The sequence below is a fragment of the Bacillus cereus group sp. BfR-BA-01441 genome, assembly GCF_022663075.1.
Classification (GTDB): Bacteria; Bacillota; Bacilli; order Bacillales; family Bacillaceae_G; genus Bacillus_A; species Bacillus_A cereus.
Genome location: NZ_JAKUEU010000004.1, coordinates 1 through 115,343, shown reverse-complemented (window position 1 = coordinate 115,343; position 115,343 = coordinate 1). Strand labels below are relative to the sequence as shown.

The window sequence follows — 115,343 nt, the reverse complement described above, 5'->3', positions numbered from 1 at the left end:
GGGAGAGCAATCCGAATCTTTGTTGTAAGATTAGAAAAATTTTACCTTTAGAAAAATCATTAGTCGTGGAAAAAGCATGGATATCGGGCTTAAGAAGGGAACAATCAGAAACACGTAAGCATACAAAGTTTATAAATCAAGATCATCGTTTTCAATCTATTAAAGTTTGTCCACTCATTCATTGGACGTGGAAAGAAGTTTGGCGATATGTATACAAACATAGCTTGCCGTATAACCCGTTGCATGATGTTGGCTATCCAAGTATTGGGTGTGAGAAATGTACGTTACCTGTAGGGGATGGTGGCGATTCAAGAGATGGTAGATGGGCTGGAAAAGTGAAAACTGAATGTGGTCTTCATTACCAATAAGATGAATCTTGAAATAAAGCTAAGAGAGGATATAGAAAAATGAGCATAGTAAACGAATTAGTAAACCGTATAGATGAGACATATGACGTATCACAAATTGAAAAAGAAATTAAATTAGACAATATTGCGTTAAGTGATTTAGAACTATTGGCGACAGGTGGATATAGCCCCCTTACTGGTTTTTTAGGGAAGGAAGATTATGATTCTGTTGTAGAAACGCTTCGTTTAGCAAATGGTAGTGTGTGGAGTATACCGATTACATTACCGGTAACAGAAAAAGTCGCAGAAAGCCTGAAGGCTGGAGAGGAAGTAAAGCTTGTCAACAATGGAAATATATACGGTGTCATTCAAATAGAAGATATTTTTGTACCAGATAAAGAAAAAGAAGCGTTACTTGTATATAAAACAACGGATGAGGCTCATCCAGGAGTGAAAAAATTATATGAACGACCAAACGTTTACGTTGGAGGAACTATTATTCTAACAAAACGCTTTGAAAATAATCAATTTCCTTCTTATCATTTAGACCCAATTGAAACGAGGGAAGCATTTAAAAAACGTGGGTGGAAAACAGTGGTCGGATTTCAAACGAGAAACCCGGTACATCGTGCCCATGAGTATATTCAAAAATCTGCTCTTGAAATTGTAGATGGTCTCTTTTTAAATCCGCTCGTTGGAGAAACGAAATCGGATGATATTCCTGCTGATGTAAGAATGGAAAGCTATGAAGTACTTCTTCAAAACTATTATCCGAAAAATCGTGTCTTTTTAAGTGTATTTCCTGCTGCCATGCGTTACGCAGGACCAAGGGAAGCGATATTTCATGCGTTAGTAAGAAAGAATTTTGGATGTACCCACTTTATAGTAGGGCGTGATCATGCTGGAGTAGGAGATTATTACGGAACGTATGAAGCGCAAGAAATCTTCACAAATTTTACGATAGAAGAGTTAGGAATTACACCACTATTCTTTGAGCATAGTTTTTACTGCACGAAATGTGAAGCGATGGCTTCAACGAAAACATGTCCGCACGGAAAAGAAGATCATGTTATTTTATCGGGTACGAAAGTAAGAGAATTATTAAGAAACGGTGAGATTCCGCCAAGTACATTTAGTCGTAAAGAAGTAGTGGAAGTGCTAATTAAAGGCTTGAAAAAAGAAGTAGTAACAGAATAGGGAGAGAACGAGATGGATACGAATATTACTTGGCATACAGCTTCGGTTTCAAAAGATGAGAGAAGAGTGAAGAATGGACATCATAGTTTTGTAATTTGGTTTACTGGTTTATCAGCTTCGGGTAAATCTACAGTAGCGAATGCGGTCGCTCGTAAACTGTTTGAAAAGAATATTGGAAATTATGTGCTGGATGGGGATAACATTCGCCACGGTTTAAATAAAGACTTAGGATTTTCTGAAAGTGATCGCATGGAAAATATAAGACGTATTGGCGAAGTGGCAAAGTTATTTGTAGACCAAGGAGCAGTTGTCCTTACAGCATTTATTTCACCATTTCGAGTAGACCGCAAACAAGTAAGAGATTTATTAGCGGCAGATGAATTTATTGAAATTTTTGTGAAGTGTCCGATTGAAGAGTGTGAGAAACGTGATCCGAAAGGACTTTATAAAAAGGCAAGAAAAGGTGATATTAAGGATTTCACAGGTATTGATTCGCCTTATGAAGAGCCAGAGCTAGCGGAATTAATTGTAGAAACGCACAAATATTCTATTGAAGAATGTGCAGAACAAATCGTGAAGTACTTACAAGAGCGTAGTTTTATATAGGGGGATAAACAATGAGTTATGAAAAAGTATGGGCTAACAATGAAAAATTAAATCAGACCGAGAAAAATAAATTAGAAAAAGATGGCTTAGAAATTTTTAATGATATTCCTTACTATGCGGAAAATGGTTTCGAATCTATTCCGAAAGAAGAGTGGGATGCCTTTAAATGGGCAGGCTTGTATTTACAAAGACCGAAAGAAGCTGGTTATTTTATGATGCGGGTAAATATTCCGTCAGGGATTATTACAAATGCACAGGCAGAAGTACTTGCTTCTATCGCTGAAGATTATGGACGTAATGTAATAGATATTACGACGAGACAGGCGATTCAGTTTCACTGGTTAGAAATTCAGCAAATTCCAGATATTTTTAAAAGATTAGCAAGAGTTGGGTTATCTTCAGCGGGGGCTTGTGGTGATATAACGCGGAATATTACAGGTAATCCGCTTGCTGGCATTGATGCAAATGAACTATTCGATACAACGCATATTGTAAAAGAAGTATATGATTACTTCCAACATAATGAAGAGTTTTCTAACTTGCCACGTAAATTTAAAATGTCTATTAGTTCTAATATTTATAATTCAGCAAACGCAGAAATTAACTGTGTTGCATTTACGCCTGCAACGAAAGAAATAGATGGTGAGAAAAAAGTTGGTTTTCATATAAAAGTAGGTGGAGGATTATCAGCTCGACCGTATTTAGCTGATGAATTAGATGTATTCGTTTTACCAGAAGAAGTGAAGGCGGTGGCGATTGCGATTGCTACTATATTCCGTGATTTTGGATATCGTGAAAAACGTCATTTAGCTCGGTTGAAATTTCTTGTTGCGGACTGGGGAGCAGAGAAATTTAAAGAGAAACTAATAGAGTATACAGGGCCTTTACAAAGTAAAGGGGAAAGTGCACTCAAAGGATGGAATGCAGGCTATTTTTATGGTGTTCAAGACCAAAAACAAAAGGGATTAAAATATGTAGGTTTTAATGTACCGGTAGGTCGTTTACATGCAGAAGAAATGTTTGAGATTGCAAGAATCGCAAAGCAATATGGAAATGGACAAATTCGTACATGTAACTCGCAAAACTTCATTATTCCGAACGTTCCTCCAGAAAATGTAAAAGGATTACTTAGTGAACCGCTGTTTGAAGCGATATCTGCTAGCCCGAAATCATTTATTGGTCATGCGGTTTCATGTACCGGTATTGAATATTGTAATCTTGCACTAGTAGAAACGAAAGAAAGATTACGAAAAATTGCAGAATACTTAGATACACAAATTGCACTCGATGTTCCAGTTCGAATTCATATGGTAGGCTGCCCGAATTCATGTGGTCAACGTCAAATTGCTGACATTGGGCTACAAGGGGTGAAAATGAAAACGAAGGAAAAAGGTATTGTTGAAGCGTTTGAAATATACGTAGGTGGAACATTGTTAGATGGCGGTGCCTACAATCAAAAGTTAAAAGGAAAAATAGATGGCGAGGATCTACCTGATGTACTCGCATCATTTATAAGTTATTTCAAAGAGAATAAATTACCAGCCGAAACATTTTATGATTTTGTAGGTCGTGTTGGTGTAGACATATTACAAATAGCGTTAAATAACGTGTTAGAAGAAGTCATAGCGTCTTAGGGGGGACAATATGGATTTATATCGATTTGAAGCTGTATTAGTGAGTGATATTGTTCCGATTGTTGTTGTTGCTCAAAGTGAAGAACAGGCATTTAAGCTTGCGGAGATTGAGCTTGAAAAACATTTTTTACCGTTGCCAGAGGTAAAAGAGATTTCTTTGTTTGAAAAAAAGAAGATTCGAAAAGGTGCAGCATTTGTTATTCATGAGTAGAGATTAGTAATACGAAAAAATAAAAACTTCCATTCTTATATACGAATGGAAGTTTCATTTTAATAGTAGAAATGAGGAGAGATGATGGGGAAGGTTTATATTGTTGGAGCGGGTCCTGGCGATCCAGATTTAATTACTGTTAAAGGGTTGAAATGTATTGAGAAGGCAGATGTTATTTTATACGATCGCCTTGTGAATAAAGAGCTGCTTTCACACGCAAAGCCTGACGCGGATTTAATTTATTGCGGGAAACTCCCGAATTATCACACGATGAAGCAAGAAACAATTAATACATTTCTTATTAAGTATGCGAAAAAAGGGAAAGTTGTAACGAGGCTTAAGGGCGGCGATCCATTTGTATTTGGTAGAGGGGGAGAAGAAGCGGAAGCATTAGCAAAGCAAGGTGTACCATTTGAAATCGTCCCAGGTATTTCATCTGGAATAGCTGCACCTGCTTATGCTGGTATTCCAGTGACGCACCGTGATGCAAGTGCAAGTTTTGCTATTGTGACTGGGCATAGGAAAGAAGGTGCTGAAGAAGAAGTGAAATGGAAAAGTTTAGCGAAAGGTGTAGAGACTTTAGCGGTATATATGGGGGTTAGTAATTTGCCCTACATATGTGAGCAACTTATGAAGCATGGAAAAGATAAAAGTACGCCAGCTGCTATTATTGAGCAGGGGACGACGTCTATGCAACGCACAGTTGTTGGAACGTTAGGGACAATTGTAGATGTTGCGAAAAAAGAGCAAATTCAAAATCCGAGTATGATTGTAATTGGAGAGGTTGTCCGTTTTAGAGAAAAAATTCATTGGTTTGAGAAGCAGACAGAAAATGCTTATCAAGTAAGTGGAGTGTTGTAAAATGAAAGCCGTCTTATATATATGTCATGGAAGTCGTTTGAAGACAGCGAAAGAAGAGGCGATTCAATTTATTACATCGTGCATGAGCCGTATAGAAGCGACTATTCAAGAAGTTTGTTTTTTAGAGTTAGCGAATCCTTCTATTGAAGATAGTTTTCGTACATGTGTGAAGCGTGGGGCCACTGAGATTATTGCTATCCCTGTTTTTTTATTAGCGGCAGGTCATGTAAAAAAAGATATCCCTTTTGAATTGGAAAAGTTAACCAATCAATTTTCGGATGTTAAAGTGACCTATGGTAATCCGTTTGGTGTATCAGAAACACTTGTTAAATCGGTGTATAGCGGAAGTGGCATCGAACAGGAAGATAAAAATGAAGTGACGTTACTTCTTGTTGCAAGAGGGAGCAGTGATCCTGAAGTATTAAGAGATATAAACTGGATTGCTTCTTTATTTCAAACAAAAGAGAAGGTTAAAAAAGTAGAAGTTTGTTATTTAGCGGCTGCAGAGCCAAAATTTGAGGAGAAGTTAAAGGAAGTTGTAGAACGAAAAGAAAAGAACATCGTTGTACTGCCTTACTTGTTATTTACAGGTTTACTTATGAAACATATTGAGAAAGAAGTGCGCCAATATGAAGTGGAAGAGATAAAAATTAGTCCATATTTAGGGAAGAATGAAGCGTTTCAAGATATGTTAATTCAGAAAACGACGGAGTTATTGAAAGGAGATCAGTATGTATCCACTTACAGTGCGAGTTAATGAGAAACGCGTTGTTGTTATTGGCGGGGGAAAAGTTGCAGGATTTAAAATTATTCCTTTACTCAAACAGGGTGCGGATATAGTTGTGATAAGTCCAGAATTAGATGCGAATTTAGTAAAACTTGTGGAAGAAAAGAAAATTCGTTGGTATCAAAGAGAATATGAAAAAAGTGATATTAAAAGTGCTTTTTTAGTTGTTGCAGCGAGTAGTGATTCAATATTAAATGAACAAGTTGCTGAAGATGCCGCTGAGAATCAATTAGTAAATGTTATTACAAATCCGGAAAGTGGTAATGTTCATTTTCCGGCAGCGATTCATCGTGGTTTACTTAATATAGCAGTTTCTACTGGGGGAGCGAGCCCGAAGCTCGCAAAAAAAATTCGAGATGATATTGCAAATAAATATGATGAGACATATGAATCGTATTTAGATTTTTTATATGAAGTAAGGTTGAAGTTAAAAGATTTACAGTTAGAAAAGAGGGAACGAAATATATTGCTCCAAGAAGTGTTGAAATCAGTATATGTGCAAAATGAGGGGAAAAGAGAAAGTTTTTTACGTGAGTTAGAGGAAAAGGTTTTAAAATAATAAAAGATAAAGTGCGCTTTACAAATATAAAAATATAATTTATAATCACAAGTAACTTCAATAGATGAAATCGATGAGCAAGAAGAGTACGTATATTTGATGCGTTCAGAGAGCTGGGGTTAGGTGGGAGCCCGGTACGATAAAATATACAGAATGGGCTTGCGAGAGGTATGTTGAACATTGTAGTAGGCAACCCGGGTTCCGCCGTTAAAAGGATAGAGTATCGGAATTATTCCTGTACTTGAACAAGTGGGATTTATCAATCCAATTGAGGTGGTACCACGGTATTTACATTACATATATCGTCCTCTACATGCATATTTGCGTGTAGGGGACTTTTTTATTTTCTAAAGGAGGTGTGCGAGTATGAAATGAAAGTGTATAATTAACAAAAGTTTAAATATTCAGAAAAGGAGAAATTATGATGAAAGAAACACAGCAATGGACGTCGAAAATAGGCTTTGTACTCGCAGCAGCCGGAGCCGCAGTAGGTCTTGGTGCGATATGGAAATTTCCATATGTTGCAGGTAATGGCGGGGGAGGCGCATTCTTCCTTGTATTTTTACTATTAACTTTATTTATAGGTATGCCTCTTCTAATAGCGGAGTTTGTTATTGGACGTAGCACGCAAAAAGAGGCGGTTACAGCTTATAAAGTACTAGTGCCAAATAGCAAATTATATCCTTGGATTGGTCGTATGGGAGTTGTTACTTGTTTTAGTGTACTATCTTTTTATAGTGTTGTAGGTGGATGGATTTTACTTTATTTATATTATAGTGTGACAGGAAGTTTCTGGAATGGTGCAGCTGATTATGGACAATTGTTCGGTGAAACGATTTCAAATCCATTAAGTGCGATTGGAGCACAATTTATCTTTATGCTTTGTACGATTTTTGTTGTAAGTAAAGGTGTAGAGAAAGGTATAGAAAAGGCAAGTAAGTACATGATGCCGCTATTATTTATTTTATTTATTGCGATTATTGTTCGTGCGTTAACACTCGATGGTGCTTTTGCTGGAGTAGAGTTCTTCTTAAAACCAGATTTTTCAAAGCTTACAGCAGATACAATTTTATATGCGATGGGACAATCTTTCTTCTCGCTAACTGTAGGTGCCTCGGTAATGGTAACGTATAGTTCGTATTTAAAGAAAGAGGAACATTTAGCGAAATCGGCAACATCTATTGTAAGTTTAACTGTTTTTGTTACAGTACTTGCAGGATTAGCAATTTTCCCAGCGATTTTCGCATTAGGAGTTAAACCGACTGAAGGACCGGGATTACTGTTTATCGTCCTTCCAGCAGTATTTGCAAAAATACCATTTGGTCAATTTTTCTTTATTATGTTTTTAATTTTATTCTTCTTTGCGACTTTAACATCAGCAATTTCAATGCTTGAAATTGTAGTAGCATCTGTTGCGAAAGGTAATGAGAAGAAGCGTCCGTCAGCATCATTATTAATTGGTATTCTTATTTTTGCAGTCGGTATTCCATCAGCGTTATCATTTGGGATTATGAGTGACGTGAAAATATTTGGGAAAACATTCTTTGATTTAGTCGACTTTTCGGTAAGTAACGTATTGCTGCCGTTAGGAGTACTAGCTATTTCATTATTTGTACCAAATAAAATGAGTAAAGAGTTGTTGATGAAAGAATTAGAAGTGACGGAAACGAAAGGGAAAACGTTATTTAACATTTGGTTCTTCTTACTTCGTTATGTTATTCCGGTAACTGTAATAATTGTATTTTTAAATGCGATAGGTGTATTTAAAATGTTTGCATAAAAAAAGGCGGGGATCTCCCGTCTTTTTTTATGTTGATGAATGTAATAGACGATTATAAGCTTTATAGGCTGTGGTGACTGCGAGGAATGAACCGATTAAAAATAAAACTGAGCCGCCAAATGTAAATATCCGGCCAATATACGTTTCTCTAGCTTCTTCTATTTTTTGTTGTAATTGCGTATTCATATGGATCACCTCGTAAACTATAGGCATTTAGTTATAGTCTATGTAGAATGCCTATATTGTGTGAAGTGTAAATGAAAAACCTCGGTAGGCACCGAGGTTTTTTATAATCCGATATAAGGAGATGGGTCAACTGCGTTTGTCTTGCCGACATTCCATTCTCCAAGATGAAGTTCGAAGTGTAAATGTTGTCCGTATGATTGGCCCGTATTCCCCATAAATCCAAGCTGATCGCCTTGTTTTACAGTTTGTCCATTCGATACAGAACGACTATTCATATGAGCATATACTGTCGTATATGTTTTTCCGTTTATACGGTGAGATAAATACACTACGTTTCCGTAACTAGATGATAATTCTGAGCGAATAACAACGCCATCTGCAGCAGCGATAATTGGAACCGTTCCCGAAGCAGCGATGTCAATTCCTTTATGGTTATCTAAAGAACGTACACCAAATCCGGAAGTTTTTGATCCAGCTGCTGGTTTGATAAAACCACCGATATTTGTATCATGTGGTGTTGGGGCCGCTTGAGCAGATTTAGTAGCTTGTTGTTTGCGAGCCTCTTCTGCCTGGCGGGCTTCTTCCGCTTTACGAGCTTCTTCCGCCCGTTTTTCTTCTTCAATTGCTTTTTGAACAGCTTGACGTTGATTTTCTAAAATGCCCTTGGATTCTTCTAATCCTTCAATCTCTGAATCTACTTTTGCTACTTTCGTATGTAGATCGTTAATAAGAGTTTGTTGCTGCTGTTGGTTATTTTGTAATTCTTGTTGTTTTTGTTCTAGTTTTTGTTCAGAGTCTTTCAGTTGTTGTTCTTTTTTCTCAACAGCCTCTTTTTCTGTCGTTACAGCATTTTGATCAGATGTTTGTTTTTTTACAATATCTGTATCGTTGTTTAATATTAAACTTACGGAGTACATATTATCAACAAGATCAGCAATGTTTGTAGAGTTTGTTAATACTTCTGTAATGATATTTGTACGCGGTTTTTCTTGCATAGATTGTAATCGTTGTTTAATAACTTCCTGACGTGTATCTATGTTTGTTTGTAATTGTTCTATATGTTTCTTTTTGTCAGTAATTACTTGTTGTGTTTTGCTAATTTCTTTTTTTGTATCGTTTAATTCAGTCTCATTTTTATTAATGGAAGTAGTTAATTCATCAATTTTCTTCTGTAATTCTTGAATTTCTTTTTCTATTTGTTCTTTCTCGACTGATTTATTTTGTAAGTCACTTTGTTTGCCTTCTAATTCAGATTGAATGTTAGATAATTTATCTTGATTCGTTTCAGCGTATACGGGTGAAAGTAACGGGGAAGCAAAAATCGTTCCTGCTGCTAAAACACTAAACGCTGCAAATTTCTTTTTCATTGTTGTCTGACTCCTTTCCCTATGAATGTTATATATCATAAGAAGAAGGGTGTCTATCGTTGTAATCATAATGTAAAGAAAATTTTATAAAATTGCTAAGTTTTGTCGGAATTTATCATTTTTCAACTGTAATTGTCATAGTGCTTACATTTTATTCATATGTGTAACAAAGGTATATTTTGGAATTTTCCTGTAAAATGAAGGAGGAAAGTAATCGTTTTTATGAGGTGAAATATTACTTGGAAAGCTAATAAAACACTAGTGAGGAATCGTTCTCATGTGAGGTTTTCTGACATGGGTCTACTTTTTGTCAAGAAAATTATTTGCGTTCGGGCAAAGTTATTTTGTTGTCAGATTTAAATTTTTGATTTATGATTTTTAACAGGGACAAAATGTAGTGAATTGTCGAATAATATGTAATACTCTTAATTTCTTAGTTTTATAGAGATAGAATGAGAGATAGAGTGACACATCGAAGAGGGGGTTACAACAAATATGAAAAGAATAGGACTAGCATGGCAAATATTAATAGGACTTGCGCTTGGTATTGCGGTTGGGGCGATTTTCTTTGGCAATCCAGCAGTGGTGAGTTATTTACAACCAATTGGTGATATTTTCATCCGATTAATTAAAATGATCGTTGTGCCAATTGTTGTAGCAAGTATTGTTGTTGGGGTTGCTGGTGTTGGCGATGTTAAAAAACTAGGTCGACTAGGCGGAAAAACAATTATTTACTTTGAAATCATTACAACAATTGCAATTATTGTCGGTCTATTAATAGCGAATATTTTCCAACCAGGAAAAGGCGTAAATATGGAGCAGTTAACAAAGACAGATATTTCGAAATATACACATACGACAGAGCAAGTACAAAGTCATTCATTTGCAGATACATTTGTAAATATTGTTCCAACGAACATTATGAAGTCGTTAGCTGACGGAGATATGCTAGCTATTATCTTCTTCTCTGTACTATTTGGTTTAGGTGTAGCAGCAATTGGTGAAAGAGGAAGACCAGTTCTTCAATTTTTCCAAGGTGTAGCTGACGCAATGTTTTACGTAACAAACCAAGTTATGAAATTTGCGCCATTTGGTGTATTTGCACTAATTGGTGTTACAGTTTCTACATTTGGTCTTGCTTCATTAATTCCATTAGGGAAATTACTAATTGTCGTATATGGAGCAATGATCTTCTTCGTCGTAGTTGTCTTAGGACTTACAGCGAAAATATTTGGAATTAACATTTTCCAATTCTTTAAGATTTTAAAAGACGAGCTGATTTTAGCGTATTCTACAGCAAGCTCAGAAACAGTTTTACCAAAAATCATGGAGAAAATGGAGAAATTCGGTTGTCCGAAAGCAATTACATCTTTCGTTATTCCGACAGGTTATTCATTTAACTTAGATGGATCAACTTTATATCAAGCAATTGCGGCTATTTTCTTAGCGCAAATGTACGGTATTGATTTATCTATTACACAACAAATTACATTGTTGCTTGTATTAATGGTTACATCAAAAGGGATCGCAGGTGTACCGGGCGTATCATTCGTTGTATTATTAGCGACACTTGGTACAGTAGGTATTCCACCTGAAGGCTTAGCGTTCATTGCTGGTATTGACCGTATTTTAGATATGGCTCGTACAGCAGTTAACGTTGTAGGAAACTCTTTAGCAGCTGTAGTTATGTCTAAGTGGGAAGGTCAATATGACGCTGAAAAAGGACAAGCTTATTTAAAAGAGATTTCTGAAAAGGGTCAAGCGGCTTAATTATAATATGAACAAGCTCTCACATAATATGTGGGAGCTTTTCTGTATATAGAAGAGGAGCAGACATAATGAAACGAAAATATGGTGACGGTTCTTCGTGGAAGAGACTAATAGAAAAGAGTTATACGGTTAAGCAAGTGGAAGAGGGAATGCTCGGAATACTGGATATAAAAAAGGTGAGAGAGCCTAGTTGTAAAGAATATGATGGTGAAGAACTTTGTATTGCAGCAAATCAGTATACGTGGATTCAATATTTCATAGACGGGAAAAACTTTGCGATTACCGCTATGTTAGATGATCAGAAAAAATTAGTGCAATATTATATCGATGTGGCGAAAGAATATAAAATAGACGATCGTGGTTTACCGTATTTTGATGATTTATATTTAGATGTAGTATTATTATCTAGCGGTAAGGTGTATGTATTAGATGAAGAGGAGCTAGAGGATGCTTATAAAAGTGGTGATGTCACGAAGGAAGAGTATGAGCTAGCTTGGCACACTACGAAATGGATATTAGCAACAATAAAAAATAGTGAATTTTATTGGATTTCAATATTGGAAGAAGAAATCGAAAAGTTAAAATGATTGTTGTATTCGAATTTTTGTATAATTACCAAAAAAATCTATACAAAAAATAATTGACTTTTGTTTTGTAAGCGAGTAAAGTTAGGGAAGAAATTATTATTAAAAAATAAATATGAAACCTTCTTATAAAGAGAGGCGGAGGGACTGGCCCTACGATGCCTCGGCAGCGGACTCGATTTCAGAGTGCTGTGCCAAATCCAGCAAGCGTGTGCTTGAAAGATGAGAAGAGTGTTTCTTATAGATGTATAAGACCTCTTCTCATCGGAAGAGGTCTTTTGTTATTCATTAGAAAAAGGTTGAAACTAGGGAGAGATGGTACTTTGAAAGAAACGAGAGGAAATGGTTTAGCTTTATTACCACTTGGAATATTTTTGGCGCTATTTATTGGTTCTGGAATTATTACAGGTGATTTCTATAAATTGCCGATACTTGTAGCGATTTCAATTGCTGTAGGAGTCGCTTTAGTGATGAATCGTAAAGAAAGTTTTAATGTGAAAGTAGAGCGGTTCGCTAAAGGTGCAGGAAATCCGGATATTATGATTATGGTATTAATTTTTGTGCTTGCAGGTGCGTTTTCTGAAACTGCTAAAGGAATGGGCGGAGTAGACTCAACTGTTAATTTAGCGTTAACTATTTTACCGCCAGGATTTATCGTAGCTGGAATCTTTGTTATTGGTGCATTTATTTCATTAGCGATGGGAACTTCAATGGGAACAATTGCAGCATTAGCGCCGATTGCTGTAGGTATTAGTGGTCAAACTGATATCTCAATTGCGCTTGCAATGGCTACTGTTGTTGGCGGAGCGATGTTTGGTGATAATTTATCATTTATTTCAGATACAACAATCGCAGCTGTTCGTTCACAAGGAACAGAAATGAAAGATAAGTTTAAAACGAACTTTTTAATTGTGTTACCAGCGGCTATTATTACAATTGTACTATTAGTAATAGTTACTTCAGGAAGTGACACGCAGATTAAAGCACATAGCTTTGATTGGATAAAGATTTTACCGTACGCAGGAGTACTTATTACAGCGCTACTTGGCTGGAATGTACTTATTGTATTAACTGGTGGAACTGTACTATCTGGTGTTATCGGCCTTATAGATGGAAGTTACACGTTAGAAAGTTTCTTTAAAAGTGTAACGACTGGAATGGGCGGTATGATGGAGTTAGTATTACTTGCTATATTAATTGGCGGTATGGTTGAATTAATCCAATATAATGGTGGTATTCAATATTTAATGAATGTATTAACACGTAATATTCGTTCGAAAAAAGGAGCGGAATTTGGTATTGCTGGTTTAGTGAGTATGACGAATATGTGTACAGCGAATAATACGATTTCAATTATCTTTACAGGCCCGCTTGCAAAAAATATTGCAGATCAATATGAAATAGATCCTCGTAAATCAGCGAGTGTATTAGATCTTTTCTCATGTTGTGTGCAAGGATTAATTCCGTACGGTGCCCAAATGTTAACGGCAGCAGGATTTGCAGCGTTATCTCCGGTTGAATTGTTGCCATATGCATTTTATCCAATCTTAGTTGGAGTATGTGGGATTGTTTCTATTTTAATTGGGTTTCCAAGGTTTTCGAAAGTAGCTGAGAAAAAAGAGTATCATAAAACAGCTTAATTTAATATGAATGTTAGTAATTAAAAAACGTGCAGAGAATAGACTCTGCACGTTTTTTTGCGTAAAGGGCTGAATATGACTCGGTCTTAAGTCTGAGTTAAAAACGGTTCTTAAGCTCGTTATGGAAAGATGAAAAAATAGTTAAGATAAGAGTATCAAATCGAAGGGAGGCAAGCACAAGATGAAACAATTTCTAGCGTTTATCGCAGCCGGTATTTTGGCTTTAATTGCTCTTGGTAGTCTTGCTGGTATTGTAGGATTCGCAATCGGAGCAGGAGTTGTATATTGGAGCTATAAATCATTTGTGCGAGCTAAATCATTTTTTGGAAAGTTAGCTTGGGGTATTGTTGGTTTAATCGGTTTATCCATTGCACTTTCTCATTCGCCAGCATTAATCGGTATCGCTGCTTTAGTGGTTTTATACTACGGATACCGTGAGTGGAAAAAAGAAAAAGATGTAGTTGTTGAATCTGCTCCAGAAAGTTCTAAACCATATAGTAACTTTGAAGATGAGTGGAACAAATTAATGAAAAACTAAAACAATAAATCAAATTATAAATAAAGTAGAAGAGAGGAAGATTTATAATGAAACAATCTTTATTCGGACGTGTACGCGATGCAATTTTAGCTGATTTTCATAACGTGTTAGATGAGAAGGAAAGAAAAAATCCAATTGCGATGTTAAACCAATATTTACGTGATAGTGAGCGTGAAATAACAAAAATTGAGAAGTTAATTGAGCGTCATAAAACATTAAAATCTAATTTTGCTCGTGAGCTTGAGCAAGCACGTTATTTCGTTAATAAAAGATCAAAGCAAGCTATCATTGCTCAAGAAGCAGACGAATTACAATTGCACGAACGTGCGTTAGAAGAGGTAGCTTATTATGAAGGGCAAGTAACTCGATTAGAAGAAATGTATGCAGGTGTTGTAGAGCAAATTGATGAGTTAGAGCGTCGTCTTTCTGAAATGAAAAATAAATTAAAAGAAATGCACGCAAAGCGCATGGAACTAATGGCACGTGAAAATATGGCACATGCAAATCGTCGTATGAATACTGCGATGCATAAAATGGATGAAAATAATCCGTTCTTACGATTTGAAGAGATTGAAGATCATATTCGTGACTTAGAAACTCGTATGAATGAAGAGCATGAGCGTGACACGTTTGATATGAAAATTGCAAAACTTGAGCGTGAAATGAAAGAAAAGAATGATGTATCGTTAACGAAAGAGTTAACAAAATAATAGTAGTATATTATAAAACAGGCTTATGATATAGTGATAGGAGAAAAGGTGTTGGAAAGCAATGCCTTTTCTTCTATGTATATGTGACAAGAAGGGGGGAGCTGAAATGAAGAAACATTTTTCAAAGACACAATTAATGGGGATGCTCCTCATCATATTTGGATTCGGTCTTTTTCTTGATATGATACTTGGACATTTTGAACCAGGTGGTCTCATTTTTGCATTTATTATGCTTATGTTTGGAAGGCATTATCGTAAAAAGAATCGTTATGTACGGGGAAATGTATTTTTATTTGTTGGTGGTATCGTATTTTTATTTTTCTTATTTTCATCAGCAGCATTTGTTCTTGTCGTATTTGCTTGTTTAGCTTTAATTGGTTATCAATTGATTCAACAAGGGCATCAGCAAAAAGCAATGAAGGTTGAAATTAAAGAAAAAGGGATTATAGACGAAGAGAAGCAAATATATCGTACAGAAACATATTTGAAAAATATGTTTGTAGGCAATGTACGAATGATGGATCATATTTATGAACTTGAGGATATTAATGTTCAATATGGTGCTTGTGATGTGGAAATAGATTTAACAACTGCTATGATTCCAGAAGGGGAAACGGTAATTGTTATTCGGGGTGTCGTTGGTAATATTCGTTTATATGTGCCATATGATATTGAACTTTCTTTAAATCATTCTGTTATTGTCGGACGTGTGCTCTTGCCAGGTCATGAAGAGACAGGGTTTAACCGCAATGTTACATTTAGAACAGAGCAGTATAAAGAGGCTCCTCGTCGTATTAAAATTATTTCTTCGCTTGTCGTAGGCGACACGGAAGTGAGGAAAGTATAATGAAGAAACAAAAAAATATTTCGTGGATGTATATTCGTTATTCTATGTTGTCCTCAGTTAGTATCGCACTCATTTGTACAATTGTATATGTATGGAAAAGCGAGCAACAAGTGTATGATTTATTATGGAAGGAATCCATCGCTTCTGTTCCAATTGGCTTGTTTATTATGACTACAAGTTTACTTATCGGGGGAATTGTAGGATATGCAATCGGTTATTATATAGAGCAGCGTATACAAGGATTAAATACTTTTCTATTTGAAGTAGAGCGAGGGAATTTTCCGAGCGATGTTTCGTTTACTGCAGATGATGAATTTCATGAAGTGGAACGAAAAGTAATCGTTCTGGCTCGTCGATTAGAGGAGCAAGCTGGACTCTTTCAAAAAGTAACGAATGAACGAGCTCATTGGAATGAAGAGATGAGACAAGAAGCGATTTCTCAAGAAAGGCATCGTTTAGCAAGGGAGTTGCATGATTCAGTAAGTCAGCAGCTTTTCGCAATGTCGATGATGATGTCAGCGATTAATGAACAAATAACTGAATTTCCAGAGGTGACAAAAAAACAATTGCAACTTGTTGAAAATATGGTTGTAAATGCTCAATCAGAAATGAGAGCATTGCTCCTTCATTTACGTCCTGTACAATTGGAAGGTAAGAAACTGACAGAAGGTATAGAGGAATTATTAACGGAATTATCGCGAAAACAACATATGAAAATTGAATGGCTTATTGAGCCAATAGAATTAAAAAAAGGTGTAGAAGATCATTTATTCCGTATTGTGCAAGAAGCGCTATCAAACACGTTGCGACACGCGAAGGCAAAGAAAACAGAAGTGCGCCTTCGAAAAATTGATCAATATGCGATTTTAAAAATCATTGATGACGGCGTTGGGTTTGAAGTAGGGGTTAATAAGGCTGGTTCATATGGCCTAAGATCGATGCAAGAGCGTGTTCATGAAATTGGTGGGACACTTAAGGTACTTAGTTTCCCGGCCAAAGGTACACAAATAGAAGTAAAAGTACCGATTATGATTGAGAGAGGGGGAGAAGTATGATAAAAGTATTGCTTGTCGATGATCATGAAATGGTTCGTATGGGTGTATCGGCATATTTATCTACACAGCCAGATATTGAAGTAGTAGGGGAAGCTGAGAATGGAAGAAAAGGATCAGAATTAGCATTGCAATTAAGGCCGGATATTATTTTAATGGACCTTGTTATGGATGAGATGGATGGTGTCGAAGCAACACGTGCTATTATTCAAGAATGGCCAGAAGCAAAAATTGTAGTTGTAACAAGCTTTTTAGATGACGAAAAATTGTATCCTGTTATTGAGGCTGGGGCGACCAGTTACTTATTAAAAACATCAAGAGCAAGTGATATTGCTGATGCTGTACGAGCTACTTATGATGGAGAAACAGTATTAGAGCCGAAAGTTACCGGGAAAATGATGTCCCGTATGCGTCAAAAGAAAGAGCAACCTTTGCATGATGATTTAACGGAAAGAGAGTTTGAGATTTTGTTATTAATTGCAGAGGGAAAAAGTAATCAAGAGATTGCGGACGAGTTATTTATTGCACTGAAAACGGTAAAGACACATGTGAGTAATATATTAAATAAATTGAATGTAAGTGACCGTACTCAGGCGGTTATTTATGCATTTAGGCATCAATTAACGAAGTGATAAAGTGAAACTTTAATCAGTGGGGAGGTTGTTCCTCTCCCACTGATTATCAGCCCTCACCAATCGGGCTTTTACGGGCAGTTAATGCGGGATAAAGTAAAACTTTAATTGGTGGGGAATTCCTCGCTGATTATTGGCTCGATACAATATAGATTTGGCATTAAAACAATTGAATGTTTTTATTGACGATAAATAATGTAAGCGTTATCATTTAGGTGTTAACAGTACATATAAAGGGGAGAATGTATATGTTAGTTCAAACTATATTCGGAATGGATAAGTCTAAAAAATTAGGGGATTATGTGAACGCATTACAAGCGCTTTGTGAACAATATAATATTGAAACAGATAAAATTGCGATTATTGAGGCAACAGAGGAATACTATTTATTTTTAGTAAAGCAAGAAGAGCGCTATGATGTTGTCAAGGTAGAAACAGTTGATACAAATATTGAATATTATACGAAGGCTTATAAAATAAGCAGTTTTAATCATGCTGCGTATCAAATGTAAAAAAACTCCCTTTTGGGAGTTTTTTTAGGAGGCTTTTACTTCGTGAGATTCGGTTACTAATGGAACTTTTTTCGTACCGCTTAACCTAGCCGTTGCAAGACCAATAAGACCTCCTACTAATGCTGGTATTAGCCAGCCGATTCCTTCATTATATAAAGGGATAAATTCAAAATATGGTGTGATAAATGAAACTGAAATACCACCTTGTTTTAATCCATCAAATACGCTCACTACAGCTGCTCCAATTAAAGCACCTACATAAACAGAGCGATATCCACCGAAGTATTTATGAAGTAATGATAGTAGTACGAGTACAATCGCAATTGGATACACAACAAGTAGAATTGGAACAGAGATTGCGATAATTTTCGTTAAACCTAAGTTGGCAACTAGTAATCCTAATGCGCAAATGATACTCGCGAACGTTTTGTATGAAAATGTAGTCAATAATGTTGAAAAATATTGGCTGCACGCAGATACGAGTCCAACGCATGTCGTTAAACAAGCGAGTGTAACGATAAGAGATAATAGGAGCAAACCGTATGGACCGAATAATTGTTGTACGATAACAGTAAGTAGCTGTCCGCCATTTTTTGCATATCCGAGCGAGACGCTAGTTGCCCCAAGCCAGCCGAGTGCACCGTATACAAGTACGAGCCCTGTAGCGGCAATAAGCCCTGCTTTTGCTGTGGCGATGGCAATGGACTTACGATCATTCACACCTTTAGAGCGAATTGCATTTACAACGATAATTCCGAATGCAAGTGCTGAAATAGTGTCCATTGTTAAGTAGCCTTCCATAAAGCCTTTGAAGATTGGAGAAGTTTGATACTCTTGCATCGCTGGTCCTGATTGCCCAAGTGGTGTAAATACACTTTTAACAAATAATAAGAAAATAGAGAGTAATAAAATAGGTGTTAATACATTCCCAATACGATCAACAAGTTTAGATGGATTCAAACTCAGCCAAAATACGATAGTAAAGAAGATGATTGTATATACAAATAGCACTAGGCTGCTAGAGCGGATTGTTTCTGGCAAGAAAGAACTAACCCCCATTTCATAAGCGACATTTGCAACACGTGGGATGCCCATGGATGGACCGATGGCAATGTATACAACTACTGTAAAGAAAATTCCGAATAATGGATGGGCATGACTTGCAAGTTGCTGCATTCCATTTCCTGATAGAGAAATTGCGATAACAGTAAGTAGTGGTAAGCCAACTCCTGTTAGTAAAAATCCAATCATTGCTGGCCAAAAGTTTTCACCTGCGTTTTGCCCAAGCATGGGAGGGAAAATTAAATTACCTGCCCCAAAAAATAAAGAAAATAGCATAAGACCCGTGAAAAAAATATGTTTTTTTGATACAGTGTTCATTGTTTTTCCTCCTTTTTCATTCATTTGTAAGAACACAAAAAACTCGTCCCTAAAGAAAGGGACGAGTTATATTTACCCGCGATACCACCCTAATTTACACATGTAGAAATAAATCTATATGTATACGGCTTTGCAACGTACAACATGATACGTGTTCCTTGTAACGGGGGACGGCCGGTAAGAACTTACTGTAACATTCGGTTCTACTTCTCGGAGATGATTTTCGGTTACGCACTGAACGTTGGCTTTCAGCAAATCGCCAACTCTCTGGGGAACAGTTCTATAACGTACTCGTTCTCGTCAATGAATTTTTATTCAAGTATTCTGACAGTATTGTTGCATGTTTTTTTTAGAAAGTCAATATGTTTTTTGGAAGATATATTTATATATGGAAATATCGAAAGTGATATTCGTTGTTGCAAAAGGAATAATGAATTGTAAAATTTATAGAGAAAGTTGATATTTATAGGAGTAAAGAAGGGATTGTTTGAATTTACAGAGAATAATACAACAATCCACTTGCTGGAAAGAACAAACCAAAAGAGGTGACTGAAATGCTTGCGATGGGAGTATTATTTGGCATTATTGCTATAATTGGTTTTATGTGGTTATATTATTCGCGTTCGTTTAAACAAGCAGAAGTTTTACTCTTTCAAAAAGGTAGTTTATTGACAAATCAGTCTAGATATTTAGTATGTCCGAAGTGTGGAAGTGCACAGGCCAGAAGTGGAGGATATCAAGAGTGTTGCAAAATTAGATTATGAAAGAAAGGAAGCCTCACATTATTTTGTGAGGCTTCCTTCCTTACAACTTCATGGCGCTCCAAATTGTCCATCGATCTCTTTCAATAATAGGAGAGACGTTTTGTAATGCGGTCTGTATATGTTGTAGAAGTTGAGAAAGTTCATCATCTGTTAACTCATATAGAATGGATCGACCTGTTCGAGGAGATAAATCTTGCAATAATGCTTCTACAGAATCATGTATTTTTCGTATTTCCCATTGTGTTTGTGCGGGAAGTACATGAAGAGAATGTTTTTGTAATTCTGTCTGTATAGTGTTGGTTTTTGGACGTCTTTTTGACTCTATTTCAATAAGTTTTGGAAATAGAGAGAAAAAATATCCGCGAATGTGTTCGGGACTTCCTGGAATTGTACAATCTTCAATTGTTCGATCTTGTAAAATAAGTACACCGTTTTTATTTAATATACGAGAAGCTTCACGTAAAAATGTAGCAATGTCTTGTAAATGATGAATAACTGCACGCGAAATAACTATGTCGAATGTTTCATTAGGGTATGGGATATTATGTGCATCACCGTGGATGAATGAAATGTTTGAAAAGTTGTTACAATTTTCTTTTGCAGCTTGTAATATTTCTTTTGAAAAATCAAGTCCCACAACATTTTTGGCTCCCATAAGAGCGAGTTCTTTCGTATAAATCCCACCACCACAGCCGATATCAATTATTTGCTTGTTTTGTATTTCTGTAATGTTTTTTACCATTTCAGCCCAAGAAATATGAGCGTTTCTTGTTGCATATGTGTACTTATTATTTTCATCATGAAAATTAATGGACATGATAAAGACCTCCTTTCAATGATTAGTATAGCGTATTTAATAGGATGTCACGTTTTTGTTTTATGTATGAAGATTATAAGGATTTCTTATCGTAAGAGGAGGATTAATTTGAAAGGGAAATATGTATTGGTGTTGTTGTTTGTTATGTTACTAGCAGCTTGTGGTCAAGTTGAGCCGAAAAAAGAAACAAAAAAAGTAGAAGAGACGGTGAATGAAGTGAAAGAAACAATAGGGGTAACCGTTATACAAAAAAAACATAAAGAGAAAAAGTTGCAGGAATCAGAAGCGAAGTTAGTAATAGACATTTTGAATAAAGCTGAGAAACAAGAAATAACAGGAAGCTTCGGTGAACCTGAATATGAAATACAAATTAGTAGAGATGGGAAAAAAGAAACTTATTATGCATGGTTAAGAGGAGAAGATAGACGAGGATGGGTGCAATATAAGAAAGCTATGTATATGTTGAATGAAAAAGATACGGAAAAGCTTTTGGATATATTTCCAAATGTCTCAGAACAAAAAGAAGATGAGATGCAGGTAAGCCCTTTAACAGAAGTAACAAAAAAAGATTTACAGATTACCGCATTTCATATTAAAACAGGCGATCAAAACGTGAATTATACGGTACGGTATACGATTTCACAATCACTATACAATAAGTTAGTGAAGGAGCAAGAATATTATTTGCAACTCAATTTTCCAGAAAAAGTTCAAAAATTAATTGGAGCAAAAGAGAGTGAAATAATTTTAGGTGAAAAAGTAAAGGAAGGGTATAAGCAATATGAATTGCATGCTACTGTTCTGATAAAAAGCGCTTCACAATCACAATTAAAATCATTAGAAACATATTACGAAAATTATGATTTGAAAATATTAAACAGTGAAAAAGAAAAAATAGGTGTGTTTCAAAATATAATTCAGATTGTTAAAGATTATGGTGAAAAAATGAATTTTCAAAGATAAAGTGAGCCTTTAATTAGCCCTTACGGATTGGAATGAATGTAAACTCGTCAAATCTATATGGCCTTTCCTAGGAAATGATAATAGAGAGGGGAAAGCACCCCTCTCTATTACTTTGCTTTTGCAGATGGCTCATTCATTGATTTTCGTGTAATAAGAAAAGAAATCATAAGAGCGGAAAGGATGACAAGGGCAATAAATACGTGATTGGGCAACAAATCTAATAATAATACGTAACTAACGGTATAAAAAATAAGAGTTGAAGCTAAAAACGATAGAGCACCTATTATAAGAGATTGTAAATTCATTTGTGTACACCTCCTTTTATTTATATTTTTGGCTGAAAATGGATTATATAAACATTATTTCTAACAATAGAAAAAAATATGTCATAATAGAGAAAAGAACAAGCTTTGATGAATGAATATGATTCATTAATGAGAGATAAAGGAGAGGAATATGAAAAATAATAAAAAAGGATTATGGGGAATTATTGTTGCGGTAGGTCTATTTTTACTGTCTAAGTTAAAGTGGGTATTTGCAATTTTTAAATTAGCAAAGTTTTCAACGGTATTTAGTATGTTTCTATCGCTTGGCGCATACGCAGTTCTATATGGTTGGAAATTTGGAGTAGCGCTCATTTATTTGTTGTTTGTTCATGAAATGGGCCATTTATGGGCTGCGAAAAGAAAGGGGATCCCGACATCGCCAGCAATCTTTATTCCATTTATGGGGGCCCTTATTGGAATGAAAGAGATGCCGAAAAATGCGAAAGATGAAGCTTACATTGCCTATATGGGGCCGCTTTTCGGACTTCTGTCATTTTTACCGGCGATACCGCTTTATATAATGACGAAAGAGCCATTTTGGGCGCTTGTTATTTTGCTTGGAAGTATGATTAATTTCTTTAATTTAATTCCCGTTTCGCCGCTAGATGGTGGGAGAATTATTTCAGTTGTCAGTACTAAAATTTGGGGAGCAGGCCTTATTTTATTACTTGGCTATTCAATTTACTTTAAAAGTATTTTGGGAGGATTTATTGTTATTATCGGTTGTATGGAGTTATATAGAGTAATAAAGAGAGATGAGCCGATTAAGGAATTAGGGCATAAAATTGATGGGATGAAAGAATATGTTACTAGGCTTGAAGAGGAATTAAAAGAAACGGGTGCTGTACATCGGACTATATACGTGATGCATCATGAGATGAATGCATTAAGACAAAGAGAACGGGAAAAAGAGTTACAAATAGGTGAACTTCAAAAAATGGAAGTGTTAGAGTATCTTTTACCGAAGTTCGAACCGTTAGATTATGTTCCATATGAAGATGAAAAAGATGAGTATACAATTCACATAAGGGAAGCATTTGAAGCGTCAGAAAGAAAATTAAATGAATGGAAAACAGAAAAGGAACAACAAGAAAACTATTATAAAGTGGATGCGAAAACGAAATGGACAGTATTTGCTTGTTATATCGGATTAATGATTATACTCGGTTACACAGCTTATGAAGGATATATTGTTTTACAAGAACATTTGCCAACGAGAAATGTATAGAAAAATATTGTCGAAATGATAGGAAGAATTAATACAGGAATTATATTTCTACGAGAGAATGTTACAAGTATAGTCATACGTTGTAATATTTTTAGTAGAGAAGGAGTTCTGTATATGAAGAAATTGTTAAATGTATTAGGTATTATTATCGTGATGATCATTGCGAGTTATAGTCTTATGAAAGTGCTGTTACATTATGCGAATAAGCCTGCTGAGGTAAATACAATAGCTCAAATAGAAGATGTGCAAGAAGAGACAAAAGTGCTAGATTTTATTCGAATGACACATGAAAGCTATAATAATTTCTTAAATTATGGTAAAGCAGAGAATTATACAGACGGGGATTGGAATCAATTTAAGCAATGGTTTCAACAACAAGAACAATCTTTAAAAAATATACATACGGAAATAAAGAATGAAAAAATAAAACGCGATGTAAATAGAAGCTATGAAATTGTAAAAAAAGGTGTGGAACTTCAAAATATTGAGTATGTAGTGTATGCCCATCGTGTATATCATGACTTGGATATTATCGTAAATAAATATAGAGGTGAAACGAATATCTGGGGGTATACGGAGTTTGGCGATGGGAAAGATATAAAAGTAATCGAACAAGCTATACAAACAAAATAATAAGCTAGCTAGAATTCTAGTTAGCTTATTTTCTTTTGTAAATGCAATGTTCATATATTATTCACAAAAACACCGTGTTAATAGTGATTAAAATCACAATCTGCATTATAAGATTCAGTTAAACTAAAAACAGTTAAGGAAATAGAGGAGTGGGATACAATGTTAAGTGCAAAAACAATTGAAATCGTAAAGTCAACAGTACCATTATTACAAGAAAAAGGTGTTGAAATTACAACGAGATTCTATCAAATTTTATTTTCGGAACATCCGGAATTGTTGAATATTTTCAACCATACGAATCAGAAAAAGGGAAGACAACAACAAGCGTTAGCGAATGCTGTTTATGCAGCTGCAACGTACATTGATAATTTAGAAGCAATTATTCCAGTTGTAAAACAAATTGGTCATAAGCATAGAAGTTTAGGGATTAAAGCTGAGCATTATCCGATTGTAGGTACATGTTTACTACGTGCCATTAAAGAGGTCGCAGGTGCACCTGATGAAGTTTTAAATGCATGGGGAGAAGCATATGGTGTAATTGCTGATGCATTCATTAGCATTGAAGCAGAGATGTATGAAGAAGCTGCACATAAAGAAGGTGGATGGAAAGACTTCCGCAACTTTGTGATTGTAAAAAAAGTGAAGGAAAGCGATGTTATTACGTCATTTTATTTGAAACCTGAAGATGGAGGGAAAGTTTCTTCATTCATCCCAGGTCAATATGTAACGATTCAAATCAATATTGAAGGTGAGACATATACACATAATCGTCAATACAGTTTATCCGATGCTCCTGGGAAAGAATATTATCGTATTAGTGTAAAAAAAGAAAAAGGTGTAGATACACCAGACGGTAAAGTGTCTAATTACTTACATGGACATGTAAAAGAAGGAGATGTTTTACCAGTAAGTGCACCAGCGGGAGATTTCGTGTTAAATATGGATTCAACATTACCAGTTGTACTAATTAGTGGTGGAGTAGGGATTACACCGATGATGAGTATGTTAAATACGTTAATTGAACAAGATTCAAAACGTAATGTATATTTTGTTCATGCAGCAATAAATAGTAATACACATGCAATGAAAGAACACGTTAAGGCAGTAGAAAATGAATATGAACAAGTGAAAGCATATACTTGTTATTCTGCACCGACTGAAAAAGATTTAGAAATGAAGAACTTTGATAAAGAAGGTTTCATTGAAAGTGAATGGTTAAAAACTATTATTCCGACAACTGAAGCAGAGTTCTATTTCTGTGGTCCAGTAGCATTTATGAAGTATATAAATGCTGCACTAACTGATTTAAGTGTGAAACAAGAGCATATTCATTATGAATTTTTCGGCCCAGCAACAAGCTTACAATAAGCAAAAAAACGAGGTATTTATTTTACCTCGTTTTTTATTTGTTCTCGTAATAAACGGTTTACTGTTTCACGGCGTATACCTATCAGTTGGCCAATTTCGGTTTGTGTTAATATTTCATATATAGGAATGTCACCTAAATATAGGGTGAACCATTCTTGTAAACGATGAAGACGTTCTTTCGGAGAGACGGTTGTCAATTGATCAATTCGTTGTTGCATCATTCTTAATTTAGATTGCAATTGCATAGCAATGTTAGCATACGATTCGGGATTTGCTTGAAGTCTCTCATACCATTCACTACTAGTGATCGGTTCCACTTCTGTTTTTATTAAAGCGATAGCTGTACCGTGATATTCTTTCGGTGAAATTAAAGAATGATGAGGTATCGTTTCACCTGGAACGATAATGTTGAATAAAAATGGTGTTCCGTTTTCTTCTAGCCGAACTACTTTTAATAAGCCTGTTTTTATAAAGTATAAAGGACCGTCCTCGCCTTGACGGAATAGTACATCTCCTTTGTGTAGAATCAATGTTAGCCCCCCATTAATATGTTTCTATTTCTTCTATTTTAGCGTATATGTATATAGACAATATGTTATTTCAACAGCAATTTCATTGACGAAATGTATGCTATTACAGTAGTATACTATTTAGTGTGTAATAGTACTAGCAATGAATACGCTGTAGGGGGTTTAGTATATTGTTAGATGCGATGAGAATGACGGATATGAGAATTCCGGCGAATGCTATCATTCATGTAGAAGAGATGAAAGGTGGAGTCGTTTTATCCGTTGAAGTAGACGGCCAAATTATTTATACGATGGCTTATGATGAAGAAACAGATAGTTATGCTGAATTATATGATCGAAAGGATAAGAGGGCGTGCCAAGTACATGAAGACTTCATGGGATGGTCACTTCTTCACTAAAAAAGATGTCAATATGACATCTTTTTTTATTAAATCGATAGAATATACAAAGAAATGAAATATAAGGATAAAATTTGTAATAATTGATTTTGCATTGTTAGCACTCTGTAACTGCAAGTGAACTATTTTTTCGCTATCATAAAGATAACAGTCGCAGTTATAGGAGTGGTCAACTTGAAGAAAGTACATATTTCAAATTATATGTTATTATGTGTTTGTTTAATTTTATTTGTTCTCCTCGGAGGATTTTTATATTCATGTGTATAAGAAAAACGCATTCTAAAAAGAATACGTTATAAAAGGGAAATAATGATTAATCTAGTTCCAAGAATAATTAACGTAATACGCAATAAATTAATTACGGCGTTACCACTTAGTTTTGTATTAATGTAAGCCCCGATTTTTCCGCCAATCCATGCACCCGGAATCAGGATTAATGCATAAATCCAGCTGACATTTCCAAGTGAGATGTGAGTTGCAGAACTTACAATTGCTGATAGAAATACGATGAACATTGAAGTTGCTACTGCAATATGTGCTGGGAATGCAAAAAGAAGCATCATTGCTGGAACAAGTAAGGCACCGCCACCAATTCCAAATAATCCAGATATAAACCCAACTATAAAAGCGATAAAGATAGCAAGAAACGGTGGGAATTGGTAGTGTACAGTATTTCCATCATTATCTGTAAAAGAACGCTTAATTACAGACGTATTTGAGAGGGAAAGAGGTTTTAATTTGTCTCGAAGCATAAGTAGAATTGAGACGAATATAAGGAAAATCCCAAAGTATAAAGAAAATGTGTCTTGGTTTAAAAATTTATTTGCCCATGATCCGATAATACCACCAGGGCCGCTTCCGATAAATAAAATAAGTCCACTTTTATAATCTACTCGCTTATGCTTCATGTAAGTAAGGGTGGAAGATAGTCCTGTGAAAACGACTGTTACCATAGAAGTCCCTACTGCAAGTTGTGGTGATAAACTGTGTAATCCAATTAATAACGGAACAATAATAATTCCGCCTCCAAGCCCAACTAGGCTGCCGACTGTTCCGGCGATTAGTCCGATGAAAAGTAACATGATGTATTCCAAAATTGCCAACTCCTCTAAATAACTTATCCATCAATTATTATACACGCTTTTTAATGAGAAATAGGCTTGTTCACAAAAAAGTCGTCTTCCTAGAAAAATAAGGAAGACGACTTTTGATTAGAAAACAAAATGTAATAGGTAGTAAAACAGAGCAGCTAAAGAAGCTGAAATAGGAAGTGTAATAACCCATGTAATTAACATACGTTTTGCAGTTCCCCATTTTACCCCTTTCACACGGTGAGAAGCACCAACCCCTAAAATAGAAGAAGAGATAACGTGCGTCGTACTAACCGGTAAGTGAATGAATGTTGCACCGAAAATAACAAGTGATGATGATAAATCGGCAGCTACACCATTTACAGGACGAATTTTCATAATTTGTCCACCGACAGTTTTAATAATTTTCCATCCACCGACAGAAGTACCAAGCCCCATTGCGATAGCACAAGATAATTGTACCCAGAACGGGATATCGCTAGAAGTATGATAGTTATTAGCCATAAGAGCCATCGTAATGATTCCCATTGCTTTTTGTGCATCATTCGTACCGTGTGTGTAGGCTTGTAATGCTGCAGTGAAAATCTGGAATATACGGAAGTTCTTATTCGTTTTTGTTAAGTTAAAGTTTTTAAATACTACTTTAAAAATACTGTATACGATATAACCAATAACGAAAGCGATAATCGGTGAAATGATTAAAGCTTCAATAATTTTAATAAATCCTTTAAGATTTAGCGAGCTAATCCCAGCGGCCGCAATTGCTGCACCTGCGATTGAGCCGATAATTGCATGCGAAGAACTACTTGGAATACCGTAGTACCAAGTAATTAAGTTCCAAGCTATCGCCGCAAGCAAAGCAGCTAAAATTACAAGAGAACCATTTTGTAAGGCGAATGGATCAACGATATCTTTTGTAATCGTTTTTGCTACACCTGTAAATGTCATTGCGCCTAAAAAGTTCATAATAGCCGCCATAATAATGGCATGTCTAGGCTTTAGAGCTTTCGTTGAAACAGCCGTTGCAATAGCGTTTGCTGTATCGTGAAATCCATTGATAAAGTCAAAAGCTAAAGCGCAAATGACTACTAAAACGGTCAGTATCAAGAGTGTATCCATGATCAAACTCCTTACGCGTTCTTCATAATAATTGTTTCTAATACGTTTGCAACGCTTTGACAGCTATCAGCTACTTCTTCAAGCTCTTCGTAAATCTCTTTAAATTGAATAATCTTAATCGGATCTTTTTCACGAGAGAATAAGTTCTTAATCGCATGACGGCGAATATCATCACACTGTGATTCATAATCCTTAATTTTAATCGCATTTGTACGAATGTCGACTAATTTTTTGTTAGACATTAATTCAACAGAGTTTGCAATCTCAATCGCACATTGATTAATTGCTTCTACGAATTTAATCATGTATTCATCAGCTTCTGTAATAGAATACATTTCGAACAGACCAGCACTGTGATCTAATCCGTCTAATACATCATCCATACTCATTGCAAGTTGTAGGATGTCCTCACGCTCAATCGGAGTGATAAACGCTTTGTTTAACTCCATAATGATTTCGTGAATAAATGAGTCACCTTTTGACTCATACTCTTTCATGCGCATAGAAAACTCTTTTAAATCGCTAGCATTTTTAATTTTATACTCCACGAAAAACTGCGCGCCTTCTTTTAAATTTTCGGAAACATTCATTAACATTTCAGAAAATTTATCTTTTTTTGATTTAAAGACCATTATTGTTACCCCCACAAAAGTAATATATGTAAAATATATTGGCTAATCAATTCTAACAAAAAACTGTCGTTTTTTAAAACATTTTATCGAAAAGTTTACAAAAACTTAACATAACTCTCGTTGTTCTATTAATAATATTAATATCCAATAGTGAATATCTTACTTGTAGAATGTCCTTTTCTTGCAAAAAGTATGAATGCAAAAGAAAAGCTTTACACTATAGGAATGACTACGTTATTATAATAAATTTAAAAGGCGGTATATTCTTCCTTTTAAAAAGAAGAGTGTAAATAAATGAAGGAAGTGAACGAATGAAATTGAAGAACACTCATTTTAAAAAAATGCTTGAGTGGTTCAATAAGAGGAAGAAACTTCGTAATTCATTAATTGTATTGGGAAGTGTATTCGTTACTCTATTTATTGCTGTAAATATAATAATTTCCATTCAAGACATATCTGAATTAAAACAAGCTGTTCCACAACCGACTTTAATTTATGATGCAAATAATGAGGTCGCAACTAAATTAGCTTCTTCGAAAACAGAAGGCGTTAAAAGAAAAGATATTCCTGATATTATGGTTCAGGCAATTGTTGCAGTAGAAGATAAGGAATTTTTTAACCATCATGGTATTTATTATAGTGGAATTATAAGTGCGGTTTTTAAAAATATTACAGCAGGAGAAGTTGTAGCAGGGGGAAGTACAATAACACAACAACTTGCGAAAAATGTATTTCTGACACAAGACCGCACATACTCCCGAAAAATAAAGGAATATTTTTTAACGAAAAAAATAGAGCGCACGTATACGAAAGATGAAATCATTGAAATGTATATGAACCAAATTTATTTTGGTGAAGGTGCTTGGGGTATAAAAAGGGCAGCTAAATCTTATTTTGATAAAGATGTAAAAGATTTAACAATTTCAGAAGCTGCAACGATTGCGGGCTTGATTAAAGCACCATCTGCGTATTCACCTTATAAAAACTTTAACAAGTCAATTGAAAGACGTAATGTCGTATTAAGTTTAATGAAAGAGCAAGGGTATATTTCTGACGAACAGTATAATAAAGAAAAAGAGAGCGGACTTGTGTTAAAACGTGGCGTTGATGATAAATACAAGGGAAAATACTCTCAATATGTAGACTATATTGTTAGAGAAGCGATGGAAAAGTACGAATTAACACAAAATGAAATTTTAGCGGGTGGTTATCGTATTTATACAGAGCTTGACCCGAAAAAACAACAAGCTGTAGAAGATGTTGTGAATAATGATAGTTATTTCAAAGATAGTGGCTCAGATCAACTTATGCAAACGGGTGTAGTCCTTATAAATCCCAAAACAGGCGGTGTTCCAGCTTTAGTTGGTGGTAGAGGACCATATCAGTTTTTACAATTTAATCATGCTACGCAATTAAAAAGACAACCAGGTTCAACGTTAAAGCCTCTAGCTGTATATGTACCCGCTTTAGAACAAGGGTATGAAGTATACGATATATTAAAGGATGAACCATTTCATATTAAAGAATATGAACCGAAAAATAGTGATCAGGCTTTTCATGGTAATGTGACAATGTATGAAGCGGTAGCAAAGTCGTATAATGTTTCCGCTGTGTGGCTATTAGAACAAATAGGATTAGATAAAGGATTGAAATCTTTAGAGCGATTTGGTATTCCATTAGTACCAGAAGACCGTACGTATCCAATTGCTTTAGGTGGGATGCATGTAGGGACATCACCATTTGTAATGGCCCAAGCATATAGTACATTTGCTAATGATGGGGTTCAAGTAGAGGCTCATGCAATTAGAGAAGTTCAAAATGCTGAAGGAGAAATAATAGGGAAATGGTATAAGAAAGAGACACGAGTGACGAGTGAGAAAATTGCTCAAAAGATGACGTATTTATTAAAAGGTGTTGTAGAAAAGGGAACAGGTGGAAAAGCGAAAGTTACTAATGTTGATACAGCAGGAAAGACAGGGACTACTCAACTTGTAAATGGTCCGAGCGTAGGGGCAAAGGACTCGTGGTTTGTAGGATACACACCAGATTTAGTAGGTGCGATTTGGGTAGGATATGACAAAACAGATAGCGAGCATTATGTTCCAGGTGGTAGTCAAATTACAACGACGATGTTCCGGGATATCATGAAAAAAGCAAATGCAAACCCAGCCCAAAAAGCGTTCCAATTGTCGTTAATATCTGAAGCGGACTATAAAAAACAATTGCAAACAATTGAAGAAGAAAAGCGAAGAAAAGAAGAAGAAAAGAAAAGGCAAGAAGAAGAACAACAAAGGAAAAAAGAACAGCAAGAGTGGTTTAATAAAGTGAAAGAGTGGATTCCATCATTATGGTAAAAAAAGAGGCGAATTTCGTTATTCGCCTCTTTCTCATGTGAAAAATAAAGTTTGCTCATAATTTGTGAGGTAAATGCTACTATTCATTAAGAGTAATGTTCGTACTGCCAAAGGATTGGGAATCGTATGTGATGATTATTGTTCCTTTACTAATCGGTTCGTATAGTAATTCTTCTTCATAACTACCATTATTTTCATTATGGATAGACAGCGTGATTTCATCAATTCCTTTATTTGTATATTGATTTTTAATCGTTTCAGCAATTTGAAGTAGAGTTTCGTAACTAGGAGCTTCCGTAATAAGCATTCCTTTTATAACTTTTTTTTCATTATTTGTGGAATTGGAATAAAGGATGTTGTTTTGTTTCGTATACAAAAGTGTGTATGGAACTGTTTTTCTCTCTGCTTTTGAAATAGTGGAATATTTTAGAGTTAAAAAAAATCCTACACATAAAATAATGCATATCATAAGAGCAATCCAAATGCGTATCGGTGACATAACTCTCATTTTTCATCCCTCTTTCATATCTTTGACTTCATTATTTATCATACAAAATGAGGATTAAGATAGAGTAAATTTGAGGTAAAGAAACGTAAAGAAGGAGCACTTATCCTCCCAAACAAGTGCTCCTTTTTATTAAAAGAGAGATTTAATAGTCAATCAAAATCACATCTATTACTTATAAATGTGCTTAGTCCTCCCAAAATATTTTCGGAAATTGTGGTTAGTAAATTCGGAAGACAGATAGTGTCGCAGTTGTATCGCCCGCAGGTCCTTGTTGAGGCCCTTGAGCACCAGTAGTCCCCGTAGTTCCTCCGCCTAGGCAACCAGATCCATATTGAACTAGAATAGCTTGACCAAGAGTTTGAAGAAGTCTAACAAATTCTGTAAGTTCTGACTTAGGGATGTTAATATGGCTACATGCTCTTACTTCGCAACAATCATTACCATAAAATACTTTTCCTTTATTTTTATTGTTCATCTTTTCATTCTTTTCTTTCATAGAATCATTAGTCATTACTATATATTAAAATGAAATTTATACTAAATTCGTGATGGACAAACTACCATTTCTAAAAAATAAGAAATTGGCCCACCTAGAAAGAAATAAGTAAGTAAGATATAGAGAAAGGTTTATATAATGTAAAGAAGAAAAGTTCAACATAAAAACTGCATGTCAATTGTTGAAGGATGTAACAATTGACATGCAGTTCGTGGATTGGATTTTATTTGTATTGATTTAATCTTTCAAGGGCTGTTTTAGGTAAGATTGGAATTGAAATAGTAAAAGTAGTACCATCTTCATTACTAGTCATTTTTAATGTACCGTTATGATTTTGAATAATTTTTTTTGTTACTGACAAGCCCAAACCTGTGCCGGAATCTTTTGTTGAGAAGAATGGATCAAAGATATAGTCTTGAATCGCTGGTGGAATACCAGTCCCATTATCAGTGAAAGTAATACGAACAAAATTATCTAGGCGGTAACTAGTGATTTGGATAGAAAGTTTTTTTTCTCCTTGAGCATCGACAGCGTTCTGGAATAAGTTTAAAAAAACTTGCACAAGTTCATGACGATCAATATGAACTAATATATCATCTAATTCGGTAGAAAAATTATAATCAATTGAAATGTTATGTAAAAAGACTTCGCTAGCTAGTAACTGTTGAATATACTCACGTAAAAATGTATTAATGGGAAAGGGTTCTCTTTTAAATTCACGTGTTTTTGAAAGAGATAAAAATTTTGTAATGATACTATTTGCTCGATCTAATTCAGGAATAAGTAAATTTTTAAATAGTTCTTTATTAGATGGAGAAACACTTTCTTGTAAAAATTGTAAATATCCTCGTACTGTTGTAAGAGGATTTCGTACTTCGTGTGCAATTCCAGCTGCGATTCGCCCTGCTAACGAAAACTTCTCTGCATCACGTTCTGTATTTAAATAATGAAAGACACTAATAACTCTAAAAATCTCCCCGTTATAATCACGAATAATTCGGTTATTTATAATGCCATAGTTTTTGTCTAAAACTTCTTCATTATATATTTCTGTTCCCGTTTTTAATGTTTCAATCGCTTTAATTTTTTCTTCCGGCAAGTTTAGTAATTGTTGAATCGGTTTTCCGATAATATCATTTCGTATTACACCGAAATCATCTGCAGCAACTTGATTACATAAAGTAATATTCCCTTTATTATCGACAAAAGTTACATGATGTGAAAAGGCATCAAAAATATGTACAAAGTGTTTTTCGAGTTGTTCAAATAAAAATAATGAATCACAAGTAAGTTGAAAATGAGCCTCTTTATTCTCTTTTGGTATTTCTTGAATGGAATGGGTTGTTCTAGTTTTCTTTATTCGTAAACCAATATGTGGATTTTTGTATGTGAAATGATGTGGTAATTGATTCACAAGTTCTTCATAAAAACGTACTTTATTTTCTAGTTCTTCAATTCGTTTTTCATGAGATACAGTAGCATCGTTTGGAAGCATAAATAAATAACCCCTCATTTTAAAAATTCTTCCATATAGTATATCATATTTTTATAAGGATACTCTTAAAGAAAAGGCTACATGATGCAAAGTGTTTGGAAAGTGAATAGAAGATGAAGTTAAAAAGGGAGGGGTATATGTGCTGTTTATTGGAGTGACAGGATGGGGAGATCATGATTCTTTATACATAAATCCCTATGAAAATAGAAATAAATTACGAACATACAGCGAGTATTTTCCTATAGTAGAAGTGGATAGCTCATTTTATGCGATGCAACCTGCACGAAACTATACAAAATGGGCAATGGAAACACCGAAAGATTTTTCTTTTATCGTAAAAGCATATCAAGGAATGACAGGACATATGAAAGGTGAAATTCCTTTTTCTACGTTCGATGAGATGTTTGATGTATATAAACAATCTATTCTTCCTTTAATTGAAGCTGGTAAATTAAAAACGATTTTATTTCAATATCCACCATGGTTTGATTGTAAAAAGAAAAATGTAGATTTTCTTCGATATACGAAAGAAAAAATGGAAGGTTTACCATGTGCAATAGAATTTCGAAATCAAACATGGTTTTATCCAGAAATGAGAGATAGGACGTTACAGTTTCTAGAACAAGAGAAATGGATTCATACAATTTGTGATGAACCACAGGCTGGGATAGGTTCTGTGCCACTCGTGTTAGAGGTTACGAATTCAGACATGGCATTAATACGTTTTCACGGTCGAAATGTTCATGGTTGGCTTGATAAAGGGGAAAACTGGAGAGCGGTTCGCTGTTTATATCGCTACAACAATAAAGAACTGGAAGAATGGGTTGAACGATTAGAGCAATTAAAAAAGAAAACAAAGGATATATACGTACTGTTTAACAACAATTCAGGTGGGGATGCAGCAGATAATGCGAAACAGCTTATGAAAATGATGAACATTACATATGGTGAGCCGAAGCCGGAGCAATTAAATTTTTTTGAATGATAATAAACAAGAAAGGCACTGTACAAACAGGGGGAATGTACAGTGCCTTTCTATATGAAAAAGAGGGGTAACAATGTTACTGAGCGTTTGGTTGATTCATCAATTGTTGGCTTCATAATAAATGATAATGGTTATCATTATCATTGTCAATGGTTTTTCTAAAAATATATAAAAAACTTTGTATATTTTAAATAGAGATAAAAAAAGAACAGCATTAATGCTGTTCTTTTCCGTTGACGAATTGTTGTAAATCAAAAGGAGTTATCGCCTGGATAAATTCTTTTGAGATAAGTGTTTGAACGAGAGTGCTCTCAGAGATAGAAGCACCTGTTTTCTTTTCATAAGCTTGTTTTAATAAATCAAGTTTTTCAGCCGTTTCTTTTGGTAATTCAATTGTAAGTGTGTTCATAATTTCTCCCCCTTATTATTAGAGTACCACTACAGTATAGGAGAGACAAGAAAAGAGAATATGAAATATAAAAAAGGTTACCAAATTTTTAAATGGTAACCTTTTTTATGTATAAGAGTTATTAAGCAATACCGATATACTTTAAAGTTTTTGATGGAGTACTGTGATCAAAGAAGTGTTGTAAAAATGCAATATCAACACCTGATTTGTATGCACAATAACCCCAAGTTTTTCGAAGTGTATGTGAGCTAATCCCTTCTAATCCAACTTCTTTTGCAGCTTTGTTTAAAATGTACCATGCATGTTGTCTCGTAATAGATTTTGTTCCTTTTTGAGATTTTAACAATGGTTCATTACGTTTCCAAGTTTTACGTTCTTTCATGTAGTCTTCGATTGCGTGCTGTAAGTCTTCATTTACAGCAAACCATTTATGTTTCTTTACTTTTTCATTGTAAAATAAAATGGAATGGCGAACATTTTCATTTTCATCGATTACATCACTAACTTTTAATTGTAAGATTTCACTTACTTTTAAGCCAGAATTTACAGCTAATACGAATAATAAGCCATCACGTTTCGAAGATTGTAAAAGTATATTTTTGATAGTTTCTAATTGTTTTTCATTTTGAATAGGTTGTCCTGCTTGTTTCATTTCACGCACTCTCCTCTTTTATATGTGTAAAGGAAAGGATTAACTTGTTTCTTACTATAAAGGGAGAGTGTGAATTTCATGTGAACTCCTAGTGAAATTAAGACAAATTATTTGACTTCTTTTACTTTTTGTAAATTGAAATAGAATACAACACTGTTAGTCGTATTATACACACCGTATTCGGCATGATGGAGGTCTAAAATGTTTTTTACAATAGATAATCCGAGACCGGTACCTCCAGTGTGACGGCTACGTGATGCATCTAGACGATAGAAGCGATCCCAAATTTTTTCAAGACTTTCTTCAGGGATAGGGTTTCCTGTATTCTCGATTTCGACTTTTACGGTATCTTCTGCTTCTATAATGGAGACTTGTATTTTTTCTCCCTCTGGCGTATAACGGATTGCATTACTTAGTAAGTTCACAACTACTTGCTCAATGCGACTGCGATTTGCTTTAACAAGTATAGAAGGGTCTGCATCGATGTTCACTTGTAAATGTTTTTCTTCCATGCTAAATAATAATTTTGTGTAGACTTGTTGCGTTAATTCACCGATTGAGAACGTCGTCATATCTAGTTTGTAAGTACCAGATTCCAACTTTGCTAATTCTAACATTTCAACAATCAGCCTGTTCATATTTTCTGTTTCTTCTAAAATAACATCAGTATAATACGAAGTATCCTTACTAACACCATCTTTAATTCCTTCTGCAAAACTTCTAATTACACTTAGCGGTGTTTTTAATTCGTGTGATACGCCAGAAATGAATTCTTTTCTTGTTTTTTCTAATTGACGTTCACGTTCAATATCTTGTTGTAACTTTGTATTAGCAACATTTAATCGATCGATTCGATCTTTTAAATTTACAGATAATGTATTGATACTGCCAGAAAGCCCGCCAATTTCATCGTCAGCTGTAACAGGTAATTTCTCGCTGAAATCAAAATTAGCCATTTTTTTTGTAACACGATTTATTTTAATTAATGGCTTAACAATGATTTTTGAGTAGTAGAAGGATAACAAAATAATTACGAGAAACACGATGATTAAGGCATAGACATAATAATCTTTTAAAACGAGCATCGCTTCATTAACAGGCTGCAAAGATGCTATCGCAAAAGCGTATTCTGTAATCCTTCCATTTTCTATAATCGGTTTTACAAAGATACTATTTTTTATATTTTCTCCGCCATCTAATATGAAAGTACTTAATTGGTTCGAGTTAGAAGTTCCCTCTCTAATCATATCTGCAAAATATTGAACGGCTTGTAATGTTTCAATATCATTTGCAAGACGAACCTCCGCTTTGGATGGGAGCTGTAACTTAGTTATAACACCTGTAAAGACGATTCGAGTTGTAGATTTGTATCGGCTTGCAAGTCTGTTCTTAGAAGGGTTACCATTAATTGACTGAAAATCCGAATAGAAATGTTCGTTCTGCCATTGATTATAATTCGTTCCTAATTTTTGTGGTGTGATTATATTATTCTCTTGTACGACTCCATCAACATTGATTATTACATCTTTTTTTAAACCTAAATTTTCGAATTTATTATATTCTTCTGGTGTTAAAAGATTGTTGAGTGGAATGGAATACTGTTTATTATTGTTGGGATTAAATACATCGATATAGTAATTGTTATCACTTTTAATAATACCGTTAGAATCCAAAAACTGCATATCGGCATTTGTTTTATCATGAAATTCTTGTTTTAGTTTTCTAACCTGCTCATAACTTTTATCACTTTTATCATAATTATCTACGAATTTTTCAAAAGCAGTTTGGACTGTTTTTACTTTCTTATTAATATAAAATTTCTCTAAAAATAGAGATTGTCCTAGGAAAAAAAGTAGGAATATGATTGTAAATAAAGTGGATGTTAATAAAAATAGTTTAAAGACAATACTTCTGTTTTTCACTGCGTCACCTCTTATGAGAAATACTGTAAATGATTTCTTTATCCCGTTAAATCCGATTGGTTCAACTAATAATCAGTGGGGGATGGAAAAACCCTCCACTGATTAAAGTTTCACTTCATTATAACAAACGTTACAAGAAAGTAGAGGGGAGAAATCTGTCTCTTTATAAAGTAGTTATTTATAAAAAGTCACATAAAAAGAACTCGCCAGACGTATGACAAGTTCTTTAGTGTATTATTGTTGAATTGCTGCATCTAAAGCGATTTCAATCATTTCGTTAAATGTAGTTTGACGCTCTTCAGATGTTGTTTCTTCGCCAGTGAAGATGTGATCGCTAACTGTTAATACAGATAATGCATTTACACCGTATTTCGCTGCTAATGTGTAAAGAGCAGTTGTTTCCATTTCTACTGCTAATACACCGTAATCTCCAAGTTTTTTAACTATGTCCATGCTTTCACGATAAAACACATCTGCTGTTAAAACGTTACCGACACGAACGTGTAATCCTTTTTCAGTTCCAGCATCATAAGCTTTCTTTAAAAGGTCAAAGTTTGCAGCTGGTGCAAAATCAAATCCTGGGAATGTTAAACGGTTCATATTAGAATCAGTACAAGCCGTCATTGCGATAATAACATCACGAACTTTTACATCTTTTTGAATTGCACCGCAAGTTCCAACGCGAATTAAATTTTTAACTCCGTAGCTTTGGATTAATTCGTTTACATAAATAGAAATAGAAGGAACACCCATACCTGTACCTTGAACAGATACACGTTTTCCTTTATAAGTTCCAGTGAAACCTAACATACCACGCACATTATTATAGCAAGTAACGTCCTCTAGAAATGTTTCAGCGATATATTTTGCACGTAATGGATCACCAGGTAATAGAATAGATTCAGCGATTTCGCCTTGTTTTGCTTCGATATGTACACTCATAAAAAAGTCCTCCTTATAATGTATTGATAGAAATCAATATCATTTGCATTATACACTACGAATCCTTTCAATTAAAATCTTTTTATTATTTGTAATATGTGCAAAATAGGAGGATTTCATAAATCATAATCTAGAATATATATCTTAAGAAGTTTTGTATGAATAGAGACAATAAAAATGGTAGGTGATGTTTTGAAAAATCTTGTCATTGGGCTTATTGCGTTAGTACTTATTGTGGCAGGAGGATTTTACATAAAAAAATATCAAGAAAACGAAGAGACTGTAGGAGATGTTCAGGAAGTAAAGTGGGATGTTTCAAATGGAAAGGGAAATGAGAAAGTAGATATTGTATTTCAGTTGTTAAACAACAAGAATAATGAAATTCGTGGTGTAAATGATCAAATGCGGGCAGTGATTGTAGATGGACAGTTAAAAAACATACAACAAATTAAACCCACATTTGCAGGGAACGGGTCATATAAGTTATCTTACAAAATAGCAAAAGACGAAGAATATACAATATTTTTATACGAAGACAAAAATAAGTCCGTAGAGTCATTCGCTAGGAAGAATTTTGGTAGAACGAAAGAGGAGAACAATAAGAAAAAAGTGAAATTTCCAATCGACAGTGTACTTACAAAAAAAATAGGAGAGTATGAAGTTTCTCTTTTATTTGGCGCATTACATCCGAATGAACCAGTTACGTTAACATTTCAGTTTCAAGCGAAAAAGGGTGAAAAATTGAAATTGCATTCAGAGAGAGGAGAAGTAGAGTCACTCTATATAGTGGATGAAACGAAGGAGAATTTTTTATACGCTATGCCTGTAGATACGGATGAGCAATTACAATACCGAATTACATTTCCTGCCGAGGGCACGTATAAAATGTGGGGGGATTTCTATATAAATGGTAAGAAGTATGAAAAAGAATTTATTGTACAAGTTCAAAAAAGAAAAAACAGCTAAGAATTTAGCTGTTTTTTCTTTTTCCTATTAATTTTGTTACAGAGAGCATTGTAATTGGTAAAGAATGATTCTTCCTAAATGCTAAATATTTACCGCTCCATGCTGGTTTATATTTTTCTTTAAAATGTCGTAATCCGCTGAAACTATACGTATAACGAACGTTATTAAAGATTGCAGCAGCCACTCGTTCAGACCAGAAAGACTGTGTGGATAAACCAACATTTGAAAGTGGTGCCATACCGATATTAAAGGAGTGGTATTCATTTTCTTTTGCCCACTGGAATAAGTGGATGAAAATTGCGTCCATAATGCCGCTAGGCGCATCTGGATAATATCGCATTAAATCGACAGATAATGATCCGTTTTGATATACAGGCATGAATGTTGTGAATGCAATAATTTTTCCATCCGCATCAGATAATGTTGCGATAGGAGCGCGACTAATATATTCACGATCGAAGTATCCGAGTGAAAAACCTTTCTCTTTTTTTCCACCAAGCCATGCATCTGAAACTTTTCTTAACTCTTCATATAATTCGTCGGAGAAAGGTGGCTCATGAATAGAGAATGTATAGCCTTCTCTTTCAAAACGGTTGAAAGTAGCTCGCATGCCAGCGCGTTTCTTTCCTGTTATTGTAAAGGTATTTAAATCAACAACAGCTTCTTCACCAAGCTTAAAGAAGTTATAACCAAAATCGTGGTATAAACTCATCCATTTACTTTCAATTTGATAGAATACACAAATGTATCCAAATCGATCAGCCTCAGCTAAAAACTCTTGCAATACAGTACGATAGGAGGAAGGGTCCCCAATTGGATCACCCAGTACAATAAGTCGTTTTCCAGTTATTGAGAAGAGAATGAGTGCTTTTCCATCACTACTGAAAAAGAACTGTTTATCTCCTAAAAAACCTAAATGACTAAGTACATTTCCACCATGTTCATCTAAGAAGTTTTGTAATCGTTTATCATTAGCTGGTTGCCCGGGAAATTCATTTCGATAACGATTTGCAATGAGTGAACCAATTAGTAAAAAAGTAGGAACAAAAAAGGCAGCTGCTAATGCACTTCGTTTTACTTGTGTAATATTACGAACGACAAAATCAGGTTTGAAAGCTTCTTTTGCACCTGCAAATAAAATACCTAAGTTTTTATATAAATATAACGTTACAAGTAGGAATATAAAAACTTTTACGATATCGGAAAGTGAGACTTCCATTTTCTCACGTACAAACCTTTTACGAAGCATATACAATACAGCGAGTACGATTAATAAAATAAAAGTTTCTTCAACATCAATTCCTTTTAGTGTGTTAAAAATAGCCGCTCCAATTAAAGAAACAATCGTCATATAATAAGAACGTTTTGTTCCGTAATATATCCCCCGCGAAAGAATGAGGAGGAGAATACCGAATGTTAGCGATAAGCTAAAAGAAAATTGAATAAGATGTTTTGGAGCTAGAATATGTAAGGCGTGTGCCCGATTTATACTTGTCGGTAGAATGGTTGATAAAATAACCATTAAGCCAGCAAATACTGTTAAAGCAGCAGATGCCCAAGAACCTAACTTTCCTAGAAAGTCACGCTGCAAAGTCCATATAACACCAGTTGTCTCTAATGCAGGCGCAATAAAAGGTTTATCTTCAAACTTTTTAATGGCTACTCCTGTCATTTCAAAAGCTGCAAAAATGAGACCAAGGCAGAAGGGCAAGATGTAATAGACGAGACGATATAATAACATAGCAGGGAGTAAAACACCTGTATCGATGCCGTATTGCCCAAGCCCAGTTAAGAAGACAAGATCAAATGATCCAAGGCCACCAGGAACAAGACTAACGACACCAGCTAAAGCAGCAATAACATATACGCCTAAAAACTTTTGGAATTCGATTTCAATGCCAAATAATAGTAATATGACGTACATAACAATACCAGCAGATACCCATTCGACTAATGAAACTAATGAGTATAAAACAGTTGGGTTTTTCTCCTCTTCTTCTTGTTCCTCTGTTTGCGTCGCTTTTCTATTTTTTAATTTAGAAAATCCGATATATATAGGGACGAAAAGAGCGAAGAAGATAAGAACAGGCCATAGCCATGGTTTTTCATGCAAAATAAATCTCGTGTCTAATATTCCGATAAGACCAAGAAATGAAAGAATGGCTAATCCATTAATAAAGGCAGTTGTCATCCAAGCGATACTTTTAATAAGTTTTCCATTTTCTTTTATATATGGACGATAAAGCATTGTGCGTACGCCGGCTCCAACAAGACCACCAAACCCGATAAATCCATTTAAAGTATTAGCAATCCACGAGATACGGAAAATCTTTTGGACAGGAATATCAGCTTTTAAGTAACGAAGCATAACATAGTCATAAAAGAACATTGTTGATACAGCGAATGCACCAAGTGTAATTGCTAAAAAGACTCCTCCAGTTGGAATGTTTTTAATTGTATCAATCGCTTCTAAAAAAGAAATGCCCGCTAATTCTTTTTTTGCTTGAAAGAATACAATTGTTAATACAACAAATGGGAAGATAATTTTCCCGATTTGTAAGAAACGTTTCCATGAAAACGACATAAATACAACTCTCCTTGTATAAGAAAACTGAGACAATAATATTATTATGACAAACTTCAAGAAAAATAAAAAGGTAATTTCCTGTATAGGGGAGCTATTTTTTATATAGGTATATTTAAAAGAATATTTTGTTTATCGGAAAATTAAGTTAGAATAAGGTGAAAGAAGGGTGAGGGGGGAGTATATGATTATAAAAGGTTACGTAGGATATGAGTTAGAAAAAGAGAAACCTAATACATCAGAAGATTTTTTTAACAGATCTGAAGTGACATATATATTAAATGGTAAAGAGAAAACTTTTTCGGTTTTATACGTTCGATATTTTGAAGAAGTTTTACAAGAAATTACTCCTTTTGAAGGAAATCCAGTGTATAAAGTAGAAGAACAAAACATATATTTGCGCGATATTGTAGCGATATGTTGTTTAATGAAAGATAAGGATCTTCGTGCGCAAAAACGTTTGTATTTAAATAATATGGAAGAATTTCAACAATATTTTGATGAGGAAACGGTGTCGAAAGTACAAGAAATATTGGCTGAATTACATAAAAATAAAAGAGTAGAAATAGCGTGAAATGGCAAAGGAGAGAGAAAAAATGTCTAATTTGATGGTTGAAAATCAAACAGAACAAGTTTCTATATTTTTAGAAGATGCTATTAATTTGATAACCAATTATGTAAATTATCATACGTTACCTTCTTTATTAGAGGAAACACCAGCAGGGAATGAGCGATATTATAAAGGGTTATTAGCATCAATGAGACGACTTCTCGTTTTTTGCGAAGAAGGACAGGATGCATGTTTTGTTTTGTTGAATAGCCAGCCATTTCGAAAAACAGCAGCTGAAAAAATTTTATATAAGATTTACCATCAAGTAATTGCAGAGTTTTTTTCACCGAAGAGTGATCATTGGTATGAAAATAGTCGGTCTGCATATACAGGGAAAAATTCTATCGTTTTTCAACAAACACCACCTGCATCTTTAGAGCAAGTGATGAAGAGTTTAGAAGGTAAATTTCAATTGATGCGTGAAGAACTAGAATATTATGAGACGGATTATCAGACAAAGATGTTACACAAATATTGATTGAGGAAAAGAAGCTAAGGTGACTTAGCTTCTTTTCCTTTTGTACAGTTATATAAGGGATTTTCATTGAATATAGTTAAGTGGATAGCATTAGGGAGGTGCAACATGAATCAGCAAGGTGTATTTACAGATTACTTTCATGAAGTAGAAAATTGGTGTGAAAGTGTTCTTCACGTGTTAGATAGTCGCGCAATGGAAGTGTATGATGTCCATATGCTTGCTTATAAAATTCAGACGTTATTAGAGCGTATGAAAGAGCATGAGTATGAAACAGATGCAGAGTTTATGTATGAAATAAGCGATGATGTAGAACATATTCAGCATCACTTGCAGGAAGTATTTATGCAAGAAGAAGAGGAATATGAATTATATGAAAGAGGGGATAGTGAACGAGCTGTCCCAATTGGAGGACATACACTCCCGCCATTACCTTATCCGTATAATGCGTTAGAACCGTATATTTCTAAAGAAATTATGATGTTACATCATGATAAACATCATCGGAGTTACGTGGAAGGATTAAATAAAGCAGAGAAGATGATGGAAGAAGCGAGAAAAACAAATAAATTTGATTTAATTAAGCATTGGGAAAGGGAAGCGGCTTTTCATGGGTCAGGTCATTACTTACACACGATATTTTGGAATAACATGAAAAAAGACGGTGGTGGAAGTCCAAGAGGAACTTTTTCACAACAAATTGAACAAGATTTTGGGAGCTTTTTACGTTTCCAAAAACATTTTACAGAAGCAGCCTCTAAAGTAGAAGGTTCAGGCTGGGCAATTCTCGTTTGGGTACCCCGGTCTGGAAGGTTAGAAATTTTGCAAAGTACACTTCATCAATTATTTACACAATGGGATACGATACCGCTCCTTGTACTAGATGTCTGGGAACATGCGTATTATTTACAATACCAAAATCGAAAAGATGAATATATTAAAAACTGGTGGAATGTTGTAAATTGGCCTGATGTAGAAAAAAGGTTTGAAACTGCGAAACAAATTGAATGGACACCATATTAGACGCAAATTCTCTGCGTCTTTTTTAATGGAAGTAGAAGGAAGATTTCGTTCATATTTTAAAAGGCCAAGCATACACTTGTACAAAAAGTGCCAAAAGGACGTGGGGGGAAATATGAGACGAATTTGTGTAATCATTACGCTTCTTATGATGTATGCAAGCGTTATGCCGATTCCTACATATGCAAAGATGAACAGCAATGTTAGTGCTCGAAATGCTGTATTAATGGAGCAACAGTCTGGTCGTGTATTATACGGAAAGGCAGAACATGAGCCTCAAAAAATTGCTAGTATAACAAAAATTATGACCGCCTTATTAGCTGCTGAATCAGGGAAGATGAAAGAAATGGTATCAGTTAGTAATGAAGCGGTGAGGGTGGAAGGATCGGCAATCTATTTAAAGCCTGGACAAAAAGTGAAGTTAGAAGATTTAGTATACGGACTCATGCTTAGATCTGGTAATGACGCAGCGCAAGTAATTGCTGAAAGTGTGGGTGGGAGTATAGATGGATTCGTATATTTAATGAATCAAAAAGCGAAAGAAATTGGAATGAAAGATACGCACTTCTCAAACCCTCATGGCTTAGATGGAGATGGATCACATTATTCGTCGGCTTACGATATGGCATTATTAACGAAATATGCAATGGGAAACGAGACATTTAAGAAAATCTTTGGAACCAAAACATATAAATCAGATTCTTGGGATTACCCGTGGAAAAATAAACATAAGCTGGTAACGTCTTATTATGAATTTGCAACAGGGGGAAAAACAGGCTTTACGAAGAAAGCTGGGCGAACGCTTGTTACAACGGCATCAAAAGGTGGACTAGATTTAATTGTCGTAACTTTGAGTGCCTCTAGTGATTGGGATGATCATATGAATTTGTTTGATAAAGGTTTTGACCGTTTCAAACAAACGAAAGTTTTAGGACAAGGAGCAATTGCTGAAATAAATGAAAAGAAGTATGCCAACCATGTTTATACGAAAAATAGTTTTTCGGTACCGTTAACTGAAGAAGAAAAAAAGAACGTAGTATTAAAAGTTGAACTCGATAAAAGTACAAAACTTACGGATGGAGTAAAGGTTGGGAAGACAGACATTTATGTTGGTAATGAAAAAGTTGGAGAACGGAATTTATTTTATAGTAAACGAAAGTTAGTAGCTACAACGGGACTTTACTGGAATAATGTGAAAGAAATTTTTTCTTACATGATAGGTGTTGGGAACGATGGTTAATCTCGTATGGGTAGCGATGGCTGTCATTGGGATTGTATACGCCATGATAAATGGAACGATGGAAGAAGTGAATAAAGCTGTATTTGACGGAGCAAAAGATGCGGTAACGATTTGTATAGGACTTATTAGTGTTTTAGTATTTTGGCTCGGTTTAATGAAAATTGCAGAGGAAGCCGGATTGTTAAAAAAATTAGTTACACTTTTTATGCCGATAGTAAAAAGGTTGTTTCCAGAAATACCAAAGGATCATCCGTCTATGGGATTTATTCTATCAAATATGATGGCAAACTTTTTTGGTCTAGGTAATGCAGCGACCCCTCTTGGTATTAAAGCGATGGAACAACTGAAAGAGTTAAATGGAGGAAAGGATTCGGCGAGCCGTTCTATGGTGACGTTTCTAGCATTAAATACATCAGCTATTACATTAATTCCTACGACAGTCATTTCCATTCGAATGACGTATGAATCAGCGAATCCTACTGAAATTGTTGGGGTAACATTTATTGCACAAGTACTTTCTATGATTGGGGCAATTTGGATTGACCGCTATTTTTACCGAAGAAGGAGTAGAAAGGGGCGGAAAAAATGAGCATTGTAAATACAATTTCCTTATGGGTAATCCCTTGTGTAATTGGTTTTATCCTTTTATATGGCACAATAAAGAAAGTGCCGACGTATGAATCGTTCGTTGAGGGAGGAAAAGAAGGGATTCAAATTGCAATTTCCATCTTACCGTTTATGGTTGGAATGCTTGTGTCTATTTCTATATTCCGGTCTTCAGGTGCGTTAGATGCAATGATATCGGTAATGAAGCCAATGTTAGATTTGATCCATGTTCCAGCAGAAATTGTACCCTTAGCACTTATACGCCCTATTTCAGGCTCTGCTGGTTTAAGTATTACGACCGATTTAATTGCAACATATGGGCCAGATTCGTTTATTGGGAGATTGGCTTCTACGATGCAAGGGAGCACAGATACGACTTTCTATATTTTAACTGTATATTTTGGAGCGGTTGGGATTAGAAAAATGGGGGATGCACTAAAAGTAGGACTTTTTGCAGATTTAATCGGGATTATATGCTCAATTGTGTTCGTTTCTTTATTGTTTCAGTAATACTATTCATTTTTTACGCTATTTCGCTTATAATACGTATACGACCACTATTAAGGTGTAGCTTAATAGTGGTTTTTTTATGTGGTATTTTTGACAAAATGATGAACTTTTATTGTGAGAAATATGAAAAATATGGACAATAATAAAGGGTAAAAACATGATTTGACCTTTATATGTTTATTATCATCGCTATGTTGTTTAAGTAAGATGAAGCGAATAGCCGTAAAGCGTATGCGGTTGCCAAGTCTTTCTAATGTAAGGTAAGATAAATTCGAGGTGAAAAAAAGAAATGGAACGATTACAAAAAGTGATTGCGCAAGCAGGTATTGCATCGAGAAGAAAGGCTGAGGAATTAATTCAGCAAGGAAAAGTGAAAGTTAATGGAAAAATAGTGAAAGAGTTAGGGACAAAAGTAACTCCTCAAGATAAAGTAGAAGTAAATAATATCCCTCTTGAAAAAGAAGAACCTGTTTATTTTTTACTATATAAACCAACTGGCGTAATTTCAAGTGTATCAGACGATAAAGGAAGAAGTGTTGTAACGGACTTTTTCCCGGAAATTACACAACGTTTATTCCCAATCGGACGCTTAGATTATGATACGTCTGGCGTATTATTAATGACAAACGATGGGGACTTCGCAAACGTATTAATGCATCCTAGATATAAAGTTGAAAAAACATATGTTGCAAAAATAAAAGGGCCATTAACAGGTGAGAAAATTCGCATGTTAGAACGCGGTGTTACGTTAGAAGACGGTAAAACAGCACCAGCACGTGTGAAAATTATTTCTTGGGACAAGCGTAAAGAGATGGCTATTGTACAATTAACAATTCATGAAGGACGTAATCGTCAAGTACGTCGTATGTTTGAAGCGTTAGACTGTAAAGTAGTGAAATTAAAACGTGAATGTTATGCTTTCTTAGAAGTAGGAAGCCTGCGACCTGGTGATGCGAGAGAATTGACACCACATGAGGTGAAACAATTACGCGCGCTTGCTTCTACAAAGCCAAGATAAGCTATAGAGTTAAAAATTCACCAGTGGAGTGCTCTGCTGGTGATTTATTCAATACAACATTTACAGAAGATAATACATAACATTTACCGAGGAGAGGTAATATGAAGAAAAATCGCTTATTATTTCGCGTTATTATTCTACTCATTTTATGTGGTGCTGTAGGATTTACCCTTTATCAAGGATTCTTTGCTAATAAAGAGAAAATGCAAATCGGAAAAGAAGCACCTAACTTTATTGTGACGGATTTAGAAGGAAAGAAAATTGAACTAAAAGATTTAAAGGGAAAAGGTGTATTTTTAAACTTTTGGGGCACGTGGTGTAAACCTTGTGAAAAAGAAATGCCTTATATGAATGAATTATATCCAAAGTATAAAGAAAAAGGCGTTGAAATCATAGCGTTAGATGCAGATGAAACGGATATTGCAGTAAAGAACTTTGTGAACCAATATGGTTTGAAATTCCCAGTTGCCATTGATAAAGGACAAAAGATTATAGGAACATATGGAGTAGGTCCTTTACCGACAAGCTTTTTGATTGATAAAGATGGAAAAGTAGTGGAGCAAATTATAGGGGAACAAACGAAAGAACAGTTAGAAGGGTATTTAAAGAAAATTACTCCGTAATAAAGAAAGCCTTTACATAAGGGGTGCGTGTTTATAGTGCCTCTGGTTTAAAAATTCTGAGTATTGCGGTAACTCGAGGTTAGAATATACAATAGTACATATAGATACAGGGGCGGTGAGAGTGTTGAAAGAAATTAAATGTGAATGTGGACATGTTAATCCAATAGGAACCGTTTTTTGTGAAGCTTGCGGGAAACCATTTGAAAGCAATGAAAATGCAAAACTATTGGATATGCGCTATGAGGGGAGTGCACGGAGATCTCTCACGCAGACAAAAACAATAGTCGATAAAATTTGGAGCTTTTTCTCTTCTGTAAAAGTAGGTGTATGGCTAATCGTAATAACTTTAGCTGCATCAGCGATAGGAACTATATTTCCGCAAGAAATGTACATAACTCCAGGTATTGCACCAGCTGAATATTATAAACAAGAATACGGATTTTTAGGACAATTATACTATCAATTAGGGTTTAATAATTTATACGGTTCATGGTGGTATATGATTTTGATTGCTTCTATCGGTATTTCACTTGTGATATGTAGTTTAGACCGCGTTATTCCACTTTATAAAGCTTTAAAAAAGCAAGGCGTAAAAAGACATCCTAGTTTTTTAAAGAGACAGAGATTATATGGGACTGGTACACCGCAAGAAGGTGACCTGGAAAGAGTGCAAGAGAATTTAAAGAAAAGAAACTATAACGTGAAAGTGGAAGACGGAAACGTTTTAGCAGAAAAGGGACGCTTCTCGCGTTGGGGTCCATATGTAAATCATATCGGTCTTATTATCTTTTTATTCGGTGCGATGCTTCGTTTTTTACCGAGTATGTACGTAGACGAAGCACTTTGGTTACGTGACGGTGAAACGAAAGAAATACCAGGGACGGATGGACAATACTACTTAAAAAACGAGAAATTTATAAAAGAAGTTTATGATAAAAGTAAGGACAAGGAAGTTTTTGATGAAGCGATTGATCGTGTAGGCGATAAAATGATTGCGAAAAACTTCCAAACGAATGCCGTATTATATAAAGCAGTAGGAGAAAATATAGCAGGACAAAAACCGAAATTAGAAAAAGTAAAAGAAGCGGAAATTCGAGTGAATGAACCACTGAAATTTGATCAATTTGCAGTGTATCAAGTGGATTATAAAGAAAGTGAATTTAAAAGTATGTCCTTTAACTTGCAAAATAAAGAAAATAATCAAAAGTGGGGACCAATTAAAGTAGATTTAACGAATCCTAAGGAAAAATATGATTTAGGAAATGGTTATTCTCTAGAACTATTAAGCTATTTTCCTGATTTTTATTTTGATGAGAATGGAAAACCAAATACAAAAACGAAATTACCAAACAATCCTGCATTTGTATTTAAAATGTTTACACCTGAAACACCAGATGGTGAAGTGAGTTTTGTTGGTATTCAGCAAAATATAGAACCAGATGGAAACAACAAATATAAAATGTCGTTTGCAGGTGTTGAAATGCAAAATGCAACAGCACTTACTGTAAGAAAAGATTTAACGCTTTGGATTCTCGGCATTGGAGGATTTATATTTATGGTTGGTGTCATTCAAGGTATGTATTGGAATCATCGCCGTATTTGGATACAACGTGTTAATGATGAATGGTGGATTGCAGGGCATACAAATAAAAATTGGTTCGGTTTAAAGAAAGATATTGAAAGAGTACTAGAAGGTACAGCAATTCCACAGCCAAATGATAAAGTAATTGATAAAAAAATTAGTTAAGGTGGGGAAACGATATGGTGCAAATAAGTAGTAACTTTCTCTTTACCGCATTTATTTTATATTTAATTGCCACTCTATTTTTCGGGGGAGCAATTAAAGAAAAGGGTCATAAATGGGCAAATGTAGGAATAACGATTACAATTTTAGGGTTTATTGCACAAACAGTATATTTTGTTACAAGGTGGATTGCATCAGGACATGCGCCAGTTAGTAACTTTTTTGAATTCGGTACATTTTTCGGCATGATGCTTGTAGGAGCATTTATTGTCATGTATTTTATGTACCGTGTAAGCATAATCGGACTATTTGCATTACCAGTTGCGCTTTTATTAATTGCCTATGCAAGTATGTTTCCGAGGGAAATATCCCCGCTTATTCCATCTTTAAAAAGTAATTGGTTACATATTCACGTGACGACGGCAGCAGCAGGACAAGCCATTTTAGCGATTAGTTTTATTACAGGTGTTATGTATTTATTGAAAAATGTAGATCAATCGACGAGAAGTAAACGTACATTTTGGCTAGAGACGGTAGTATTTACACTTGTTTGTACAGTTGGATTTATTGGAGTAACAACGGTATTTTCTAGTATGAAATATGAAGCGAAGTTTCAATGGATTGATAAAAATGAACAACAAGTGGAAATGAAATACAATCTTCCGGCTTTAGTTGGACCGCACGAAGGGAAGTTACTGACAGAAAATAAATTAGAACCGGCAGTTGAAGTTCCAGCGATTGTAAATGCGAAAAAATTAAATACTGTTATTTGGTCAGTGTTAGTTGGAACATTACTGTATATTGTATTAAGACTTGTTTTACGGAAGCGAGTATCGGCGGCACTTCAGCCGTTAGTAAAGAATACGAATAGTGATTTACTAGATGAAATCGGATATCGATCTATTGCAATTGGATTCCCAGTGTTCACATTAGGTGCATTAATTTTTGCGATGATTTGGGCACAAATAGCGTGGACACGTTTTTGGGGCTGGGATCCAAAAGAGGTTTGGGCACTTATCACTTGGCTCTTTTATGCGGCAGTATTACATTTACGCCTATCAAAAGGATGGCATGGAGAGAAGTCAGCTTGGCTTGCAGTAATTGGTTTTGCAATCATTATGTTTAACTTTATTGTAGTAAACTTAATTATTGCCGGTTTACATTCATATGCATAGAGAAATAAAATAGGGGAGTGCATGTCACTTTCCTATTTTGTTTTTGTCAACTTTTCTTCTTTTTTGAGAAAAACATGACAAAGTAGCGGTTGATTTTGTAAAATGATGTCGAGGACATTATATGCTGTTCAAAAAAAATACATAGTTTTGGAAAAAAAATGAACAAAATTTATTATTCTTGTGAAGCATAATATGGGAAGTGAAACATTTAGAAGATTGCTTAAATAAACGAGAATAGCGCAACATAATAGTTAAAGAAGGGTAGGTGTGAACCGCTGAGGTGAGAGTGCGCAGCGGGTAGAGATGGAAAATGAATCAAGAATTTTAATTGTAGATGATGAGGATCGTATTCGTCGTTTATTGAAAATGTACTTAGAAAGAGAACAATATACGATTGAAGAAGCAGATAATGGTGATACAGCTTTAGAAATGGCGTTGCAAAATGATTACGATTTAATCTTATTAGATCTTATGATGCCTGGTAAAGATGGCATTGAAGTATGTAAAGGGGTTCGTGAGAAGAAAGCGACACCAATTATTATGCTGACAGCAAAAGGTGAAGAAGTAAATAGAGTACAAGGATTTGAAGTTGGAACAGATGATTATATTGTAAAGCCATTTAGTCCACGTGAGGTCGTACTACGTGTGAAAGCGGTATTACGTCGTGCTGTACCAACAACATTCTTTACACAAGATACAACGACAAAAGATGTTACTGTATTCCCGCACTTAACAATTGATAACGATGCACACCGTGTTACTGCAGATGGTAATGAAGTAAACTTAACGCCGAAAGAATATGAGTTACTATTATTTTTAGCGAAAGCTCCTGATAAAGTATTCGATCGTGAGCAACTGTTAAAAGAAGTATGGCAATATGAATTCTTCGGAGATTTACGTACAGTTGATACACATGTAAAGCGTTTACGTGAGAAGTTAAGCAAAAAATCACCAGATGCAGCGAAAATGATCGTTACTGTTTGGGGTGTAGGTTACAAATTTGAGGTTGTGAACGACTGATGCTTTGGAGAAGTGTAGTAGGGAAGTTATGGATGACCATATTACTTCTCGTTTCGTTTGTTCTTGGATTTGTTGCGATTTTACTTTCACAGTTTTTTAGAACGTATTATGTTGATATGAGTGAAGCTAGGCTTCAAAAAGTTGCAACAAGTGTTTCAGAGTTAATTGAAGAAGGTGCCGATGTAAAAACGATTGAGAATATCGCTTACAAATTCTCTGACCCACTTTCAAGGATTATTATTGTAGAAGATGGTAAAGAAATCTCTTCTTCACCGAAACAAGAAGGGTTAGTCACTCTTACAATGGATGACTTAAAAGAAGATAAAGAATTAGCGGCTGTGTTTACAGACAAAAAAGAAATTAAGAATAATATTAGAAAAGCGTCTAATAGTAGGAAGAATAAAAACACCGAAAATGATATTATGATCGTCGGAAAACCAGTGCAATCAAAAAATCAAAGTGCAGTGTTCGTATATGAATCTTTACAAGTACCGATACAAGGTATGGAAAGAACAACTGATTTTATTTTCTTATCGGCTGGAATTGCGATTATATTAACAACTTTCTTTGCGTTCTTCTTATCTACTCGGATTACAGCACCGCTTCGTAAAATGCGTGAGGTTGCTTTTGAAGTGTCACGTGGGAAGTTTGATGCAAAGGCTCCTATGGTATCTCAGGATGAGATTGGTGAGCTTGCAACGGCCTTAAATCAAATGGGAAAACAGTTGAAGTTTAATATGAACGCCTTGCAACAAGAAAAAGAGCAGTTAGCAAGTATTTTGAGTAGTATGGCAGATGGGGTTATTACGTTAAATCAAGAAGGTGAAGTCGTTGTAATCAATCCGCCGGCCGAACATTTCTTACAAGTTTGGCAAGAAGAAAAAGAGATAGAGCTCAGTAAAAAACTACCTTCTGAACTTGTGGAATTATTCCATCTCGTTGTAGAAAGCGAACAACAACAAGTTGTTGAAATTAATTTACAAAAAGGAAACTATGTAGTTCTTATGACGCCGCTTTACAATCAAACGAAAATTCGTGGAGCTGTAGCAGTACTGCGAGATATGACGGAAGAACGTCGTCTTGAAAAGATGCGTCAAGATTTTATTGCGAATGTATCACATGAACTTCGTACACCAATGGTCATGCTGCAAGGGTATAGTGAAGCGATTTTAGATGATATTGTGCAAACGAAAGAGGAAATAGATGAGTTTGTTCAAATTATTTATGATGAATCTGTTCGTTTAGGTAAACTTGTAAATGAATTGTTAGATTTAGCTCGTATGGAAAGCGGTCATGTAGAGTTACATATTGGTGAAGTGGATATACATCCGTTTGTTGAAAAAATTGGTCGTAAATTCCAAGGGATTGCAAAGGATAAAGAGGTCGCGTTAACGGTTGATTTCAAAGGTCCAATTGAACAATACCCGTTTGATGCAGATCGTATGGAACAAGTATTGACGAATTTAATTGATAACGCAATACGTCATACGAATGCAGGCGGACATGTAACGCTTGTAATTGATACGAAAAATAACGGTCTTATTTTTGAAGTACAAGATTCGGGTGCAGGCATTCCAGAAGAAGATATTCCATTTTTATTTGATCGTTTCTATAAAGCTGATAAAGCAAGAACACGTGGGAAAAAGGGTGGAACAGGACTCGGGCTTGCGATTGCGAAAAATATTGTTCAAGGCCATGATGGTAAAATTTCTGTATCAAGTGTTGTTGGAGAAGGAACTACATTCTCTGTATATTTACCGAATCGTATAATTTAGATATGCGTTTTTAAAGTTGATAATGAATAAAGTTCTGCTGTTTTTTATTTTTTTGTAAACTCAATTAAATAAAGAATGGTAGAACTTTTTTCTATGTTGCTCGAATAAAGAATAACAAGAGAGGTGCTGTGAAGAAATGAAATTATATACAAAAACAGGAGATAAAGGAACGACAAGTGTAATAGGTGGCAGGGTTGATAAAGATGATATCCGTGTGGAAGCGTATGGAACAATAGACGAGGCAAATTCTCATATTGGATATGCAATGACTAAGCTTCAAGGCGGGGCTTTTATAGATATTTACAATGAGCTCGAAAATATTCAACATGAACTATTTGATTGCGGAGGAGACTTGGCAATAGTGGAACAAAAAATTCCTTATAAAGTGACAATTGTGATGGTTGAAAGTTTAGAAAGAAAGATTGATTTATATATAGAAGAAGCACCGCCACTAGAACGCTTTATTTTGCCAGGTGGTAGCGAGGCAGCGGCTACTATTCATATTGCACGTACTGTTGTAAGGAGAGCAGAACGCTCTATAGTATCATTGCAAAAAGAAGTGAAAATAAATGAAGTTGTATTAAAGTATGTAAATAGATTATCTGATTATTTGTTTGCGATAGCTCGAGTAATAAATGCCCGATTACAAGTGAAAGATGTGGAGTATAACCGTAGTGCATTAGTTTTTCGTGATAAGAAAGAGAAGGAAGTGGAGTAATTCACTTTCTTTTTTTGTATACTTTTTTCTGTAATATACCAAAATAGAGAAGGTATGGTGGTAATTAGAAAACGGAGGATGTATATGAAAGTTTTAAAATGCGGTGTCATGTTATTGAGTATACTGTTTGTATCTCAATTACATGTTTATGCAGAAGAAAATCGATGGACATGGCCTGTTGAAGGTCAGATAAGTGATTATTTTGGGACAAGGCATGGAAAACACTATGGTATTGATGTAGCTGCGCCGATTGGAACGCCTGTGGCAGCTATCCAAGATGGTAAGGTAACGAGGTCTTATTATTCAAGTAGTTATGGAAATGTTGTATTTATTAAACACGGAGAATATGAGGCTGTATATGCACATTTAAATAAGAGATATGTGGATCAAGGAGATTATATTTCCAAAGGAGAAAAAATTGGAGAAGTAGGGAACACGGGAGAATCGCGAGGTGCGCACTTACATCTAGAACTTCATCAAGGAAGATGGACGATGGCGAAAAAGAATGCGATGAACCCATTGCTTGTTTTAAGTGAACAAAGAAATGAAGTTGTTTCTTCGTCATTATATGTCGTACAAAAAGGGGATACTTTAGTTAGTATTGCACGGAAATTTAGTATGACACTTAAGGAAATTAAAGAAAAAAATGGATTGCAGCAAGAGCTAATTTATCCTAATCAACAATTATATGTTAAGTAAAGGAAACGCTTCAAAAATTAAACTTTGAACAAATTTATGTTCTTCTTAAATAAGATTCAATGTAAATGAAATTATATGGGCGCTTTTGCTAGAACTATTGAGTGAATCAGAGCATCTATATCTAAAAGAAAACCGTCCCAAAATTTATTTTGGGACGGCTTCTTTTACCAAAAAATAAAGACACATATAAATCCAGAAATAGCTAAATAGCTATATAAGTAAAAAACTTTTGTTCTTGTTTTCTCTTTTGTTCGAAACAGTACGATAGTCGGTTCAATTAAACCGATTGTCAAACAAAGTAGGCCAAGAAGCATACAACCAATCGAGATAGAATACAGGGCGATTTGTGGTGCTTGAAATGGAATCATCCATTTTAATAAAAATGCAATAAGTGCAGTGTAACAAATACTACCGATGTATTTATTCAGTGGTGTATTAGAACGAAAACCAGGAAGTTTTTTTAAGAAAGAGCGGGAAACAACTTCTGTTTGTAAAGATGTATGCTCTTCAATAATTTTTTGAGCTTCTTTTCCTTTTTGAAAAAGAGATAAGATCCAATTTCGCTCACCCTGAAAAATAAATTGAGAAGTTGTCAAATAGTGATCAATCTTCACTTTATTCCAACTCTTCCACGGATGACGCTCACACAATTTTAATTTACTTTCTGTTTTTTTATCATACTGATAAATACTGATGCCATCTTCATCGAAAGTAGCATAGTATGTCTCGTTTGAGAATGTGCCTAAATCAATTGGGCAGTAGAAAAGTAATTCTTTTTTTAAGTAAAAGTATTCTTTTCTTAAGTTTTTTTTCATTGCTTCTCGAATAGAATGTCTCTTGTCTTTTTTCATGACATTTCCTCCATAACTCAGAAAATGTTCTTATCTTAACAATTCAATATCTTATCACTTTTAATTATATATGACTAGGTAATTCAAAAGAGAAATGCCGAATAATAAAAAATATGGATTGTATTGTAAAATATCTCGCAATTTATTTGTTGTTACGAAAAATAAATAACTAATTTTAAATAAGTTACAATTTTTTAGTTCACAATGTTATGAGGTTGTTGTATAATGAAGGGGAAAATAGAATATCGGTCTATCTTCGGGGCAGGGTGAAAATCCCGACCGGCGGTGATGAACTATTTATGATTTTGTTCTAAGCCCGCGAGCCGTTAAGGCAGGATTTGGTGTGATTCCAAAGCCGACAGTATAGTCTGGATGGGAGAAGATGGAGGTTCAAGCGTTCAAAAAAGATATGGATTTGAACGTCTGTTTGATGTGCCTTAAATTCTCCCTTTGTGTAAAACACAAAGGGTTTTTTCGTTCTATGAAAAAATAGGCATAGCAGAACCTTTCCACTTTCCATGAGATGATCGATGGAAAAGGAGAGAGAAAGATGAAACAAAAAAACAGTGTAGTGCAGATGGTGAGTGTAGCGATGCTAAGTAGTATTGCATATTTACTAATGATGTTGGATTTCCCGTTCCCAGGGCTTCCGCCATTTTTGAAAATTGATTTTAGTGATGTACCAGCTCTAATTGCGGCAATTATCTTTGGACCAGTAGCAGGAGTGATTGTAGAGGCGATAAAGAACATTTTACATTACGGGATTCAAGGAAGTTTAACGGGAGTACCAGTTGGAGAAATTGCAAACTTTATTGCAGGATGTTTATTTATTGGGCCAGCAGCTTTCTTATTTAGAAAGTATCGTACTGTGAAGAGTTTAACTACAGGATTAATGCTAGGGACAATTACAATGGCACTTATTATGAGTGTATTAAACTACATCATCATATTCCCGGCGTACACTTGGTTTTTAAATTCACCAGCTATGTCTAGCGAAGCTATAAAAACAACGGTTGTAACGGCAATCTTACCATTTAATTTAATTAAAGGGATTGTTGTAACAATTGTATTTGTAGCATTATTCTCACGCCTGAAAGTATGGGTGTTTGCAAAAATGAAAAATGCATAATATATACTAAAACCATTAGTAGTGTGAAACTACTAATGGTTTTTTATTAAGGAAAATAAAATTTAGATACAAAAAACGCCCCTCATCAATAGGAGGGGCGTTTTTTGAAGTTAATAAAAGACTATTCGAATTTTAAAGCGTCTCCGTCGAATGATTCGTCAGCAACTTTAATTGAGTCAGTTGGACAGCCTTCGAATGCATCCATCATATCTTCAATTAATACATCTGGAATTTCAACGATACCTTGGTTATCATCTAATGTTACAAATGCAATACCTTCATCATCATAGTCATAAATGTCTGGTGCAGCAGCGCCACAAGCACCACATGCAATACAAGTATCTTTATCAACGATTGTATATTTTGCCATCTTTTTTCCCTCCTGATAATATGTATGTGAAAAGCTCGCCATAAAAATTATAACCTTATTGTAAAACGGTTTGTAAAACTTTTCAACATAAAATTATAATGATAATGCTTATCAATTAGAGTGTCAACTTATTTTTGAATTATGTCATAAGATTTTCAAAATACGTAAATATGATTTCGTTTGATACAATAGAATATATACAAGTATATAGTTCTTATATGATAAGTTTAATGAGCGACAGTAGATAGTGTAATTGTACTGAAAAGAATGAAGTTAAGATTGGAAGGTGGAAGCGGTCATGCAAATACAATATACTTTGTTGCATTGTTTAAAACAATTGAATGGTGAAAGAACCGTTTCTTCTATTTATTATTTACTAAAGGGCAAACGTTCTTCGCAAACTTTACAAGATGGAAATATGTTCCGAATTTCTTTTTTGTTCGGAATATATAAATCATTAAATAGAAATGACTATGATGGTGAAGTTGCAAAGTTGTTGCAAGCGGATTTTATTCAAGAAATACATGAAAATACATATGTGTTAACACCTACGGGTAAAATGCAGTTACATAAATGGGAGGAAGTTTATGCTTTTCCGGCGCATTTGCATGGTTTACATTATGGTGAATTAGGTGAAACATTTTGGAAAAGATTATCATTAATTATTCAAACCATATCAAATTTACAACAGAATAATACGAGATTTATTCCAATTCAGCAAGATACAGAAATAATGATGTGGGTGAAACGTTTTCTAACAGGAAGGCCATATAAGAGAAGTGAGTTGGCGAGAAAACTATGGACGGAAGTACATAATCTTTTAGAAAAGAGTAATGCGATAGAAGCGACGATTGTAACATATCGATTAACGGGTTATGAACGCATTGGTTGTACATTGCAACAATTAGCAGAAATTACGAAACAAGATATATTCAGGGTGTATTTTTTATTTTGGGGTACAATACATTTCTTTATACAAGAAGTTCGTGATAAAGAAAATGAATTTCCACTATTAGCTGAAATTATATCTTATCCAAATGAGAGAGCTGAATTATTTAGTTTATCCACGAAAAAAACATATGATTTTTGGAGACAAGGACGTTCTTTAGAAGAAATAGCGACGATTCGGAATTTAAAGGTTGCAACGATAGAAGATCATTTTGTTGAAATTGCTTTGCGAGAAAAAGATTTTTCTATTGAAATGTTTATGGAAAAAGAAAAGATAGACAAAGTAATAAAAGTAATTGAAGCATTGCAAACGCGGAAGTTACGTGTTTTGAAACAAGCGGTTGGAGAAGATATCTCTTATTTTGAAGTTCGTCTTGTATTAGCGCGGATGGAGGGTGTAAATGAAACTTGAAGAATATTTATATAAGTGGTTTGGATATTCTGAATTTCGTCCAGGTCAAAAAGGAGTAATTACAGATTTATTAGAAGGAAAAGATGTGATAGCAATGCTTCCGACTGGAAGAGGGAAATCTATGTGCTATCAGTTTCCGGGGCTTATGCGAGAAGGAACAGTGCTTGTTGTATCACCGTTATTATCTTTAATGGAAGATCAAGTGACACAATTAAAGTATGTTGTGAAAAACCGAGTGATAGCATTTAATAGTTTTCGGACATTAAATGAAAAAAGAGAAGCGATGAAAAAATTATCTTCATATAAATTTATTTTTGTTTCACCAGAGATGTTGCAGTCGGAGTTATTAATTAGGGAATTGAAGAAAATTCATATTTCATTATTTGTTGTTGATGAGGCTCATTGTATTTCTCAATGGGGTTATGATTTTAGACCGGACTATAAAAAACTAAATGTAGTTATTGAAAATATTGGTTCTCCTACAGTATTAGCATTGACAGCCACAGCGACAAAAGGGGTACTGCAGGATATCGCAGATAGTTTAAATTTAAAGGGTGCCGCGGAACATGTATACTCTATTGATCGTCCTAATATTGCAATGGATGTGCAATTTGTAGAGACGATAGAAGAAAAGAAAGAGGCGCTTTTAGAGCAGGTGATGTATTTACAAGGGCCGGGGATTGTATATTGCTCAAGTAGAGCGTGGACAGAAAGGTTAACGGAATACTTGAGAGGGAAAGGTGTTACTGGTGTAGCTTTTTATCATGGTGGTATGGAACATGAAGAGCGTATGTTAATTCAACAGCAGTTTATGAACGATCAATTGCAACTTGTAATATGCACAAGTGCATTTGGTATGGGGGTAAATAAGGCGAATACGCGATATATTATTCATTTTCATTATCCAACTAATATAGCCTCTTACTTACAAGAAATCGGAAGAGCTGGAAGAGATGGCGAACCGAGTATAGCTATTTTATTATGTAGTCCGTTGGATCATGATTTACCAATTTCAATCATTGAGGATGAATTGCCAAGTAAGTCACAAATAAAATTTTTATTTTCTTTACTACAAGAAAGAATATTTCAAACGAAGGAATTACCAATAGAAGATGTAGAAGAAATTTGTTATAATGCAGCAAGATTTAATGAGCAATATTGGCGTTTCGTTCGTTATCATCTCGAACAGGTTGGAATTATACAACAACGAAGATTATTATTAGAAGGTTTGTCAGATGAAATCATGAACCGATTAATAGCTGAAGTAGAAATAAGGTTGCGTAATAAATATAGTGAGCTAGAAAATATGAAGTCATGGATACAAGTTAAAGGGTGTAGACGTGAATATGTGCTGCAACAGTTCGGTTATAGGAAAGAGCAAGAGTTAATTAATTGCTGCGATTATTGCGGTATTACCAAAGAAGATTATAAAAAAAGACGAGCGCAACAATCGGATTTCGACTATAATTGGGAAACAGAGTTACAAAAGCTTTTCGGCCTAGAAAAGATGGAGGAATGATGAACATTCAAAGGCATAATGTTGAAGATATGAGTCCGCAGGAAATAAGGCTGAATCTATATATAACACAGTTAATTATTATCGGTATTGGCTGTTTACTGGCATATATATTATTTCAAGATGTAAAAGAAGTCTTTAATTTATGGAAATGGGAACCAGTATCTATACTTATTATAGGTGGTTTGTTAGCGATTGGTATTGTGTTATTAGATTATGTTGCAATGCGAGTGTTTCCGGAGTCATGGTTTGATGATGGTGGTATTAACGATAAGATGTTTCGAGGAATGTCCGTTCTACACTTACTCGTTATTACGTTCTTGATTGGTTTTGCAGAAGAATTTTTATTTAGAGGTGTAGTACAGACTCATTTTGGAATTGTAATTGCGAGCTTCGTATTTGCAGTGTTACATATTCGTTATATAACAAAGCCATTTTTATTTTGTTTCGTCTGTTTTATTAGTTTTGTCTTTGGTTATGTATTTGAATGGACAGGAAATTTGTTTATAACAATCTTTGCACACTTTCTTGTTGATTTTATAATGGGACTCCAATTAAGAAAATAAATGGAAGGTGGTGGTGAACAACATGAGGAAACGAATTCCTGATTTTGAAGAGGAATTAGAAGTTGAGCGAGTGGAAGAAAAAGAAAGTTTACCGCCGCGTAGTGAAATTCATAGAAATAAAGAGAAAAAACAAAAGTTTAAAATAAATCACATTTTCGTCCGGGTTTTAACATTTCTATTCATTCTTCTGCCGATTAGTATTTTGTGGTACACGGATAAATATATTCAGGTGAAGGGTGATAGTAATAATGCTGGAAAAAGTGCGTTTGAAGTAATCTTCTTTGATTCAGCTAAATCTGAGTCGCAGAAACATTCTGAAAAAGTAATAACGCATACTGTGAAAGAGGGAGAAACTTTAGAAAGTATAGCGAAGCAATATTTTTCAGATGGAAATGGAATTGAAGTAATTAAAAAGTATAATAACTTGCAGGAAGATGAAGTGAGTGCAGGTCAAGAATTAAAAATTCCGATAAAAGATAAGTCCACAAAGCAAGAAAGCTAGCGAGTTAAGCGATCACAGTTTGTTATAAAAGCCTAGGATTATCTTTATGAGGAGGGAGTCAAAAATATGATATGGATTATATTATTCAGTACTCTCATAGGCATGGGGATTTTATTACTTTTTGTGATGTATAAAGAAGCGATGCGTAATACGGTGTTGGAACATACTTTAGTATTTAAAGAATTTCCGAAAAGTTTTCAAAAAGTAAATGTGTTTTTTATTTCTGATATTCATAGAAGGGTCATTTCGAATTTGTTAATTGAACAAGTAAAAGGAAAAGTAGATCTCGTAATTATCGGAGGAGATTTAGCAGAGAAAGGTGTCTCTTTATCAAAAATCTCTGCGAATATTCAAAAGTTAAGAGAGATAGGTCCTGTATATTTTGTGTGGGGAAACAATGATTATGAGATAGAATATCATGAATTAGATGCGTTATTATTAGAAAATAACGTAAAAGTTTTAGATAATACAAGAGTGGTATTTGAGTCTGAATTAGGAGAGAAAATTTGTTTGCTCGGTATAGATGATGTTGGATTGCACCGTGATCGTCTAGATTTGGCATTGGCGGATTGTAAAGAAGATGGTTTTCGTATCCTAGTTAGTCACAACCCTGATATAATAAAAAAAATGTCTGGAAATGAACAGATTTCACTTGTGTTAAGTGGACATACGCATGGAGGACAAATCCGATTATTCCCATCTAAAAAATATTTAAAAGGTGGCGTATATAACCATTTGAATACGATTCTCTTTGTTAGTAATGGGTATGGAACAACATTGATACCACTTCGTTTCCGAGCACCTGCTCAAACACATATCATTACATTGTGCGGAGGGAAATGATGCCAACTCTTAGTGGGAAATATAATATAAAAGCCGTTTCGAATATAATTGGAGTTCAGCCGAGTACGCTTCGTGCATGGGAAAGACGATATCAAATTATTGCCCCAAAGCGGAATCAAGCTGGGCATCGCTTATATACAGAAGAGCATATTCAAATTTTAAAATGGTTAATGGAAAAAGTTTCTTCCGGTATGATGATTGGACAAGCAGTTCAGTTATTAGAAGAGAATCGTTTGCAGAGTACAGTTCAAAAAGAGATACATTTCGATAAAGAAGTTGTTTTAGTGGACGATTTGCTACAAGCTTTGTTAAAATTTGATGAAATTACAATTGCTGCATTATTAAACGAAGCTTTTAGTATATATTCAACAGAAAAGGTTGTTGCCAGTATCGTTCTTCGAGTGACAGACAAATTATTAACGTCAAAAAATAATAATGAGATTTCAATGGTGCAATTTCAATATGCACTATCATTTTTACAAACGCGTCTAGGGATGGTGTATCACAATGCCTCAATGTTTTCCTCTTTACACAAAGTTATTGTGTTAGAAAAGGATGCATTGAAAGGATTTATTTTTTCAACTTATTTACGCTTAAAAGGATATGAGGCGATATATATTAGGACAAGCTTAGCTGAAGATGGTATGTTATCAGCGGTAGAGGAAATACAGCCGAAATATGTATTTATATCTTTTGCTGACGAACAAGAAATGAAAAAGACGATGAACTTTATAAATTTATTACAAGAAAAAAGGGAATCTCTTTCTGTTGGATTTATCGGAAAGCTAGGCGTTCTAAACCAGTTGGACATTGAAACAATCTTAATTGGTGATACGAAAGAAGAATGGGATGGATGGTTAAAAATGTCGGAATAGTTGTTCGAAAAGAACCATCTATTTTCTATTTCATATAATAAAAATTAGATGCATTGGTTACGTAGGGAGGGTATGAGATGAGGCTGGAACGATTAAATTACAATAAGATAAAAATTTTTCTAACATTTGATGATTTATCTGAACGAGGATTAACGAAAGAAGATTTATGGAGAAATGCACCGAAAGTACAGCAATTATTTCGTGATATGATGCAAGAAGCAAATAAGGAATTAGGGTTTGAAGCAGATGGTCCGATTGCAGTTGAAGTGTTTTCTCTACAAGCGCAAGGGATGGTTGTAATTGTAACGAAAGAAAATCAAGAAATGGATACAGATGATGAGTTCCGTGACGAGTTTATTGAAATGCAAGTGACTCTAGATGAAAGTGAGCATATATTATATGAGTTTGCTACGCTAGATGACGTAATTAACCTGTCGAATCGCTTATATAACCTTGGTGTAACTGGCGGAAAGCTATATACGTGGGATGAGCGCTTCTATCTTTGGGTGGAAGAAGAGGAACAAATTCAATTGTTAAAGGCGGATTTTATAGCTATTTTAGCGGAATACGGTAATCCGTCTACAGCAACCATTTATCGCATCATGGAGTACGGTAAAGAATTAATGGATGTTAACGCGATAGAACAAATACACAATTACTTTGTGAAAAAACAAAACCTCAGCTAATACAACATAGCTGAGGTTTTGTTTTTATTTGGAGAAGGGAAGGGATGATTGTAAATACTCGAACATACTTTTTGAAAATAAAATATGCAGTTTTATGGGAGTGTGGTTGATGAAAATAAAAAATATTTAAATATTTAAGTATTTTACTTTTCTAAAAGTAATAAAAGGACTATAATAATAGTGAAAACGCTTGCAACAGAAAATAGTTTGTATATATTTGTTAGCGTTTTCTATTGCATTCCAAATTTAAGGGTGTATACTAGGCAATGAAGGTTTACTAAACAAGTGAAATTACAGGGGGTTTACTTACTATGGTAGCCGAAAAGGGAACTCAAACAAAAACACAACAACAAAGGGAACAACATTTTGAACTATTGAATTCAACACAAATTGTTATTAGTGAAGCGTTAGAAAAATTGGGTTATCCAAACGAAGTATATGAATTATTAAAAGAACCAATTCGTATGATGACAGTGAAAATACCAGTTCGTATGGATGACGGGACTGTTAAAATATTTACAGGATATCGTGCGCAACATAATGATGCTGTTGGTCCAACGAAAGGTGGAATTCGCTTCCATCCGAATGTAACAGAAAATGAAGTGAAAGCACTTTCGATCTGGATGAGTTTAAAATGTGGTATTGTTGATTTACCATATGGTGGAGGTAAGGGTGGAATTATCTGTGATCCACGTGAAATGTCATTCCGTGAGTTAGAAAGATTAAGCCGCGGTTATGTACGAGCAATTAGCCAAATCGTAGGTCCGACGAAAGATATTCCAGCTCCAGATGTATTCACAAACTCTCAAATTATGGCGTGGATGATGGATGAGTATAGCCGTATTGATGAATTTAATTCACCAGGATTTATTACAGGTAAACCGCTTGTATTAGGTGGATCACATGGACGTGAAACAGCAACAGCGAAAGGTGTAACAATTTGTATTCGCGAAGCTGCTAAAAAACGTGGCATTGATATTAAGGGTGCACGCGTTGTTGTTCAAGGATTCGGTAATGCTGGTAGCTTCTTAGCTAAATTTATGCATGATGCAGGTGCGAAAGTTATTGCAATCTCAGATGCTTACGGCGCGTTACATGATCCAAACGGATTAGATATTGATTATTTATTAGACCGTCGTGATAGCTTCGGTACAGTAACAAAGCTATTTAACAATACAATTTCAAACAAAGAATTGTTAGAACTTGATTGCGATATTTTAGTACCAGCTGCAATTGAGAACCAAATTACAGAAGAAAATGCTAATGATATTAAAGCAAAAATCGTTGTTGAAGCTGCAAATGGTCCAACAACATTAGAAGCGACTAAAATTTTAACAGATCGCGGAATTTTGCTTGTTCCAGACGTGTTAGCAAGTGCTGGTGGTGTAACAGTATCTTACTTTGAGTGGGTACAAAACAACCAAGGTTACTACTGGACTGAAGAAGAAGTAGAACAACGTTTAGAAAAAGTAATGGTAAGATCATTTGATTCTATTTATGAAACAGCACAAGTTCGTAAAGTGAACATGCGCTTAGCGGCGTACATGGTTGGTGTTCGTAAAATGGCTGAAGCAAGCCGCTTCAGAGGTTGGGTATAAAATATTATATCTTGAGAAAACGTGATTTCCTTTCGAGGGAATCACGTTTTTTTGTTGAAGTATTAAATGAGGTGTTGTATATGGAGAATGAAATGCTGGAACGAGTAGAACGATTAGAAGAGAAGGTTAAGAGGTTAGAGGGAGAACTTGCAAGAACGATGAAAGCTCGAAAAATAAGTACCGTTCGGATGTTCGGGGAAGGGCTACTGTTTTTGGTATTTGGTGTGGTTGTAGTAGGGCCGATTATTGCCGTTGTAATCTCGATTTTTACTTGGCTTGCTGAAAAATAAAATAAAAATAAAAAGAACGCTTGTTCTATACGAACAAACGTGCTATACTCTCCTTAGATAAACAAAACGGAAATGATTTTAAGGAGAGATAAATGATGAAAATGACAGTAGACCAAAGATTTATGATGCCAGCAGATGTTGTAGAGCGAGTGGAAGTATTACGAAACAAACAAAGCAAGCGTGGCACATTATTACAATCGGTAAATAAATTTTTCGGTTTAGATACGAAAGAAGATTGTGTTTGGTTTTACGGTTTTTATGGAGTGGCTGTAAGTATCTTGTTGTTTATGGTGTTCACTTCAAATATTTTCGATTTTCTCTTCGCGTAAGAAATATGCGATAAGGACATTGCTACCGAATACATATATAAGGAAGTAAGGTAATCTTCTAGAGCGGGAGTTGGTAGCAATGGCGATGTTTCCTATAGAGCGCAACTATATTGGATATGGAAGTTCACGACCGGGGATTCCTCTGACTAAAGTGAGATTTATTGTAAGCCATGATACGGGGAATCCTGGAAGCAATGCGATAGGGAATCGAGATTACTTTAATGAATTACAACCGAAAGCTTCGGCGCATACATTTATAGATGATAAAACAATATTGGAGATTATTCCTATAAATGAAGTTGCGTATCATGTTCGATATGGTGTGCCGACGGATAATGACTTATATGGCTATGACGCGAATAAGGCGGCCATTGGAGTGGAACTTTGTTATGGTGGTGATGTTAACTTTTGGGAAGCATATAATCGTTTTACATGGTATCATGCGTATTTATGCCAAAACTTTGGCTTAAATCCGAAAAAAGATATCGTGTCACATAAAACGCTTGATCCAGCTAGAAAGATTGATCCTGAGAATGTATTAGGGAAACAAGGTATTAAATTTCAGCAGTTTTTAGCAGATGTCTATCGGATGTACGTTTCGTTTAGATGACAAATATATGAAAAATGAATACAATAAAGATAGGTGCCTACTGCTGTAAGTAGGTTTTTTCTTGTTTTTATAAATAGTGTATTGGTAGAAGACTAGGAGTGGACGAGTATGCAGAAAGAAACAGTTATTATAATCGGAGGCGGTCCGTGCGGATTAGCGGCTGCAATTTCGTTGCAAAAGGTAGGGATAAATCCGTTAGTAATTGAAAAAGGAAACATTGTAAATGCCATTTATAATTATCCAACTCATCAAACATTTTTCTCTTCTAGTGAAAAATTAGAAATTGGTGATGTAGCTTTTATTACAGAAAATCGTAAGCCAGTTCGAAATCAAGCGCTTGCGTATTATCGTGAAGTAGTAAGACGTAAATCTGTACGTGTAAATGCTTTTGAGCGAGTGGAGAAAGTTCAAAAAGATGGAGAAGTTTTTCAGGTTGAGACGACAAAGCGTGACGGAAGTAAGGAAATATATATAGCGAAATATATTGTTGTAGCAACTGGATATTATGATAATCCAAATTATATGAATGTTCCAGGTGAGGAATTGAAGAAAGTAGCTCACTATTTTAAAGAGGGGCATCCTTATTTTGATCGAGATGTAGTAGTTATAGGTGGGAAAAACTCGAGTGTAGATGCCGCGTTAGAACTTGTTAAATCTGGTGCACGTGTAACGGTACTGTATCGTGGAAGTGAGTATTCACCAAGCATAAAGCCTTGGATTTTGCCGGAATTTGAGGCGTTAGTACGAAATGGTACAATTCAAATGCATTTTGGGGCTCATGTGAAAGAAATTACTGAGCATACATTAACGTTTACAGTTGATGGTGAAGCTCTTACAATCAAAAACGATTTTGTATTTGCGATGACTGGTTATCATCCTGATCATAGCTTCTTAACGAAGATGGGTGTTCAGATTGATGAAGAAACAGGACGTCCAATTTATACAGAGGATAGAATGGAAACGAATGCTGAAAATATTTTCATTGCAGGTGTCATTGCTGCTGGAAATAATGCAAATGAAATATTTATCGAGAACGGAAGATTTCATGGAGATGCGATTGCGCAAACCATTGCATCAAGAGAAAAATAAAAAGGAGCTGTCGGGAAAACCTCGACAGCTCCTTTTTATTCGTGCATAAACATATTTTGAATGGATTCATGAGAATTTGTATTCTCTAATGCAACAAGTAATTTAATGCGTGCTTTTTGTGCATTTAAGCCGTATGTGAATACAATGCCCATATCTTTTAAGTGTTTACCGCCACCTTCATACGAATATACGTCTTGAACGATACCGTTGAAACAGCGAGAAACTAATACGACAGGAATACCTCTATTTAATAATCTTTCTAGACTAGGTAGTGTTCTTGGAGGGAGATTACCTTGTCCAAGAGCTTCGATAACAATGCCGTCTACAGGAAGATTTTCGATTGCTGCTAATAATGTATCATCCATGCCAGCATATGCTTTTAGAACAACTACATTTTTAGACACTTTGTTTATCGTATATGTTTCGTGATGTACTAAAGCGTGATGGAAGACAACGCCGCGTTTTGTTACCATTCCAATTGGTCCGTATTGTGGGCTTTGGAATGTTGCAACATTACTTGTATGTGTTTTCGTTACATTTGTAGCGCAATGAATTTCGTCGTTTAATACGACTAAAACACCTTTTTCTGCAGCTTCATCACAACTAGCAACTTTTACAGCTGATAAGAAGTTATATAGACCATCAGCACCTAACTCATTGCTAGAGCGCATTGCACCTGTCACTACGATCGGAATAGTTGCTTGTACTGTTAAATCTAAGAAATAAGCTGTTTCTTCTAATGTATCCGTGCCATGCGTAATGACTACGCCATGAATGTTGTCTTGTTTTACTCTTTCATCAATGATGACTTGTAATTGTAACATTTCGCTCGGTGTCATATGAGGAGATGGTAGGTGGAACACATCTTCAACGATTAAATCAACATCGCCTTCTAAATCAGGAATGAATTTTAAAAGAGGATTTTTTTCACCTGGTTGTACGACCCCAGTTTCTTTATCTTCCTCCATTGCAATTGTTCCACCTGTGTGTAAAACTAGGATTCTTTTCAATGCTTATACCCCTTTCAAGTAAAAAAATACATTTAGAACATAACATGTTTTGAGTAAATTCGACAATGGAAATGTATAAAAGTATGCCTCGAAAATGACAATAAAATTAACTGCTATATGTACGATGTATAAAATCATGAAACGAAATGTGCAAATAAATATAGTATAGGAGGGAAGAATTCCAGTGAAAAAGATGGAGAGAATTTTTATTCGTATATTAATAATACAATTCATTTGTCTTTCTGTTGTGCAATTGTTATTTATACATAAGTCATCAGTGAAATATTTATCTAAAATTGTTTATTATGAAGGTGTCATGGTAAAAAACAAAGTGGAAATCTTGCAGGTGAATAGGTAGTTTTCATTTTCTTCTATGAAGGATTATGCTACAATAATTGAGGATTTAATGACGTGAAGCAAATGAGAAGAAGCAGGGTGAACACCTGCTTTTCGTTTTGTTTTATAAGTGAAAAAATGAGGTGTTACAATGGATAAACGAATTTCAATTGCTATAGATGGTCCAGCAGCTGCTGGGAAAAGTACAGTGGCAAAAGTTGTTGCGAAGGAACTTTCTTACGTTTATATTGATACAGGCGCAATGTACCGTACGCTTACATATGCAGCCCTTGAACAAAAAGTAGACATTGAAAATGAAGAGCAGTTAATGGAAGTTGTAAAGAATGTAAATATTGAGTTTCAGCAAGGAGAAAATACACAGCTTGTATTTTTAAATGGACAAGATGTTTCTGAAGTAATTCGTACACCTGATGTGACGAATCGAGTATCTATTGTAGCGAAACATCGCCTTGTTCGTGAAGAAATGGTACGTCGTCAGCAAGAGTTAGCGAAAAAAGGCGGCGTTGTAATGGACGGCCGTGATATTGGTACACATGTATTACCGGATGCTGAAGTGAAAATCTTTATGCTTGCTTCTGTTGAAGAAAGAGCGGAAAGAAGACATTTAGAAAATTTAAATAAAGGTTTCGATTCTAATTTAGAGCAGCTAAAAGAAGAAATTTCTCAGCGTGATAAATTAGATTCAGAACGCGAAGTTTCTCCACTAAAAAAGGCTGATGATGCATTGGAATTAGATACGACTTCTTTATCAATTGAAGAAGTTGTCCAAAAAATTATGAGCATTGTTTCTGGAGTGTTTGCGAAATAAAGAAAGGGGATAGTCCTCTTTCTTTTTTTGTTTAAATAGAAATGTAAAGGATACGTGAATTGTGAGTCTCTTTCCTTGACAAATGAGCTGATTTGTAAGAAGTTAGTTAAAGAGGAATAAAACTGTCAGAATATATTCGCTATTATATTTCAAAACATACTTTTTTCAAGCTGGTTTTGCTGTATACTATTTATATAGGTTTAATATATTTTCTTGTGAATGTTATTGAAAAAGAGTATGTGATGAGAAATTCTTAAACATGCAAATGAAAACTTTGTTTTCATTTCGTATATACATAAAAAATGCTTTGTCAATTCTGTAGGGAGGTATTTCCATGGTAGAGAAAATGAATGAAGAAGTTATGGATTCAAAGGAATTACAAGTTGGTGACGTTGTTACAGGTTCTGTAACGAAGGTTGAAGAGAAACAAGTGCTTGTAAATGTTGGATACAAAACAGATGGCGTAATTCCAATTAGTGAATTAGCTAACGTTCATATTGAAAAAGCAAGCGATGTTGTAGAATTAGATCAAACACTAGAGTTGAAAATTATTAAATTAGAAGAAGATGATCTTGTCTTATCTAAACGTGCTGTTGATGCAGAAAAAGCATGGGTAGAACTACAAGAGAAATTTACTTCTGGTCATGTATTTGATGTTACTGTAAAAGATATTGTGAATGGCGGATTAGTTGTGGACCTTGGTGTTCGCGGTTTTGTTCCAGCTTCACTTGTAGAAGTACATTATGTAGAAGACTTTACTGACTATAAAGGTAAAACATTAGCGGTGAAAATTGTTGAATTAGACCGTGAAAAAAATCGTGTAATCCTTTCGCATAAAGCGGTAGTAGAATTAGAACTAGATTCTAAGAAAAAAGAAGCAATTTCTTCATTAAAAGAAGGGGACGTTGTTGAAGGAACAGTACAACGATTAACTGACTTTGGCGCATTCGTTAACGTTGGTGGAGTGGACGGTTTAGTTCACATTTCACAAATTTCACACGAACGTGTAGAGCAACCTTCTGAAGTGTTAGAGCAAGGTCAAAAGGTTAAGGTAAAGGTGTTATCTGTTGATGCTGATACACAACGTATTTCTTTATCAATTAAAGCAGCTCAACCAGGACCTTGGGAAAACGTTGCTGGCGAAATAAAAGCTGGAGATATTCGTGAGGGAGTAGTAAAACGCCTTGTTACATTTGGTGCATTCGTTGAGATTTTACCGGGCGTTGAAGGGCTTGTACACGTATCTCAAATTGCAAATCGTCACGTGAAAAATCCGAATGAAGTATTGGAAATGGGACAAGAAGTAAAAGTGAAAGTACTTGAAGTTCACGTAGCAGAGAAACGTATTTCTTTAAGTATAAAAGAAGCGCTTGAGGAAAATAATGTAACTGAAGATTATAGTCAGTATGAGCCAAATGCTGATTCTGCTACTTTCCAATTAAGTGATATTATTGGTGAACAACTGAAAAAATTAAAGAAATAATGAGGGGTACAAGTGGTAAGGGCAAAACGTAAATTAGATCATATTGAATACGCTCTTTCTACTGGTCAGTCTCGTACGCATGGCTTTCATGATATTGATTTTGTGCATCAAAGCTTGCCAAATTCAAATTATGACACAATAACATGTGAAACAAAAATCGGCGAACTTTCACTAAGTTCGCCGATTTTTATCAATGCGATGACTGGTGGTGGAGGAGAGAAAACGTTACATATTAATGAGCAATTAGCATATGTAGCGAAACATCATAACCTTGCTATGGCTGTAGGTTCGCAAATGGCGGCGTTAAAAGATGAAAGTGAAGCTGCTTCTTATAAGGTGATTAGAAAGGTAAACCCAAATGGTATTTTCTTTGCTAATTTAGGTAGTGAGGCAACTATCGAGCAGGCAGAGCGCGCCGTTGATATGATTGAAGCGAATGCATTACAAATTCATTTAAATGTCATACAAGAGTTAACGATGCCAGAAGGAGACCGTGATTTTACTGGAGTACTTCAGCGCATTGAGAAAATTGTTTTAAATAGTAAAGTTCCTATCATTGTAAAAGAAGTTGGATTTGGGATGAGTAAGGAAACAATGCAACAGTTAGTGAACGTAGGTGTAACAGCAATTGATATTGGTGGGCAAGGTGGTACGAATTTTGCTGCTGTTGAAAACGAAAGAAGACAGCGAATGCTTTCTTATTTTAATAACTGGGGCATACAAACAGCAACCTCGATTATTGAAGCAACCTCTACAAATAATAACCTCTCTTTTATTGCATCTGGGGGTATACAAACAGCGCTTGACGTAGCGAAAGCAATCGCATTAGGGGCGAATACAACTGCGTTTGCTGGTTATTTTTTACGTATTTTAATGCAAGATGGTATCGAGAAGTTAGTAGATGAAATTGAGCTTCTACATACAGATTTGAAATTTATAATGACAGCTCTTGGTGCGAAGACGATAGAAGAGTTGCAATCTGTACCTCTTGTTGTAAAGGGTGAAACATATCATTGGTTAATGCAGCGTGGTATTGATACTGCGCATTATAGTAGGAGATAAAAAATCAACCATTCGGTTGATTTTTTTTTGTTCTATTCTTTTTCGTAATATAAAGTGGAGAATGGAATTAGTATTATATAAAAATATCATTTCGTAAAAATTGTAATTGAAAAAGGGTTGAAAAATGTAGATGGTGTGTTGTCGAATTACTGGAGAGAACTTAATTTTTAATGGGAATAGGTGAAGGTAAAAAGAAGTAATGGGAAGATATAGTATGCGAAATATTATTTCGATATAAATAGAAATCATTAAACTGATTATGTAAAAGACGGTTTCGTACAATATAGAAACCGTCTTTTTGTATTAATTAGTGCTGGTTTTGTTTTCGAGCCTGTTCTGGTGTATCAAGTCCAGTTGCACCTGGATATTGTAGTGATTGATCACGATCGGATTCAACGCGGCGTGATTCTCGTAGTTTTCGTTCTTGGCGATCTTTACCCATAATGAATAACACCTCCTTGTTAAAAGTGTTGCTGTTATAAGAAAAAACTATGCGTAAATAAAGTGGATTAACTTTCATAAAAAGTTCCCATAATGGAAAACATAGGAGGTGAAGTTGATGGATGGAAGTACTTTTTATTTTGTAGCTTGGATAGGGTGGATCATTGTAACCTTTTTTATGAAAAAGGACCCTATCCGATGGAAGTTAGGCGCTTGTATACTGATTTTTATAATTTGCTCTCCGTTACATGTAACGATTGCCTCATTCGTGGTATCAGTAAATGCTCTCTTACTTTGTATTATTTCTTTTATAGGGATCACGCTATATTCCGTCTGGAAAAAATTGTATAGCTTACTTTCGGCACTTATTATTGCAATGTTATATACAAGTTTTCATCTGTTAGAAATATATGATCCGATTTGGATTGTGGTGGATAGAGTGTTTCTGCTAAGTAGTGCTCTTGTGTATGCATCGGTGTTATTGCATGGGGATCGCATATTACGATTATGTTCTCTATATGTAGGGATGTTACAAGGAGAGCTGCTAGTGACATTTATTTTTAGGAAATTGAATTTTCCATATGATTACGGTAGTTTAGCATTTTTTGATATCGTCGCCATTTCTACATTATTCATGGCAATATTGTTTTGGATTGCAAAAGCATCAGTATACATGGAACGGTTTAAGAGAAAAACACGTAAAAGAAAGGCGAGGGTAATACATGACTGAATATACACCAGCCATTTTATGCGGCGTAATAGCGGGGACAGTTACAAGGGTGCTAATGCTTCGGACGGATACGCGGCAATATCCGACGAGGCTACATGGGAAAATTATTCATATTGCAATGGGGTTAATTGCAGCTGCTTTAGGAGCGATTGCAATCCCGTCTATTTTGAAAAAAGATTTTTCTGCCATTACATTTCTTACATTAGCAGCGACACAATTTCGTGATGTACGTAATATGGAAAGAAATACGCTTCAACAATTAGATGGGTATGAGCTCGTACCGCGTGGAAATACATACATTGAAGGAATTGCATTGGTTTTTGAAAGTCGCAACTATTTGGCAATGTTAACGTCGTTTGCAACGACGTTTGCGTATATAGGATTCCGTTCATGGATTGCAGGAGTAATTATGGCTATAATCGCATTTTTTATCGCGAAAAAATTAATGTCTGGTAAAAGGCTACATGATCTTGTTGAAATTGAGCACGTTCCGCTTCGTTTTGAAGGAGCAGGGCTTTATATTGACAATATTTACATTATGAATATTGGATTGCCAGCAAGACAAGAAGAAATTATGAAATATGGTATGGGTTTTATTTTAAAGCCGAAATCAATTGATGCGATGGTTACAATCTCAAATTTAGGGCAACGACAAGCTATTTTACACGATGTTTCAGTAGCGTTAGGGATTTATAGAGATTCTGGTACACCAGCGCTTGTACCGTTAGCAAAGCGTGATTTAGAGGATGGCAGGGTTGGGATTTTTGTCCTGCCGCAAGATCAAGATGCAGAGAAAGCGATAGGTGTCATAGGAAATGTACCAACGTTAGAAAGTGCTGTCCATATGTCATCGGAAGCCCCAAAAGGAAGGGGAGATAAGAGATGATGTTAGAAAGTGTTATTCTGGCAGTTATAACAACGACTCCAGAAAAATTTGCAGGTGGTGCTCCTTTATTCGTTTGCGAATCGACGGAGGAACTAGAATTTGTTGCAAATAATTTAGAAGCAATTTTAGATGGTATAGCACATCGCTTACAAGAGAATGTATATATTATTGTGAAACATTAGCAACGTGTGTTATAATGTGAGGTGTTTTGATACGTTGAGAAATATTCTGGAATGCAAATCCCTTCTTGCACAAAGAAGGGTTTTTTACATAATAAACAGAAGCAAGTTGAAAGGATGAAAGTATATGCCGAAACCAGTAATAGCGATAGTAGGTCGCCCGAACGTAGGGAAATCTACTATTTTCAATAGAATTGTTGGAGAAAGAGTTTCAATCGTAGAAGATATTCCAGGTGTAACGCGCGATCGTATTTATAGCGCTGGAGAATGGTTAAATCATGAATTTAACATTATTGATACGGGCGGAATTGATATTGGAGACGAGCCGTTTTTGACACAAATTCGTCAACAAGCTGAAGTAGCAATTGATGAAGCGGATGTTATCATTTTTATGACAAACGGTCGTGACGGTGTAACAGCAGCTGATGAAGAAGTTGCAAAAATTTTATATCGTTCAAATAAACCGGTTGTACTTGCAGTAAATAAAGTAGACAATCCGGAAATGCGCAGTGACATTTATGACTTTTATGCATTAGGATTTGGCGAACCATTCCCAATTTCAGGTACACACGGATTAGGGTTAGGTGACTTACTAGACGAAGCTGCACAACATTTTCCAAAGATTGAAGAAGACGGATATGATGAAGACACAATTCGTTTCTCTTTAATTGGACGTCCAAACGTAGGGAAATCATCACTTGTAAATGCTCTTCTTGGTCAAGAGCGTGTAATTGTTAGTAATGTAGCAGGAACAACTCGTGATGCTGTCGATACACCATATAGTAAAGATGGAAAAGATTATGTAATTATTGATACAGCTGGTATGCGTAAAAAAGGAAAAGTGTATGAAAGTACAGAAAAATATAGTGTACTTCGTGCGCTAAGAGCGATTGAACGTTCTGACGTTGTTTTAGTCGTTTTAGATGGTGAAGAAGGAATTATTGAGCAAGATAAAAAAATCGCTGGATATGCTCATGATTCAGGGCGAGCTGTTGTTATCGTTGTAAATAAATGGGATGCAGTGAAAAAAGACGAAAAAACAATGAAAGCATTTGAAGAAAATATCCGTGCTCATTTCCAATTCTTAGAATACGCACCAATTGTTTTCTTATCTGCAAAAACGAGAAAACGTACACAAACATTAATACCGGTTATCGATGAGGTAAATGAAAGTCATAGTATCCGTATTCAAACGAACGTATTAAACGATGTAATTATGGATGCGGTAGCGATGAATCCGACGCCAACTCATAATGGTAGCCGTCTGAAAATTTTCTATGCAACACAAGTTGCGGTAAAACCACCGACATTTGTTGTGTTTGTAAACGATCCAGAATTATTGCACTTCTCATATGAGCGTTTCTTAAAGAATCGCTTACGTGAATCATTTGGCTTCGTAGGAACGCCGATTCACATTATCGCTAGAGCAAGAGACTAATGGAGAGGATGTGATTTTATGACAAAAATCACAGTAGTAGGAGCAGGTAGCTGGGGAACAGCGTTAGCGATGGTATTAGCTGACAATGGACATGATGTACGTATTTGGGGAAATCGCCCAGAACTTATGGATGAAATTAATACGAAACATGAGAATAGTCGATATCTCCCAGGCATTACATTGCCAAGCACAATCGTAGCCTACTCTTCTTTAGAAGAAGCATTAGTAGATGTAAATACAGTACTGCTAGTAGTACCAACGAAAGCGTACAGAGATGTATTACAAGAGATGAAAGAAATTGTTACTGAACCAATTACTTGGATTCATGCGAGCAAAGGAATTGAACCTGGTACGTCAAAACGTATTTCGGAAGTGATTGAGGAAGAAATTCCAGAGCACTTAATTAAAGATGTTGTTGTACTGTCTGGACCGAGTCATGCTGAAGAAGTCGGTTTACGACAAGCGACAACAGTTACGTCTGCAGCAAAGCGTATGGAAGCGGCTGAGGAAGTACAAGATTTATTTATGAATAGTTATTTTCGTGTATACACAAATCCAGATATCGTTGGAGTTGAACTTGGTGGTGCGTTAAAAAATATTATCGCATTAGCTGCTGGTATAACTGATGGTCTTGGATTAGGTGATAATGCAAAGGCGGCATTGATGACACGTGGTTTAACAGAGATTGCTCGTTTAGGAAGAAAAATGGGCGGGAATCCGTTAACGTTTGCTGGTCTAACTGGTATGGGAGACTTAATTGTAACTTGTACAAGTGTTCATAGCCGAAATTGGCGCGCTGGAAATATGCTTGGAAAAGGACACTCTTTAGAAGAAGTGTTAGAAAGCATGGGTATGGTTGTGGAAGGTGTAAGAACAACGAAAGCTGCTCATGAATTGGCAGAGAAAATGGAAGTTGAAATGCCGATTACAGCTGCTTTATATGACGTGCTGTTCAATGGGAATAACGTAAAAGATGCAGTAGGCTCATTGATGGGACGTGTTCGAAAACATGAAGTGGAAGCTATACCTGATTTACTGTAAAGAAAAGCGACAGAAGTACATTTGTACTTCTGTCGCTTTTTTATTTTTTGGGTCTTTTCACCATTTTTTCATTTTTGCATAGGATGAAGAGTAACTTGAGGAGAGGGTGAAAAGAATGGATAATAATATTTTTAATAATATTGAGAAGGAAGCGAAAGTGAATAAAGAGGATATTTTTAAATTAGCATCATCCGTGCAAAATGCGAATTTACGTGATGAAACTGTACTTCGTCAATTAATTCATCAAGTGGCTCTTATGGCGGGACGTGAAGTGCCGAAAGAGCAAGAGGATCAAATTGTAAAAGCGATTATTAATAATAATATGCCAACAGATTTTGGTTCGTTAAGCAAAATGTTTAAAAAATAAATTATGAGAAACAAAGAGTTTGGAGATTGCATATGATAGCCATGAAAGAATGGGAATAGAGCTGTTTTTGGGCATATTTGGTCAACCGAAGCGAGAGATACAATCGCTTCGGTTTTATTTTTGCCTAGATTGGTGAGAAATGCTGGAAAACCTATTGATTAAAGTTACATACTCGCGATTTGTAGTAAAATGTTCTTTTTTGTATTTGTTTAAAGATTTTAATTTGTTAAAATAGTATAAAAATAGATTAATAAAAAGGGGTGTGTATATGTCAGAAGGGCTTATGAAAATGTGGCTGGCTTTAGGGGCAATTGGATTTATGTTTTTTGCAGTAAGTTTTATTTTATTAAGTAGACATAGAATAAAGAATAAATTTTTGAAAGGGATTACAGCGTTAGTAGCGTACACCCTTATGATTGTGTCAGGAATTGTTATTTTTCTTGTTGTATTTAGTGGACCTGTACAGCAGTAAATGGAATGGTCTCGAAAATACTACATACGGAGCAAATTAGATTAGTATGAAAAGGTGATGCTAGTGAAAAAATTCCATATTATTTTAATATTTTGTTGTATGAGCCTTTTAACGGGGTGTCTGTATCCGAAAGAAAATATGAAGCAAAATGCGGTTCCTTATGAAGATCAGCTACAGGTTGTTCAAAAAGCTGTTGTGACATTTAAGGAGCAAAATGATGGGATATTGCCAATTAAGACGAGGGATATGAGTACACCTATTTATCAAAAGTATCCAATCGATTTTCAACAGATTGCCCCGCGTTACATACAAGAAGCGCCAGGGAATGCGTATGAAAGTGGAGGAGTATATCAATACGTATTAATAGACGTTGAAACAAATCCGACAGTAAAGTTAATTGATGTTAGGATGGCTGAACAAATTCAGGAACTATCTTTAAAGCTTAGGATGTATCGTGATGAACATCAATATCCACCTTTTAAAAAAGTAATTTCAGATGGTGTATATGAATTGGATTTCAAAAAACTAGGATATAAAGATGTGCCACAAGTGACAAGTCCATATTCTGGTAAAGGACTTCCTTTTGTAATTAATGAAAAAGGAGAAGTTTTTGTTGATTATAGAATCGACCTATATGACGCTTTGAAAAAAAATGAAGGGCAGTTTACAGAGGGAGAAGATATTCGAAATATACTTTCGAAAGGTTCCCCGTTTGTACCAGCTTATTCTTTACCGTACACAGTAAAGGACGGAGAACCAATTTTTTTAAAATGATAAGTCATGAACCTTTCTTTTAGTGAATAAGTTCTAGAAGAAAGGTTTTTTATGTTATACAACTTACGATGCAAACAAAAGATATTTTTTAATAGTCATATGAAATTGGACAAAATTATATGATATATTGTCCGAACTTCTAGAATACCATTATATTATATCAGATATTATAGGCAACGTTAGAGAAGGTATTAGTTGACTATAAACGCGGAATTATTCCCAAAAATTTTGAGGGAGGGAATCACTTGGAAAAGGTAGATATTTTTAAAGATATTGCAGAACGAACAGGCGGTGATATTTATTTTGGAGTTGTAGGAGCTGTTCGAACAGGGAAATCAACATTCATTAAAAAATTTATGGAACTTGTAGTTATTCCAAATATTGAGAATGAGTCTGACCGTCAAAGAGCGCAGGATGAATTGCCTCAAAGTGCTGCTGGTCGTACAATTATGACGACGGAACCGAAGTTTGTTCCAAACCAAGCGGTTTCTATCGAAGTAGATGAAGGACTTGAAGTGAATATTCGATTAGTAGATTGTGTTGGATATACGGTTCCTGGAGCGAAGGGCTATGAAGATGAGAATGGCCCGCGTATGATTAATACCCCTTGGTATGAAGAACCTATTCCATTCCATGAAGCTGCAGAAATCGGCACGCGTAAAGTAATTCAAGAACATTCAACAATTGGTGTTGTAATTACAACAGATGGAACAATTGGTGAAATTCCAAGAAGAGATTATATAGAGGCAGAAGAACGCGTTGTAAATGAGTTGAAAGAAGTAGGAAAACCTTTCATTATGATAATTAATACGGTACAGCCGTATCATCCAGATACAGAGCAATTACGCCAAAGTTTATCAGAAGAATATGATATCCCGGTTATTGCAATGAGTGTGGAGAGTTTAAGAGAAACAGATGTATATAATGTACTTCGTGAAGCGCTATTTGAATTCCCTGTATTAGAAGTGAATGTGAACCTTCCGAGTTGGGTAATGGTGCTAAATGAAGGGCATTGGTTGCGTCAAAGTTATCAAGAAGCAGTTCAAGAAACTGTGAAGGATATAAAACGTCTTCGTGATGTGGATCGCGTTGTTTGGCAGTTTAGTCAATATGAATTTATTGATCGAGCGAGCCTAGCTGGCATTGATATGGGGCAAGGTGTGGCGGAGATTGATTTATATGCGCCAGATGAATTATATGATCAGATTTTAAAAGAAGTAGTAGGAGTAGAAATTCGAGGGAAAGATCATTTGTTAAAGCTTATGCTCGATTTATCTCATGCGAAAATAGAGTACGATCAAGTGGCGGATGCACTGCGTATGGTTAAGCAAACAGGATATGGTGTAGCAGCACCTGCATTAGCGGATATGAGCTTAGATGAGCCAGAAATTATTCGTCACGGTTCAAGGTTTGGTGTGAAGTTAAAAGCGGTAGCGCCATCTATTCATATGATTAAAGTAGATGTAGAGTCAACGTTTGAGCCGATTATTGGTACTGAAAAGCAAAGTGAAGAATTAGTTCGTTATTTAATGCAAGATTTTGAAGATGACCCGTTATCAATTTGGAATTCTGATATATTTGGACGTTCACTTAGCTCGATTGTTCGAGAAGGAATTCAGGCGAAATTATCTTTAATGCCAGAAAATGCTAGATATAAATTAAAAGAAACGCTAGAAAGAATTATTAATGAAGGATCTGGCGGATTAATTGCGATTATACTATAAGAAAAAATCCCTCTCATTGTAGAGGGATTTTTTGTTTTTTTTTGATTATAAAATAGAAAAATAAACAGTCATTATCTAATACATTGTTGTAAATTGTCAAGTTTCATCAGATTTTCACATTTTAAGAGTAACAATTTCCTTAAAAATATTGAATTATAAAGGAGAATCGTATAATATAGGCGTTGATAATGATTTATCTACATCTTTGTAGTATAGAATTTGCAAAAATTGCCTACAAATGAAAGTAAGACTCATTTTATGATCATTATACAGTCTTATCTTTGGGAGGAGGTGAATGGCATGAACAAGACAGATTTAATCAATGCTGTTGCAGAAGCAAGTTCCCTTTCTAAAAAGGACGCAACAAAAGCAGTAGACGCTGTTTTTGATTCTATCTTAGAAGCTTTAAAACAAGGTGATAAAGTACAACTGATCGGATTCGGTAACTTCGAAGTTCGTGAGCGTGCGGCTCGTAAAGGTCGTAACCCACAAACAGGTGAGGAGATTGAAATCGCTGCAAGTAAAGTACCTGCATTCAAACCTGGTAAAGCGTTAAAAGATGCGGTTAAATAATCCTTACATATTAACAGGGAAGAAGAGTTTCCTTTTTGGGAACTCTTCTTTTTGCTTTTAAAAACATAAATATGCTAGAATGTGTTCGTATCACTTTTAGGTTTTCGGGAGGGCTAGCGGATGGCAAAAGTTAATTTAGAACAAATTGAACATGCAGTACGCCTTATTTTAGAGGCGATTGGGGATGACCCAAATCGTGAGGGAGTACTTGATACACCAAAGCGTGTTGCAAAAATGTACGCAGAAGTGTTCTCAGGTATGCATGAAGATCCGAAAGAGCATTTGCATAAAGTATTCGGAGAAGATCACGAAGAGCTTGTACTAGTAAAAGATATACCATTTTATTCGATGTGTGAGCATCATTTAGTACCATTCTATGGAGTTGCTCACGTTGCATATATTCCGCAAGGTGGAAAGGTAACAGGGTTAAGTAAATTAGCTCGTACCGTAGATACAATTGCACGTCGCCCACAACTGCAAGAACGTATTACATCAACAGTAGCGAACTCTATTATGGAAGTACTAGAGCCTCATGGTGTAATGGTAGTAGTAGAAGCAGAACATATGTGTATGACGATGCGTGGTGTGAAAAAACCAGGTGCGAAAACAGTAACGACAGCAGTGCGTGGTGTGCTTGAAAATGATGCTGCAGCGCGCAGTGAAATTTTATCGTTTATTAAAACGAAGTAAAGAAAAGCGGGAAACTGCTTTTCTTTTTTTTTTTAGTAAATAAATGATATAGTTTTAACTAGACAGAGTGAGATTAGAAAGATTGCTTACATGAATGGTAGGTGTAGCCAAGTTTTGGTTATAGAAAATAGAGTGTATGTGTTATAATAAGTTTTATGAATTAGAAAACAAGGGTGATTTTTTGTGTGTGACATCTACGGAGGGTATGCGGGTATAAAAGAAAAATTGATGGAGAAATTACGCCATCCTTATTTTATAAACTATATTGAAGAACCATTTATTGATGAAGAAAAGATAGCATTGTTATATGGTGCTTTAAAGAGTGCAAACTTACATATAGAACAAATTGAGCATTACGTAGTAACAATTATGCTTGTACAAATTGCGCTTGATACGCATGAAAGGGTATCAAATAAAGCAGGCGAGGAAGAGATTGAATTCCATAAATGTCGTCAATTAACAGTACTTGCAGGCGATTACTATAGTGGACTATATTATTATTTATTGTCTATGAATCGTGATATTGTTTTAATTCGTGCACTTGCTGAAGGAATTAAAGAGATAAATGAACACAAAATTATGTTATACCAAAAAGCGCATGAAACGACGGATGACATAATGAAAAGCATAGTAACGATTGAGTCTGCGCTCCTTCAAAAAACATGTGATCATTTTCAGTTATCACATTGGAAGCCATTTATCACATACGTATTAGGTGGAAATCGCCTTCAAAAAGAAATTCAATTGTATGCTGATAAGCAACATTCACCTGTTTTTCAAGCTATGCAAGATGCTTTAGGGGATAAAGCAGAAGTAGTGATTAATGGTTGGATGAAGGAATTGATAAAGAAAGAAAAACAATTTTTAGAAAATCACACAGACATAAATGAAATAAATTCTGTGTTAAGGAATAAATAGAAGACATAAGCAATTTTACATTGGAAGAAGGTACGAGCATGCAACAATCAAAAGAAGAAAGAGTACATGACGTATTTGAAAAGATTTCTGATAAATACGATGTGATGAATTCTGTAATTAGTTTTCAAAGACATAAAGCGTGGCGGAAAGAAACGATGCGAATTATGGATGTACAACCAGGCAGTCAAGCGCTTGATGTATGCTGTGGAACCGCAGATTGGACAATTGCGCTAGCTGGAGCCGTAGGTGAGCAAGGAAAGGTTGTTGGCTTAGACTTCAGTGAAAATATGTTATCTGTCGGTAAGCAAAAGGTAGAGGCGTTACAATTAAAACAAGTAGAACTTCTACATGGGAATGCAATGGAACTTCCGTTTGAAGATAATACGTTTGATTATGTGACGATTGGGTTTGGTTTACGTAACGTACCGGATTATATGCACGTATTAAAAGAAATGACGCGTGTAGTAAAACCAGGTGGAAAAGTAATCTGTTTAGAAACATCTCAACCAACAATGATTGGTTTTCGACAAGGCTATATTTTATACTTTAAATATATCATGCCGTTATTTGGAAAGATGTTTGCGAAAAGTTATAAAGAATATTCATGGCTTCAAGAATCTGCTAGTACGTTCCCAGGGATGAAAGAATTGGCTCAAATGTTTGAGCAAGCTGGACTTGAACGTGTGCAAGTGAAACCATTTACTTTTGGGGTAGCAGCAATGCATTTAGGAATTAAACCAGAATCAAAATAGAAAAAAGAAGTTTTAGGTTAAGGTGAACAATATGAAGTTACAACTTATGTACTCTTTTTTACGATCGGATATTAATGTGATAGAAAAAGAATTAAAAAAGACAGTCGCTTCTGAACAGCCATTAGTAGAAGAGGCAGCATTACAGCTTATTGAAGCTGGTGGGAAACGAATTCGTCCTGTATTTGTGTTGCTTGCAGGGAAATTTGGAGATTATAAGTTAGATGCGATTAAGCATGTTGCTGTTGCGTTAGAACTTATTCATATGGCTTCTCTTGTTCACGATGATGTTATTGATGCTGCATTTTTACGACGCGGCAGTGCGACTGTGAATGCGAAATGGGGAGATCGTATTGCGATGTATACAGGGGACTATCTGTTCGCTAAGTCTCTTGAATGTATAACCAATATCGAAATTCCAGAGGCACATCAAGCGTTATCACATACTATTTTAGAAGTCTGTAAAGGTGAAATTGAACAAATTAAAGATAAATACAATTATGACCAAAATTTAAGAACGTATTTAAGAAGAATAAAGCGAAAAACAGCATTATTAATTGCCGCGAGTTGTCAATTGGGAGCGATTGCTGCTGGTGCTAATCGTGATACGGTAAATCGTCTATTTTGGTATGGGTATTTTGTAGGAATGTCTTATCAAATTATTGATGACATTTTAGACTTCGTTTCTACAGAAGAGAAACTTGGAAAACCTGCTGGTGGGGATTTACTACAAGGGAATATTACACTTCCTGCTTTATATGCGATGGAAGATCCCGTACTTCGTCAGAAAATCACATCTGTACATGAAAATTCAACAGCAAGTGAAATGCAAGAAATTATTGATGCTGTAAAAAATAGTACAGCAATTGATCAAGCATTTGCGTTTAGTGAACGTTATTTACATAAAGCTTTAGAAATAATAAAACCACTCCCACGTGGAAAAGCAAAGTACGCATTACAAAATGTTGCAAAGTATATTGGAAAACGAAAATTTTAAGGTTTATTCTAAAAAATAAAATAATCTCTCTATTTCAAAACTATTGCACAATTGTGATAAGGGTGATAATATGTGTGTGGGGATATACAATTACATACATAATTCAGAAGTGGAGAGATTTTTTATGGAAAAAACATTTCTAATGGTAAAACCAGACGGTGTACAACGTGCCTTCATTGGGGAAATTGTAGCTCGTTTTGAGAAAAAAGGCTTTCAATTAGTTGGTGCAAAATTAATGCAAGTCACTCCAGAAATTGCTGGACAACACTACGCTGAGCATAAGGAAAAACCTTTCTTTGGTGAGTTAGTAGACTTTATTACATCTGGACCTGTATTCGCAATGGTATGGCAAGGTGAAGGTGTAGTAGATACAGCTCGTAACATGATGGGGAAAACAAGACCACATGAAGCAGCTCCTGGAACAATTCGTGGAGATTTCGGTGTAACTGTTGCGAAAAACATTATCCATGGTTCTGATTCTTTAGAAAGCGCAGAGCGCGAGATTGCTATTTTCTTTAAAGAAGAAGAATTAGTTGACTACTCAAAATTAATGAATGAATGGATTTACTAATTATTTTGAAATAATTTGTAAACGCTTTAATCACTGTGATAATAGTAAAAAGTGCAAGGAGAATAGGGGTATTCTTCTTGCACTTTTTTTATTTTCAGTTAGTTACGAAGTTTGAACTGTTATGATATGTTGATATTTAAATTAGGACTATCGGAAATATAGAATAAGAAAATGGTCGATTTATGATATAATTTCTTTAATATTTTTAGAATGATAAAAGTTAATATAGTGAGATAAATACATATACGAAAAGAGGAATAACGTATGCGATATATTACAGCTGGTGAATCTCATGGTCCACAACTTACAACGATTATAGAAGGTGTTCCGGCAGGATTGTCTTTAGTAGCAGATGATATAAACGAAGAGTTAGCTAGAAGGCAAAAGGGATATGGGCGCGGTAGACGCATGCAAATTGAAACGGATCAAGTGCAAATTTTAAGTGGTGTTAGACATGGAGAAACATTAGGTTCCCCTATTGCACTTGTTGTTGAAAATCGTGATTTTGCACACTGGACAAAAATTATGGGGGCGGAGCCTTTAACTGAGCAAGAAGAAAAAGAGATGAAAAGGAAAGTGACAAAACCAAGGCCTGGGCATGCTGATTTAAATGGTGCGATTAAATATGGTCATAGAGATATGAGGAATGTACTGGAACGTTCGTCAGCGCGCGAAACGACGGTGCGTGTTGCTGCTGGTGCGGTTGCTAAAAAGGTGTTAGCAGAACTTGGTATTAAAGTAGCGGGCCATGTAATTGAAATTGGCGGTGTACAAGCTAAGGAGATTACGTATAGTTCAATTGAAGAATTAAAGAGTATTACCGAAGCATCTCCTGTACGTTGCTTAGATGACGAAGCTGGTAACCAAATGATGAAAGCGATTGATGATGCGAAAGCAAATGGTGATTCAATTGGTGGAATCGTTGAAGTAATTGTGGAAGGGATGCCAATTGGAGTAGGTAGCTACGTGCATTATGATCGAAAACTGGATGCGAAATTAGCAGCTGCAATTATGAGTATTAATGCTTTTAAAGGTGTCGAGATTGGAATTGGTTTTGAAGCAGCGCATAGACCAGGAAGTGAAGTTCATGATGAAATTCTGTGGAATGAGGAGCATGGATATACACGAAGAACAAATAATGCAGGTGGATTAGAAGGCGGTATGACGACTGGAATGCCAATTGTTGTGCGCGGTGTGATGAAACCGATACCTACACTTTATAAACCTCTTCAAAGTGTAGATATTGATACGAAAGAGCCTTTTACAGCGAGCATTGAACGTTCAGATAGTTGTGCAGTGCCAGCAGCTAGTGTCGTTGCAGAAGCGGTTGTGGCTTGGGAATTAGCGACAGCTTTAATAGAACAATTCGGATTAGATCGTATGGAACTAATTCGTGAAAATATTGAGAAACATAATGAATATGCGAGGGGATTTTAATGGGAAACATACATATTCAAACGAAATCAAAAGAATATGATGTACATGTTGGTAAAGAAGTGTTGTCAAACTTAACAACGATCGTTCAAAATATGCAGCCAGCGGTATCTAACGTAATGATTATTTCAGATGAAGCTGTTGCATCACTACATTTACAGACAGTTATCGATGCATTACAAGTAGAGCAGCACGTGTTTTCGTTTGTTGTACCAAGTGGGGAAAAAGAGAAGTCTTTCGAAAATTTCTATGCGGCTCATACGTCAGCTCTTGAAAATAAATTAGATAGAAATTCTTTAATTCTTGCACTTGGAGGCGGAATGATTGGAGATTTAGCTGGTTTTGTTGCTGCATCGTTTATGCGTGGTATTCGCTTTGTGCAGGTTCCGACAACTTTATTAGCGCACGATAGCGCAGTGGGTGGGAAAGTAGCGATTAACCATCCGTTAGGTAAAAATATGATTGGTGCATTCCATCAGCCAGAAGCAGTTGTATATCATACACCGTTTTTACAGTCTCTTCCTGAAAAAGAGTGGCGTTCAGGTTATGCAGAGGTGATAAAGCATGCTCTTATCGGTGATGTGGAGCTATACCATTGGTTAAAAGAAGAAGTGCAAACATTAGCGGATCTTCATGATGAGAAGTTAATCCATATATTAACGAAGGCGATTCCTGTAAAGGCAAATGTTGTGTCACAAGATGAAACAGAGAAGGGTGTACGTGCTCATTTGAATTTTGGACATACGTTAGGACATGCTCTTGAAAAAGAGCTAGGGTATGGAAATATTACTCACGGTGACGGTGTAGCGGTTGGAATGTTATTCGCCATATTTTTAAGTGAGCGAGTGTACAAGGTTGATCTTGCTTATGAAGATATGAAGCAGTGGTTCTTGAAATACGGCTATCCAAAAATGCCAGGAGATTTGAATGTAGAGCGCCTCGTTCAATTGATGAAACAAGATAAGAAAGCAAATGCAGGAGCAATTCATATGGTGCTTATGCAGGAATATGGGGTAGTGAATGTCGTATCTATTTCAGATGAGACTGTTCATATTGCGTTAGAGGCATTTCAAAAAGATATGGTTTAAAATGATAGCGAAGTGCTGTGAAGTGCTCATTTAGAGGTATTCTCGTAATAGTGACGGTTATGACAAAAGATTACAGTAAGGGGCTATAACCGTATTGTAATCAAATTGAATGAAATGACTGGGGGAAGAAAAATGAGAGTGAAAGAGCAATTGTTAACTTTGAGAGCGTATGTGCCTGGGAAAAACATTGAAGAAGTAAAAAGAGAATATGGTTTATCAAAAATTGTGAAATTAGCATCCAACGAAAATCCATTCGGTTGCTCAGCACGTGTGACAGAAGCATTAACTTCTTTAGCGAGCCAATATGCCCTTTATCCAGATGGATATGCCTTTGAACTTCGGACAAAAGTAGCGGAACATTTAGGTGTAAAAGCAGAACAACTACTATTTGGTAGTGGATTAGATGAAGTCATTCAAATGATTAGCCGAGCGTTACTACATGAAGGAACAAACGTTGTAATGGCGAATCCTACGTTTTCACAATATCATCACCATGCTGTTATTGAAGGAGCAGAAGTTCGTGAAGTATCACTTAAAGATGGTATTCACGATTTAGATGCAATGCTAGAGCAAGTAGATGAGAAAACGAAAATTGTATGGATTTGTAATCCGAATAATCCAACAGGTACATATGTTGAGAAACAAAAATTACTTTCATTTTTAGAATCAGTTCCTAAGTCGGCTCTCGTTATTATGGACGAAGCATATTATGAATACGCGGAAGCAGAAGACTATCCGCAAACATTACCACTTCTTGAAAAGTATGAAAATCTTATGGTTTTACGCACGTTTTCAAAAGCATATGGTTTAGCTGCTTTTCGTATCGGATATGCGATTGGGGATGCGAAGTTAATCGGACAGCTAGAAGTAGCTAGGTTACCATTCAATACATCAACTGTAGCCCAATCTGTAGCACTCGCTGCATTAGAAGATCAAGCTTTTTTACAAGATTGTGTGCAAAAGAATGCTGAAGGTTTAAATCAGTATTATGCATTTTGTAAAGAATATAACGTATTCTATTATCCATCTCAAACAAATTTCATTTTCTTAAAACTCGGTATACCAGGTAATGAAGCTTTCGAACGATTAATGAAAAAAGGATATATCGTTCGTTCTGGTGCTGCATTTGGTATCGATGATGGTATTCGTATTACTGTCGGTTTGAAGGAAGAAAATGATGAAATTATAGAGTTACTGAAAGAGCTTGTAAATGAGCAAGTACAGAAAGAAGAAACATATTCTTAAGAGATTGTGAAGGCTCCTATTATAGGAGCCTTTTTTATCGCATTCAAAATAAAGGTTGAAGACTGCTAATTAAGTTATTCTGTAAACCACGGTTTGTATGGCTTGATAATTAGTGAGAGAAGTTATTTGCACGGTCATAAAAGAAAGCGGTACAATAGAAGATGATGATAAGGTATCGGTGTCATATCCGAACCTTTTGAACAATTAACTACTCTGTAGGAAGAAGTATAAGAAGAAGCATGCTCATTCTAAAGGTTGCGTTCTAACAGTGAGTTGCTTATGATAAATGAACAGAAGAGAATATTTTTTAGAATTAAAGGAGACGTTTATGCAAAAGTTTGAACAAGCTGTTTCATATATTGAAAATGGTGAAGCAGAAAAAGGATTACAATTATTAAAAGAACAATTAAAAATTGCGAATGATGAAGAGAAGTATGATATCGCTCGTTACTATCATACACTTGGATTTACAGATGAGGCATTAGCAATTACTGAAGACTTACGTTTACTGTATCCAGAAGAAAGTGAATTCACTGTATTTTTAGCAGAATTATATATTGATCTAGATAAAGAAGATGAAGCGATTGAAGTGCTTCATGATATTCCAGAAAATGACGATTTATATGTTCAATCGTTATTACTTGTTGCAGATTTATTCCAAATGCAAGGTTTTGATGATGTAGCAGAGCAAAAACTATTAAAGGCGAAAGAAATGATGCCTGATGAACCTGTTATTACGTTTGGGTTAGCAGAATTATATAGTAGTAAAGGTGAAGAACAAAAGGCAATTACTTATTATGAATCGCTATTAGCGGAACATAAAGTAATGGGTGGTGTTGTGATCGCACTTCGCCTCGCAGAAACGTTAAGCGCGATCGGAAACTGGGAAGAAGCGATTTCTTATTATGAAGCAGGCCTAGAGGAACAAAAAGATATTCACTCATTATTTGGATATGCCTTCACATTATACCAAGGTGAAGAATATCAGAGAGCAATTGGTGCTTGGCAAGAACTAAAAGAATTAGACCCTGAGTACGCATCACTGTACATGTATTTAGCGAAAAGCTATGAAAAAGAAGGAATGCTTCAAGAAAGCTATGAAACGCTTCATGAAGGAATTAAAGTAGATGAGCTTTCAGTTCCATTTTATGTAGAGTTAGCGAACATTGCGGCGAAATTAGGAAAAATAGTAGAAGCAGAGGAAGTTCTTCAAAAAGCGCTTGAGTTAGATCCAGGGCATTTAGGTGCAACATTAAAATATGCATATATCTTAAAAGAACAAGAAAAGTACGAAGAGTTAATTGCAATTGTAGAGCGTGCTATTGATAGTGGAGAACCAGATACACAACTACTTTGGGATCTTGCGTATGCAAAAAAACAATTAGAAATGTATTCGGATGCATTAAAACACTATGAAAGTGCATATACTTCTTTTAAGAATCATCCAGACTTCTTAGAAGAGTACGGTTATTTCTTATTGGAAGAAGGAAAACGAAAAGAGGCGAAAGAAGTATTTACCCAGTTATTACAACTAGACCCGACACAAATTCATATTGAAGAGTTGTTATATAATTTAGAGGATTTTTCATAAGTTGGAAGGAAACTGAATGCCGCTTCTTGAATCTAAAAAGAAAAGAGAAAGACAGAGGAGGGACTTAATTGCTATGAATACCCCTGTTTCTGTAAACGAGAAGAAGGATTTTGTAAAATGGTTTTTGAATAATTACCAACTGAAACAGCGTGAATGTGTATGGATTCTGAATTATTTAATGAGTCACGACCAATTGATGCATAAAGTCCACTTCGTAGAGCATGCAAAATATTGTCCGCGTGGCTTAGTGATGTCAGCGAATTGTGTGAAAGACACACCGTTTCACTTTTTTAAACAAAATGTTATGACAACAGATGCTGAAAAATCGTTTCATGATATTCGTTTAAATCGAGATGAGGATATTTATATTCAACTCAACTTTAAATCATCGTTTCAAAATGCGAATTATGTAGCTGTATTAGAAGAAAACCCATATCTACCAAAGCATATTGAAGTAAATGAAAAAGATCGTTTACTTGCAGAAAGGTTTTTGGAAGAAAGTGTATTTTCGTTTAGGAGAGAACGCCTTTTGAAACAAATTGATGAAGCGTTAGATAAGCAAGATAAGGAAGCGTTTCATAGATTAACGGCAGAGTTAAAAACTTTATAGAATTTATTTGGATTAATAAATTTTTACAAATTTCAGACTTTCATCAAGAAAAACTACCTATATTGGGTAGTTTTTCTTTTTTTACCTCTTTTAGTATGGTTTAATATATATAAAGTGAAAGTTCTGTCATTTGTAAGTGAAGGAGGGAAGGAATTTGAAGTGGATTGTAAAAGATGTGGAACAGTTTGAGCAAGCAAGAGAGTATGTTGATACAGGAGTAATACCGCTGTTATCAATTTCGGCAGCAAAAGAAATGAAAATGGTTGTAGAACAAGGTGAATTTATCGAATTGTTGAGCACGGAATTGGAAAGAGAGTATAAGGGAAGAGTGCTTTTACTGCCTGCGTTTACGTATTTGGTAGAAAGTCAAAAGAATGAAAAAGGTCGTTTGCAAGAATGGACAAATCATTTACGAAGTGAAGGTTTTAAGCATATTGCTTATGTTACAAGTGATTTTTCATGGAAAGAGGATATGCAAGAGTTACAGGGAGATTTGTTTTGGTTTCCTTCATTAGCATTAGAACAATTTAGTGATCAAGCAAAAAGAGAAGTTATTCATGCACATATAAAAAATATAATGGTGATGTTGGAAGAGAAATGGGGAAACTCATAATAAACAGAAAGTTCTTATTATTATGAGTAGTATGATATTGACCTGTGCATGAGCGTATTATATCATGATAGTGTCCTAGTTTTTATTTTTTATATAATTTATCACGAGGGGACAATTTCTGATAGAGGGGGGAAATTTTCGTGAGCGAGAAAGAACATCGCGTGTCAAGAAGACAATTTTTAAATTACACACTCACAGGGGTAGGAGGCTTTATGGCTGCCGGTATTTTAATGCCGATGACGCGATTTGCGCTTGATCCGGTGTTAAGAAAAGAAGCGGGAACGGATATGGTTGCTGTTGCGCAAGTAAAGGATATTACAACAGAGCCGAAGCGTTTCGATTTTAAAGTGAAGCAGGTTGATGGTTGGTACAAGTCTGAAGAACCAAAATCAGCTTGGGTTCATAAAGATGAAAGCGGAGACATTGTTGCGTTCTCTCCAGTATGTAAACATTTAGGATGTACAGTTAACTGGAATTCGGACAAAGCACATCCGAATCAATTCTTTTGCCCATGTCACGGGGGGCGTTATACAAAAGATGGGATTAACATTAAAGGTACGCCACCCCTTGCTCCGCTTGATGTGTACGAGTCTAAAGTGAAAGATGGAACGCTGTATCTAGGAAAAGCGAAGCCAAGAGGGGGTGCAAAGTAGATGTTAAATAAAATTTATGATTGGGTGGATGAAAGATTAGATATTACACCAATATGGCGTGATATCGCTGATCATGAAGTACCTGAACATGTAAACCCGGCACATCACTTTTCTGCATTCGTCTATTGCTTTGGAGGACTTACCTTTTTCGTTACTGTAATTCAAATTTTATCTGGAATGTTTTTGACGATGTATTATGTGCCTGATATTAAAAATGCTTGGGAATCAGTTTACTATTTACAAAATGAAGTTGCTTATGGGCAAATTGTTCGTGGTATGCACCACTGGGGTGCTAGTCTCGTAATTGTAATGATGTTTTTACATACACTCAGAGTTTTCTTCCAAGGTGCGTATAAAAAGCCCCGTGAGTTAAACTGGATTGTTGGTGTTCTTATTTTCTTTGTTATGTTAGGTCTTGGTTTTACCGGATATTTATTACCGTGGGATATGAAAGCTTTATTTGCTACAAAAGTAGGGATTCAAATTGCAGAGCAAACACCGCTCATTGGTCCTTATATTAAAACATTACTCGCTGGTCATTCCGAAATTGTTGGCGCTCAAACATTAACTCGCTTCTTTGCTATTCACGTCTTCTTCTTACCAGCAGCACTTCTAGGTTTAATGGCCTTCCACTTCATCATGATTCGCAAACAAGGTATTTCCGGTCCACTATAAGAGATTGCTAAATTAAAGGGGAAAGAACTAAAGGAGGGAGATTATGCATCGCGGCAAAGGGATGAAGTTTGTAGGAGATTCTCGGGTACCAGTAGCTCGGAAACCAAATATTCCAAAAGACTATTCTGAATACCCAGGGAAAACAGAAGCATTTTGGCCGAACTTCTTGTTAAAAGAATGGATGGTTGGTGCAGTTTTTTTAATCGGTTATTTATGTTTAACAGTGGCGCATCCGTCGCCGCTTGAGAGAATGGCGGACCCAACAGATGCTGGATATATACCACTTCCAGATTGGTATTTCTTATTCTTGTATCAGTTATTAAAGTATTCGTATGCTTCCGGTTCATTTACTGTAATTGGAGCATTTATTATGCCAGGGATTGCGTTTGGAGCATTACTGTTAGCTCCATTTCTTGATCGAGGTCCAGAAAGACGTCCATTGAAGCGTCCTGTGGCAACTGGATTTATGCTTTTAGCAATTGCATCGATTATCTTTTTAACTTGGGAATCTGTAGCACACCACGACTGGGAAGCTGCAAAAAAACAAGGAGCAATTGTAAAAACAGCGCCAGTTGATAAAAATGATGATGGCTATAAATTAATGCAAAAAAATACTTGTTTAACATGTCATGGTGACAATTTACAAGGCGGGGCAGCAGCACCGGCACTGCAAAACTTAACTTTAAAGCCAGAAGAAATTGCTAAAATTGCGAAAGAGGGAAAAGGTTCAATGCCTAAAGGTGTATTTAAAGGTACGGATGAGGAACTGAAGAAGCTTTCGGAATTCGTTGCAAAGTATAATAAAAAATAATAAAAAAGCTGACTACAAAATTTGTAGTCAGCTTTTCTATTTAGTTGGATGAAGTTTGTTATAATAGAGTAGGATTTAGTGAATGAATTACTTTGCTTGAAAGGTGTTGGACATACGGATTGGTGTACTTGTATGCAATGTTAAGACAACGCTCGGTATTATTATTTTTATTAATTGTTAACTTATTAGGTACAATTTATGGATTTATATGGTACGGAAATCAATTGAAAGAAACGTCACCTATATTTTGGCCGTTTGTACCAGATAGTCCTATGGCGACTCTCTTTTTTGTCTTTGTTTTAATTGCTTTTTTGGCAAAGAGAAACTGGGGATTAATAGAAGCGTTAGCGATTGTAACTTTAATAAAATATGGTATTTGGGCTGTTGTTGTAAACGCGATTATGATTTACGTAAAAGGGCCTATAGGCTTTATGGGCTACATGTTAATGCTTTCGCACTTCGCGATGGCAATACAAGGATTTTTATATGCTCCATTCTATCGTATAAAAAAATGGCATTTTATAGTAGCAGCTGTGTGGACGTTGCATAACGATGCAATTGATTATTTATTTTGGCAAATGCCGCGATATGGAATTATGCATTTGTTTGTAGAGGAAATTGGTTATTTTACGTTTTGGTTAAGTATTGCTGTACTATGTATTACATATTATTGTTGCTTACGTGAGCAAAGAAAACAATTTTCTTTATGATGGTTAGAACATTTAGGGGGAGAACATGGAGAAAAATAAGAGTGGTACAAAAATATTGGATCGATTGATTACTTTAGTTGTTTCATATAGCATAGCATTTTCTATTTTTGCACTCGCAACAACGGCAGTTGTGTATGGAAAATGGTTGTATTATTTTGAAATTGATTTTTTAAATATTCCTGATTTAGCGGATATGACGAAGGATGAAATTAAAAGAAATTACGATGTGCTTATTACATATTTATCCCCGTTTTATGACGGAGCATTACATTTGCCCACATTAGATATGTCCACAAATGGCCGTATTCATTTTGTAGATGTTAAAAATATTTTAGTAAAGATTCAATATGTGATGTATGCGACAATTATGATTGCAGTGATAGGCGGAATTTATTTATTAAAAAAGAAAAATGAAAAGTTTTTACTGCACGGATCGATTTTAACAATCATTTTTCCGATAGCGCTTATGTTACCAATTGCTATTAATTTTGAAAAGAGTTTTGTATTATTCCATAAACTTTTATTTAGTAATGATTATTGGGTTTTTGATCCTGAAAAGGATCCAATTATATTAATGTTACCAGAAGAGTTCTTTATGCATGCTGCGTGTGCTATTTTATTATTCATTTTAGGTGGGAGTATACTTTGTTACAGTTTATATAGATATCTCGTAAAAAAGAAAAGGATGTCACAGAAAAAATTCTCTGCTTAAAGAGAATTTTTTTCTTTGTAAAACGATAATATATTTTTCGGTCTAGTTCTGTTCTATTCTTGTCCAAATTAACATATTTTGTACTAGTAGTTAAGGGGGGACCGGGATGAAGAGAACATTAATTGGATTGATAGCATTTCTAATTATAATGTTTCCGTTACGTATATATGCTGAAGAGTGGAATGAGCTAACAGGGTTGTTAGACGACTCGTTACAGTTAGTGAAGCGTAATGAAGATGAAAAAGCGGTACAAGTATTACAACATTTCTCGGAGCAGTTTTTAATAAAGGGGAATGAAAAGAAGCAGGAAGTAACACCAGATCAAGTTAGAGTTATTTCTTTAGCTTACGATAAGGCGCAACAATCGCTCTCTGAAGAAGGTTTAGGTAAGCAAGCTAAAATTGATAATGTGCTGGCATTACAACTTGCTGTTGATGCACAAGTATCGAAATATCAACCACTTTGGATGGAAAGAGAAAGGAAAGTAATGGATGCCTTTTCTCAAATGGAAAAAGCGATGGAAAAAGAAGATGCTGGGCAGTTTCAACAAACGTTAAATACGTTTTTAAATGAATTCAATATTATTTATCCAAGCTTAATGATTGCTTTGCCAGAAAACGAGGTCCAGCGTGTAAATGTTCATTTATCTTATTTAGATGAATTTCGTAACGTTATGTTAAAAACGAAAGGCGGCCAAATGCAATTAGGGATTATTAAAGGGGATTTGCAAAAGATATTTCACACAGTAAAAAAAGATGAAATTGCACCCTCTCTCATTTGGTTTATGACAATTACTGGGGGACTTATTTTATTCACATTAACTTATGTTGGATGGAGAAAGTATAAAGGAGAGAGAGAAAAAAGAAAAAGTAATGTACATTCTAAAAATAGATAATGCAATAAATAAAGATATGGATTGTAAGGTTTATTCATTGACAATAGTGGCAGAAGAAAATAGAATGAGAAGTACTATAATTAAAACTTCAATGGAGGTTCATGATGTTTTATTTAATTTACTTCGCGATCATAATGATCATACCGTTGTATGCACAGTCAAGAGTACGTAGTGCCTATAGCAAGTATTCACAAGTTTATTCAACATCAGGTATGACAGGAGCGGAAGTGGCTCGAAAAATTTTAGATGAAAATGGATTATACAACGTAGCTGTAGAAGAAACACCAGGTCATTTATCAGACCATTATGATCCAACCGCTAAGACGGTTCGATTATCAACAGATAACTATTATGGACATTCAGTTGCTGGTACAGCAGTTGCAGCACACGAAGTAGGACACGCAATTCAAGATGCACAAGATTATAACTTTATGCGTATTCGTCATTCGTTAGTTCCTGTGGCTAATTTTGGATCGAATATATCATGGGTATTTATTATGATTGGTATATTTGCGACAATGTCAAAACTATTGTTATTAGGTATCATTTTAATGGCAGCAGGTGTTGTGTTCCAGCTCGTTACATTGCCAGTTGAGTTTGATGCGTCAAAGCGCGCAATGCAACAAATTGAAGCGTTAGGTATTGTATCAACAGATGAATATGGGCAAGCTCGTAAAGTATTAAATGCGGCAGCATTAACATATGTAGCAGCTGCAGCTGTAGCTGTATTTGAATTATTACGTCTCGTATTAATGTATACTGGTATGCAGCGTAGCGACGACTAAAGACTATCAATTTTGATAGTCTTTTTTTGTTGTGTGGATTGAATTATATAATGTATTGCAAATAGAAATAATAGAAGTAATGCGGAAAGGTGGTGGGGGAAATGAAATATCCAGACCATTTAGTAAAACAAGTGCAAAAGCGTAGTGCTCCTTATCAACTAGAAGGTTTTTTAAGTGGACAAGGTCCTGAAAATCCCAAATTTATGTTGTTAGGAGAAGCACCTGGTGAAACAGAAATTCATAATGGGATTCCGTTTAGCGGGAGGGCGGGAAAACAATTAATGGTTTTTTTAGAGCGTATCCACGTTACAAGGGAAGAAGTATATATTACGAGCGCTGTTCGGAGTAGACCTTATAAATGGCGAGAGAAAAAAGAACGAAATGGTGAAATCATACAAAAAAAGTATAATAGAACGCCAAATCAGGGAGAAATAGTTGCCCATGCGCCTTTGTTAGATTATGAATTAGAGAAAATACATCCGAAGCTTATCGTCACGCTTGGAAATATCGGTCTTCAACGTTTAACAGGAAAAAATAAAAAAATCACAGATGTACACGGGCAATTATTAAAACAGCCCATTCAAAAATTAAAGGATATGCAAAGTGCAGAGTTTACATGGTCAGAGAAAGAATATCATGTTTTTCCGACTTTTCATCCAGCTTCCATTTTTTATAATCGGAGTTTATTGGAGTTTATTCATGAGGATTTTGAGAAGCTTAAAAGACTTGTAATAAAAAACTAGAAAAGCTAAGGCGCTTTTCTAGTTATATTTAATTATGTAAAGGGTTTTTATTTTCATCTAACGTAAACCCTTCACCAACTACATCATGTACATCACTTACAGCGACAAAAGCATGAGGATCTACAGAAGTAATGATATTCTTTAATTTCACGATTTCATTTTTAGCAACAACGCAATACAATACATTACGTTCCACTTTTGTATACGATCCAACAGCTTTTAAAAAGGTTGCTCCGCGCTCCATTTCAGATAAAATTTTGGCAGCAATTTCATCGTTTTTCTCTGAGATAATAGTCGCTCCTTTGGCAGCATAAGCTCCTTCTTGCATAAAATCAATGACTTTAGCACCGATAAAAACAGCAACTAGCGTATACATGCCCTCACGGTATGATAAATAGGTAAGAATAGAGACGACGATAACGACAGCATCAAACATAAACATTGTTTTCCCCATACTCCAGCCAACATATTTGTGCGCTAGTCGTGCGATAATATCTACACCGCCAGTAGTCCCGCCATATTTAAATATTATTCCAAGGCCGATACCGATAAATGCCCCGGCGAATAAAGCTGCGAGTGTCATATCATTTTGCAAGTTTAAATGTAAGTTGAGTACTTCGTAACGCTGGAAAATCCATAGAAATAAAGATACGCTAAAGGTTCCAATTAATGTATATAAAAATGTCGTTCTGCCAAGTAACCTCCAGCCAATAAAAAATATAGGGATATTTAAAATTAAGTTTGAGTAGGAAGGATCAAACTTAAATAAAAAATACAATAATAGTGTAATACCAGTAAACCCACCCTCTGCAAGGTGGTTTTCAATATTGATATTGACAATACCGAAAGAAAATATAGCGGAACCAATTAAAATAAAAATAATATTTCGCATCTTCAATTTTGATGTCATATAGAAATCCCCCTAATTATGTAATGATTGCATTGCTCCGCTGAAACGGTAAAACATAATAATAAGTAATTTCTAGTTGCTAGTGAAAATAGTAAGAACCTGATTGATGTGGGCTGATTTTTTGTGAAAAGTGCAAAAGAAAGTTTCACTTTATCCCGCTCTAAAGGCTGATAGGAGATGAAGCAAAGAAGAGGGGCAAACCAGCCGTAGGAACCCGATTGGTGTGGGCTGATCTTTTGCAAAAATCGCAAAAGAAGTTTCACTTTACCCCGTACCAACGGCTGTTAGGAGATAAAGCTCTGAAGAAAGGCGAACCAGCCGTAGGAACCCGATTAGTTCAACTAATCTTTTGCAAAAAAATCACAAAAGAAGTTTCACTTTATTATAGTCTATCCAAAAATGGGTCGCAAATAGGTGTTTGGCGGGGAATAATATTTGTCAAATCGCGATGAATTGGCTAACATGAAAGAGGAAGGATTAGAGGTGAATAGTATGGAAGCAAAAACGATGAAAGATATGCAGAAAGAAGTAGATGCATATATTGGTCAGTTTAAAGAAGGTTATTTCAGTCCGCTTGCAATGATGGCTCGTTTAACGGAAGAAATGGGAGAGCTTGCAAGAGAGGTAAATCATTATTATGGTGAGAAACCGAAGAAAACAACTGAAAAAGAAAGAAGTATTGAAGAAGAGCTTGGAGATGTATTATTTGTTATGATTTGTATGGCAAATAGTTTAAATATTGATTTAGAGACAGCACATAACATTGTAATGAATAAATTTAATACACGTGATAAAGATCGCTGGACACGTATTGATGAGGGAGAGAAAGAATAATGAAAGAAATTAAAGTAATTATCGCCGGACCAAGAGGACGTATGGGACATGAAGCAGTCCTTCTTATGGAAAGAACGGAACATTTTAATTTAGTAGCAGCAGTGGATTATAAGCATGGTGGTGAGAAGATTTCTGATTTACCTGGCATGCCAGCATTACATGCGCCGATTTACGCTGATTTACATACTTGTTTAGATGAAGTAGAAGCAGATGTGTTGTTAGATTTAACAACACCAGAAGTGGGGAAACAACACGTTACACTTGCAGTTGAGCGTGGACTTCGTTCGGTTATTGGTACAACTGGATTTACAGAAGAAGAATTGACACGTTTAACAGAGAATGCAAAAGAAAAAGCAGTAGGAACAATTATTGCTCCAAACTTTGCAATTGGTGCAGTTCTTATGATGAAATTCTCACAAATGGCAGCGAAATATTTCCAAGATGTTGAGGTAATTGAATTACATCATGATCAAAAATTAGACGCACCATCTGGTACAGCTGTAAAAACGGTAGAGTTAATTCGCCAAAATCGTGAATCAAAGCAGCAAGGTCATCCAAATGAAGTAGAGCAACTAGCAGGTGCACGAGGTGCAAATGTAGACGGTATTCACATTCATAGTGTACGTTTGCCAGGGCTTATTGCACACCAAGAAGTAATGTTTGGTGGAGATGGACAAATGTTAACAGTTCGTCATGATTCATTCAATCGTGCATCATTTATGTCAGGTGTAAAACTATCAATTGAGACAGTAATGAACCTTGATCATCTTGTGTACGGTTTAGAAAATATTATCGACTAAAGGGGAGACAACGGATGAAAATTGCCTTAATCGCACATGACAAAAAGAAAAATGATATGGTTTCGTTTGCATACGCATATAAACCAATTTTTGAACAACATGAATTATTTGCAACAGGAACGACAGGGCTTCGCATTATGGAAGCGACTGGATTAGTTGTAACAAGATATCAATCTGGCCCTCTTGGTGGAGATCAAGAAATTGGTGCAATGATTGCAAAGAACGATTTAGATATGGTGATTTTCTTCCGCGATCCATTAACAGCACAGCCGCATGAACCGGATGTGAATGCATTACTTCGTTTATGTGATGTATATGCGATTCCACTTGCAACGAATATGGCAAGTGCTGAAATGTTAATGCACGCATTAGAGCGAGGAGATTTAGATTATCGTAAGTTAAGAAAATGAGGGGAACAATTATGAGTGGATTACATATATTAGCGTTTGGTGCTCATGCCGATGATGTTGAAATCGGCATGGCTGGTACCATCGCTAAATATACAAAGCAAGGGTATGAAGTAGGTATTTGTGATTTAACAGAAGCTGATCTTTCTTCAAATGGAACGATAGAGTTGAGAAAAGAAGAAGCGAAGGTCGCAGCTCGTATAATGGGAGTAAAAACGAGGCTGAATTTAGCGATGCCAGACCGTGGTTTGTATATGAAAGAAGAGTATATACGTGAAATTGTCAAGGTGATCCGTACATATAAACCAAAACTAGTTTTTGCGCCGTACTATGAAGATCGCCATCCAGATCATGCAAATTGTGCAAAGCTTGTGGAAGAGGCTATTTTTTCAGCAGGAATCCGTAAATATATGCCGGAACTTTCACCACATCGTGTGGAGTCTTTTTATAATTATATGATTAATGGTTTTCATAAACCGAATTTTTGTATAGATATAAGTGAGTACCTCTCTATAAAGGTGGAAGCATTAGAAGCGTATGAAAGTCAGTTTTCAACAGGGAGTGATGGTGTTAAGACACCGTTAACAGAAGGTTACGTTGAAACTGTGATTGCTCGTGAGAAGATGTTTGGAAAAGAAGTTGGAGTCTTGTATGCCGAGGGATTTATGAGTAAGAAACCGGTTTTATTACATGCTGATTTATTAGGGGGATGTAAATGAAATTAAAAATAGGTATTACATGTTATCCTTCTGTAGGTGGTTCTGGAGTTGTTGGAACAGAATTAGGAAAGCAATTGGCGGAACGTGGGCATGAAATTCACTTTATTACATCGGGTTTACCATTCCGGTTAAATAAAGTATATCCAAACATTTATTTTCATGAAGTGACGGTAAATCAATACTCTGTATTTCAATATCCACCATACGATTTAGCGTTAGCAAGTAAAATGGCCGAGGTTGCACAAAGAGAAAACTTAGACATTTTACATGTGCATTACGCAATACCACATGCAATTTGTGCATATTTAGCAAAACAAATGATCGGAGAGCGTATTAAAATTGTTACAACCTTACATGGAACAGATATTACTGTGTTAGGTTCCGACCCTTCGTTAAATAATTTAATTCGTTTTGGTATTGAGCAATCGGATGTTGTTACTGCTGTCTCGCATTCATTAATTAACGAAACACATGAGCTTGTAAAACCAAGTAAAGAAATTCAAACGGTATATAACTTTATAGACGAACGTGTATATTTCAAGCGTAATATGTCTCAATTAAAGAAAGAATATGGTATAAGTGAGAGTGAAAAAGTACTTATTCATATTTCGAATTTCCGTAAAGTGAAACGTGTGCAGGATGTTGTTCAGGCATTTGCTAAAATTGTTAAAGAAGTAGATGCGAAGTTGCTTCTTGTTGGAGACGGACCAGAATTCTGTACGATTTTACAGATAGTGAAGAATTTACATATTGAAGATCGCGTTTTATTCCTAGGGAAGCAAGATAATGTTGCAGAACTACTTGCGATGAGTGATTTAATGTTGCTTCTATCAGAGAAGGAAAGTTTTGGTCTTGTTTTATTAGAAGCAATGGCGTGTGGTGTACCTTGTATCGGAACACGGGTTGGAGGTATTCCAGAGGTTATTCAACACGGGGAAACAGGATATTTATGTGAAGTTGGCGATACAACAGGAGTGGCAAATCAAGCTATTCAGCTATTAAAGGACGAGGAACTTCACCGTAATATGGGAGAACGAGCAAGAGAAAGTGTTTATGAGCAATTTCGCTCAGAAAAAATTGTTTCACAATATGAAACGATTTACTATGACGTACTAAGGGATGACAAAAATGGAAAGATTTAAAAAAGCTAGTTCTATTATTGAGACATTAAAGCAACAAGGACATGAGGCTTACTTTGTTGGTGGGAGCGTACGAGATCTTATTATCGATAGGCCGATTGGAGATATTGATATTGCGACATCTGCTCTACCAGAAGAAGTGATGGCTATATTCCCAAGAAATGTTCCTGTTGGTCTTGAGCATGGAACTGTAATTGTTGTAGAAAATGGTGAGCCCTATGAGGTAACTACTTTTCGAACAGAAAGCGAATATGAAGATTTTCGAAGACCTAGTAGTGTTCAATTTGTTCGTTCATTAGAAGAGGATTTAAAACGTCGTGATTTCACGATGAATGCAATTGCTATGACAGAAGAAGGCAAAATGGTCGATTTATTTGCTGGACAGGAAGCCATTCAACAGAGAGAAATTGTGACAGTTGGAAATGCTGCGGATCGTTTTCAAGAAGATGCCCTGCGAATGATGCGTGGTATTCGGTTTGTAAGCACGTTAGGTTTTTCATTAGAAATGAAAACGAAGCAAGCGATTGAAACGTATGGGCATTTGCTAGAACATATAGCAATTGAGCGTATTACAGTAGAGTTTGAGAAACTGTTAACTGGTACATATTGTGTGAAAGGTCTCAAAGAATTAGTAGAGACGAAGCTATTTTCTCATTTGCCATATTTACAAATGTCAGAAGAGAGACTGTTAAAAGCTACGCAGTATAAATGGGATTCTTTCGAAACGGATATTGAGGCGTGGGCATTTTTCTTATATTGTATCGGAGAAGAACATCCATCTGTCTTTTTACGTCAATGGAAGTTTTCGAATAAAAAAATAAAAGATATTGTTGCAGTTTTATTGACAATCCGTACTAGAAAGGAGAAGGATTGGGATACAGTCCTTCTTTATAAAACGGGAATTCATATCGCTGAAATGGCAGAGAGAGTATATGAAGCGATGATTGAACGCTATGACCCTACATCTGTTGAACGAGTACAATCAATGTTTCATGCATTGCCAATCCAGGAGCGTCAAGAAATGAATGTGACTGGTAATGATTTATTAAACTGGGCAAACAAAAAGCCTGGTCCGTGGGTTGCTGAGATGCTTCAGAAAATCGAAGAAGCAATCGTACAAGGAAACGTAGTTAATGAGAAAGAGCGTATAAGGGAGTGGCTACAAGGATGCAATCTACTATAAGAAAGCAGTTATTGCAAGTTTTTTCTGAAGCGGATGGCGAGTTTGTATCCGGCCAAACAATTAGTGATAAACTTGGTTGTTCAAGAACTGCTGTGTGGAAACATATGGAGGATCTGCGGAGTGAGGGATATGAACTTGAAGCTGTGCGTCGATTAGGTTACCGAATTGCAAGTAAGCCAGACAAAGTGACCGCTAATGAAATTCAGTTAGGGCTACAAACGAAGCGGATTGGTAGAACAGTGTATTTTGAAGAAACCGTTGAATCAACGCAGCACATTGCAGCAAAACTTGCTTATGAAGGTGCAGAAGAAGGAACAGTCGTTGTAGCAGAAGAACAAACAGCGGGAAGAGGTCGTTTAAGCAGAAAATGGCATTCACCAAAAGGAACAGGGATTTGGATGAGTATTATTTTACGCCCATCAATCCCAGTTCATCATGCACCGCAACTTACTTTGTTAGCGGCCGTTAGTGTTGCACAGGCAATTGAAAAATGCACGGGTGTAAACGTAGGAATAAAATGGCCAAATGATATTTTAATTCAAGGTAAAAAGGCTGTAGGTATATTAACAGAAATGCAAGCGGATCCTGATAAAATTAATGCTGTCATTATGGGCATCGGTATTAATGCGAATCAAAAGCAAGAACATTTTGATGAAGAAATTCAGCACATTGCTACTTCATTAGCGATTGAATCAGGTAAGCCGATTGTTCGTGCAGAACTTATGCAACAAATCTATTTACAACTAGAAAAATTATATGAAGAGTATTTACAAAATGGTTTCTCTGTCATTAAAATTCTTTGGGAAAGTTACGCTGTGAGCATCGGGAAAGAAATTACCGCTCGAACGATGAGAGAGACAATTACGGGGTTAGCAAAAGGAATCACAGAGGATGGTGTATTACTTCTGGAGGATCATGAGGGGAAAGTACATCATATTCATTCTGCAGATATTGAAATTAAGTAAAAGAAGTTCCTCTTTTGGAACTTCTTTTTATTTCAATAGTTTTGAGTTGAATTTGTAACATGATAATAAATTTTTTTCATATTTAAAGTTCATTTCAAAATATCTTCCGCCTAATTGGCAGGGCATGTTATTTGACGATTACTTTGCCTGCCATTCCTTTAAGAAGATGGTATCGACATATTAATTCATATGTACCAGTATTTTTAGGTTTCACGGTAATATTCTTTTCTTTTCCTGACTCGATTACGACGTCAATGCCGAGTTTTTTCACTGTAAAGGTGTGCTCGTTTTTACCTTTATTTTTCAATAGTAATGTTGTTGATCCTGCAAGCGGAATCGTGATAACATTTGGATTAAAGTAATCATCATTTAGTTCAACCTCAATCACTTTCGTTAAATCGGTGGGGGGTGTTACGACAGTAACTGAGGCAAATACATGGGAGGATCCTAAAGACATCCACCATACAATCATTACAAGCAAACTGCTGAATCGAAATAACCACCTGTTCATAGACATCTGCAATTCTCCTTTGTTAAGTACTTTCCTCAATTAACCTGCATCATTAGTTTAAGAGTTATACTATACAGTTAAATGGATTACAGAAAAAATTAACTTGGACTTTTTTAGCATGCGTTGAAAAAACATGTATCTTTTCAGGATAGAATTCTCCATAAAAACTGTATAGCATATATACTCTCGCGTTAAATTTCATATACCGTAATAAGAATAAAAAATTATTTTTTCAAAAAAATGTAGTAATTCCTTTTTGTAGTTTGCTATAATTAGTTCGAATGTGGGCAGTATCAGAGCGAACTGCACCATGATTCGAAGTCATACGAAAAATAATAACTTGGATTCTGCCTTGATCCAATAACGGACTGGGACAGAGGGATGAATAATGCCGACTAACACACAACCCTTCTGCCCTTTTATGGTCAGAGGGGTTTTTTATATGATTTCGGCCATCTCCTCTCTCCTGCATAAAGGAGGAGTAGTTTTTGAAAACAAAAACAGATTTTTTGAAGATGAAAGAGCAAGGTGAGCCGATTACAATGCTAACGGCGTATGATTATCCATCTGCTAAATTAGCAGAAGAAGCTGAAGTTGATATGATTCTAGTTGGAGATTCTCTTGGAATGGTTGTACTCGGATACGATTCAACAGTACCTGTAACAGTAGAGGATATGATTCATCATACGAAAGCTGTACGCCGTGGAGCGAAAGAGACGTTTATTGTAACTGATATGCCATTTATGTCGTATCACGTATCATTACAAGAAACGATGGTGAATGCACGTCGCATCGTTCAAGAGAGCGGGGCACACGCACTGAAGGTAGAAGGTGCTGGAGAAGTTATATCGACGATTCAATATTTGACGAACGCAGGAATTCCTGTTGTAGCGCATTTAGGTTTAACCCCTCAATCGGTAGGAGTGTTGGGTGGATATAAAGTGCAAGGAAAAGATGCGGAGAGTGCAAAAAAATTAATAGAAGATGCAAAGAAATGTGAAGAAGCTGGTGCAATAGCGCTTGTGTTAGAATGTGTACCAATGCAGTTAGCAGAACTTATTTCAGAGCAACTAACAATACCAACAATTGGGATTGGTGCAGGACAAAAAGTAGATGGACAAGTGCTTGTTTATCATGATCTTATCTCATACGGCGTAAATCGTGTTCCGAAATTTGTGAAGCAATATACGTCTGTTCAAGAGGAGATTGTGCGTGGGATTTCACAATATGTTACTGAAGTAAAGACAAGGCAATTTCCTGAAGAAAAACATTCGTTCACAATGAAAGAGGAAGAATGCTTAGCGTTATACGGAGGAAAACAATAATGAAAATCGTAACTACAGTGCAAGAGATGCAGCAAATTACAAGCGAACTTCGTGCAAGTGGAAAGAGTATTGGTTTTGTTCCAACAATGGGTTATTTACATGAAGGCCACGCTACTTTATTACGTAAGGCAAGAGAAGAAAATAAAATTGTAGTTTTAAGTGTATTTGTAAACCCGCTACAATTCGGCCCAAATGAAGATTTAGATCGATATCCTCGTGATATTGATAGAGATGAAAATGTAGCAAAAGAAAACGGTGTAGATTATTTATTTTATCCGAGTGTAGAAGAAATGTATCCAGCAGAACAAACAACAACAGTAGAAGTTGTGAAGCGCACGGACGTATTATGCGGTCAACAAAGACCTGGTCATTTCGCTGGTGTTGCAACTGTACTGATGAAACTATTTAATATTACGGTGCCAACGCGTGCTTATTTCGGTATGAAAGATGCTCAACAAGTTGCAGTAATTGAAGGATTTGTAACTGATTTCAATATTCCAGTTACAATCGTACCAGTTGATATTGTAAGGGAAGAAGATGGTTTAGCGAAAAGTTCTCGTAACGTGTACCTATCACAAGATGAACGTGAAGAAGCTCTTCATTTATACCGCAGCCTATGTATAGCGAAAGAAAGAATTGAGGCAGGTGAACGTAATCCGGAAATCATTACAAATCTTGTGAAAGATTATATTGAGACGCATACGAAAGGCACTGTAGATTATGCGGATTTATATGCATATCCGTCATTAACAATGGTAGAGAAAGTCGAAGGAAGAATCATTTTAGCTATTGCAGTTAAGTTTGAAAATGTAAGATTAATTGACAATATAACATTAACGGTTAAATAAGGGGGAGCATCTATGTTTCGCACAATGATGAGAGCAAAGTTACATCGTGCAACTGTAACGGAGGCAAATTTAAATTATGTAGGTAGTATTACAATTGATGAAGACTTAATGGATGCAGTAAATATTGTAGAAAACGAAAAAGTCCAAATTGTAAATAATAATAATGGTGCTCGCTTAGAGACATACGTTATTAAAGGGGAACGCGGTAGTGGTGTTGTTTGTTTAAACGGTGCTGCGGCAAGACTTGTACAACCAGGGGACAAAGTAATTATTATTTGTTATGGGCTAGTTACGGAAGAAGAGATTCATACACAAGAACCAAAAATTGCAGTACTAGACGATAATAATCAAATTATTGAAATGTTAGGTGCTGAAAAAGCGGGTACGATATTATAAGTAGAAAGGCTATCTCCATTGCGGAGATAGCTTTTTTGTGCATCTTTTCATTAAGATGAGATAAAACGTGGTATAGTAACATTATATAAATTATTGTTGTTTGAAAGGTAAGAAATTGAGGTGTTACATATATGAGTAAGCGTTATGTCGTTGTTGATTTAGAGACGACAGGGAACTCCTGGAAAGATGGGAAGGATAAAATTACCCAAATTGCAGCTGTTGTAGTAGAAGATGGAGAGATATTGGAGATTTTTTCGTCTTTTGTTAATCCAAAGAGAGAGATCCCACCATTTATTACAGAATTAACAGGGATTGATGAAAGTCTTGTAAAACAAGCCCCGTTATTTCAAGATGTAGCCCCGATGATTGTTGAGCTATTACAAGGTGCGGCTTTCGTTGCGCATAATGTTCACTTTGATTGGAATTTTTTAAATGAAGAATTAAGGCAAGTTGGATATACAGAAATACATTGTCCGAAAATCGACACGGTTGAATTGGCTCAAATTCTTTTGCCGACAGCCGATAGTTATAAATTACGTGATTTAGCTAAGAAGCATGAACTAGAGCACGATCAACCACATCGTGCGGATAGTGATGCTCTTGCAACAGCGGAATTATTTTTACAATTTTTAAATGAAATTGAAAAGTTACCACTTGTCACGTTGCAATCGCTTTATGAATTAAGTGATGTGTTCCAAAGCGATATAGCTGATGTGCTTTCTGAAAATATTTTAAAGAAAGTAATGCACGGTAAAGAAGATATAGCGGAGTATGAAATACATCGAAATATTGCGCTGAAAAAGCGGAACTATTCCTTAAACCTTGGAGAAACGTGTTCATCAAAGTTTGATGCTTTCTTGAATAAAACGATGGATAAATTGGAATCACATATGCCAAAGTTTGAAAGAAGAGAAAGTCAACAACTGATGATGAAAGAGATATATACGGCGTTAAGAGATTCTCGTTTTTCACTAATTGAAGCCGGTACAGGAACAGGAAAGACTCTCGCTTATTTGCTTCCTAGTCTTTATTTTGCAAAGAGAAAAGAAGAACCTGTCATTATAAGTACACAAACGGTACAACTCCAACAACAAATATTAGAAAAAGAAATTCCGTTATTACAAAAAATAATGCCATTTTCATTTGAGGTAGCTCTTCTAAAAGGAAGAAAGCATTATTTATGCTTACATAAATTTGAGTATGCTTTGCAAGAGGAAGAAAAAAATTATGATATGGCACTTACAAAGGCGAAGATTTTAGTTTGGCTATTGCAAACTGAAACAGGTGATCGAGACGAATTAAATATTCCTGAGGGCGGAAAGTTACTTTGGAATCGTATTTGTAGCGATGCGTATAGTCCAGGCGGTATGCAAAGTAATTGGTTTAGTCGTTGTTTTTACCAGCGAGCGAAGAATAAAGCTTTATTTGCAGATATCGTTATTACAAATCATGCGTTATTATTTCAAGATTTTTCAAGTGAAGAACCGTTGTTTGCTTCATGCGAACATATTATTTTTGATGAAGCTCACCATATTGAAGAAGCCGCGAGTAGAACATTGGGTGAACAGTTCTCTTGTATGTATTTTCAATTGGTTATATCTCGTCTTGGGACACTAGAAACAGAAGATGTACTCTCCAAAGTATATAAAATGATGAAAAAATCAGAGCAAGCATCTCGTTCAACTTTCCGTATGATAAGTTATAGTTTGAAGGAACTTAAGTTTGATGCGGATGAACTCTTCCAAATGTTACGTACTTTTATATTTAAACAAACAAAGCAAGAGCAAGGAACGAATAATATGCCGCTCATCTATAGGTATAACGCAGAACTAGAAAAAGGTAAGTTGTGGGATAGTATCGTCGAATTAACAAATCGTTTTATATATGAATTAAGAAGGGTAGTAACTGCTCTTGAGAAGCAAGTGGATATATTGCAAAGTAAGTTAGAATGGGAGATGCATGTTGTAACAGGTGAATTTATGCATTTAATTGAGTTGCTGAGAAAGATGGCAGAATCATTACAGTTACTCGTATTAGAAAAGAATTCGTATGTAACTTGGATGGAGACTGAAACGAAAGGGACGATTCATTCAACAGTTCTATATGCACAGCCTGTTCATATTGGTGAAAGATTTGCTGATGAATTTTTAACAGAAAAAAAGAGTGTTATTTTTACATCCGCAACACTAACAGTTAACGATACGTTTGATTATATAAAAGAGGAACTTGGTTTACATGATTTCGCTCCAAATACTTTAAAGGTTCCGTCGCCATTTCGTTATGATGAACAGATGAAATTAATGGTGTCAACGGATGTACCTTTTATTAAGCAAGTAAGTAATGAGCGATATATTGAATCTATATCGGAACATATTGCAAAGATAGCGAAAGCCACAAAAGGCAGAATGCTCGTTTTATTCACTTCGTATGAAATGTTAAAAGAAGCGTATGCGAATTTAAAAAATAATGATGAATTAGAGGGTTATTTATTACTCACCCAAAGTGTGAATAATAGAAGTCGAAGCCGCTTAATTCGAAAGTTTCAAGAGTTCGACAAATCAATTTTATTAGGGACGAGCAGTTTCTGGGAAGGAATAGATATTCCTGGAGATGCCTTAAGTTGTCTTGTTATAGTCCGTCTACCATTTACACCTCCTCATCAGCCGATGATGGAAGCGAAAGGTGATTGGCTAAAAAATCAAGGTGAAGATGTATTCGCTAAATTAGCGCTCCCACAAGCAATATTACGTTTCAAACAAGGATTCGGCCGCTTAATTCGAACGAATACAGATACAGGAACGGTAGTAGTGTTAGATCGTCGTTTGACGAGTTCTTCCTATGGAAAACGATTTCTACAATCGATTCCTAACGTACCTCTTTATGAAGGACCATTAGAAGAATTGTTAGTACAATTAGAAGAACCATCAAATGAATAAAAATGGAAGAAAAATACGCCTGAAGTACTTATAAACTTCAGGCGTAAAAAATGTGGGTAGGAGGAATTTTATTTTTCTTACTTCTTGTATACAAAATGTGTTGGTTTTCGACTTGAAACCTTTTTTTGCTGTACATGTCCTGCTATAATAGATGGGTGATGAAGCAGGGGTTGTAAAGAATGTACTCTTATTGTAACCGCATTGCGTTCTTCTATAATTAGAAATTTTTGTGTAACGGAGGAGTTTTTTCATGGATAAGAAAATCGAAGTACTATCAACGACGCGTATTAAATATTCGTCGGATTTGTATAAAATTGTTGATAGTTTAAATCGTACGTTAAAAGAGCAGGACCTCATGTTCGGACTAGCATTAGACGAAAAAGATAAAGAAACAGCTGTATTTACGATTTACAGAACGTAGTGATACAATGAAAAAGTGGATCTTTGCAATCATTATTGTTATCGTTGCTAGCGGAATATATGGGGCGTATGTTTATAATAAAGCGATGGGAAAGAAAATTCCAAAAGAGTCGAAATTTGTAGAAATTGCTAAAGAAAAAGCAAAGCTTACAAAGGTGAAATCTGTTGATTATTACAACGGAAAATCTGCATATATAGTCGTGCAAGGTACAGATGAAAAGGGAGAACAACTTATCGTTTGGGTGCCTGAGAAAAAAGGGGATACTGTAGTAAGGAAAAAGAGCGAAGGTATTTCTGAAAAAGAGGCTATACAAAGAACAATAGAGCAAGTCGGCAATGAAAGTAAGGAATCAAAAAGTAAGCCGAAAGAGATTATGAAAGTGAAATTAGGCTTTGAAAATGATGTACCACTATGGGAAGTTACATATATTGATGATGACAATCGTTATAGTTATTACTATCTTGAATTTAAAGATGGAAAATTTTTAAGACGATATAGCATTGAAAAATAGATGTAGGGGGAACTACAAATGAAATTAGCAAAGCGAGTAGCTGCTTTAACACCGTCTTCAACTTTAGAAATTACAGCAAAGGCACAAGCATTAAAAGCAGAGGGTCATGATGTAATTGGATTAGGGGCAGGGGAACCTGACTTTAATACACCAGAGCATATTATGGATGCTGCACATAAAGCGATGTTAGAAGGGCATACGAAGTATACACCAACAGGTGGATTACAATCGTTAAAACAAGAAATTGTGAAGAAATTTACTCGCGATCAAGGTATTGCGTATGATCCATCTGAAATTATTGTATGTAATGGTGCAAAGCATGCATTATATACATTATTCCAAGTATTACTTGATGAGGGAGATGAAGTTATCATCCCAACTCCTTACTGGGTAAGCTATCCAGAGCAAGTAAAGCTTGCTGGCGGTAAGCCGGTTTATGTAGAAGGTTTAGAAGACAATGAGTACAAAATTACAGCAAAGCAGCTGCGTGAGGCAATTACAGAGAAAACGAAAGCAGTTATTATTAATTCACCGAGCAATCCAACAGGAATGATTTATAGCAAAGAAGAATTACAACAGCTTGGAGAAGTATGTTTAGAACATGATATTTTAATCGTTTCTGATGAAATTTATGAAAAATTAATTTATGGTGGCGTAGAATATACTTCAATTGCCCAGCTTTCTAATGCATTAAAAGAACAAACACTTATTATTAATGGTGTATCTAAATCTCATTCTATGACAGGATGGCGTATTGGATATGCTGCAGGAAATAAGCAGCTTATTAAAGCAATGACGAACTTAGCGAGTCATAGTACGTCAAACCCTACTTCAATCGCTCAATACGGCGCAATTGCGGCATATGCAGGCTCACAAGAACCTGTGGAAACAATGCGTCAAGCCTTTGAAGAGAGATTAAACATCATTTATGATAAATTAATTCAAATCCCTGGCTTTACTTGCATTAAACCGCAAGGTGCATTTTACTTATTCCCTAACGTAAAAGAAGCTGTAGCTTTATCAGGATATGCAACAGTTGATGATTGGGCAAAAGCTCTATTAGAAGAGGAAAAAGTGGCTCTTGTACCAGGTACAGGATTTGGTGCTCCAAATAATGTTCGCTTATCATATGCGACATCTCTTGAACAAGTAGAGAAAGCATTAGAGCGTATCCATACATTTATGAAAAGTAAAGTGCAAGCTTAATTTTATATTTCATTCATGTAATATAAAAAACCTCCCCATTAATAGGGAGGTTTTTTTGACGAATTGTGGCAAAAAGAAATAGCTAAAGGTGTGTTATACTAGAGAGCGAGGTGTTTGGTGATGAAAAAGAAAATGATGTTACAGTGGTTTGAGCAGGGAAGCATTGCAATTCCAAAATTACTTATGATGCATTATAAAAAATTAGGTTTAAATGAGACGGAATTTATGGTCGTACTTCATGTACACACATTTTTAGAATCAGGTAATTCGTTTCCGACTCCATCAGAGATTTCTGAACGGATGACGATAACGGAAATGAAATGTATGGAAGTAATTCAAGCATTGATTCAAAAAGGGTTTTTATCACTAGAAGGTGGACAAAGATCAGAAGCGATGATGTGCGAAAGTTATTCTTTACAACCGTTATGGGAAAAAATATTACATTTCTTAATGGATGAATCAATAGAGGAAGAGCAAAAAGAAAAAAAACAGCTGCAAGTAAATTTATATACAGTATTTGAAAAAGAATTTGGAAGACCACTTTCGCCGTTCGAATGTGAAACGTTAGGAATGTGGGAGGACCAAGATCAACATCATCCAAATTTAATTCAAGCGGCTCTTAGAGAAGCTGTAATGAGTGGAAAACTAAATTTCCGATATATTGATCGTATTTTATTTGAGTGGAAAAAGAATGGAATTAAAACGGTAGATCAGGCTCAAAATCAAGGTCAAAAATTTAGAGCGAATCAACAAAGAGCACAACAAATGACAAAACAAGAGACGAAATTTACTGGAAAAGTGCCTTTTTATAATTGGTTGGAGCAGTAATATAGGAGGAAGTATATGTTAAATAAAACGCAAATTCGCTATTGTTTAGACACAATGGCGGATATGTATCCAGAAGCACATTGTGAATTAATTCATGAGAATCCTTTTGAATTAGTAATCGCGGTGGCACTATCTGCACAATGTACAGATGCACTTGTAAATAAAGTGACGAAAAATTTATTTCAAAAATATAAAACACCAGAAGATTATTTAAGTGTATCTTTGGAAGAGTTACAACAAGATATACGTTCTATTGGGTTGTATAGAAATAAAGCAAAAAACATTCAAAAATTGTGTCAGATGTTGCTGGATGATTACAATGGAAAAGTTCCAGAAGACCGTGACGAGTTGACGAAATTACCAGGAGTAGGGAGAAAAACAGCAAATGTAGTTGTTTCGGTAGCGTATGGCATCCCGGCAATTGCTGTTGATACGCATGTAGAAAGAGTGAGTAAACGGTTAGCGATTTGTAGATGGAAAGATTCGGTGTTAGAAGTAGAAAAAACATTAATGAAGAAAGTACCGATGGATGAGTGGGGAGTTACACATCATCGTATGATTTTCTTTGGACGTTATCACTGTAAAGCACAACGACCGCAATGTGAGGAGTGCAGACTGTTAGAAGTATGTCGTGAAGGAAAGAAGCGAATGAAGGTGAAATAAAGGATGGAGCGAGTTATAGAAATACCGAAAGAATTTCACTGTTTACCATTTTTTAAAGAAAGTGTAAATTTAATTAAGTATCATACAGACAATTCTTTTGAAGAGATAATACAAAATACTTACTTTATATTTGATATTGAAAGACAGTATGAGCCGTGGAAGGAAATTGAAAACAGCATTCCAGCGATGTTGAATGTATGGAAAAATAAGCATGAAGACATTGCTATACTGTTTCGAAATAGAAATAAGCAAGAGGCTGAGGGACCAATGATTCTTTTTGCAGCTCACTTGTTATCGGTTGTCTATTGGCTAAATGAACAACCTGTTCATAGTTTGAATGAAATGCAAATAAATACGAATAAATTAAAAGTGCAACCTGTTAATTTTATGGAAAGATATTCATTCATTATAAAGAAACCGAGTAATTATCATTCTTATATTCAATTAGCGCAGTTGTATATCGAAATAGAAAAGCTGTATGTAAAGAAAATGATAACAAAAAAGAAGTCCGCTTCTCGTTAAGAGAAACGGACTTCTTTTTTTGTATATTAGGACTCTGTTGTAACAACAGCACCGTCTGCGTGAGGTGTATCTCCTCCGGTATTTTGGTGTTGCTGTTCTTGTTGTTTCTTAGCCTCTTCTTCAGCTTTTTTCTTGGCCTCTTCTTCAGCTTTCTT

General features: G+C 35.4%; 127 protein-coding genes, 2 riboswitches and 2 other annotated features (1 of these 131 running past the window's edge). Of the genes, 104 read left to right on the top strand and 23 right to left on the bottom strand.

Annotated features, from left to right (window positions below):
- The 9 genes from MR107_RS03420 to MR107_RS03380 all read left to right on the top strand — a co-directional run.
- A protein-coding gene (locus tag MR107_RS03420) for a phosphoadenylyl-sulfate reductase (RefSeq protein ID WP_000959022.1) crosses the window boundary here: on the top strand, window positions 1–368 show its 3' portion. 337 nt of this gene lie to the left of the window's left edge; the window shows 368 of its 705 coding nt (coding positions 338–705); the start codon falls outside the window, past its left edge; the stop codon is at window positions 366–368.
- A 39-nt stretch (window positions 369–407) separates the two neighbouring features.
- Window positions 408–1,544 carry a sulfate adenylyltransferase gene (gene sat, locus MR107_RS03415; RefSeq protein ID WP_000029491.1) on the top strand — a complete coding sequence of 379 codons (1,137 nt, stop codon included), beginning with the start codon at window positions 408–410 and terminating at the stop codon, window positions 1,542–1,544.
- A gap of 12 nt (window positions 1,545–1,556) precedes the next feature.
- Complete coding sequence (gene cysC / locus MR107_RS03410; protein ID WP_086404322.1) at window positions 1,557–2,150, top strand: adenylyl-sulfate kinase; 594 nt, start codon at window positions 1,557–1,559, stop codon at window positions 2,148–2,150.
- Between the two features lie 11 nt (window positions 2,151–2,161).
- Complete coding sequence (locus MR107_RS03405; protein ID WP_000119620.1) at window positions 2,162–3,784, top strand: nitrite/sulfite reductase; 1,623 nt, start codon at window positions 2,162–2,164, stop codon at window positions 3,782–3,784.
- Between the two features lie 10 nt (window positions 3,785–3,794).
- Entirely contained in the window at window positions 3,795–3,995 is a 201-nt protein-coding gene (locus MR107_RS03400) for a DUF3906 family protein (protein ID WP_000366918.1), read from the top strand.
- Between the two features lie 84 nt (window positions 3,996–4,079).
- Window positions 4,080–4,856, top strand: coding sequence for a uroporphyrinogen-III C-methyltransferase (gene cobA / locus MR107_RS03395; protein WP_000521257.1), 777 nt, complete (start codon window positions 4,080–4,082; stop codon window positions 4,854–4,856).
- Window position 4,857: 1 nt separating this feature from the next.
- Complete coding sequence (locus tag MR107_RS03390; protein WP_000648892.1) at window positions 4,858–5,613, top strand: sirohydrochlorin chelatase; 756 nt, start codon at window positions 4,858–4,860, stop codon at window positions 5,611–5,613.
- Window positions 5,588–6,202, top strand: coding sequence for an NAD(P)-binding protein (locus MR107_RS03385; protein WP_000283356.1), 615 nt, complete (start codon window positions 5,588–5,590; stop codon window positions 6,200–6,202). Before MR107_RS03390 ends, MR107_RS03385 begins: the two co-directional genes overlap by 26 nt.
- Before the next feature lie 64 nt (window positions 6,203–6,266).
- Window positions 6,267–6,515: a binding site (T-box leader), on the top strand.
- A 111-nt stretch (window positions 6,516–6,626) separates the two neighbouring features.
- Window positions 6,627–7,982: a sodium-dependent transporter gene (locus MR107_RS03380; protein ID WP_000665430.1), complete on the top strand. Its 1,356-nt coding sequence runs from the start codon at window positions 6,627–6,629 to the stop codon at window positions 7,980–7,982.
- A gap of 27 nt (window positions 7,983–8,009) precedes the next feature.
- On the opposite strand, the gene MR107_RS03375 is transcribed toward MR107_RS03380, so the two are convergent.
- Together MR107_RS03375 and MR107_RS03370 are read right to left on the bottom strand one after the other, a co-directional pair.
- Window positions 8,010–8,168 carry a hypothetical protein gene (locus tag MR107_RS03375; RefSeq protein WP_001096001.1) on the bottom strand — a complete coding sequence of 53 codons (159 nt, stop codon included), beginning with the start codon at window positions 8,166–8,168 and terminating at the stop codon, window positions 8,010–8,012.
- Window positions 8,169–8,269: 101 nt separating this feature from the next.
- The gene (locus MR107_RS03370; RefSeq protein ID WP_000726086.1) at window positions 8,270–9,535 is read right to left on the bottom strand and encodes a murein hydrolase activator EnvC family protein; all 1,266 of its coding nucleotides are present in this window, start codon (window positions 9,533–9,535) and stop codon (window positions 8,270–8,272) included.
- 495 nt (window positions 9,536–10,030) lie between these two features.
- Here MR107_RS03370 and gltP point away from each other — a divergent pair, with 495 nt between their 5' ends.
- The 9 genes from gltP to MR107_RS03325 all read left to right on the top strand — a co-directional run bounded on the left by gltP (window position 10,031) and on the right by MR107_RS03325 (window position 17,820).
- On the top strand, window positions 10,031–11,305 hold the full coding sequence (gltP, locus tag MR107_RS03365) for a glutamate/aspartate:proton symporter GltP (protein WP_000821134.1): 1,275 nt from the start codon (window positions 10,031–10,033) through the stop codon (window positions 11,303–11,305).
- A 68-nt stretch (window positions 11,306–11,373) separates the two neighbouring features.
- Window positions 11,374–11,892 carry a ribonuclease FAU-1 family protein gene (locus tag MR107_RS03360; RefSeq protein WP_000824667.1) on the top strand — a complete coding sequence of 173 codons (519 nt, stop codon included), beginning with the start codon at window positions 11,374–11,376 and terminating at the stop codon, window positions 11,890–11,892.
- A 120-nt stretch (window positions 11,893–12,012) separates the two neighbouring features.
- Window positions 12,013–12,118, top strand: a riboswitch (SAM riboswitch).
- 94 nt (window positions 12,119–12,212) lie between these two features.
- Complete coding sequence (locus tag MR107_RS03355; RefSeq protein ID WP_000665496.1) at window positions 12,213–13,529, top strand: Na+/H+ antiporter NhaC family protein; 1,317 nt, start codon at window positions 12,213–12,215, stop codon at window positions 13,527–13,529.
- A gap of 181 nt (window positions 13,530–13,710) precedes the next feature.
- The gene (locus MR107_RS03350; protein ID WP_000808640.1) at window positions 13,711–14,067 is read left to right on the top strand and encodes a lmo0954 family membrane protein; all 357 of its coding nucleotides are present in this window, start codon (window positions 13,711–13,713) and stop codon (window positions 14,065–14,067) included.
- 47 nt (window positions 14,068–14,114) lie between these two features.
- Window positions 14,115–14,777 carry a PspA/IM30 family protein gene (locus tag MR107_RS03345; RefSeq protein ID WP_000814124.1) on the top strand — a complete coding sequence of 221 codons (663 nt, stop codon included), beginning with the start codon at window positions 14,115–14,117 and terminating at the stop codon, window positions 14,775–14,777.
- A 106-nt stretch (window positions 14,778–14,883) separates the two neighbouring features.
- Window positions 14,884–15,624, top strand: a complete 741-nt coding sequence (gene liaF, locus MR107_RS03340) for a cell wall-active antibiotics response protein LiaF (protein ID WP_000716095.1) — start codon at window positions 14,884–14,886, stop codon at window positions 15,622–15,624.
- A complete protein-coding gene (locus MR107_RS03335; RefSeq protein WP_000744329.1) occupies window positions 15,624–16,679 on the top strand; it encodes a sensor histidine kinase in 1,056 nt (351 codons plus the stop codon). The genes liaF and MR107_RS03335 overlap by 1 nt, the downstream gene beginning before the upstream one ends.
- A complete protein-coding gene (locus MR107_RS03330) occupies window positions 16,676–17,308 on the top strand; it encodes a response regulator (RefSeq protein ID WP_000598707.1) in 633 nt (210 codons plus the stop codon). Before MR107_RS03335 ends, MR107_RS03330 begins: the two co-directional genes overlap by 4 nt.
- A 242-nt stretch (window positions 17,309–17,550) precedes the next feature.
- A complete protein-coding gene (locus tag MR107_RS03325; protein WP_306292376.1) occupies window positions 17,551–17,820 on the top strand; it encodes a DUF3992 domain-containing protein in 270 nt (89 codons plus the stop codon).
- 24 nt (window positions 17,821–17,844) lie between these two features.
- On the opposite strand, the gene brnQ3 is transcribed toward MR107_RS03325, so the two are convergent.
- Window positions 17,845–19,200 carry a branched-chain amino acid transport system II carrier protein BrnQ3 gene (gene brnQ3, locus MR107_RS03320; protein ID WP_001099135.1) on the bottom strand — a complete coding sequence of 452 codons (1,356 nt, stop codon included), beginning with the start codon at window positions 19,198–19,200 and terminating at the stop codon, window positions 17,845–17,847.
- A 54-nt stretch (window positions 19,201–19,254) separates the two neighbouring features.
- Window positions 19,255–19,513, bottom strand: a binding site (T-box leader).
- 241 nt (window positions 19,514–19,754) lie between these two features.
- Between brnQ3 and MR107_RS03315 the strand changes: the two genes are divergently transcribed.
- Window positions 19,755–19,964, top strand: a complete 210-nt coding sequence (locus MR107_RS03315; RefSeq protein WP_000880630.1) for a hypothetical protein — start codon at window positions 19,755–19,757, stop codon at window positions 19,962–19,964.
- Window positions 19,965–20,004: 40 nt separating this feature from the next.
- Here MR107_RS03315 and MR107_RS03310 read toward each other — a convergent pair whose 3' ends face one another.
- Window positions 20,005–20,781: a class I SAM-dependent methyltransferase gene (locus MR107_RS03310; protein WP_000026278.1), complete on the bottom strand. Its 777-nt coding sequence runs from the start codon at window positions 20,779–20,781 to the stop codon at window positions 20,005–20,007.
- 108 nt (window positions 20,782–20,889) lie between these two features.
- Here MR107_RS03310 and MR107_RS03305 point away from each other — a divergent pair, with 108 nt between their 5' ends.
- Window positions 20,890–21,744, top strand: coding sequence for a YhfM domain-containing protein (locus tag MR107_RS03305; RefSeq protein WP_000677061.1), 855 nt, complete (start codon window positions 20,890–20,892; stop codon window positions 21,742–21,744).
- A gap of 107 nt (window positions 21,745–21,851) precedes the next feature.
- Here the strand turns inward: MR107_RS03305 and MR107_RS03300 are convergent, their stop codons facing one another.
- Window positions 21,852–22,049: a hypothetical protein gene (locus MR107_RS03300; RefSeq protein ID WP_001053356.1), complete on the bottom strand. Its 198-nt coding sequence runs from the start codon at window positions 22,047–22,049 to the stop codon at window positions 21,852–21,854.
- A gap of 151 nt (window positions 22,050–22,200) precedes the next feature.
- Here MR107_RS03300 and MR107_RS03295 point away from each other — a divergent pair, with 151 nt between their 5' ends.
- From MR107_RS03295 to hmpA, 3 genes are all read left to right on the top strand, one after another.
- Entirely contained in the window at window positions 22,201–23,298 is a 1,098-nt protein-coding gene (locus MR107_RS03295) for a site-2 protease family protein (RefSeq protein WP_000794502.1), read from the top strand.
- Window positions 23,299–23,412: 114 nt separating this feature from the next.
- A complete protein-coding gene (locus MR107_RS03290) occupies window positions 23,413–23,931 on the top strand; it encodes a hypothetical protein (RefSeq protein ID WP_000735227.1) in 519 nt (172 codons plus the stop codon).
- 159 nt (window positions 23,932–24,090) lie between these two features.
- Complete coding sequence (gene hmpA / locus MR107_RS03285) at window positions 24,091–25,299, top strand: NO-inducible flavohemoprotein (protein ID WP_000947337.1); 1,209 nt, start codon at window positions 24,091–24,093, stop codon at window positions 25,297–25,299.
- A 17-nt stretch (window positions 25,300–25,316) separates the two neighbouring features.
- Here the strand turns inward: hmpA and MR107_RS03280 are convergent, their stop codons facing one another.
- On the bottom strand, window positions 25,317–25,829 hold the full coding sequence (locus tag MR107_RS03280; protein ID WP_000600589.1) for a Crp/Fnr family transcriptional regulator: 513 nt from the start codon (window positions 25,827–25,829) through the stop codon (window positions 25,317–25,319).
- Between the two features lie 170 nt (window positions 25,830–25,999).
- On the opposite strand from MR107_RS03280, the gene MR107_RS03275 reads away from it, so the two are divergent.
- Complete coding sequence (locus MR107_RS03275; protein WP_000883008.1) at window positions 26,000–26,227, top strand: hypothetical protein; 228 nt, start codon at window positions 26,000–26,002, stop codon at window positions 26,225–26,227.
- A gap of 293 nt (window positions 26,228–26,520) precedes the next feature.
- Here the strand turns inward: MR107_RS03275 and MR107_RS03270 are convergent, their stop codons facing one another.
- The 3 genes from MR107_RS03270 to MR107_RS03260 form a co-directional block, all read right to left on the bottom strand.
- Window positions 26,521–27,321 carry a sulfite exporter TauE/SafE family protein gene (locus tag MR107_RS03270; RefSeq protein ID WP_000455762.1) on the bottom strand — a complete coding sequence of 267 codons (801 nt, stop codon included), beginning with the start codon at window positions 27,319–27,321 and terminating at the stop codon, window positions 26,521–26,523.
- A 117-nt stretch (window positions 27,322–27,438) separates the two neighbouring features.
- Entirely contained in the window at window positions 27,439–28,437 is a 999-nt protein-coding gene (locus MR107_RS03265) for an inorganic phosphate transporter (protein WP_000380272.1), read from the bottom strand.
- 11 nt (window positions 28,438–28,448) lie between these two features.
- Window positions 28,449–29,069: a DUF47 domain-containing protein gene (locus MR107_RS03260; RefSeq protein WP_000231449.1), complete on the bottom strand. Its 621-nt coding sequence runs from the start codon at window positions 29,067–29,069 to the stop codon at window positions 28,449–28,451.
- A 311-nt stretch (window positions 29,070–29,380) separates the two neighbouring features.
- On the opposite strand from MR107_RS03260, the gene MR107_RS03255 reads away from it, so the two are divergent.
- Window positions 29,381–31,423 (top strand): transglycosylase domain-containing protein, encoded by a 2,043-nt coding sequence (locus MR107_RS03255; RefSeq protein ID WP_006915465.1) that lies wholly within the window; start codon window positions 29,381–29,383, stop codon window positions 31,421–31,423.
- Window positions 31,424–31,502: 79 nt separating this feature from the next.
- On the opposite strand, the gene MR107_RS03250 is transcribed toward MR107_RS03255, so the two are convergent.
- The 3 genes from MR107_RS03250 to MR107_RS03240 form a co-directional block, all read right to left on the bottom strand.
- Window positions 31,503–31,931, bottom strand: a complete 429-nt coding sequence (locus MR107_RS03250) for a hypothetical protein (RefSeq protein ID WP_006915455.1) — start codon at window positions 31,929–31,931, stop codon at window positions 31,503–31,505.
- A gap of 217 nt (window positions 31,932–32,148) precedes the next feature.
- On the bottom strand, window positions 32,149–32,427 hold the full coding sequence (locus MR107_RS03245; protein WP_002182597.1) for a hypothetical protein: 279 nt from the start codon (window positions 32,425–32,427) through the stop codon (window positions 32,149–32,151).
- Window positions 32,428–32,650: 223 nt separating this feature from the next.
- Complete coding sequence (locus MR107_RS03240) at window positions 32,651–33,922, bottom strand: ATP-binding protein (protein ID WP_000937244.1); 1,272 nt, start codon at window positions 33,920–33,922, stop codon at window positions 32,651–32,653.
- Between the two features lie 139 nt (window positions 33,923–34,061).
- On the opposite strand from MR107_RS03240, the gene MR107_RS03235 reads away from it, so the two are divergent.
- Window positions 34,062–34,907 (top strand): DUF72 domain-containing protein, encoded by an 846-nt coding sequence (locus tag MR107_RS03235; RefSeq protein WP_000897361.1) that lies wholly within the window; start codon window positions 34,062–34,064, stop codon window positions 34,905–34,907.
- Window positions 34,908–35,121: 214 nt separating this feature from the next.
- On the opposite strand, the gene MR107_RS03230 is transcribed toward MR107_RS03235, so the two are convergent.
- The 4 genes from MR107_RS03230 to deoD all read right to left on the bottom strand — a co-directional run bounded on the left by MR107_RS03230 (window position 35,122) and on the right by deoD (window position 38,832).
- Window positions 35,122–35,316, bottom strand: coding sequence for a DUF3924 domain-containing protein (locus MR107_RS03230; RefSeq protein ID WP_001094860.1), 195 nt, complete (start codon window positions 35,314–35,316; stop codon window positions 35,122–35,124).
- Between the two features lie 121 nt (window positions 35,317–35,437).
- Window positions 35,438–35,968 (bottom strand): tyrosine-type recombinase/integrase, encoded by a 531-nt coding sequence (locus tag MR107_RS03225; protein WP_000806236.1) that lies wholly within the window; start codon window positions 35,966–35,968, stop codon window positions 35,438–35,440.
- Window positions 35,969–36,075: 107 nt separating this feature from the next.
- A complete protein-coding gene (locus tag MR107_RS03220) occupies window positions 36,076–37,890 on the bottom strand; it encodes a sensor histidine kinase (protein WP_000797516.1) in 1,815 nt (604 codons plus the stop codon).
- A gap of 234 nt (window positions 37,891–38,124) precedes the next feature.
- Window positions 38,125–38,832: a purine-nucleoside phosphorylase gene (deoD, locus tag MR107_RS03215; protein WP_000110703.1), complete on the bottom strand. Its 708-nt coding sequence runs from the start codon at window positions 38,830–38,832 to the stop codon at window positions 38,125–38,127.
- Window positions 38,833–39,009: 177 nt separating this feature from the next.
- Between deoD and MR107_RS03210 the strand changes: the two genes are divergently transcribed.
- Window positions 39,010–39,798 (top strand): hypothetical protein, encoded by a 789-nt coding sequence (locus tag MR107_RS03210; RefSeq protein WP_000232612.1) that lies wholly within the window; start codon window positions 39,010–39,012, stop codon window positions 39,796–39,798.
- A gap of 4 nt (window positions 39,799–39,802) precedes the next feature.
- Here the strand turns inward: MR107_RS03210 and mprF are convergent, their stop codons facing one another.
- Window positions 39,803–42,382, bottom strand: a complete 2,580-nt coding sequence (gene mprF, locus MR107_RS03205) for a bifunctional lysylphosphatidylglycerol flippase/synthetase MprF (RefSeq protein WP_000010848.1) — start codon at window positions 42,380–42,382, stop codon at window positions 39,803–39,805.
- Window positions 42,383–42,566: 184 nt separating this feature from the next.
- On the opposite strand from mprF, the gene MR107_RS03200 reads away from it, so the two are divergent.
- The 14 genes from MR107_RS03200 to MR107_RS03135 all read left to right on the top strand — a co-directional run bounded on the left by MR107_RS03200 (window position 42,567) and on the right by MR107_RS03135 (window position 55,615).
- A complete protein-coding gene (locus tag MR107_RS03200) occupies window positions 42,567–42,956 on the top strand; it encodes a hypothetical protein (protein ID WP_078404501.1) in 390 nt (129 codons plus the stop codon).
- 22 nt (window positions 42,957–42,978) lie between these two features.
- Entirely contained in the window at window positions 42,979–43,470 is a 492-nt protein-coding gene (locus tag MR107_RS03195; protein WP_000067557.1) for a YpuI family protein, read from the top strand.
- 105 nt (window positions 43,471–43,575) lie between these two features.
- The gene (locus MR107_RS03190) at window positions 43,576–44,490 is read left to right on the top strand and encodes a superoxide dismutase (protein ID WP_001075741.1); all 915 of its coding nucleotides are present in this window, start codon (window positions 43,576–43,578) and stop codon (window positions 44,488–44,490) included.
- 112 nt (window positions 44,491–44,602) lie between these two features.
- On the top strand, window positions 44,603–45,727 hold the full coding sequence (gene dacB, locus MR107_RS03185; RefSeq protein ID WP_001252638.1) for a D-alanyl-D-alanine carboxypeptidase DacB: 1,125 nt from the start codon (window positions 44,603–44,605) through the stop codon (window positions 45,725–45,727).
- A complete protein-coding gene (gene spmA / locus MR107_RS03180; protein WP_000247811.1) occupies window positions 45,720–46,316 on the top strand; it encodes a spore maturation protein SpmA in 597 nt (198 codons plus the stop codon). The genes dacB and spmA overlap by 8 nt, the downstream gene beginning before the upstream one ends.
- Entirely contained in the window at window positions 46,313–46,843 is a 531-nt protein-coding gene (gene spmB / locus MR107_RS03175; protein ID WP_000029514.1) for a spore maturation protein SpmB, read from the top strand. The genes spmA and spmB overlap by 4 nt, the downstream gene beginning before the upstream one ends.
- A 289-nt stretch (window positions 46,844–47,132) precedes the next feature.
- Entirely contained in the window at window positions 47,133–47,861 is a 729-nt protein-coding gene (gene rluB, locus MR107_RS03170) for a 23S rRNA pseudouridine(2605) synthase RluB (RefSeq protein ID WP_242292055.1), read from the top strand.
- A 101-nt stretch (window positions 47,862–47,962) separates the two neighbouring features.
- On the top strand, window positions 47,963–48,484 hold the full coding sequence (gene resA / locus MR107_RS03165) for a thiol-disulfide oxidoreductase ResA (protein WP_000742192.1): 522 nt from the start codon (window positions 47,963–47,965) through the stop codon (window positions 48,482–48,484).
- A gap of 121 nt (window positions 48,485–48,605) precedes the next feature.
- Complete coding sequence (resB, locus tag MR107_RS03160; RefSeq protein WP_000910522.1) at window positions 48,606–50,231, top strand: cytochrome c biogenesis protein ResB; 1,626 nt, start codon at window positions 48,606–48,608, stop codon at window positions 50,229–50,231.
- 14 nt (window positions 50,232–50,245) lie between these two features.
- Window positions 50,246–51,403 (top strand): cytochrome c biogenesis protein ResC, encoded by a 1,158-nt coding sequence (gene resC, locus MR107_RS03155; protein WP_000250083.1) that lies wholly within the window; start codon window positions 50,246–50,248, stop codon window positions 51,401–51,403.
- A gap of 303 nt (window positions 51,404–51,706) precedes the next feature.
- Window positions 51,707–52,423 carry a DNA-binding response regulator ResD gene (gene resD, locus MR107_RS03150; RefSeq protein ID WP_000426861.1) on the top strand — a complete coding sequence of 239 codons (717 nt, stop codon included), beginning with the start codon at window positions 51,707–51,709 and terminating at the stop codon, window positions 52,421–52,423.
- Window positions 52,423–54,198 carry a sensor histidine kinase ResE gene (resE, locus tag MR107_RS03145; protein WP_000964677.1) on the top strand — a complete coding sequence of 592 codons (1,776 nt, stop codon included), beginning with the start codon at window positions 52,423–52,425 and terminating at the stop codon, window positions 54,196–54,198. Before resD ends, resE begins: the two co-directional genes overlap by 1 nt.
- Before the next feature lie 136 nt (window positions 54,199–54,334).
- Window positions 54,335–54,916, top strand: a complete 582-nt coding sequence (locus MR107_RS03140) for a cob(I)yrinic acid a,c-diamide adenosyltransferase (RefSeq protein WP_000781268.1) — start codon at window positions 54,335–54,337, stop codon at window positions 54,914–54,916.
- 84 nt (window positions 54,917–55,000) lie between these two features.
- Complete coding sequence (locus MR107_RS03135; RefSeq protein WP_000866117.1) at window positions 55,001–55,615, top strand: peptidoglycan DD-metalloendopeptidase family protein; 615 nt, start codon at window positions 55,001–55,003, stop codon at window positions 55,613–55,615.
- A gap of 164 nt (window positions 55,616–55,779) precedes the next feature.
- On the opposite strand, the gene MR107_RS03130 is transcribed toward MR107_RS03135, so the two are convergent.
- Window positions 55,780–56,466: a hypothetical protein gene (locus MR107_RS03130; protein WP_000710837.1), complete on the bottom strand. Its 687-nt coding sequence runs from the start codon at window positions 56,464–56,466 to the stop codon at window positions 55,780–55,782.
- A 248-nt stretch (window positions 56,467–56,714) separates the two neighbouring features.
- Window positions 56,715–56,854: riboswitch (FMN riboswitch) on the top strand.
- Between the two features lie 162 nt (window positions 56,855–57,016).
- Here MR107_RS03130 and MR107_RS03125 point away from each other — a divergent pair.
- On the top strand, window positions 57,017–57,595 hold the full coding sequence (locus MR107_RS03125; RefSeq protein WP_000810855.1) for an ECF transporter S component: 579 nt from the start codon (window positions 57,017–57,019) through the stop codon (window positions 57,593–57,595).
- A 121-nt stretch (window positions 57,596–57,716) separates the two neighbouring features.
- Here the strand turns inward: MR107_RS03125 and MR107_RS03120 are convergent, their stop codons facing one another.
- Complete coding sequence (locus MR107_RS03120; RefSeq protein ID WP_001151993.1) at window positions 57,717–57,965, bottom strand: ferredoxin; 249 nt, start codon at window positions 57,963–57,965, stop codon at window positions 57,717–57,719.
- A 298-nt stretch (window positions 57,966–58,263) separates the two neighbouring features.
- Here MR107_RS03120 and MR107_RS03115 point away from each other — a divergent pair, with 298 nt between their 5' ends.
- The 12 genes from MR107_RS03115 (at window position 58,264) to MR107_RS03060 (ending at window position 68,229) form a co-directional block, all read left to right on the top strand.
- Window positions 58,264–59,325 (top strand): YpbB family protein, encoded by a 1,062-nt coding sequence (locus MR107_RS03115; RefSeq protein ID WP_001167003.1) that lies wholly within the window; start codon window positions 58,264–58,266, stop codon window positions 59,323–59,325.
- Window positions 59,315–60,844: an ATP-dependent DNA helicase RecQ gene (gene recQ / locus MR107_RS03110; RefSeq protein WP_000762973.1), complete on the top strand. Its 1,530-nt coding sequence runs from the start codon at window positions 59,315–59,317 to the stop codon at window positions 60,842–60,844. Before MR107_RS03115 ends, recQ begins: the two co-directional genes overlap by 11 nt.
- Window positions 60,844–61,407: a CPBP family intramembrane glutamic endopeptidase gene (locus tag MR107_RS03105; RefSeq protein ID WP_001025780.1), complete on the top strand. Its 564-nt coding sequence runs from the start codon at window positions 60,844–60,846 to the stop codon at window positions 61,405–61,407. The genes recQ and MR107_RS03105 overlap by 1 nt, the downstream gene beginning before the upstream one ends.
- Window positions 61,408–61,429: 22 nt before the next feature.
- The gene (locus MR107_RS03100) at window positions 61,430–61,909 is read left to right on the top strand and encodes a LysM peptidoglycan-binding domain-containing protein (protein WP_001231553.1); all 480 of its coding nucleotides are present in this window, start codon (window positions 61,430–61,432) and stop codon (window positions 61,907–61,909) included.
- 66 nt (window positions 61,910–61,975) lie between these two features.
- Window positions 61,976–62,752 carry a metallophosphoesterase gene (locus MR107_RS03095; protein WP_000637791.1) on the top strand — a complete coding sequence of 259 codons (777 nt, stop codon included), beginning with the start codon at window positions 61,976–61,978 and terminating at the stop codon, window positions 62,750–62,752.
- Window positions 62,752–63,627 carry a MerR family transcriptional regulator gene (locus MR107_RS03090; RefSeq protein WP_001142718.1) on the top strand — a complete coding sequence of 292 codons (876 nt, stop codon included), beginning with the start codon at window positions 62,752–62,754 and terminating at the stop codon, window positions 63,625–63,627. The genes MR107_RS03095 and MR107_RS03090 overlap by 1 nt, the downstream gene beginning before the upstream one ends.
- A 77-nt stretch (window positions 63,628–63,704) precedes the next feature.
- A complete protein-coding gene (locus MR107_RS03085) occupies window positions 63,705–64,313 on the top strand; it encodes a genetic competence negative regulator (RefSeq protein ID WP_001235402.1) in 609 nt (202 codons plus the stop codon).
- 311 nt (window positions 64,314–64,624) lie between these two features.
- On the top strand, window positions 64,625–65,911 hold the full coding sequence (gene gudB / locus MR107_RS03080; RefSeq protein WP_000225173.1) for an NAD-specific glutamate dehydrogenase: 1,287 nt from the start codon (window positions 64,625–64,627) through the stop codon (window positions 65,909–65,911).
- Between the two features lie 80 nt (window positions 65,912–65,991).
- The gene (locus tag MR107_RS03075; RefSeq protein ID WP_211477983.1) at window positions 65,992–66,201 is read left to right on the top strand and encodes a hypothetical protein; all 210 of its coding nucleotides are present in this window, start codon (window positions 65,992–65,994) and stop codon (window positions 66,199–66,201) included.
- A gap of 92 nt (window positions 66,202–66,293) precedes the next feature.
- Window positions 66,294–66,530 (top strand): DUF3961 domain-containing protein, encoded by a 237-nt coding sequence (locus MR107_RS03070; RefSeq protein ID WP_001983018.1) that lies wholly within the window; start codon window positions 66,294–66,296, stop codon window positions 66,528–66,530.
- A 79-nt stretch (window positions 66,531–66,609) separates the two neighbouring features.
- Window positions 66,610–67,140, top strand: coding sequence for a peptidoglycan recognition protein family protein (locus MR107_RS03065; protein WP_001240655.1), 531 nt, complete (start codon window positions 66,610–66,612; stop codon window positions 67,138–67,140).
- Window positions 67,141–67,248: 108 nt separating this feature from the next.
- Window positions 67,249–68,229 (top strand): YpdA family putative bacillithiol disulfide reductase, encoded by a 981-nt coding sequence (locus tag MR107_RS03060; RefSeq protein WP_001168524.1) that lies wholly within the window; start codon window positions 67,249–67,251, stop codon window positions 68,227–68,229.
- 35 nt (window positions 68,230–68,264) lie between these two features.
- Here the strand turns inward: MR107_RS03060 and ansA are convergent, their stop codons facing one another.
- Window positions 68,265–69,239, bottom strand: coding sequence for an asparaginase (gene ansA / locus MR107_RS03055; protein ID WP_000822010.1), 975 nt, complete (start codon window positions 69,237–69,239; stop codon window positions 68,265–68,267).
- 184 nt (window positions 69,240–69,423) lie between these two features.
- Here ansA and MR107_RS03050 point away from each other — a divergent pair, with 184 nt between their 5' ends.
- The 4 genes from MR107_RS03050 (at window position 69,424) to MR107_RS03035 (ending at window position 72,949) form a co-directional block, all read left to right on the top strand.
- Complete coding sequence (locus MR107_RS03050; RefSeq protein WP_000738057.1) at window positions 69,424–69,597, top strand: YpfB family protein; 174 nt, start codon at window positions 69,424–69,426, stop codon at window positions 69,595–69,597.
- A gap of 129 nt (window positions 69,598–69,726) precedes the next feature.
- The gene (gene cmk / locus MR107_RS03045; RefSeq protein ID WP_166694840.1) at window positions 69,727–70,404 is read left to right on the top strand and encodes a (d)CMP kinase; all 678 of its coding nucleotides are present in this window, start codon (window positions 69,727–69,729) and stop codon (window positions 70,402–70,404) included.
- A 334-nt stretch (window positions 70,405–70,738) separates the two neighbouring features.
- Entirely contained in the window at window positions 70,739–71,887 is a 1,149-nt protein-coding gene (gene rpsA, locus MR107_RS03040) for a 30S ribosomal protein S1 (RefSeq protein ID WP_000229562.1), read from the top strand.
- A gap of 12 nt (window positions 71,888–71,899) precedes the next feature.
- Window positions 71,900–72,949 carry a type 2 isopentenyl-diphosphate Delta-isomerase gene (locus MR107_RS03035; RefSeq protein ID WP_000251036.1) on the top strand — a complete coding sequence of 350 codons (1,050 nt, stop codon included), beginning with the start codon at window positions 71,900–71,902 and terminating at the stop codon, window positions 72,947–72,949.
- A gap of 307 nt (window positions 72,950–73,256) precedes the next feature.
- Here MR107_RS03035 and MR107_RS03030 read toward each other — a convergent pair whose 3' ends face one another.
- Window positions 73,257–73,391, bottom strand: a complete 135-nt coding sequence (locus MR107_RS03030; RefSeq protein WP_000513900.1) for a YpzI family protein — start codon at window positions 73,389–73,391, stop codon at window positions 73,257–73,259.
- Between the two features lie 117 nt (window positions 73,392–73,508).
- On the opposite strand from MR107_RS03030, the gene MR107_RS03025 reads away from it, so the two are divergent.
- From MR107_RS03025 to MR107_RS02885, 29 genes are all read left to right on the top strand, one after another.
- A complete protein-coding gene (locus tag MR107_RS03025) occupies window positions 73,509–74,120 on the top strand; it encodes a YphA family membrane protein (RefSeq protein WP_000349103.1) in 612 nt (203 codons plus the stop codon).
- The gene (locus tag MR107_RS03020; RefSeq protein ID WP_000141596.1) at window positions 74,113–75,006 is read left to right on the top strand and encodes a YIEGIA family protein; all 894 of its coding nucleotides are present in this window, start codon (window positions 74,113–74,115) and stop codon (window positions 75,004–75,006) included. The genes MR107_RS03025 and MR107_RS03020 overlap by 8 nt, the downstream gene beginning before the upstream one ends.
- A complete protein-coding gene (locus MR107_RS03015; RefSeq protein ID WP_000979059.1) occupies window positions 75,003–75,188 on the top strand; it encodes a capping complex subunit for YIEGIA in 186 nt (61 codons plus the stop codon). Before MR107_RS03020 ends, MR107_RS03015 begins: the two co-directional genes overlap by 4 nt.
- A 124-nt stretch (window positions 75,189–75,312) precedes the next feature.
- A complete protein-coding gene (gene der / locus MR107_RS03010) occupies window positions 75,313–76,623 on the top strand; it encodes a ribosome biogenesis GTPase Der (protein ID WP_001125893.1) in 1,311 nt (436 codons plus the stop codon).
- 18 nt (window positions 76,624–76,641) lie between these two features.
- The gene (locus MR107_RS03005; RefSeq protein ID WP_000161763.1) at window positions 76,642–77,664 is read left to right on the top strand and encodes an NAD(P)H-dependent glycerol-3-phosphate dehydrogenase; all 1,023 of its coding nucleotides are present in this window, start codon (window positions 76,642–76,644) and stop codon (window positions 77,662–77,664) included.
- Between the two features lie 115 nt (window positions 77,665–77,779).
- On the top strand, window positions 77,780–78,031 hold the full coding sequence (locus MR107_RS03000) for a stage VI sporulation protein F (RefSeq protein WP_000369754.1): 252 nt from the start codon (window positions 77,780–77,782) through the stop codon (window positions 78,029–78,031).
- A gap of 268 nt (window positions 78,032–78,299) precedes the next feature.
- Window positions 78,300–78,503 carry a DUF2768 domain-containing protein gene (locus MR107_RS02995; protein ID WP_001289008.1) on the top strand — a complete coding sequence of 68 codons (204 nt, stop codon included), beginning with the start codon at window positions 78,300–78,302 and terminating at the stop codon, window positions 78,501–78,503.
- 63 nt (window positions 78,504–78,566) lie between these two features.
- On the top strand, window positions 78,567–79,277 hold the full coding sequence (locus tag MR107_RS02990) for a hypothetical protein (RefSeq protein WP_000713407.1): 711 nt from the start codon (window positions 78,567–78,569) through the stop codon (window positions 79,275–79,277).
- Window positions 79,278–79,522: 245 nt separating this feature from the next.
- Complete coding sequence (gene spoIVA / locus MR107_RS02985) at window positions 79,523–81,001, top strand: stage IV sporulation protein A (RefSeq protein WP_000416519.1); 1,479 nt, start codon at window positions 79,523–79,525, stop codon at window positions 80,999–81,001.
- A 300-nt stretch (window positions 81,002–81,301) separates the two neighbouring features.
- Window positions 81,302–81,574 carry an HU family DNA-binding protein gene (locus MR107_RS02980; RefSeq protein ID WP_001043860.1) on the top strand — a complete coding sequence of 91 codons (273 nt, stop codon included), beginning with the start codon at window positions 81,302–81,304 and terminating at the stop codon, window positions 81,572–81,574.
- A gap of 120 nt (window positions 81,575–81,694) precedes the next feature.
- Window positions 81,695–82,264 (top strand): GTP cyclohydrolase I FolE, encoded by a 570-nt coding sequence (folE, locus tag MR107_RS02975; RefSeq protein WP_001151482.1) that lies wholly within the window; start codon window positions 81,695–81,697, stop codon window positions 82,262–82,264.
- Between the two features lie 183 nt (window positions 82,265–82,447).
- The gene (locus MR107_RS02970) at window positions 82,448–83,182 is read left to right on the top strand and encodes a heptaprenyl diphosphate synthase component 1 (RefSeq protein ID WP_134266028.1); all 735 of its coding nucleotides are present in this window, start codon (window positions 82,448–82,450) and stop codon (window positions 83,180–83,182) included.
- A 38-nt stretch (window positions 83,183–83,220) separates the two neighbouring features.
- Window positions 83,221–83,934: a 2-heptaprenyl-1,4-naphthoquinone methyltransferase gene (gene menG / locus MR107_RS02965; RefSeq protein WP_001187674.1), complete on the top strand. Its 714-nt coding sequence runs from the start codon at window positions 83,221–83,223 to the stop codon at window positions 83,932–83,934.
- 31 nt (window positions 83,935–83,965) lie between these two features.
- Window positions 83,966–84,928: a heptaprenyl diphosphate synthase component II gene (gene hepT, locus MR107_RS02960; RefSeq protein ID WP_000776077.1), complete on the top strand. Its 963-nt coding sequence runs from the start codon at window positions 83,966–83,968 to the stop codon at window positions 84,926–84,928.
- 124 nt (window positions 84,929–85,052) lie between these two features.
- Window positions 85,053–85,499 (top strand): nucleoside-diphosphate kinase, encoded by a 447-nt coding sequence (ndk, locus tag MR107_RS02955; RefSeq protein WP_000415883.1) that lies wholly within the window; start codon window positions 85,053–85,055, stop codon window positions 85,497–85,499.
- A gap of 264 nt (window positions 85,500–85,763) precedes the next feature.
- Complete coding sequence (gene aroC / locus MR107_RS02950) at window positions 85,764–86,936, top strand: chorismate synthase (RefSeq protein ID WP_001269384.1); 1,173 nt, start codon at window positions 85,764–85,766, stop codon at window positions 86,934–86,936.
- The gene (aroB, locus tag MR107_RS02945) at window positions 86,936–88,021 is read left to right on the top strand and encodes a 3-dehydroquinate synthase (protein ID WP_000526822.1); all 1,086 of its coding nucleotides are present in this window, start codon (window positions 86,936–86,938) and stop codon (window positions 88,019–88,021) included. The genes aroC and aroB overlap by 1 nt, the downstream gene beginning before the upstream one ends.
- A 132-nt stretch (window positions 88,022–88,153) precedes the next feature.
- The gene (hisC, locus tag MR107_RS02940) at window positions 88,154–89,266 is read left to right on the top strand and encodes a histidinol-phosphate transaminase (protein ID WP_001264023.1); all 1,113 of its coding nucleotides are present in this window, start codon (window positions 88,154–88,156) and stop codon (window positions 89,264–89,266) included.
- A gap of 328 nt (window positions 89,267–89,594) precedes the next feature.
- Window positions 89,595–90,857, top strand: a complete 1,263-nt coding sequence (locus MR107_RS02935; RefSeq protein WP_001168671.1) for a tetratricopeptide repeat protein — start codon at window positions 89,595–89,597, stop codon at window positions 90,855–90,857.
- 73 nt (window positions 90,858–90,930) lie between these two features.
- Window positions 90,931–91,467, top strand: coding sequence for a ReoY family proteolytic degradation factor (locus tag MR107_RS02930; protein WP_001095925.1), 537 nt, complete (start codon window positions 90,931–90,933; stop codon window positions 91,465–91,467).
- A gap of 154 nt (window positions 91,468–91,621) precedes the next feature.
- On the top strand, window positions 91,622–92,080 hold the full coding sequence (locus MR107_RS02925; protein ID WP_000871313.1) for a YpiF family protein: 459 nt from the start codon (window positions 91,622–91,624) through the stop codon (window positions 92,078–92,080).
- 140 nt (window positions 92,081–92,220) lie between these two features.
- Entirely contained in the window at window positions 92,221–92,733 is a 513-nt protein-coding gene (qcrA, locus tag MR107_RS02920; protein WP_001290418.1) for a menaquinol-cytochrome c reductase iron-sulfur subunit, read from the top strand.
- Window positions 92,734–93,408, top strand: coding sequence for a menaquinol-cytochrome c reductase cytochrome b subunit (qcrB, locus tag MR107_RS02915; RefSeq protein ID WP_000932700.1), 675 nt, complete (start codon window positions 92,734–92,736; stop codon window positions 93,406–93,408). It abuts the gene before it with no gap.
- Window positions 93,409–93,451: 43 nt separating this feature from the next.
- The gene (gene qcrC / locus MR107_RS02910) at window positions 93,452–94,219 is read left to right on the top strand and encodes a menaquinol-cytochrome c reductase cytochrome b/c subunit (protein ID WP_000554603.1); all 768 of its coding nucleotides are present in this window, start codon (window positions 93,452–93,454) and stop codon (window positions 94,217–94,219) included.
- Between the two features lie 119 nt (window positions 94,220–94,338).
- A complete protein-coding gene (gene lhaT, locus MR107_RS02905; RefSeq protein WP_134266030.1) occupies window positions 94,339–94,929 on the top strand; it encodes a lipoprotein heptaprenylglyceryl N-acetyltransferase LhaT in 591 nt (196 codons plus the stop codon).
- A 25-nt stretch (window positions 94,930–94,954) separates the two neighbouring features.
- On the top strand, window positions 94,955–95,641 hold the full coding sequence (gene lit / locus MR107_RS02900; protein ID WP_000414378.1) for a lipoprotein intramolecular transacylase Lit: 687 nt from the start codon (window positions 94,955–94,957) through the stop codon (window positions 95,639–95,641).
- Window positions 95,642–95,747: 106 nt separating this feature from the next.
- Window positions 95,748–96,536 carry a sporulation protein YpjB gene (gene ypjB, locus MR107_RS02895; protein WP_000831584.1) on the top strand — a complete coding sequence of 263 codons (789 nt, stop codon included), beginning with the start codon at window positions 95,748–95,750 and terminating at the stop codon, window positions 96,534–96,536.
- Between the two features lie 101 nt (window positions 96,537–96,637).
- Window positions 96,638–97,321: a zinc metallopeptidase gene (locus tag MR107_RS02890; protein ID WP_011109966.1), complete on the top strand. Its 684-nt coding sequence runs from the start codon at window positions 96,638–96,640 to the stop codon at window positions 97,319–97,321.
- Between the two features lie 101 nt (window positions 97,322–97,422).
- On the top strand, window positions 97,423–98,064 hold the full coding sequence (locus MR107_RS02885) for a uracil-DNA glycosylase (RefSeq protein ID WP_000876877.1): 642 nt from the start codon (window positions 97,423–97,425) through the stop codon (window positions 98,062–98,064).
- 28 nt (window positions 98,065–98,092) lie between these two features.
- Here the strand turns inward: MR107_RS02885 and MR107_RS02880 are convergent, their stop codons facing one another.
- Window positions 98,093–98,974, bottom strand: coding sequence for a YitT family protein (locus MR107_RS02880; RefSeq protein ID WP_000202121.1), 882 nt, complete (start codon window positions 98,972–98,974; stop codon window positions 98,093–98,095).
- A gap of 492 nt (window positions 98,975–99,466) precedes the next feature.
- Between MR107_RS02880 and MR107_RS02875 the strand changes: the two genes are divergently transcribed.
- The 7 genes from MR107_RS02875 to MR107_RS02845 are packed head-to-tail and all read left to right on the top strand — an operon-like array spanning window position 99,467 to window position 105,021.
- Window positions 99,467–99,808 carry a nucleotide pyrophosphohydrolase gene (locus MR107_RS02875; RefSeq protein WP_002108639.1) on the top strand — a complete coding sequence of 114 codons (342 nt, stop codon included), beginning with the start codon at window positions 99,467–99,469 and terminating at the stop codon, window positions 99,806–99,808.
- Window positions 99,808–100,608: a dihydrodipicolinate reductase gene (dapB, locus tag MR107_RS02870; RefSeq protein ID WP_000658813.1), complete on the top strand. Its 801-nt coding sequence runs from the start codon at window positions 99,808–99,810 to the stop codon at window positions 100,606–100,608. The genes MR107_RS02875 and dapB overlap by 1 nt, the downstream gene beginning before the upstream one ends.
- 14 nt (window positions 100,609–100,622) lie before the next feature.
- Window positions 100,623–101,018 carry a methylglyoxal synthase gene (gene mgsA / locus MR107_RS02865; protein ID WP_000684765.1) on the top strand — a complete coding sequence of 132 codons (396 nt, stop codon included), beginning with the start codon at window positions 100,623–100,625 and terminating at the stop codon, window positions 101,016–101,018.
- 11 nt (window positions 101,019–101,029) lie between these two features.
- Window positions 101,030–101,734 carry a bacillithiol biosynthesis deacetylase BshB1 gene (bshB1, locus tag MR107_RS02860; RefSeq protein WP_000015673.1) on the top strand — a complete coding sequence of 235 codons (705 nt, stop codon included), beginning with the start codon at window positions 101,030–101,032 and terminating at the stop codon, window positions 101,732–101,734.
- Entirely contained in the window at window positions 101,731–102,876 is a 1,146-nt protein-coding gene (gene bshA, locus MR107_RS02855; protein WP_000768305.1) for an N-acetyl-alpha-D-glucosaminyl L-malate synthase BshA, read from the top strand. The genes bshB1 and bshA overlap by 4 nt, the downstream gene beginning before the upstream one ends.
- Entirely contained in the window at window positions 102,863–104,056 is a 1,194-nt protein-coding gene (locus MR107_RS02850) for a CCA tRNA nucleotidyltransferase (RefSeq protein WP_000439321.1), read from the top strand. The genes bshA and MR107_RS02850 overlap by 14 nt, the downstream gene beginning before the upstream one ends.
- Complete coding sequence (locus tag MR107_RS02845) at window positions 104,041–105,021, top strand: biotin--[acetyl-CoA-carboxylase] ligase (RefSeq protein ID WP_001192063.1); 981 nt, start codon at window positions 104,041–104,043, stop codon at window positions 105,019–105,021. The genes MR107_RS02850 and MR107_RS02845 overlap by 16 nt, the downstream gene beginning before the upstream one ends.
- Before the next feature lie 127 nt (window positions 105,022–105,148).
- Here MR107_RS02845 and MR107_RS02840 read toward each other — a convergent pair whose 3' ends face one another.
- Window positions 105,149–105,538: a cupredoxin domain-containing protein gene (locus MR107_RS02840; RefSeq protein WP_000062387.1), complete on the bottom strand. Its 390-nt coding sequence runs from the start codon at window positions 105,536–105,538 to the stop codon at window positions 105,149–105,151.
- Between the two features lie 482 nt (window positions 105,539–106,020).
- Here MR107_RS02840 and panB point away from each other — a divergent pair, with 482 nt between their 5' ends.
- The 10 genes from panB (at window position 106,021) to MR107_RS02790 (ending at window position 115,188) form a co-directional block, all read left to right on the top strand.
- Window positions 106,021–106,857: a 3-methyl-2-oxobutanoate hydroxymethyltransferase gene (gene panB / locus MR107_RS02835; protein WP_000851108.1), complete on the top strand. Its 837-nt coding sequence runs from the start codon at window positions 106,021–106,023 to the stop codon at window positions 106,855–106,857.
- A complete protein-coding gene (gene panC / locus MR107_RS02830; protein WP_000707029.1) occupies window positions 106,857–107,705 on the top strand; it encodes a pantoate--beta-alanine ligase in 849 nt (282 codons plus the stop codon). Before panB ends, panC begins: the two co-directional genes overlap by 1 nt.
- Before the next feature lie 12 nt (window positions 107,706–107,717).
- Window positions 107,718–108,101, top strand: coding sequence for an aspartate 1-decarboxylase (gene panD / locus MR107_RS02825; protein ID WP_000490184.1), 384 nt, complete (start codon window positions 107,718–107,720; stop codon window positions 108,099–108,101).
- 131 nt (window positions 108,102–108,232) lie between these two features.
- Complete coding sequence (dinG, locus tag MR107_RS02820) at window positions 108,233–111,037, top strand: ATP-dependent DNA helicase DinG (RefSeq protein ID WP_242292054.1); 2,805 nt, start codon at window positions 108,233–108,235, stop codon at window positions 111,035–111,037.
- Window positions 111,038–111,287: 250 nt separating this feature from the next.
- Window positions 111,288–111,458, top strand: a complete 171-nt coding sequence (locus tag MR107_RS02815; protein ID WP_000358352.1) for a YpmA family protein — start codon at window positions 111,288–111,290, stop codon at window positions 111,456–111,458.
- Window positions 111,459–111,465: 7 nt separating this feature from the next.
- Complete coding sequence (locus tag MR107_RS02810; protein ID WP_000758739.1) at window positions 111,466–111,969, top strand: cell wall elongation regulator TseB-like domain-containing protein; 504 nt, start codon at window positions 111,466–111,468, stop codon at window positions 111,967–111,969.
- An 18-nt stretch (window positions 111,970–111,987) separates the two neighbouring features.
- Entirely contained in the window at window positions 111,988–113,175 is a 1,188-nt protein-coding gene (gene aspB, locus MR107_RS02805) for an aspartate transaminase AspB (protein WP_000761571.1), read from the top strand.
- A 120-nt stretch (window positions 113,176–113,295) separates the two neighbouring features.
- A complete protein-coding gene (dnaD, locus tag MR107_RS02800; protein ID WP_000728542.1) occupies window positions 113,296–114,003 on the top strand; it encodes a DNA replication protein DnaD in 708 nt (235 codons plus the stop codon).
- Window positions 114,004–114,018: 15 nt separating this feature from the next.
- Window positions 114,019–114,666 carry an endonuclease III gene (gene nth, locus MR107_RS02795; protein WP_000933030.1) on the top strand — a complete coding sequence of 216 codons (648 nt, stop codon included), beginning with the start codon at window positions 114,019–114,021 and terminating at the stop codon, window positions 114,664–114,666.
- A gap of 3 nt (window positions 114,667–114,669) precedes the next feature.
- Complete coding sequence (locus MR107_RS02790) at window positions 114,670–115,188, top strand: YpoC family protein (protein ID WP_000442650.1); 519 nt, start codon at window positions 114,670–114,672, stop codon at window positions 115,186–115,188.
- The last annotated feature ends 155 nt before the right edge of the window (window positions 115,189–115,343 follow it).

Coding starts and splice junctions, on each gene's coding strand:
- sat (WP_000029491.1), top strand. CDS start 408: ATGAGCATAGTAAACGAATTAGTAAACCGTATAGATGAGACATATGAC.
- cysC (WP_086404322.1), top strand. CDS start 1,557: ATGGATACGAATATTACTTGGCATACAGCTTCGGTTTCAAAAGATGAG.
- MR107_RS03405 (WP_000119620.1), top strand. CDS start 2,162: ATGAGTTATGAAAAAGTATGGGCTAACAATGAAAAATTAAATCAGACC.
- MR107_RS03400 (WP_000366918.1), top strand. CDS start 3,795: ATGGATTTATATCGATTTGAAGCTGTATTAGTGAGTGATATTGTTCCG.
- cobA (WP_000521257.1), top strand. CDS start 4,080: ATGGGGAAGGTTTATATTGTTGGAGCGGGTCCTGGCGATCCAGATTTA.
- MR107_RS03390 (WP_000648892.1), top strand. CDS start 4,858: ATGAAAGCCGTCTTATATATATGTCATGGAAGTCGTTTGAAGACAGCG.
- MR107_RS03385 (WP_000283356.1), top strand. CDS start 5,588: ATGTATCCACTTACAGTGCGAGTTAATGAGAAACGCGTTGTTGTTATT.
- MR107_RS03380 (WP_000665430.1), top strand. CDS start 6,627: ATGAAAGAAACACAGCAATGGACGTCGAAAATAGGCTTTGTACTCGCA.
- MR107_RS03375 (WP_001096001.1), bottom strand. CDS start 8,168: ATGAATACGCAATTACAACAAAAAATAGAAGAAGCTAGAGAAACGTAT.
- MR107_RS03370 (WP_000726086.1), bottom strand. CDS start 9,535: ATGAAAAAGAAATTTGCAGCGTTTAGTGTTTTAGCAGCAGGAACGATT.
- gltP (WP_000821134.1), top strand. CDS start 10,031: ATGAAAAGAATAGGACTAGCATGGCAAATATTAATAGGACTTGCGCTT.
- MR107_RS03360 (WP_000824667.1), top strand. CDS start 11,374: ATGAAACGAAAATATGGTGACGGTTCTTCGTGGAAGAGACTAATAGAA.
- MR107_RS03350 (WP_000808640.1), top strand. CDS start 13,711: ATGAAACAATTTCTAGCGTTTATCGCAGCCGGTATTTTGGCTTTAATT.
- MR107_RS03345 (WP_000814124.1), top strand. CDS start 14,115: ATGAAACAATCTTTATTCGGACGTGTACGCGATGCAATTTTAGCTGAT.
- liaF (WP_000716095.1), top strand. CDS start 14,884: ATGAAGAAACATTTTTCAAAGACACAATTAATGGGGATGCTCCTCATC.
- MR107_RS03335 (WP_000744329.1), top strand. CDS start 15,624: ATGAAGAAACAAAAAAATATTTCGTGGATGTATATTCGTTATTCTATG.
- MR107_RS03330 (WP_000598707.1), top strand. CDS start 16,676: ATGATAAAAGTATTGCTTGTCGATGATCATGAAATGGTTCGTATGGGT.
- MR107_RS03325 (WP_306292376.1), top strand. CDS start 17,551: ATGTATATGTTAGTTCAAACTATATTCGGAATGGATAAGTCTAAAAAA.
- brnQ3 (WP_001099135.1), bottom strand. CDS start 19,200: ATGAACACTGTATCAAAAAAACATATTTTTTTCACGGGTCTTATGCTA.
- MR107_RS03315 (WP_000880630.1), top strand. CDS start 19,755: ATGCTTGCGATGGGAGTATTATTTGGCATTATTGCTATAATTGGTTTT.
- MR107_RS03310 (WP_000026278.1), bottom strand. CDS start 20,781: ATGTCCATTAATTTTCATGATGAAAATAATAAGTACACATATGCAACA.
- MR107_RS03300 (WP_001053356.1), bottom strand. CDS start 22,049: ATGAATTTACAATCTCTTATAATAGGTGCTCTATCGTTTTTAGCTTCA.
- MR107_RS03295 (WP_000794502.1), top strand. CDS start 22,201: ATGAAAAATAATAAAAAAGGATTATGGGGAATTATTGTTGCGGTAGGT.
- MR107_RS03290 (WP_000735227.1), top strand. CDS start 23,413: ATGAAGAAATTGTTAAATGTATTAGGTATTATTATCGTGATGATCATT.
- hmpA (WP_000947337.1), top strand. CDS start 24,091: ATGTTAAGTGCAAAAACAATTGAAATCGTAAAGTCAACAGTACCATTA.
- MR107_RS03265 (WP_000380272.1), bottom strand. CDS start 28,437: ATGGATACACTCTTGATACTGACCGTTTTAGTAGTCATTTGCGCTTTA.
- MR107_RS03260 (WP_000231449.1), bottom strand. CDS start 29,069: ATGGTCTTTAAATCAAAAAAAGATAAATTTTCTGAAATGTTAATGAAT.
- MR107_RS03255 (WP_006915465.1), top strand. CDS start 29,381: ATGAAATTGAAGAACACTCATTTTAAAAAAATGCTTGAGTGGTTCAAT.
- MR107_RS03250 (WP_006915455.1), bottom strand. CDS start 31,931: ATGAGAGTTATGTCACCGATACGCATTTGGATTGCTCTTATGATATGC.
- MR107_RS03245 (WP_002182597.1), bottom strand. CDS start 32,427: ATGAAAGAAAAGAATGAAAAGATGAACAATAAAAATAAAGGAAAAGTA.
- MR107_RS03240 (WP_000937244.1), bottom strand. CDS start 33,922: ATGCTTCCAAACGATGCTACTGTATCTCATGAAAAACGAATTGAAGAA.
- MR107_RS03230 (WP_001094860.1), bottom strand. CDS start 35,316: ATGAACACACTTACAATTGAATTACCAAAAGAAACGGCTGAAAAACTT.
- MR107_RS03225 (WP_000806236.1), bottom strand. CDS start 35,968: ATGAAACAAGCAGGACAACCTATTCAAAATGAAAAACAATTAGAAACT.
- deoD (WP_000110703.1), bottom strand. CDS start 38,832: ATGAGTGTACATATCGAAGCAAAACAAGGCGAAATCGCTGAATCTATT.
- MR107_RS03210 (WP_000232612.1), top strand. CDS start 39,010: ATGGTAGGTGATGTTTTGAAAAATCTTGTCATTGGGCTTATTGCGTTA.
- mprF (WP_000010848.1), bottom strand. CDS start 42,382: ATGTCGTTTTCATGGAAACGTTTCTTACAAATCGGGAAAATTATCTTC.
- MR107_RS03200 (WP_078404501.1), top strand. CDS start 42,567: ATGATTATAAAAGGTTACGTAGGATATGAGTTAGAAAAAGAGAAACCT.
- MR107_RS03195 (WP_000067557.1), top strand. CDS start 42,979: ATGTCTAATTTGATGGTTGAAAATCAAACAGAACAAGTTTCTATATTT.
- MR107_RS03190 (WP_001075741.1), top strand. CDS start 43,576: ATGAATCAGCAAGGTGTATTTACAGATTACTTTCATGAAGTAGAAAAT.
- dacB (WP_001252638.1), top strand. CDS start 44,603: ATGAGACGAATTTGTGTAATCATTACGCTTCTTATGATGTATGCAAGC.
- spmA (WP_000247811.1), top strand. CDS start 45,720: ATGGTTAATCTCGTATGGGTAGCGATGGCTGTCATTGGGATTGTATAC.
- spmB (WP_000029514.1), top strand. CDS start 46,313: ATGAGCATTGTAAATACAATTTCCTTATGGGTAATCCCTTGTGTAATT.
- rluB (WP_242292055.1), top strand. CDS start 47,133: ATGGAACGATTACAAAAAGTGATTGCGCAAGCAGGTATTGCATCGAGA.
- resA (WP_000742192.1), top strand. CDS start 47,963: ATGAAGAAAAATCGCTTATTATTTCGCGTTATTATTCTACTCATTTTA.
- resC (WP_000250083.1), top strand. CDS start 50,246: ATGGTGCAAATAAGTAGTAACTTTCTCTTTACCGCATTTATTTTATAT.
- resD (WP_000426861.1), top strand. CDS start 51,707: ATGGAAAATGAATCAAGAATTTTAATTGTAGATGATGAGGATCGTATT.
- resE (WP_000964677.1), top strand. CDS start 52,423: ATGCTTTGGAGAAGTGTAGTAGGGAAGTTATGGATGACCATATTACTT.
- MR107_RS03140 (WP_000781268.1), top strand. CDS start 54,335: ATGAAATTATATACAAAAACAGGAGATAAAGGAACGACAAGTGTAATA.
- MR107_RS03135 (WP_000866117.1), top strand. CDS start 55,001: ATGAAAGTTTTAAAATGCGGTGTCATGTTATTGAGTATACTGTTTGTA.
- MR107_RS03130 (WP_000710837.1), bottom strand. CDS start 56,466: ATGAAAAAAGACAAGAGACATTCTATTCGAGAAGCAATGAAAAAAAAC.
- MR107_RS03125 (WP_000810855.1), top strand. CDS start 57,017: ATGAAACAAAAAAACAGTGTAGTGCAGATGGTGAGTGTAGCGATGCTA.
- MR107_RS03120 (WP_001151993.1), bottom strand. CDS start 57,965: ATGGCAAAATATACAATCGTTGATAAAGATACTTGTATTGCATGTGGT.
- MR107_RS03115 (WP_001167003.1), top strand. CDS start 58,264: ATGCAAATACAATATACTTTGTTGCATTGTTTAAAACAATTGAATGGT.
- recQ (WP_000762973.1), top strand. CDS start 59,315: ATGAAACTTGAAGAATATTTATATAAGTGGTTTGGATATTCTGAATTT.
- MR107_RS03105 (WP_001025780.1), top strand. CDS start 60,844: ATGAACATTCAAAGGCATAATGTTGAAGATATGAGTCCGCAGGAAATA.
- MR107_RS03100 (WP_001231553.1), top strand. CDS start 61,430: ATGAGGAAACGAATTCCTGATTTTGAAGAGGAATTAGAAGTTGAGCGA.
- MR107_RS03095 (WP_000637791.1), top strand. CDS start 61,976: ATGATATGGATTATATTATTCAGTACTCTCATAGGCATGGGGATTTTA.
- MR107_RS03090 (WP_001142718.1), top strand. CDS start 62,752: ATGCCAACTCTTAGTGGGAAATATAATATAAAAGCCGTTTCGAATATA.
- MR107_RS03085 (WP_001235402.1), top strand. CDS start 63,705: ATGAGGCTGGAACGATTAAATTACAATAAGATAAAAATTTTTCTAACA.
- gudB (WP_000225173.1), top strand. CDS start 64,625: ATGGTAGCCGAAAAGGGAACTCAAACAAAAACACAACAACAAAGGGAA.
- MR107_RS03075 (WP_211477983.1), top strand. CDS start 65,992: ATGGAGAATGAAATGCTGGAACGAGTAGAACGATTAGAAGAGAAGGTT.
- MR107_RS03070 (WP_001983018.1), top strand. CDS start 66,294: ATGATGAAAATGACAGTAGACCAAAGATTTATGATGCCAGCAGATGTT.
- MR107_RS03065 (WP_001240655.1), top strand. CDS start 66,610: ATGGCGATGTTTCCTATAGAGCGCAACTATATTGGATATGGAAGTTCA.
- MR107_RS03060 (WP_001168524.1), top strand. CDS start 67,249: ATGCAGAAAGAAACAGTTATTATAATCGGAGGCGGTCCGTGCGGATTA.
- cmk (WP_166694840.1), top strand. CDS start 69,727: ATGGATAAACGAATTTCAATTGCTATAGATGGTCCAGCAGCTGCTGGG.
- rpsA (WP_000229562.1), top strand. CDS start 70,739: ATGGTAGAGAAAATGAATGAAGAAGTTATGGATTCAAAGGAATTACAA.
- MR107_RS03030 (WP_000513900.1), bottom strand. CDS start 73,391: ATGGGTAAAGATCGCCAAGAACGAAAACTACGAGAATCACGCCGCGTT.
- MR107_RS03025 (WP_000349103.1), top strand. CDS start 73,509: ATGGATGGAAGTACTTTTTATTTTGTAGCTTGGATAGGGTGGATCATT.
- MR107_RS03020 (WP_000141596.1), top strand. CDS start 74,113: ATGACTGAATATACACCAGCCATTTTATGCGGCGTAATAGCGGGGACA.
- MR107_RS03015 (WP_000979059.1), top strand. CDS start 75,003: ATGATGTTAGAAAGTGTTATTCTGGCAGTTATAACAACGACTCCAGAA.
- der (WP_001125893.1), top strand. CDS start 75,313: ATGCCGAAACCAGTAATAGCGATAGTAGGTCGCCCGAACGTAGGGAAA.
- MR107_RS03005 (WP_000161763.1), top strand. CDS start 76,642: ATGACAAAAATCACAGTAGTAGGAGCAGGTAGCTGGGGAACAGCGTTA.
- MR107_RS03000 (WP_000369754.1), top strand. CDS start 77,780: ATGGATAATAATATTTTTAATAATATTGAGAAGGAAGCGAAAGTGAAT.
- MR107_RS02995 (WP_001289008.1), top strand. CDS start 78,300: ATGTCAGAAGGGCTTATGAAAATGTGGCTGGCTTTAGGGGCAATTGGA.
- MR107_RS02980 (WP_001043860.1), top strand. CDS start 81,302: ATGAACAAGACAGATTTAATCAATGCTGTTGCAGAAGCAAGTTCCCTT.
- folE (WP_001151482.1), top strand. CDS start 81,695: ATGGCAAAAGTTAATTTAGAACAAATTGAACATGCAGTACGCCTTATT.
- menG (WP_001187674.1), top strand. CDS start 83,221: ATGCAACAATCAAAAGAAGAAAGAGTACATGACGTATTTGAAAAGATT.
- hepT (WP_000776077.1), top strand. CDS start 83,966: ATGAAGTTACAACTTATGTACTCTTTTTTACGATCGGATATTAATGTG.
- ndk (WP_000415883.1), top strand. CDS start 85,053: ATGGAAAAAACATTTCTAATGGTAAAACCAGACGGTGTACAACGTGCC.
- aroC (WP_001269384.1), top strand. CDS start 85,764: ATGCGATATATTACAGCTGGTGAATCTCATGGTCCACAACTTACAACG.
- aroB (WP_000526822.1), top strand. CDS start 86,936: ATGGGAAACATACATATTCAAACGAAATCAAAAGAATATGATGTACAT.
- hisC (WP_001264023.1), top strand. CDS start 88,154: ATGAGAGTGAAAGAGCAATTGTTAACTTTGAGAGCGTATGTGCCTGGG.
- MR107_RS02935 (WP_001168671.1), top strand. CDS start 89,595: ATGCAAAAGTTTGAACAAGCTGTTTCATATATTGAAAATGGTGAAGCA.
- MR107_RS02930 (WP_001095925.1), top strand. CDS start 90,931: ATGAATACCCCTGTTTCTGTAAACGAGAAGAAGGATTTTGTAAAATGG.
- qcrB (WP_000932700.1), top strand. CDS start 92,734: ATGTTAAATAAAATTTATGATTGGGTGGATGAAAGATTAGATATTACA.
- qcrC (WP_000554603.1), top strand. CDS start 93,452: ATGCATCGCGGCAAAGGGATGAAGTTTGTAGGAGATTCTCGGGTACCA.
- lit (WP_000414378.1), top strand. CDS start 94,955: ATGGAGAAAAATAAGAGTGGTACAAAAATATTGGATCGATTGATTACT.
- ypjB (WP_000831584.1), top strand. CDS start 95,748: ATGAAGAGAACATTAATTGGATTGATAGCATTTCTAATTATAATGTTT.
- MR107_RS02890 (WP_011109966.1), top strand. CDS start 96,638: ATGATGTTTTATTTAATTTACTTCGCGATCATAATGATCATACCGTTG.
- MR107_RS02885 (WP_000876877.1), top strand. CDS start 97,423: ATGAAATATCCAGACCATTTAGTAAAACAAGTGCAAAAGCGTAGTGCT.
- MR107_RS02880 (WP_000202121.1), bottom strand. CDS start 98,974: ATGACATCAAAATTGAAGATGCGAAATATTATTTTTATTTTAATTGGT.
- MR107_RS02875 (WP_002108639.1), top strand. CDS start 99,467: ATGGAAGCAAAAACGATGAAAGATATGCAGAAAGAAGTAGATGCATAT.
- dapB (WP_000658813.1), top strand. CDS start 99,808: ATGAAAGAAATTAAAGTAATTATCGCCGGACCAAGAGGACGTATGGGA.
- mgsA (WP_000684765.1), top strand. CDS start 100,623: ATGAAAATTGCCTTAATCGCACATGACAAAAAGAAAAATGATATGGTT.
- bshB1 (WP_000015673.1), top strand. CDS start 101,030: ATGAGTGGATTACATATATTAGCGTTTGGTGCTCATGCCGATGATGTT.
- bshA (WP_000768305.1), top strand. CDS start 101,731: ATGAAATTAAAAATAGGTATTACATGTTATCCTTCTGTAGGTGGTTCT.
- MR107_RS02850 (WP_000439321.1), top strand. CDS start 102,863: ATGGAAAGATTTAAAAAAGCTAGTTCTATTATTGAGACATTAAAGCAA.
- MR107_RS02845 (WP_001192063.1), top strand. CDS start 104,041: ATGCAATCTACTATAAGAAAGCAGTTATTGCAAGTTTTTTCTGAAGCG.
- MR107_RS02840 (WP_000062387.1), bottom strand. CDS start 105,538: ATGTCTATGAACAGGTGGTTATTTCGATTCAGCAGTTTGCTTGTAATG.
- panC (WP_000707029.1), top strand. CDS start 106,857: ATGAAAATCGTAACTACAGTGCAAGAGATGCAGCAAATTACAAGCGAA.
- panD (WP_000490184.1), top strand. CDS start 107,718: ATGTTTCGCACAATGATGAGAGCAAAGTTACATCGTGCAACTGTAACG.
- dinG (WP_242292054.1), top strand. CDS start 108,233: ATGAGTAAGCGTTATGTCGTTGTTGATTTAGAGACGACAGGGAACTCC.
- MR107_RS02815 (WP_000358352.1), top strand. CDS start 111,288: ATGGATAAGAAAATCGAAGTACTATCAACGACGCGTATTAAATATTCG.
- MR107_RS02810 (WP_000758739.1), top strand. CDS start 111,466: ATGAAAAAGTGGATCTTTGCAATCATTATTGTTATCGTTGCTAGCGGA.
- aspB (WP_000761571.1), top strand. CDS start 111,988: ATGAAATTAGCAAAGCGAGTAGCTGCTTTAACACCGTCTTCAACTTTA.
- dnaD (WP_000728542.1), top strand. CDS start 113,296: ATGAAAAAGAAAATGATGTTACAGTGGTTTGAGCAGGGAAGCATTGCA.
- nth (WP_000933030.1), top strand. CDS start 114,019: ATGTTAAATAAAACGCAAATTCGCTATTGTTTAGACACAATGGCGGAT.
- MR107_RS02790 (WP_000442650.1), top strand. CDS start 114,670: ATGGAGCGAGTTATAGAAATACCGAAAGAATTTCACTGTTTACCATTT.